Source organism: Carboxylicivirga taeanensis (assembly GCF_051851475.1).
GTDB lineage: Bacteria > Bacteroidota > Bacteroidia > Bacteroidales > Marinilabiliaceae > Carboxylicivirga > Carboxylicivirga taeanensis.
The window spans coordinates 1-115,343 of sequence record NZ_JBPUSJ010000005.1 but is presented as its reverse complement, the minus strand read 5'-3'; the positions used below and the strand labels follow the sequence as shown (position 1 = coordinate 115,343).

The following is a 115,343-nucleotide window of genomic DNA, read 5'->3' as shown; positions in this document are numbered from 1 at the left end:
CTCAAGATCGACCTTGGTAAAATCCGGATCGCTGTAGCGATTGAGTATATTTCCTTCACCTCGAATAGCCTGCACATCGATCTGTCCGCCTTCTTTTAAACACAAAGTAGGCCGGAAAATAACATTTGAGCGGTAGCGGGCCGCTGTCGCTGCCCCACTATTATCTTTCATTGGTGAAAAGAAAATCTCCGAACAGCTTTCCATAGTATTATCAATAACTACGCAATGGGGTTCCCCTTCATTACCTGAGCTATTGGTATTGCCCCAAGGCACCCAGCCAATCACTGCAATATCGCCCAGATCAGGATAATCGGGAGCGGGAGGCTGGTTACTGTCGTGCGGATCCAAGTCCGGATTGAGGAGATCGCTGCGCGTCCACACGCCGCTTTCCCTCCAGCCGGGCTGCATGCTTTTATCAATCGAATAGTATACCAGTACGTCCCCTTGAAAACGGGTAGCTTCGCCAATGGTATAATTGGCTTCATTTAAAGGGTATCGCCCACTACTTCCATCATCCCATCGGGCAACATTGTTTTGCTCATCAACACTTGTTGCTGCAGGCATGTACCAGCGGGCATATGGAGAATAACTATCGACTCTTCCTGCAACATATTGCGCTTCATTGGCACCTGCATCACTCTGGGCATAAACAGCTTTGGCGTTAATCATCGGCAAAGAACTAAACCCTGCATGCTGAATACGCCAATAATAACTCAGCGCTTCTCCTTCTGCCAGATTGGTTAAACTAAGCTCCCCGGCCACCGGACAAACATTAATGTAACCGCCACCAGCAGGCACCGATGCAACATTAACTGTAAACGGTGTGTACTTATTTAAGCCTCCTACCGGGAAAACAACATCTATCCCATCAACAGTTCCATCGGGGACCCATAGTGACAGGCCGCCATCAGTGGCATTACCATTGGAAACAAACATTTTACTCGATTCGGAATACTCTTCGCCCTGCTCACTATCAAGGTAATCGATTTTCAGATGATGCTCCTGCAAATTAATCCTTCCACTCCTGTAATCTAACCTTTTGATATACAAATCACTGCTTAAGGAAACATCAGACCCGCCAGCTGCAAAATGGATATTTCCAAGAACAGCTCCCGGCTCCGTTGTTATGGTCCCGCCATTCTCATCGAGGTAAACCAGTGCATCGGAATGTGTTTGTCCACCAATGTACTCTCCCAGCTGTGCTTCGCTATCAACAATAACTTGACCAGATTGAGAAAGCGCATACTCCCCTTGGTTCAGCAGCCCTCTTTTTAAATGCACCTCGCCAGTCACATGTATCAATTGAGCAGCTTCAGCTACTGCTACGGCACTTGCCTGTTTATTAGCCGATGAGCTTAGCAGCAATTGACTACCTGCCACTTTATCAATTGTCAGATTATTGAAAAATTGTTTCCATTCAATAGCTTCTGTATCTGCATGACCAATGTGCAGCACTCCATCCTTATCGCCGTTAAAAATGAGCGTATTAGTAACAGCTGGATCATACAGATATCCTTTAGCATAATCAATGGCGGTGGCACCCCAGGCATAAGTGGCCGCCTGTTGATCAATGGTCATATTCCGACCAATGCTTACAGAGTGACCACTATGGTCTAGAAGCACTCCTTCATTAATCGTTAAATCATTACTTATGGTTAATGAGTTCAGCAAGCTTAATGTTCGAACCCCATTACTACTCTTTAGGATCAAATTATAAATTGGAACTGTTGAATTAATATTAAGGTCACCAATCATTTCGAACACGATACTACCACCACTCACCTCATAATTTTCATGTTTGGAGCCCAGCAACAAACTGCCAGAGCTAATCACAATCTCACCACCTGACATGATGAAATTATTTTCGGGGTGACTCAAATCAAAACTTCCTTCCGTCACGCTTACCCGGCCACCTGTTTGTTGGAACGAGGTGCCATTAGTGCCTCCTGCCTGAACCAACTTGTGAATGACGACCTCTCCACCATCTATTTGAAACTTTGGATTATCTGTTGCCCAGCAAACTAATCCGGCACTATTACGGGTATCGATGTATCCCTTATTAACAATCAGTTCACCAAACAGAGAAAAAGCTGAATCGCCTCCTTCTGGATTTATTCCGCTTACTGAGGTTTCAAAACCTGGTATCTGGTTGCTTTCGATTGCTGTTGTATAGATGATGACGTTGTCGCCATCAAGAACCATCCGGGCAGAGCTGCCGATTGTAAAATCTCCATTCTCACCATAAACACGCCCTTCAGTCAGTGTTGGCAGATGAATATTTCCAGTCAATCGCAGCGTTCCATGATAAACCCACAGCGCCTTTCTTACTTCGGGATCGAGGATGGAGAATGGAGGATCCGAATTTCGCCCCACATTATTAGGCCCAAACAACCTGAAGTAATAAGGCTGCTCAACAAACAGGGTTACTTCGTTTTGAGTATCAGTGCCTTTATCAATCACCAGATTGTACAAATCGGTTATCCCATAAAGACTTAGTTGACTTTTGGCGGCGCCTTGCAGACGCAGGGTTGCCGCGCCTAGCGCTGTAAATTCGTTATACCTAGGTGCCGCTTCATTGGTTAGCCTGACGCTGCCATTATTAATAAAATCCCCTCTTACAATGAACTGGTGGAAAATATTGTGATATTCTCCCGAAAGAGGCAGTATACCGCTGCCGATGGAGTAGACACCATTCACCACATTGCCCTGTCCAACACTTATTGAACCATTATTGTGCACAAAAACATGACCACCAACAGTAACAGTCAAGCGGTCAGTAGATGTATTGTCGTTGATTCTTAAGCCACCTTGTTTTATGGTAAGACTCCCATTAACAGTCAGATTATGCAGCAGGGTAACCCGTTCCGCAGCTGCATCCATCTCTATTTCCACATTAAAGAATTCTCTTGGCGTGTTGAGAGAATAAGCCGCACCTGAAAAAATTACTGTTCCCTGGCCTGCTGCTGCAAAATGGCTGGCATCGCCCATTGGGAAATTATCCCCTTTGGTAAAAACTTTTCCACTTCCTTCTATTCGGCTAAAGCTGTGCCCCGAGGTTGTTCCCAACCGCAAAACGCCCTCTATTTTGAGATAATCACATTGGACGTTATCTATATTCATGGTCACATCGCAGGACTTTTTAATAACGACCCTGTCATTTGCTGCCTGCGGGAAGCCCGAGGCCGGATTTATATGCAGCTGTGCGGAGGCATCGAGTGTCCATGTGGCAGGGTCGTTCCAATTGCCTGATTGGTAGGCATACCAGGTTACATCTGTTTCACGTGCGCTCCAGTAGCCATCCAAAACCGTTGACCCACTGGCAGTCATAGGATTAGCTCCAACCTCCCCGGGAACATTGGCATCGAACCATTCTCCGGCGCCTGTATCATAGCGTTTAATCAAATAAGTGCTTTCATTGCCTTGCACATCGCCGGGTACATACTTAAAACTGAGATCGCATGTTAGGCTTGATAAGTTTAAAGTATTCATCTGCCAGTGCCTCGATAAATCTACGGCCTGTGTTTCCGGCCCAGCTTCATCCAACACCTTTACTTCAATCTGCCCGTTACCATCAATACTCCCCGCTGCATTGGTAATCACAACCGGCGTGTAATCGCTTCCTGTGCCAATTGGAAATGTAAAGTTAAAGTCAGTAGCCGCAGTCCCCTGCTTAATCAAGCGACCGGAGCCTTCTGTTTTTATCATCCTCGTTGGTGCAAAAGAGCCCACAATACCTGCTTCTGCACCAATTATCAGGTTATAATTATTCAGTGCAAGCCATCCATCATCTAAATACAAGTTATTGGAAACAGTTAGTCCTTTCTGAAGAGTAAGGCCAGTCGAATTATCAACTCTTAGCTGACCAACAGAGGAAGGTACAGCATTACCCGATGACTGAACCATATTGCCATTATAGATGTAATTAGCTGCATTAGAATAGTTCCCTGAAGCTATTCTAATATTTCCGGTAGCACCCTCTAAATCAATACCATCTGCATGCCCAATACCCAGTGTTGCATTAGGTAGAAGGGAGAAACTGGCCGCCAAATCATTGGTAATTAAATACGTAGCACAATACAAATTGGACTCAACCACACAGTTTTCATTAACAGCTATATTGGCAGCAAGCTGTTTAATTGCTGCATTAGTAAATTTCACATTATTAAAGGTGTAGCTACTGTTTATGAGCTGCAATTCGTCAGTTCCGTTGAACTCAATGGTTCCATCGCGTGGTGAGCGGCCATCATCATCACTTGTGATTCCTCCGCCACTAATGGAGCCTGCAATGGTTAACAGACCATCATCTCTGAACCTGATATAGGTTTGCAATAGCGAGTTATTCATATTGACATCACCAAGCACGTTGACTGTTCCTGTAAAAATGACCAAATAGGCATCCATGTCATCAGAGTTTCCAGTGCTTAAGGTAAGAGTTCCTGCATTTAAAACTCCAGTATTAACCTCAATATACTTAGCTACACCGTGGGTATCAGAACTGATACTTACTGTTCCTGATACAGTTAGTTCATGACCATTGTCGATGGTAATGCCCGACAACGCGTCACCTTGAGCGATAGTTAATTCCGGAATAGCATAATCAGGTGAGATGTCCAGCGTAATATTATGCGAGTTGGCAATCTCAACATTACCAGGTGTTACTGAGGATCCAGGATATTCTGTGGCATCTGTCCAGCCATTATTGTAATACTCCCAGTTACCTGGGTTGGACCATGCTCCATCAGCTTTAGACCGAAAGTCACCATTGGATTGCGCAATAAGCGATAGCGGCAATGCCAACAATATAGCTGATAAATAACTAAAAATCTGATTTCTTTTCATACTCACAACTTTGGATTAGGGAACAACATCGGCAATCGAACAAGGAAAGTACTTGGCTTTATATGCAGTTCCTTTCCAGATCAACATCGAAGTAAAACTCTTATAGTCAGTTCTAGTAAATTTACCAGTTTTAAAAATGAGTTGCTTAATAAATTGTAAATCAAAGTGAAAAAAATGATGAATACCTATAAATGCAGGATGAAACACCTGATTATAATAAGATGTTTCATAATAAAACATTCTGTTATAAACATCTCCAATCCTGCAAAGGCGCGATTGGCCTCTCACCAATAAAAGTTTTAATTGTTGATTACGGATACCTGGCTTCAATCATCTACAAGGCGCTAACTATCAATGACTTTATTGGTTAATGAGATGACAGATACTCACTTGTGTTGGATTCCCCCTGAGAAATAATTTGGAACAAGGCTGCCTTTGATACTTTCCTCTTAAATAGTTGACGGTATCACCTTTAAGGTAACATATGGGCAATCCATTTTTTTGCTACGCCACCTCCTTTGGGAGTTAGACTTAGGCGCGGCAAATCCATGAATGAGGTGTGTGGCGTGACAAAACTGTCCTCCGTAGTAAAACTTAGCTGATAGCCCATTTCCTTGACCATCGTTTTACTTTGTACCGTATAATCCTGTTTCCTACCATTGGGATAGGCATGAGTCAGCAGATTTCCATCCAAATAATCAAGTGGTTTAAGGAGTTCCTGCCTGATTATCTCTTCTGACTGATACTGATGCAATATAACATGATAGTAGCCATGGGCACCAAGTGTAACCAATGGATGCTGCCCCAACTGCTTCAATTCATCAACAGTTAATAAGCGATCATTATCATAAAGTTGGTTGTAATGCACCCACTCTTCATGTGTCAGAAGTTGCTGAATGAAAGAGAGTAACTCGACACCTTCAGCAAAAGTCATTTGCTTATAGGTATCAATTAATCGCTGAGCATACCTCAGTCGTTTGCCATAACTCTCATTCCCGTTGAGTTGAAGCAAGTGGTGATTGAATTGTTTGCGTGTATGAATAATGGCTGTTCGAATAAGGTAGGTAGGCATGCGCCTGTTTTGTTCGATTAAGCCTGTTGAGGCAAAAACGGTAAACGGAATATTATACCTTTCCATTATGGGCAATAAAGTACTCAGGTTATTATGATACCCATCATCAAAAGTAAAATGAATCCAGGGCCGGCTGCTCGCAAAGTTTTGCCGGCTTTTTACCAACAACTGCTCCATGCTGATAAAATCAACACCCATCCGTTTCCAGAACTCAATCACATTGATCAGGTCGTCGGCAGGCAGATGCAACAACTCTATATTTTTATCTTTGAACGAATTACATACACCATGTCCAAAGTACACCAAGCCTCTCCTTGAAAATCTCAGAATATTCTTAATAACCAACTCTTTGAGTAAGCGCTTCCCCATCTACACTAAAATATTTTGATAAATATCACTATACTCATCAGCAATATCCTTCCACTGATGACTCTGAATCAGTTTCTTATAGGCTTCATCAGCCTTTGCTTCAAACTGAACGGGATTGGCCAAAAAATGCATGATTTTTGTTGCCAGATCATTACTGTCACCGACCTTGAAAAACTCTACTTCGCGATGACTCAAAATGGCTTTATTGGCCGGTATATCACTACAAATAAGTGGTGTTTTCATCGAAATTACTTCTAAGAGCATCAGCGACATTGCCTCTGAGTACGACGGAAACACAAAAAGGGAAGCATTCTTGACATAAGCCATCAAAACGGCTTTATCCTTAATCATTCCCACGAAATCGATATCTAAATCGTTAGCATATGCCAACAGCTGTTGCCCATGTTCCGGTATTTGGTTGTAATCACCAGCAACCACCACTTTACCCTCATAATTGATCTTCTTCAGGGCTTCAAGAAACACCAAGCACCCTTTGAGAGGTATAATTCGGCCAGCAGCAAACATTACATAATCCTCCAGGTTAGGTTTCTCTCCTATTGCATGGTAGGGGTCAACACCATTCTTTATGGTCAGGTAATTGCCCCCATAGGTTTTCTCAGCATGCTCCCGCTCCAAATCAGAAACAAAAGTCACCTGGTTAGCATATTTCATCATTAAACCTTCTGTTTTTCGAAAAAAAGCCCGCATGATTCGCCCCCACTTATCCATATTATACGTGCGTCCATGGTGGGTAGAAACCACCCTGTATTTCAAACGCAAAAGAGGCACTACATAGGCCGTATCAATCTGATGCGTATGCACCAAATCATAGTTAGCAAACAAGAGTGCATGCAAAGCTGCCATTAAATTGTAATAGAAGATATTCAATCTATGAGGAAACAGTTTTTTAAAAATAAACTGATAAACATTGGGGTAAGGTTGCTTAGCGGATGCATGCGATGCGGTGGCATAAACCGTGAAGCGGTAACGATCATTTAATTCCTTTACCAGATTTTCACCTACTGTCGCCGTTCCGCCAATTGCCGGAATGCCTTTTAAACCAAGCACTCCAATGTGAGGTATGTAGTTTTTCATATCCGGATTTATTTTAATAACTGCTATATCAGCTTCTGTTAATCACAAAATCAATTTAATGCCAAAATTCATCAGCTTATCCACTCCTGATCCGTGTGCCATTTATCAGTAATTGCACTTTATCCCAGATACGCGCAACTTTCTTATTCGACCTAAAAGTTTTGATAAACAGCTCAATTTCTTTGATATTCAGCGGGTGAAAGCGATAAACGAACCATCCGTAATACATCACCAATAAAATACTTTCTGTTACCCAAAAGAAAACACCACTGGTTGCCCACTCAAGCGGGTAAAACAATGCAACAGAGCTCAGAATTAATAAGCCATAATTTCTGAATGTTCGCCATTCGTAAGAAATGGTGCAATGCCGCCTGAACATCCAAAACATGATTAAATTTTTAACGAGTTCGCCAATAACAGTGGCCATGGCTACCCCCACAATACCTATCGCTTTCATTAAATAGATGCCTAAAAATAAGCTCAACACCACCACAATGCGGGATAGCAAAACAATTTCGAGGCGCTCTTTTAACTGAATCAACATGATTAGCGGATAGAAAACGCCATTGGTCAATAACCCCAATAGCACTAAGGTGGTAACCCAATAGGCATCAGCATATTTATCACCGAAAATATTGATAATAAAGTCGTTGCCAAACAGCAAAAAGTATAAAAACGGGAAGATAAACAAAGGCAAAAGCACTTTAACGCTGTAATTATATACCCTATTCAACTCTATATCACTGGTATTCTGGTCAAACTTTTTAAAAAAAACAGGCTTGACCACCGACTCAAACTCTCTTATGGGCAGTAACTTATAGCATATTTCGTAAATCTTAATTGAAAAGCCATAAATACCAACACTGTAAGGATTTGATATAGCCGCTACAATATAGGTGTCGCTGGTGCGGCCAATAATACCGGCTCCAAACTCAGTAAGGATCGAATACAACCAGAAACGCTTTATTCGATGCCGTAAACCAGTATCAAGGGGCTCGCCCAAGGGCATCTTCAAGTCTGTTAGACTTTTAGTAATAAAACTGACTACAATGATGGCATACATCAGCGATAATAGTGCTTCAATGGCCAACAGAAAATTGACATCCAGACGGTTGAGAAACACGATATAGGCCGTACTTCGGAATAAGGTAATCAACACATTTAAAATGGCCATTTTTTTATGTAACAATAAGGCCATCAGTAATATCTCAGCCAAATGCCGCATGGCATAAAAAAACACAAACAGGATGAAAAAGGTAAAATATTTATCAAACTGCTCGATATTGAAAAAATCAGCCAACTGTTGACGAAAAACATAAGTGCCCAATAGCATCAATGCAACCATCGACAAAGCAATGGTAAGCGCTGCTTTGAGTAGTCTTTTTATCTCCCGCCGGTCGGATTTTTCTTTTAACCCAGGGATGAAACGCAGCAGCACGTGCTTCAAGGGACTGGTAACCAACAACTGAAATAAAGCAAACATACCAAATAAGAGCACATAGGTACCATATACATTTACCTCCAGTTTGCGCAATACCAAAATGGAAGCCAGAAGCCCCAAGACCTGCACAACCAGTTTAGCCATGTATAGCCACATGGTATTTTCCAGAAGTATCTGTTTGTTATTAGCCATAGCTATGCCTCTCGCTGGTGAACAGCCTTTTTAAATAGTTTTTGAATAATCAACTTTAAATACTCGGCCTTCAAGGCCGCTTTGGCACTACAGGCCGTATCTTCCAAAGCGATACGGTGGATGTGATTCGGAATAACATCCTGCTTCAGGCCCTGCACCCCAAAAGACAAATCGCAGGCAGCTGCTGTTTGGTCAAACAAAGCTACCCTTAAGTGACTGTCGTTCGACGGATAAGCCATTAAACGATATGGTCCACCAAAATGCTCCTGCACGTAACGAAGGCTATCGAGTGTTTGCTGCACCTGCCCTTCCACATGCAGCTCGCTGTATGGCGGATGGTCCATACTGTGTGCCCCAATCAACCAGCCTTCGTTTTGCAGGGCCTGCAACTCTTCCTGATTTAAATAGACCGGCTGCGCAGCTAAATAGGCGGAAAAACTTATAGCTGCTTTCTCAGCCAGCTGATCAAGTAGAATCCGATCGTTGTATGTAATTGCATCGAGCTTGTCTTTATAGTTGACTGTTTGATTCAAATAGCATGGAAACTTCTCTTCCAGACTGGATTTTGTAACATCACTACGGCACTTCGCCAACAGTAGATCTCTCTTTCGTTTATAATGCAAGTCCTCATTATTTACAAAAGCCGGGTTGATAAAAAGGGCCGGTGTCACGCCATACTTTTTTAAAACAGGCCACATTAGATCATGCACCACTTTTAAACCATCATCAATGGTGATAAACACACTATTTTCGGGTAAAGGACGCCCTTGCTTTTTCCATTGGACGAGCCGATCCATACTCACCAACTGAAAATTATTTTTTAGAAAAGCAATATCCGCTTCAAATGCCTCGAGCGTACGATAGGGCTGTTTCTGAAGCAGGGCATCTCCCTCCCACCCTTTGATACTGTGATAGTTGACACATACCAGCTCCGCAGCGGCCCAACGTCTTAGCAACTTAAATGGCAGCAAACCGGCCATAATGGTCAATAATCTGCGGATGATAGACTTATAGCTCTTCATAGACATAGCTTACTTTATTTGAGGGAAAAAACAAGCACAGCCCGCACATCATTTGAACATCTCGCAGAATTTGCACCACACAACGCTCAAAAAACTGCAGCGTCATTTGTTTGCGCATGGCATAAGCTACAGCAGCAATGGTGGCGAGCAAATACAGTCCCAGCGGCCAAACCGACTGCATCACAAGAGCAGCCACTATTGAGAAAATCAACAGAAGTAAAGTGGGGTCGCTGGTCAATAGGCGCTTCAGTACATAGGAGTTATTCCAATGACTCCGGTACAAAACAGAACGCGCATACATGCCGGCTCCACTGATAAGATCTTTCCACAAACGGGCAGAAAACTTGTAATCAACGGTATGATGAATGGCCATGGTTTCTTTTTTGCGAAGCAATAAAATACCCCGTTGAGCCAATCGATAGCCTAAATCCAGGTCTTGCCCCCTTTTAAACTTGGGGCGCATGCCACCCAGCTCATCCCACAGTTGTTTGGTGATGGCAAACAGCCCGCCAGTTGTGGGCTGATAGGTGTCGGTGGCACAATATACTTTTCGGTAATAGTCTTTTGACAAAAAATTACCATCCGTATCATAATAATAATTGATAAAGTTACCCGACACAAAAGGGTACTTTAAGCCCCCTTCAGCTGTTAAAATGTGTGGCATAAAATCGGGCATTAACTCCATATCACCATCTAAAAACACGAGGATCTGCCCTTTGGCTTCCCGGCCCCCAATGTTGCGGGCAATAGCGGCATTACAAGGCCCATTGATGAGGAAGACCCGGCAAAACCTTTTAGCAATATTTCGGCTGTCATCCGTTGATTGGGAATCAACATACAACAGCTCAGCCTCCAGCCGGTTAACTTTAATGGTATCTATCACACTCTGAAGGCAGCGTTGAATCGTTGACTCCTCGTTTTTTCCGATAACAATAAACGATACCTTCATGTTGCTTCCTCCAAAATATTACGTTTCCGATAAAAAGCGAGCACTGTTCGCATAAACTGTAAGGGCAATCCGCTTAACATCTCCACCCCGGCATGGCGCTTATAATAATACCAAAGCATTCGGGCACTGGTGGAGGCATGCGGATTAGTAAAAGAGCGCAAAAAATCGCGCCACGGCTGACAGATAAAACTTCGCCCACTGCCTGTTTCTTCAATAACAGACTGAATACGAATATCCCAGCTGATTAAACTCTCGAAGCCGCACTTGGCAGCCCTCAAAATAAAATCATAATCAGAGGCATACTGAGGAAAATGTTCGGCATCGAAGCCTTGTGTTTGCCGCAGAGCTTCAGCAGGAATTAAAGTCCCCCGCCCGTTGAGGCAAACGGTTGGGTGGACGCCACTCAATGAATAATTGGGTGCCGAAAAGGCCTTGTAGTACTTATACTCCTTAGCTTTCCACCAACTAACTTTCTTAATACCTGCAAAAAAGATACGTCCATCCATGGTAGTGTTTAAACAGCCCACTATTTTTTGGGGATGCTGCTGATGCAAGTCCAAAAGATCGGATAAGAGTGTTTCGTTGAAAATAACATCGTTATTCAGGGTGATAACGACATCAGCTCCATTTTCAAGTGCACATTCAAAACCTTTATTCATCGATTTGGCCCACCACCAGTTACCGGTCCCTTTAACCTGTATCACCTGAGGGTACAGCTTACTTATCTGTTCGGCAGTCCCATCCGTTGAACCATCATCAACAACAATAGTACTAAAATCTTTATGATCCTGCTTATCCAGCAAACGCAAACATTCCAAAGTATGTTCTATCCGGTTAAATACCGCTATTACTACAAATACTTTCATAGTCAGACATGGCTTTTATCAATTGTTTCATCACGACCGGCAAACAAGATGACCATCATGCTTAAGGCCATAAAAAATACTTTGCTAAAATATTCTTCGGAAAACCCAATCATCAGGATAATAAGCAAAGCCCATACTGCAAAACGGCGATCGAAACCGTAATAATTGCATAGGCTCTGAAAAGAGCTGTACATCAATATAAAATAGAGTGAAAACCCTACTAAACCAAAGGTGGCCAGAAAGTTGGTGACACCATTGTTTCGGTGGATGGTTCGTTCATCAGTTTCGCCTGCGAAACGGGTTTCCTTTGCTTGCCCCAGCCCAACAAAAGGGCTTTTGGTAAGATCCTTCAAATCAGTTAGTCCACTTTTAAAACGGGTATTGTATGTTTGAGAGGTAAAGGCAATTTTACTTTGAATTTTTGCGCCAATAAAATCAACTCTATTGTACAGGGTAATAAAGACGATTAGGAGCACGGGCAGTAACAATAGCCGCTTGAGCAGGTTTGAACGAAAATACACATAAACTGTAATCAGCAAGCCAAGCACCACGAGCCCCGAAGTAGAAAAGGTGGTAATTAAGCCAGCCATGAGTAAAACACCGTTGCGATTTAGCAACTGCTTACTCATAATCACATTGAACAGCAATGCCACAATGATAAAACCGGCAAAAGCACCCGGCTCCCAAAATGGGCCTGAGTTGCGTTTTAACCAACCAATGGCCTCCCCTTTGGTATTGGCGGTGTAAACAATCAGGTTATCGGGCACCTTGTAATTACTCGCTTTATAAAATGGATGCTCAAAAAGTGGCGTAATCCGATCGGTCAGCAAAGATTCGAAAGATGAAATATACGAAGGGAAATAAAACAACCAGCTAATGACCACAGATACGACCAGTAGTGTGATAAAGTAAGCCGGGAATTTGGTGCCCACGGTGCGAATAATCAGATAGGCAAATAAGAGGCGAATGTGTAAACCTAAAAAACTGGTCATGGGCAGATAATAGAACTTAAGCATCTGTCCGGCCTGAATCACCATCGCTACAACAACATAAGCAATAAATAGCTTATCAATGCGTTTTCGTCGATAGATAAAAACCGCTAAAGGAAACAGCATGCATACGAGTAAAACTTCAACCCGTGCCCGGTAAAAGAAAGGAATACCTGAAAATGCAACCAGCAAGTAAACCAGCAGGTAATCTGTTATTTTGGTGGTATTAATTTTCATTTGGTGCAGTTAGTTCCTGATATAATTTAAGGTATTGATTACTAATTAATTCCTCATTGAATTTTTTGATGACACTGCCGCGCGCTTGGGTGGATAAAGTCATTTGGCGCTCATCATTCTCTAAACACCAATTAACCCCGTTTGCCAAATCGGCTGCTGAAAAAGCTTCGGCCAGATAGCCGTTAACCTGGTGCTCAATCATGTCACCATTTCCGCCAGTTGCATAGGCCACTACAGGTGTTGAACACGACAGGGCTTCCATAATCATATTGGACAGATTCTCCATCAATGAAGGCACCACCACCACATCGGCCGCTGACAGGTACTTAATTAACAAATCGTCGTCTGTTACAAAACCTGTGTTATGAATTTTAAAGGTTGTATCTGCAAATGCTTTCTTTCCCTTGTCGCCCAAAATAAGTAGTTCATAGCGCTCAGCCGATAAGAAGGACAGGGCCTTTTCGAGTAGGGCAAATCCCTTATTTGCATCCGACAAGGCATCAACAGCCGCAAAAAGAATAAGCTTTTTATCCGATTGAAAGCCCAGTTGCTGTTTCGGGTTTTCTGTCGGCGCATACTTACTGGTATCGATGCAGTTAGGCAGGTTGACTACCCGCTGATGTCGTAACAAGGCACTATTATTGGCACATTGTGTCATCCAACGGCTTAAACCCACAAAAACCAGTTGATTTGTTTTTTGATAAACGGTTGATTTAATGGCCTGCCATTGACTGACTTGTTGCGCGGTAAAACGGTTCGCTGCACGAATACATCCCTCACAGCTACTTTGGTATTTAAAACAATTGGTGGCATAGTGGCAGCCTCCGGTGTAATACCACATATCGTGCATGGAAATAAGAACCGGGGCTTTAATTTTACTCAAACAACGAACATCAAAAAAGCCTCTATTTATCCAATGAATATGCACAATATCGGGCTTTAGTTGATTAATACGCTTCGTTTGTCGCAACGCATAAATACCACTGGAGAACAGAGTGCCGGGAGTGAGTTTTAACAGGGCTTTTTCGATTTTAATCATCAGCTTGCGCCGCCATTTAGCCCAGGCCGACTGCTGTATATTTATCACTTCAGGATCGGTTGATTCTTTCTCACCAACCACCATGAGCGAGTCCACATCATTTTTTAACAGTGCCTTGTGAAGCCGGTAGGCAGCACGTCCTGCCCCATAAAAATCTTTTCCTGTTAAGTGGATAACCCGCATATCTATTTATTTATTAGTTCAATAAGTTGATCAACATTTCTACGCACATCGAACGTTTCAAGGGCATAAGAGCTTGCCCGTTCGAGTATATCAGACCTGCTTTTTTCCTGGAGGTAGTCATCCAAACTAGCCGCCATTTGTTGGAGGTCGCCATGAAAGCAGAGGCCCATATGCTGTGCATCAAACACGCCATTGGGATTAACATTTAAGCTCAGCACCAGCACATGGTTGAGCCACGATTGAATGAATGTATTAGGCATCCCCTCAGATTCACTGGTGTTAACGAAAATTTTTGCCCGCTCAAACCACCGGTTTGTTTCGTCATAGGAGCATTCGCCCAGTATATCGATTTTCGGATGGCTTAAGGATTTATAATCTTCACTCACCCGACCAATCATCACAAAACGCCATCCAGCTGTATGAGCTAAATAATCAACCAGTTTCAAAAATAATTCAGGCTGCTTAATCTTACTCATATTGCCCACCCACAGCACGATGTTCTCCTTCTTCTGCTGCCCATTTGTGGTGTTAACCGGGAACGAACTTGGAATAAGATAACTGTCACGAGTAAAGTTACTACGAATGAACTCCTGCTGCTGCCGACTTTGACAAATAATGGCTGCGGCATTTTGTTTGGCATATTCCACCAACTTATCAATGCAGTAAAAATCAAAATGGCGAATGCTTCTTTTAATTTTAGACTGGTATTTGAACGCTTTCAATGCCGTTTGGTATTTGCTACGGAATGCATCTTTGTCCTGTGCCAATGCGTACATCATTTTCCTTCCTCTTATTTTACAATACCAGGCACAAGCACCACTTAAAGCAAAATCGGTACGTTGGTAAAAAACATGGGCTTTACATTTGAACAGCAAGCGGAGCACATCAAAAAACTCCAAACTCCGAATGGTTCTGAGCCGATAGTTCAAAAACCTTATCCGTCCGTCGTAATAAGGACTCTGCCGAACGGTCTCTTCAAAGCCCCTGCCTCCAGTTAGGACTTCAACATTCCAACCCCGATTTAAAAATTCATTAATCAGGTAGTAAACCTGTATTTCAGCTCCGCCAGTACCAAACGTCACATAGTAGGGTATTACAAAACAAATTGTATTTAACTTGTTATTTTGCATTTAACTAGCTATTATCCAACGCTCCCAACCGATAACTATCATAGTATTCGTATTTGTATTTCTTTCCTTCCATACGACTGGCATTTAGCACAATTCCAATCTTATCGATGCCCTTTTCTTTGAGCTCATCAATAACGGTTTTAACCACTGCTCTTTGACTATAGTTTTCCCGCACCACAAACAGTTTCAAATCGGCATATTTCATCAGTAACAAACCATCACTTACCACGCCTACCGGTGAAGTATCAACAACAATGTAGTCATAGTTCTTTTTCAAACTAGCAAAAACAGAGTCGGTAACCGAACTGTTTATCAACTCCATTGGGTTTGGAGGCACCAGACCTGAGGAGATAACATCAATATTGTATTGCTCCGACTTTTGGATAACCTCATCCAATGTTGCCCGGTGAACATATAAAGAGGTGAGTCCAAGACTGGCATCCTTAACCTGCTCTCTGAACTGATTGTTTTTACGCAGATCAAAGCCAAGTAAAAGCACCTTTTTATTAAGTTGCGAAAGACTTAAAGCCAGGTTTAAGGCAACAAAGCTCTTACCCTCACCAGAAATACTGGAGGTCACCAATATGGTTTTATGCGCTTCTCCCTGCAGCGAAAAGGAGAGGTTCGTGCGAAGCGTACGAAAAGTTTCTGCAATCGCTTCTGAGGGCAGTTTCATCACCACATCGCTATGTTCAGACGGATGATGCAAAATAGACCCCATAAAAGGGATGTCTTTATAATCGGCTAAATCATCTTCACTTTTCACCCGACCATCAAAATAACTCATAACAATGATGAGCAGAGAGGGCAACAGCAGGCCCATGAAAATAGCCAAGCCATAGTTGATCATGTTATTGGGATACACTCTAGTCATCACTTGCGCCGGCTCAACAATTTCATGCTCGGGCAAATTAGAGGCTTTTGCTATTTGAGCTTCGGCTCTTCGTTGCAGCAAAAATGTATAAATGGCATCGTTGAGCTTAAACTTACGCTCAAAACCCACCAGCTGTCGCTCTGTTTCGGGTAAAGCTTTGAGGTTAGTTTTCAGTTCATAAATTTTAGCATCTAAGTTAGCCAGTGCACTTTCTAAAGTACCGATGGAGAATTGAATGTTCTCGGAGATGGGGTTTTTGAGACTTTCAATTTGCACCTCCAAATTTTTTAGGTACGGGCTTTTCTGCTGCTTTTTACCGATCAGCTCATTGCGCTGGTTAACCAGAATAATGAGGTTACGAATCAGTTCGTTGAGTGTTTGATCGCTAATTCCCATGGACGAAGGAACAACCAAATCGGCCAGGTTATCATCGTCTTCAAAAAACTCATTCAGATAGTTATAGTACTGAAGCTGCCGATCGATGGTTGAGCGTTCCAGCTCTATTTGGTGAAGCTGTTCAAATATTCTTCCGGCTTTGCTTGAAATATCAATCACCTGGTTACCAGCACGAAAACTCTCGAGCTGTTTTTCCGCTACATTAAGTGAGTCGGATATTTCATCCAGCTGCTGGTTGATGTAGGCAATTGTATTTAGGGCAAAGTGGTTTTTACGCTCCAGGTTTTTCTGCAGATACAAATCGGTGAGTGCCGTTATAAAATCCAGCCCCTTCTCCCGGTAAGTGGTTTCAAGGCTCAGCCTAATAATACTTACTTCCGGATTTTCGGGTGATACGCTCAGGTTCTTCTGAATTTCACGCACCAATTTTTCTTTATTCCGAAAAACAAAATGGAATTCACGCCCTTGTATTTGGGGCAATTTATTGGGTTCTTTGAGATATACCTGAAATTTATATGCATCATCCTCCAGCATATCCGACTGAAAACAGGTGGTTTGAAGTTCGACAGTCTGCTTAGCTTTTTTAACTTTTCCGGTTGAATAATTAATAACACTATATTCGCTGGCACTGGCACTGACCGTTAATTTCCCGTCTTCATGGAAAACAATTGAAACAGGCACATCCACCATTTGCGGGTGAATGGAATCATAAAGCACAACAAACGGCGACTCTTTGTATAGTTCTCTATCAATCCAGGTTCCATCAGCGTAATACTCAATCTCGAAATTAAGCTGGTCGATAGTTTCACGCACTAAAGGACTCGATTTGAGTACCAGCATTTCATTCTGAAAATGACGGGACTGATCAAACAACTGAAAGCTTTGAAGAAACTCCACCGTTTTCTGCCCCTTCATGCTGCTGTTTTCTTTGATGTAAATACTGGAAGCCACCTGATAGATTGGAGCAATCATTTTACCTGCTAAAAATGCGATGACCACACACAATAGCAGGGCGATAGCATAATAATGGGCTTTTTTTCTTAAAACACCAATCAGCTTTTTTATATCGATATATTGATCAGAATGCTCTTTCATTTATCGTATTTTAGACTTTAAGATTTTCGTTCTGTTTTTACGCTGCCAGCCAGAAAGACACCTCTTCTGGGCTGCCAGGCGGAAATACAAGCGTTACTTATTGATATAGTTGGCCACCAAAACAAACGTGGTAATTCCGGATAGAATAAGTGCCCATGGGAAGGTTTGCATCCCCCAGTGTCGACGTTTAAGCGGCTCTACATAAACAACGTCATTATGAGACAGGTAAAACTCTTCATCTCCCAAGAGAGCGATATCCGTCAGGTCAATGCGCTTTTTAAATACTTCACCGTTTTTTTCCCTTACCAGCACCACATACCGGCGATTTCCGTATTCGGTTACATCGCCAGCCATTCCAAGTGCCTGAAAAATATTTAACTGTTCGCTGGCATAGAAATACCGGCCCGGATGAAGAACATTACCCAATATGGTCACATTTTTATTGACCAAAGAGACCTTAACGCTTGGTGTATTCAAGTATTGTTCCAGCTCAAGCTTAATCTTTTCGGCCGCCTCTTCCACACTAAGGCCAACCACTTTAAAGGCTCCAATAATGGGCATGTTTATATGCCCATCTTCACTTACTGTAAAGGCCACCATGGCTAAGTCGGCCTCAGAGCGGCCACCACCATAGCGGTTCGCATCATTACTCATAAAGTTGATACGCCCATCATCAAAACTGTTTACCTGAATATAAAGCTGGTCAAATGCTTTAATCAAATTCTTGCTGCGAGGATTGTGGTAACTGTGTAATTCACTCACCTCATCGGTATCCTGAATATACACCACATCCTTTTGCGGCACGCAAGACCCAAAAACAATAAGGAGGCTAAAAAAAACAAATGCTTTAAGAAAATAATTTCGGAGGCTGGTCATAACAATTTTTTTATCTCGGGTAAATTTAATAATTGATAATTAACAGACTAACTTAATTTTATCAACGTCCATTTTTATAATACCAAAGCCTAAAATATTATGATATGTCCCAAAATAGCCAACCGCTTTTTGAAGAAATAGCCGATAGCAATTTAGCAAGGGCATCTATAAACGAATAACTTAAGGCCATGCTGAATCGTTGTGAAAATCAAATTCAACACCCAATAATCGTTCACTCATCAATATGAAATACATAATTATCAAAACGAATGACCGTTGCTCCCTCCATAAATGGCAAAAAAACTATTTTAGTTCTCCAAACCAATGAAAAATAACCATTTCACACAATAGAGTGTAGACAACTATTTGCTTTTATTATGATAAGCCTATTTAACCTAAAAAGAGTCAGCCCGCTATCGATTTTTCTTTTCTGCCACCTCATCAGCAGCCTATTTATATTGTTTGTAATATTCAGCGGCATCTACAAACTCAATGTCAGTACCGAATTTGAAGAGTATGGACTAGGTACCGACTACTCGGTATTATTATTGCTGATTGTTGCGCTAATAACCAGTGCTATTTATTTTATCCAACACAATTACGCGTCATCCTCTTCACTTCTTTGGCTTCTTATCAGTATTGGATTTGTGTTTTTAGCCATGGATGAGCAGTTTATGATTCATGAAAAAATGGACCATTTTATCCACCATGTGTTGCAAATTCAGGAAACCAGCTTATCAGACCGAATTGATGATGTCATCATTCTTCTTTATGGAGTCATTGGCCTGGTAACTCTGGCTAAGTTTCGCCATCAACTCCTAAACTGCAAACCCGGTTTACTGGTGTTAATTTTGGGAGGCGCACTTTTAGCGGCCTCTGTTGTACTGGACATCGTTACAAACGACGACACCCTTGCCCAATTAGTAAGCACGAATCAAGATAAGTTGCATGCCATTCATCATTTGGGTACCATAACAGAAGAGGTGTGCAAAATTTTTTCCGAAACCTGCTTTATCGCGGCCTTTTTGATTTACCTGAGGCACTACTACATTATAGCTCAACCACAGGTTAGCAAGCAACAATCACCGGCCCCGCAGCACCTTTAGCACTCGGTCGACTAATTTCCCGATAAAGCCTTGATAATCGATAAACAGGCGGCCTTCTAAATGGTCATATTCGTGTTGAATAACCCGTGAAGCAAAGCCCTCGTAGGTCTCGTGGACCTCTTCAAAAGCTTCATTCTGGTAAGAAATATGAATTTTAGCCGGGCGTTTTACTTTTTTAAAAACTCCCGGCAAGCTCAAACAGCCTTCAGACAGACGCACCTTTTGGGCACCAACAATCTCCAGCTGCGGATTAATGAATACTTTTTTAAACCCCTTCAACTCGGGGTGTTCATCTTTATAAACGTCTAAATCAATCACAAACAAGCGAACAGAGTGCCCAACTTGCGGAGCAGCCAAACCAATTCCATCGCAGCGATACATGGTGGACCACATATCTTTAATTAATTGCGATAAATTGGGATAAGATGGCGTAATAGCCTTAGCGACCTGCCTTAAAACCGGATGGCCATCTTGAAGCACTGTGAGAATCATAAGCGTGTTTGCTCAAGGTAAGTTTGTAATATAATAGTGGCACTCACTTTATCAATCATGGCTTTGTTTTGCCGCGCTTTTTTCTTTAAGCCGCCATCAATCATAGCCTGAAAAGCAATTTTTGATGTAAAACGCTCATCAACCCATTCAATAGGTAAATCGGGGTAGTTTTTTTTGAGGCGATTTACAAAAGGCTCAATGTACTTCATCGACTCCGATTCCTCGCCACTTGTCTGTGTTGGGTAGCCCATCACAATCTTATCAACCGGTTCTTCCTGCATGTACTTCACCAGAAAATCAAACAGTTCATGTGAAGAAACGGTAGTTAAACCATTCGCAATAATCTGCAATGGATCGGTCACAGCCACACCACTTTTTTTACGCCCGTAATCAATTGCTAATATTCGTCCCACTTTTTTTCTGCAAAGATAGGATTTACATTAATACTGATGTCATTCCGGATATTTTATGGATGCGTGAGATTTTTTTTCTAAAATTCAGACCGTTTTTTTGTAACTATCCCGCCCTTTGGGGTACTAATTAGACAGAACAAACTCTTAACACATTGAAGAAAGAAGAACTATTTAATGCGATCGTAGCAGATAACCAACAACGAATTAGGCGAATCTGCTCTTATTACAACACAAATACTGACGATCGGAAAGACATGTATCAGGAAATACTGTTAAATATCTGGAAGAGCCTGAGCAACTTTCGAAACGATTCATCCATCAATACATGGGTTTATCGGGTGGCTGTGAACACTGCACTGAGCTACAACAGCAAATCATATAAGCACCTGAAACTTATTGTGAATGCCGGCACAGAAAACCTATGCGCCATCATTGATGATTATGAAAGAGATCAAAAACTATTGGAAGAACAACGTTTAGAACGGATCCAAAACGAACTGAACACGCTTTCTGTTATTGACAAAGCACTTGTTTCCTTAATGCTTGAAGGCCTTAGCATGAAAGAAATTAGTGACATCATTGGCATTTCAGAAGCAAATGTTAAAGTAAAAATTCACCGCATCAAAAACCACCTCAAAAACAAACTAAACAACAAAAGTGATGAAAAATAGCAATATACAAGACCCCCAATTGACCAGTTTAATCAAACAGCTTAAAACAAAAGATGCCCATTACGCTGGAATCAGCAAAGGATTACAAATCTTATATTGGGTTTTATGTCCCTTCTACCTACTTATCATTGCGATACACATCGTAGAGGGAAGCTCTTACAAAGAGATTATCAGCACCTTGTGCTTTTTAACTGCCATGATATCATTTGCCTTCCTGTTTAGGAAATACCAAAAAGAATATAGTGAAGTGGATTATTCTCAGCCTACTCTGCTCATGCTCAAAAACGCTGTTAACCGCTACCAACTTTTTTGGCTCCGAACTTTAGGGATTATTCCCGGAATTCTTTTGGTGGATATCGGCTTAACATTAAATGCAGCGAATTGTACCAATGCTCTGCTGACCCAACTAATATTCCTGGGGGCGATTGGAATTGCTTTAACCACCGGTGCAATATGGGCGTACAAGCAATATAAACCATTGAGAGATCAGGCACAGGCCCTTATTGATGAAATAGAATCTGTGTGATAGAATAAAAAAAGGTCGCCCACTACTGAGCGACCTTTTATAGGTTTATTACTTTAGAATTTCTTAACGAAGGTTAGCTTGTGCTGCTGCCAAACGGGCAATTGGCACACGGAAAGGCGAACATGACACATAATCTAAACCGGTACGGTGGCAGAACTCTACCGATGATGGCTCACCACCATGCTCACCACAAATACCTAATTTCAGATCCGGACGTGCCGAACGACCTTTGTCGCAGCCCATTTCAACTAACTGACCAACACCTGTTTGATCCAGAGCCTGGAATGGATCTTGCTTCAGAATTCCTTTCTCGATGTAAACCGGTAAGAATTTACCAGCATCATCGCGCGAATAACCAAAAGTCATCTGGGTTAAGTCGTTAGTACCGAAAGAGAAAAATTCAGCTACTTCAGCAACTTCATCCGCTGTTAGTGCTGCACGAGGAATCTCAATCATGGTACCTACCAAATAGTCAACCTCCATACCTTTTTCTTCAAACACTTTTGCAGCTGTTGTACGGATGATTTCTTCCTGCATCTTCAGCTCCTTAACCGTTCCAATCAACGGCACCATAATTTCTGGTTTCGGATCAAACCCTTCCTTCTTCAGTTCACAAGCAGCCTCAATAATTGCACGTGCCTGCATCTCTGTAATTTCGGGATAGGTGTTTCCTAATCGACAGCCACGGTGCCCCAGCATCGGGTTAAATTCGTGTAGGCTTTCAACTTTATCTTTAACAACCTCAACAGCAACGCCTAACTTTTCAGCCATTTCCTTTTGTGAAGCGGCATCATTTGGCGTAAACTCATGCAACGGCGGATCTAACAGGCGAATAGTGACGCCGAATCCATCCATCGCCTTAAGGATACCATAGAAATCTTCGCGCTGAATTGGCAGTAGTTTAGCCAGTGCAGCCTTGCGTCCTTCTTCGTTCTCAGCCAGAATCATCTCCCGCATTTTCCAAATACGATCACCTTCGAAGAACATGTGCTCGGTGCGGCAAAGCCCAATTCCTTTAGCCCCAAACTCGCGAGCCGTTTGTGCATCAGCGGGCGTATCGGCATTGGTACGAACGTACATACGCGAATGCCTCTCGGCTAAATCCATAATTTTAGCAAAGTCACCATCCAAAGACGGCGTAATAGTTGCCACCTCGCCTTCGTAAACTTCACCCGTGGTTCCGTTCAATGAGATGAAATCACCTTCTTTAAATTCAACTCCTTTAATTTTTAAAGCAGTGTGCGACACTGAAATACCGGCGGCTGAAGACACACAGCACTTACCCATCCCACGGGCCACTACAGCTGCATGAGAAGTCATACCACCACGCTCGGTTAAGATACCTTCGGCCGCATACATACCTGCTAAATCTTCAGGCGAAGTTTCCCGACGAACCAAGATTACTTTTTCTCCACGAGCCGCCCACTGTTCAGCGGCATCGGCCGTAAAAACGATTTTACCTGTAGCCGCTCCTGGTGAGGCTGGCAAGCCCTTACTTAGCACGTTGGCTTTAGCAATCGCTTCTTTATCAAATACCGGGTGTAATAACTCATCCAGTTTATTGGGCTCCTGGCGCAAAACAGCTGTCTTCTCATCAATACGCCCTTCTTCCAGCATATCAATGGCCATTTTTACCATGGCAGCACCAGTTCGCTTTCCATTGCGCGTTTGAAGCATCCACAGCTTACCGTCCTGCACGGTAAACTCCATATCCTGCATGTCGCTGTAGTGATCTTCCAACTTCTGCTGGACAGCATTTAACTCAGCATATAATTGGGGCATGGCCTCTTCCAGAGATGGGAATTTAGCTAAACGATCAGCTTCTGAGGTGCCATTGCGCTCGGCCCAACGCTGAGAACCAATCTTTGTGATTTCAAGAGGGGTGCGCACACCTGCTACCACATCTTCGCCCTGGGCATTCACCAAATATTCGCCATTGAACTGGTCTTCTCCGGTGGCCGCATCACGCGAGAAACACACACCAGTGGCTGATGTTTCACCCATGTTTCCATAGACCATTGCCTGCACGTTAACAGCTGTTCCCCATTCTTCAGGAATCTGCTCCTTTTGACGATACAATATGGCACGCGGTGTATTCCACGAATCAAAAACAGCACAGATAGCTCCCCATAACTGCTCCCACGGATCAGTTGGAAAATCTTTCCCTGCGCGCTCTTTTACCACCGCTTTATATTCTTCAACAATACCTTTTAAGTCTTCTGCTGTAAAATCAGCATCTGAGTCGTAGCCTTTGGCTTCTTTTATGCGATCCAGCACCATTTCAAACGGATCGTGCTCACCTTCTTCGCCATCTACTCCCATTACCACATCACCATACATGTGAATAAAGCGACGGTATGAATCGTAGGCGAATTTTTCGTTTCCTGATTTTTCGGCGACTATTTTAACAGCGTCGTCATTCATCCCCAGGTTCAATACGGTATTCATCATCCCCGGCATAGACACACGAGCGCCTGAACGAACGGACAGTAAAAGGGGAAATGCCTCGCCTTTAGAACCAAACTTAGCATTCATAACTTTTTCAGTTGCAGCAATTCCTGCTTCAACCTCTGCCTTCATGAGTTCAACCACAGCCTCACGACCTTTTTGATTATACTCGGTACATACCTCAGTTGTAATTGTAAAACCTGCCGGCACCGGCACCCCGATCAGATTCATTTCAGCAAGGTTTGCTCCCTTGCCTCCTAGCAGATTTTTCATATCAGCTCTACCTTCAGCTTTTCCGTCACCGAAGGTGTAAACGCGTTTATTACTCATACTTAGATTTTTAATTTTAGATTTTAAAAAAGTTAGTTGAACGGATTTTTTTTCTTGCGCCTTTGAAGGAAAACTCCAAAGCCCTTACAAATAAACAAAAAAAATCGAGAAACCCGCTTTCAGTATTTGTATTATATATTAAATTGTCATTAACGAAAGGTTCGGCATTTATCCATTTATTTATCGATCGACAAACATTTGTCATACATAAGCAATATAACCATTATCTGCTACTTAGCCCACAGCAACTGGGATAGCTGAGAAAATAACCTTTCAAATTAGCACAAAAAAATGAGCAGCTCACACAAGAGACTGCTCATTAGTATAATTATTATAGTTAAACTATCTAGGTAATGGGGTACTTTTTAGTGTACTCCTTTGCATTCATCAGGTAATCGACATATTGTGCCCGTCTGTAGGCATTCGGGTCGGCCACATTTTTCTTGCACAATTTACCTTTAAAATCATCAATCTGTTCGTAACCTTTATCCTTCATCCATGCCGACAATTCGTCCAGCATGCGCGTTATCTGGATAACGCCGTTTTTATACACTGTACTCACCACCTGCACAGCGTTGGCACCAGCCAGTAACATGGTGATAACATCTTCTCCATCATGAATACCCGTATTACTGCAAATACCAGAGTTCAGATTACAGGCTAATAGCCCGGCAAAACGAAGAGCTAAACGGTTATCTCCCTTATGACTCAGATTATATGGCACACGTAACTTTTCTTCTTTAATATCGATATCAGGCTGAAACAGTCGGTTAAACAGCACGAATCCATCAGCACCGTTATGATCCATCCGGTAGACCACATTCATCATATTGGTATAAAACGGACTTAGCTTTACACCTACTGGTATGCTTACAGCAGCTTTGACCTTTTTCAAAATATCAATAAGCCCGTTCTCAATTTCTTCTGGTGATTTTTCAACATCTGAAATGGTTGAGTAAAAATTAAGTTCAAGCCCATCAACACCCGTTTCTTCGAGGTATTTAGCATACTCAACCCAACTTACATCGTAGGTACAGTTCAAACTGGCAATCACGGGGATTGACACAGTTTCCTTTAAGCGCTTTAAAGCCAAAAGGTGGGCTTTAGGACCTGAGTGCTCGATATTAGGGAATAAGGTGGTCATTTCTGCATGAATATCATCGAATTCGTGCAGTTCTTCCTCCAGCTCTGCGGCTTCCAAATGTAATTGCTCTTCGAATAACGACTTATAGACGATAGCGGCTGCTCCAGCTGCTTCCAGTTTCTTGGCCATTTCAAGATCCAAAACCAGATTGCTCGCTCCAATAATTATGGGGTTCTTCAATTCAATCCCCATATAGGTTGTCTTTAAATTCATAATAATGGTGATATTAAAGGGTTATTTAATTGCTTACTAATAAACAACAAGCAGTTAAAATCAATTGTTTTATATTAAATATGAATTAGTCTGAACAGCGTACACAATTGTTAATGTACGCCCATTAATTGGCAAAAGCAATTGGCCAATAAAGTTTATTGAGCCCAGGTTCAGATTATTAAGCCCCTTCGATGACTCTGCCTCTCAGGACTGTAATAACTAAGCCAGAGTAAGCTAGTAACCAAAGGCAATACCATACTTTCTAAAAAAGACAGAAGAATATACATACCAAACGAATTATAAACGATACCATCTTAATTATCATTCATTTACAAAACTTTAGACATTATTGATTATAAAATAACGAGTACAACAACCTCCAGTTAAGTGCATAAAAAAAGCCGCCCCATAACGGGGCGGCTGATCCTATAAACTAGTTTCCTGATTACTTCTCTTCAGAGTAGTTAAGCTCAGACAAACGCTTGTAGCCACTGTAACGCCACTTAGCATTTTTCTCGGCTTGCTGGAACAACTCTTTCGCTTCCTCAGGGAATGATTTTGCCAGCGCTGTATAACGCACTTCATTATTAAGGAAACTTTGGAATTTATCCCATTGAGGCTCTTTCGAATCCAATGTAAATGGGTTCTTTCCTTCCTCTTCAAGCTGAGGATTGAAACGGTACAAGTGCCAGTATCCACATTCAACGGCATTTTTACCTTCCGCCTGAGTTTTACCCATTCCGGTCTTCAATCCGTGAGCAATACATGGTGAGTAAGCAATGATTAATGATGGTCCAGGATAAGCCTCGGCCTCTTTTAGCGCTTTGAAGTACTGCGCCTGATTAGCACCAATCGCCACCTGAGCCACGTAAACATAGCCATAAGTTGTAGCCATCAGACCAAGGTCTTTCTTACGAATGCGCTTACCAGAAGCCGCAAACTTAGCTACCGCACCTACTGGCGTTGATTTAGATGACTGACCACCTGTGTTAGAATACACCTCAGTATCCATCACCAGGATGTTCACATCTTCGCCAGAAGCAATTACATGGTCTAAACCACCGTAACCGATGTCATAAGCCCATCCGTCACCACCGAAGATCCAAACTGATTTCTTCGATAAGTAGTCTTTAAGCGCCAGGATTTCTTTAGCAACGGCATGCGACTCGTTACCCAGAGCAGCCACAACAGCTTTAGAAGCCGCCACGTTTTCGTTACCATTGTCCTTTGTTTCCAACCACTTTTCGAAAGCAGCTTTCGTCTCGGCATTCACTTCAGCCATTGACTCATTCATCTTACGCTCGATACGCTCACGCAGCTTCTTCACTCCAGTAGCCATACCTAAACCGTATTCGGCGTTATCTTCGAATAATGAGTTAGCCCAAGCCGGACCTTTACCTTCTTTATTAGTACAGTAAGGTGTAGCTGGCGCTGAACCACCATAGATGGATGAACAACCAGTGGCGTTAGCAATCATCATACGATCGCCAAATAATTGAGTAATCAGCTTGATGTATGGAGTTTCACCACATCCGGCACAAGCACCTGAGAATTCAAATAGAGGCTGAGCAAACTGAGAAGCTTTCACATTCATGTCTTTTGGCATGATGTGGTCTTTGATAGACACTTCTTCAACCATGTAGTCCCAACGCTCTATTTCGGCCTGCTGTGTTTCAAGCGGCTTCATCTCCAACGCTTTAGTTTTAGCCGGACAAACATCAGCACAGTTACCACAACCTGTACAATCCAATGCACTTACCTGAATGCGATACTGCAAGCCATCGAAACCTTTACCGTTGGCCTTTTTAGTCGCTGTTCCTTCAGGAGCACCAGCCAATTCTTTTTCGTCTAACAAGAAAGGACGAATAGCAGCGTGCGGACACACGTAAGAACACTGGTTACACTGGATACAGTTATCTGAAATCCACTCAGGAACATCTACAGCAATACCACGCTTCTCATAAGCAGTTGTACCAGCTGGTAGTGTACCATCTTCGCGTCCTTTGAAAATACTCACCGGTAAATCATCACCTTTTTGAGCATTAACAGGGAATACAAAGTCTTTAATAAACTGAGGCGCTTTTTCGTTAGTTGGGAACGATACTTCAGCAGCTTCGTTGGCCCATGATGCAGGAACTGCAATTTCGTTAACCGCACCACCTTTATCTACCGCCTGGTAGTTCATATTTACAATGCTCTCACCTTTCTTGCCGAAAGACTTAACAATTGCTTTCTTCATTTGCTCAACCGCTAACTCGTAAGGAATTACATTGGCAATTTTGAAGAATGCACTTTGCATAATTGTGTTGGTACGGTTACCCAAACCAATTTCTTTAGCAATGTGCGTAGCATCAATTGTGTAGAACTTAATTTTATGATCGGCAATGTAACGCTTCACATAAGCTGGCAAATGGTTTTCCAGTTCTTCTTCGCTCCATGAGCAGTTCAACAGGAAGGTACCGCCATCTTTCAAACCTTTCAGCATATCGTACATCTGCAGGTAAGCAGGTACGTGACAAGCAACAAAGTCAGGCGTATTCACCAGATAAGGCGAACGAATTGGGGTATCACCAAAACGCAAGTGAGAAATTGTGATACCACCTGATTTTTTAGAATCGTAGGCAAAGTAAGCCTGCGCATATTTATCGGTGTTGTCACCAATAATTTTGATTGAGTTTTTGTTAGCACCAACAGTACCGTCTGAACCTAAACCGTAGAATTTACCTTCGAAGGTACCTTCGGCTGCCAATGAGAATTCAGGCAATAATGGCAATGAAGTAAATGTAACATCATCAACAATACCAACTGTGAACTGATTCTTAGGCTCGTCTTGCTTCAGGTTTTCGAATACGCTCAACATCATAGCCGGAGTCGTATCTTTTGAAGATAAACCATAGCGACCACCCACGATGATAGGCGCATTTTCCTTTCCGTAGAACAAGTCGCGGATATCTAAATACAATGGGTCACCATTTGCTCCTGGCTCTTTAGTACGGTCAAGTACAGCAATTTTCTTAGCTGTTTTTGGGAAGGCCTCGAAGAAATACTTCGCAGAGAACGGACGGTACAGGTGAACAGCAATTAAACCAACTTTTTCACCTTTAGCAGTCAGGTCGTCAATCACTTCTTTAATTGTATCAGTGATCGAGCCCATAGCTACAATGATGTTTTCTGCATCTTCGGCTCCGTAGTAATCGAAAGGACGGTACTTACGACCTGTGATAGCACTGATCTTATCCATGTAATCAGCCACCATATCAGGTAAGACTTCATAAAATGGATTCGCTGCCTCACGCGCCTGGAAGTATATATCAGGGTTTTGAGCAGTACCACGTGTTACAGGATGCTCAGGACTCAAGGCGTTATCACGGAATGCCTGCAATGCTTCCTGGTCTAATAACGGCTCAAGATCTTCGTTTTCGAGCACTTCGATTTTCTGAATCTCATGAGAAGTACGGAATCCATCGAAGAAATGCATGAATGGCACACGTGACTTAATAGAAGCTAAGTGAGCAATACCAGCCAAATCCATTACTTCCTGTACAGAACCTGTTGCCAACATAGCAAAACCTGTCTGACGGGTAGACATAACATCTGAGTGGTCGCCAAAAATAGACAGTGCCTGAGCGGCTAAGCTACGCGCACTTACGTGAAAAACGCCTGGAAGCAACTCACCAGAAATCTTGTACATGTTAGGGATCATCAATAGCAAGCCCTGAGACGCTGTAAACGTAGAAGTTAAAGCACCCGCCTGCAGAGAACCGTGTACGGCACCCGCAGCACCAGCTTCTGATTGCATTTCCTCAACTTTCACTGTCTCACCGAAAATGTTTTTTCTTCCGGCAGCAGCCCATTCATCCACATTTTCCGCCATGTTTGACGATGGCGTAATTGGATAGATAGCAGCCACTTCACTGAACATATACGCGATATGAGCAGCGGCATGGTTACCATCACATGTAATAAACTTTTTTTCTTTAGCCATTTTATATACTCCTAATAATTAATTGGTTATTTAAATATTATTGTGTAAAAAACGATCAATACAAAAAACCGAACAGCCAGAGAGGAATCTGATTCCCTTCTCCTACCTCCAGCATGGGATGCGCCAAATACTCCTGTTCACCCAACGGATTATTGAGTCTAGATTCATCTCCAACATGAAATTCCAGGTGGTTATTAATCTTAAAGTCACTCTTTTTTGACACATTGACCTGATGACGATAGCTCACCTGGTTTAAAAAGAACGTTTGGTTCATATTAGGCAGACTCACCTCGCCATGCATAACCGAATGGTAGACATTAGGATTTTGAAGATAAATTTTTGAAGGCTTTTTGGTAGATTCACTGTCCTCGTACAGCATATTAATTAAACGTCCGTTTTTGAGATAGTTCAAATAATTCATCACCGTAGCCCGCGAGGTCTCAATTTCCTGACTTAGTCGACTAACATTTGGTTGCAAGGGAGCTGCTTTAGCTATTGCATAGAGTAATTTACGTAATTTTGGTAAATATTTTAATTCAATCTGTTCAAGGTATGAGATGTCAATCTCAAGAATCAAATTGATATTTTTTACAACGTTTTCAAAGTAGTTGCGCTTTTCAAGAAAAAACGGATAATATCCGTGCTCCAAATAGTCGTTGAAATAGGCTAACGGACGTACTTTTGAAGTTATTTTTTTACAGATTGCCTGGTGATTTTGCAAAATCTCATCAAGCGAATAAGCCTGAAATTTACTTTTGGTCGCCAGGTTTAAATTTTCTCTGAACGAAAAACCATCTAATCGGTATACAGCAACGCAGCCTTTTAAATCGGGGTTTTGATCAACCAGGCGCATCACGGCCGAACCACTAAATATTATTTTTAAGTCATCGAAATTATCGTAGCAAAAGCGCAGCTCTTTTGACCATCCCGGGTACTTGTATACCTGGTCAAGTATTAGTGTTTTCCCTCCTTTTTTTCGAAACTCGTCAGCAAAGGATACGATTGAACGCTCCGTAAAGTAAAGATTATTTAAGTTGACATACAGACAACTTTTGTCATAGCCAAAGTGTGTTTTGGCATAATCGAGCAAAAAAGTTGTTTTCCCCACACCTCTCGCCCCTTTGACTCCAATCAGGCGATGATTCCAATCAATTTCATTTATTAATTCACGGCGTACCGGTGTTCCCAGATGCTCTAATAGGTATTTATGTGTTTCAAAAAATGATTGCATTATTTTAGATTATTCCTACAAATCTAAGCGCTTATTGCTGACAATTGCAAACTCTACATTACAATTTTGATTAGCACCTGTAATTTATAATTATTAAAAATAGTCGAGCCAACACTTTCATTTTCAATAATAAATTGGAGAAATATTTCCATATTAAAAGTAGAAATTTTTCTTTAATTACGATTGAGCATTTGATTTGAAGCTCATAATCTATAACTTACAACCCTCCTCAGAGTTACTTCAAACTGGAGAAAAACGCGCTAGTAAACGCACCTTCTAATACTCATAACAATAATTCTGTATACATATAATAATCCAATAAAATGGACAGAATTGCCCAATAACAGAAATGTTAAAATTCCTTCTGAATCGTAAAAAAATAGCATTTAGCTATCGTTCAAATATGGAATGGCCCATATAAAAACGGATCCTCCATTTTGAAAAGAGCAGTTCTTTAGTTTTAAAAATAGACGTCCAAAAAACTGCGCTTTCAGCAATACTTTTTAAGTAGATTTACGTGCATCCCGAAATTGACTTTTGTGGTACCGATAAAGACAGAATCAAATACAACCTCAATCAACACTTAATTGACAGATCCATAAACTGGCAGCAGATAACAGGAGAATAAGGCACTTACCCATCCTCAGTTTATGCAACAACTGAGAATATGTTTATCTTTTTAAACAATTGTCACCATTGTTTTAATTCTGCAGGTATTAGCTTTACATTACAAAATACTATAAAGATGAAGCTATTATCAAACGTACTTTTACTGATTATTCTATCAGGCTTTTGGGCGTGCAGCCCGAAGAAACAAGACCAATCAGCCAAGGTGATTGAGATTAATTCTGGCTGGCAATTTAGTGAGGCAGGGCAAGACAAATGGCTGGAGGCCAGTGTGCCAGGTTGCGTACATACCGACTTACTCGATCATGAACTTATAAAAGATCCTTTTTATCGCCTAAATGAGCACGATGTTCAGTGGATTGATAAAAAAGACTGGGAATACAAGACCACTTTTACAATCGATAAAGCCACCTTTAATAAAGAGCAAATTGTTCTGAATTTTGCCGGTCTCGATACTTATGCCGATGTGTACCTGAATGATCAGCTGATTTTGAAAGCCGACAATATGTTCAGAGGATGGACAGTTGACTGCAAAAACTTGATTAAGGAAGGTGAAAACACATTGAATATTTACTTTCATTCGCCCATCAAAATTGGAGTAGATATCTATGACAACTACCCGTATGTGGTTCAATCATCGGCCAACGATCTGGCTAAAATAGGTCAGGTGCCGGGCGAAAAATGGGTGAGCCCGCATGTAAGAAAAGCCCCTTATCATTTTGGATGGGATTGGGGCCCTCGCCTGGTTTCATCAGGCATTTGGGAGCCGGTAACACTCAAAGCATGGGATACTGCACAACTCATCACTATCCACACACAACAAAAAGAGCTGAACGACCAAGTAGCGCAACTCACTTCTTCTTTTGAAATAGACGCCTCAAGCGAAGAAACTGCAGAGCTAACAGTAAACATTGATGGCAAAGAGTTGGCTACAAAAACCATCGAACTAAAAAAAGGAACGCATAATTACGCGGTTGATTTTACCATTGAAAACCCACAGCGCTGGTGGACCAATGGCCTTGGCGAAGCACATTTATACCAACTGGAAGGACAGCTAAGTACCAATGCTGGTGTTGAAAGCTTCGAACACACCTTAGGTTTAAGAACAGTTGAACTGGTGCGCGAGAATGATGAGGTAGGACGTTCATTCTACTTTAAACTCAATGGCCACCCGGTATTTATGAAAGGGGCCAACTACATTCCTAATGATGTTTTCCTCGACCGCGTATCGCCTGAAAAATACGAACACATTATTAAGTCAGCGGCCGACAGCCATTTTAATATGTTGCGTGTTTGGGGTGGTGGCATATACGAGAAAGAGATTTTCTACGATTTGTGTGATAAGTATGGTATTTTGGTATGGCAAGATTTTATGTTTGCCTGCAACATGTACCCCGGGCATCCTGAGTTTTTGGAAAGCGTGAAGCACGAAGCAGAATACAATGTGCGCCGCCTCAGAAACCACCCAAGTATTGCACTCTGGTGTGGCAACAACGAAATACTGGCGGCTTGGTTTGGCTGGGGCTGGAAGGAAGATAACGAGAAGAAGCAACCCGAAGGTGCCAAGGCCATGTGGCAAGCGTATAAAGATATTTTCCTGGATGTGTTGCCTTCAGCAGTAGAAGCACACGATCCCGACAGGCAATACTGGGCTTCGAGTCCGCAGGCTGGTGATACCATCCGTACCAATAAAATTGATGGCGATGAGCACGACTGGCGCATCTGGTTCCAGGATGTACCTTTTATTACCTACCACGATGGGGCAGCCCGTTTCGTGAGTGAATACGGCTTCCAATCGTTCCCTGAGCTCAAAACAGTGAAAAAATACGCATTACCAGAGGATTACGACATCAACTCTGAAGTAATGAAGTCGCACCAGCGATCGTTTATCGGCAATGGCGCCATTAAACGCTACATGGACAACTACTACCGTAATCCAAAAGATTTCGAATCATTCCTGTATGTTGGTCTGCTGTTGCAAGCCGAAGGCATCCGCACGGGGATTGAAGGACACCGCATTAACATGCCAACCACCATGGGAAGCCTTTACTGGCAGCTGAATGATGTATGGCCGGTAGCCTCGTGGTCGAGCATCGACTACTACGGTAACTGGAAAGCTCTGCAATACTATACCCGCAAAGCATTTGCCCCGGTTATTGCCGTGCCCGACACCAAAACCGATGATCTGCTTATTTACGCGGTATCTGATAAGTTTGAAGATATGCCTGCCAAACTGGATCTCGAGATATTGAATTTTGAAGGAAAACAGCTTTGGTCGCACAGCGCTGACGTCACTATCAACGCCAATACTTCTACTGTTGTGTTTAGCCAGGCCCTGAAAACTTTATTAAAAAGCATCCCAACCAGCCAGGTGGTGCTATCGACTAAATTATCAGTTGGTGATGAGAATATTTATGAAACCACCAGCTACTTCAAGGAGTGTAAAGATCTGCAGCTGCCGGCACCATCACTGACTACTGAAGTAAAGAAAGTTGATAAAGGTTATCAAATTAAGGTAACAACAGACAAACTGGCTAAAAATGTTTATTTCAGCTACGATGAAGCAGAAGGCTGGTTTTCAGATAACTATTTTGATTTACTGCCCGGACAAAGTAAAACCATTGTGTTCGAAACATCAGATGAAATTAGCAATCTGAGAGATAAACTATTGATACGCACTGTGCAGGATACGTATTAACTGTATTAAGTGCTCATTAACTTAAAAAAGGACCTTTGCAGCCACGCTTGTAAAGGTCCTTTTCTTTTTGGATACTCATATAAATAATATCTGCACTGGCATGCCAGATGGTTTCACTTCTGTCATTTACGATTGGCGAAATCAGTCAGATACCAAAGAGCTTACCTTTACCACACAACCAGTTATTCTTTGCACAAGTGGATTAATTAATGGTAACTCCCTAAATTGCTTAGCATTATTAATCAAACACTTAAGCGATGAAAAAATTAATTGCTGAATTTTTTGGAACATGGTGGTTAGTTTTGGGCGGCTGTGGCAGTGCCGTATTAGCGGCCGGCTACCCTGAATTAGGCATTGGCTTTGTGGGCGTATCCATTGCCTTTGGTTTAACTGTTGTTACAATGGCCTATGCAATTGGACACATTTCCGGGTGTCACCTCAACCCGGCAGTGACAATTGGATTATGGGCCGGCGGAAGGTTCGAGGCGAAAGAAGTGCTCCCCTATATTGCGGCCCAAGTATTAGGAGCCACCACAGGAGCTTTTATTCTATACCTGATTGCCAGCGGAAAACCCGATTTTGAATTAGGCAGCTTTGCAGCCAATGGCTACGGCGAGCACTCGCCTGGTGGCTATGGACTTATTGCTGCCTTAACCAGCGAAGTGGTGATGACCTTTATGTTTCTGATGGTGATTATGGGAGCTACCCACTCCAAGGCTCCAAGTGGTTTTGGCGGCTTGGCCATTGGACTGGCCTTAACTCTCATCCACTTGATTAGCATTCCAGTAACCAATACCTCCGTTAATCCGGCACGAAGCACCTCACAAGCGCTCTTTGTTGGCGACTGGGCCACAGAGCAATTATGGCTATTTTGGCTGGCCCCCATTATTGGCGCTCTGCTTGCCGGAATTGTCTACAAATATTTAGCACCTGAAAAATAGAAAAAAGCCTTAAGACACTTCTGTCTTAAGGCTATCAATACTTCCCTTCTTTCGAAGGACTACTACTAACCTTCTATATAAACTTCTAACAGTTTAGCAGTTTCGTCAGCTGCTATCTCCAGCCCCTTAATAGCTGCCGGCACTAAGGTAGCCTCCATCTCATTCAGCTCAATAGTTGCATCAGCCGATTTAATGGTACACTTACCTCCTACATTCATCAAAATAACAAAGGAATCCAGCTGGCTATAATCTTTATTAACCACCCCACTAACATTGAGCACATTGGTTGTGAAATACTGACAAGCAGCTACATTAACCGACTCATTATCCTTTGCGGTGTATTCAACTTTTCCCGACTCATTATCCGAAAAGTTCATGGCATCCATCGCCAGCTCGTGGTGCAATTCGCGAGGATTACCAAACTTATCACGGCGATCAAAATCGTAAATACGGTAAGTAATATCTGATGTCTGCTGAATTTCAGCAATGAGATTGCCCGCACCAATCGAATGTACTTTACCAGCAGGGATAAAGAAGGTGTCGCCGGCAGCTGTAGGGTGCTTCTGCATCAACTCCATCAGCTTACCCGATGAATGATACTGTTCAAACTCTTCTGCACTTGTTTGTTTAGAGAACCCTGATACCAGTCCGGAATTTGCTTCCGCATCCACCACATACCACATCTCGGTTTTTCCAAATGAGTTGTGCTTAATTTTCGCCTGCTCATCGTTAGGATGCACTTGGATCGATAAGTCATCATTAGCATCGATGTACTTAATCAGTAAGGGAAAATTACTACCAAACTGCTGATATACTTTAGTTCCCAAAAAATCGCCCTTATAGGTTTCAATCAGTTCCATCATGTTTTTTCCGGCCAGTGGACCATTGTTAACCACTGACTGATCTGATTTAAGGCCTGAAACGGCAAAGTTCTCACCAATCTTTACATCCTCATCCACATCTACATTAAGTTTTTGAGGAATCTTTTTACCACCCCAAATCATTTCCTTTAAAATGGGGTTAAACTTCAAGGGATACAACATTTTTTCTTCTTTACTGATTTAACTTACTTAATGCATAGGCATAGGCCCCAATGGCAATTGCTTCACTCGCATCCAGCTGACTGGTGGCTATAGCTACCTTCTGCTCTGGAGCATAATCAACCTTCTTGTTGGTAAAAGGTACTTCAATTTGATGAACTTTGGTATTTAAAAAGGCCTCTTTTTCATCTGGATTATCCAAACAAAACACTTTTTGAACCAAACGATCCTGACCATTACCGAACTGTCCGCGCAGTACTTCCATCACTGCAGGCATGTAAAACTGGCTGGCACCGGTTAAGCCTCCACCAATCACAACGAGTCCGTCGAACAGGTTAATTAAGTTGGCCACAGCATCACCAATGTGCTTACCAAAAGTGGTGAATGCTTCCTGTGCCGCCTCTTTGTTGCCCTCCTGCTTACCACTGGCAATATCGAAAATATCTTTCGGCATCAAAGGAGTAGTATTTCCCGATAGCTCGTTGTACACATTAATAATAGCCCGCGTACTAACCCCTTCTTCTGCATTTCGTTGTGGCGAAACCGAGTTACTGATATTCCATACCTCAGCAACGATGCTATTATCACCACCGATCAAAATATCGTTATGGACCAACCCGGCACCAAAACCCGTTCCTAAGGTCAACCCGATCAGGTTCTTGTAACGTTTAGGATTGCCTTTCTCTTCCAGCTGTTGGTTAATGGCCGGCAGCATTCCGCCCAGTGCTTCACCATAGGCATACAAATCACCATCATTCTGAATGAAGACAGGAATGTTAAAATGATGCTCCAGCATTGGCCCCAGCGCCACGCCACCTCTAAAAGCAGGCAAGTTACCTAAGTCGCCAATAATCCCATTGGGGTAATCGGCAGGCCCCGGAAATGCAAAGCTAATGGCCACCGGCTCATCATTTAGCTGTTGTTTCACTTCCTCAAAACCATCCAACATGGTTTTTAAACAGAGTTCCAGGTTATCGCCATGAGCACTCTTCTTAATTGGCTCCACCAGGGTTTTCCCGCCCTGCATCGCATTAAACACAAAATTGGTTCCACCCGCATCAAGGGTTAATACCACTCGGTTATCAAAATAAATACTGTTCATGTGCTTTAGTAAACCGCTTTAGTAAATCTCTAAAAAATTTTTATCTATCAATTATAGTTGTTGAAAGACACACGCCTTTCAACACTGTTTTTTGCTCAATCTGATGAATCAGCATCCGCACACTTTCGGCAGCAATTTCTTCACTGGGCTGCAATGCCGAAGTTACTCTGGGCCAGGCAAAATCAAATAAGTCCAGATTATCAAAAGATGCAAAATGCAAGCCGCTCACCCGTTCCGGATAGAATTGATTCATCGTCCAGATACCTCCTGCTGCCAGCACGTTATTTAGAAACAAGAATCCGGTTGGTGGCTGTGACAGGTTCAAAAGGCTCCTCACGGCCTCACTCACTCCTTTTTTCTTTTCACGCTCATCAATTTCGTAGACCAGATGCTCATCAAAAGCCAGGTTATTCTTGTCGAGCGCCTCCCGATAACCCTTAATGCGCGCCTTTATATTAGGCAAGTAGGCACTCAGGGAAATAAGAGCGATGCGCTGATGCCCTTTATTAATCAGCTTTTCGGTTAAAAGGCGGGCTGTTTCACAATTATTAATATCAACTGTATTTTCGGTTTGTTGAGAAAAAACCCTGTCGAAATACACCAGAGGCATGTCTGGCATTCTTTGCAACGGATTGGCTGTAGCAGAAGCTAATAGCACACCATCTATTTGCCTGTTCTTAAAGGACTCCAGAATCGTTTGCTCTTTCTTGGCTCGTTCACCGGTACTAGCCACCATCACCGAGTAACCCAGAAGCTCCGCTTTGGCTTCCACCAGGCGCGCTATTTTACCAAAAAAGGGATTGGAAATATCGGGCACTACAAAACCAATCGTATAGGAGCGTCCCATGCTCAGACTTCGGGCCAAATGGTTTGGCTGATAGTTTAACCGGCGGGCCGTATCCAATACGCGTTTTTGCGTATCTGCACTAATGTGTTTTTCGTCCCCTCGCCCATTCAACACGAATGAGACCGTGGTTTTCGACACGCCCGACTGCTCTGCTATGGTTTTTAATGACGGCTTCACTTACTCCTTACTAAACCGGTTAGATGACAAATATATAGAAGATATTTAAGTTCTCAAAACATACCTTTAGGCACGCTTTTAAAATACCCTTTCTATCACAGATTTTCTATACGAAAGGCGTACACCCCTCTGAAAACCTTTATTACGGCTGGTAGCTGATGAAGCTGGATGCACTGATTTTTTCGAAAATATTACCAAACTTTGCTTTCAGATACTATCTTTAGGAACTGAATTAAAAGGAAACAGCAACAACTTCCCGATTTAAAAAAATTAAAAGGCATGCGGCTTATTTTACCGGCTTTAATCAAAAAGGCAAATCTCTTGGCGTCTCAAACAGTATTACTTTTGATTGTTATCCCACTTATATTTGCTGGCTGCAAAACTCCCAATGAAAAGGAACTGAAAGTACTGCAGTTTAATATTTGGCAGGAAGGCACCGTTGTACCCAATGGCTATGAGGCCATATTAGAGGAAATTATTCGGCTCGATGCCGATTTAATTGCCCTCAGTGAAGTTCGCAACTACAATGACTCCAGTTTGGCAAAGCGTTTAATGGCCGATTTAAATCGCCTTGGCCACACTTACTATTCACAAACCAGTTACGACAGCGGCATCCTTTCACGTCACCCTATCCTATCGCAGCAAGCCCTGTTTCCCGTAAAAGACGACCGGGGTTCGGTGACCAAAGCACTCATCAGCATCGATGGTTCGGTTGTAGCATTTTACAGTGCACACCTCGATTACCGGAACTGCAGTCTTTACCTGCCCAGGGGTTACGATGGTTCTACATGGGCCAAACTAGCTGCCCCCATTACTGACACAAGCACAATAACTGCCGACAACCTACAATCGCAACGCGACGAAGCCATTGCCGCCATTATAGCCGATGCACAACAGGAAAAAGCGAAAGGCCGCCTGGTTATTCTTGGCGGGGACTTTAATGAACCATCTCACCGGGACTGGACAGGAGCCACAAAAAATTTATTCGATCACAATGGCGTAGTAATGGAATGGCCCAACACCCAACTGCTCGAAAAAAACGGTTTTATAGATGCCTACCGGCAGCTGTACCCAAATCCGGTAACCCATCCAGGATTCACTTTCCCGGCTGATAACCCTTTAGTAGATATTAAAAAACTGGCCTGGAGCCCGGATGCAGATGATCGCGATCGAATCGACTTTATTTTTTACCAATCACATCCTAAATTGCAACTAACTGAGGCCACAATTGTAGGACCAACAGGCTCTATAGTACGTGGCCAACGAGTTAAAGAAAGGTCAAACGACGCTTTTATTCTCCCGGCAAATACCTGGCCAACAGACCACAAAGCAATTCTGGCAACTTTTAAATTAAAATCTGAATAATGAATTTCAACAAGCTACCTTTTATGCTGGCCTGTATTTTGGGTGCGGTATTACTCGGATGCAAACCAACCAAAGATCAAGCACCAAACATCATCCTGTTTTTGGTGGATGACATGGGCTGGCAGGACACTTCCGTACCGTTTTGGCACGAAAAAACACCATACAACGAACGCTATCAAACACCGGGTATGGAACGCCTGGCTTCTGAAGGGATGATTTTCACACAGGCCTATGCCAACTCCGTTTGCTCACCTACACGAGTGAGTTTAATGAGTGGGATGAATGCAGCCCGCCACCGGGTTACCAACTGGACACTGCGCCGCAATGCTTCTGTTGATGCTACCGACTCCATCCTGAGCTACCCACAATGGAATGTTAATGGACTTCAGCCCACTGACAGCATTGAGCGTTCCACGCATGCCACCATGCTGCCTCAACTATTAAAAGACCATGGCTATTTTACCATTCACTGTGGCAAAGCGCATTTTGGGGCGATGACTACCCCCAGTGCCAACCCTCTTAACTGCGGTTTCGACGTCAACATAGCCGGCCACGCCGGGGGAGGGATTGGCAGTTACCTCGGAGAAAAGAATTTTGGCAATGCTCAAAAAGGAGCTCACACTGAACCATGGGGCGTACCAGGATTGGAACAGTACCATGGCGATTCCATTTTCATCACCGAAGCACTCACACTGGAAGCTAAAAAAGCATTGGATTCGGCACGCGCCAGCAACAAACCTTTCTTCCTGTACATGGCACATTACGCCATTCACATCCCTTTAAATGCCGACAAACGCTTCTACCAAAAATACATTGACCAAGGCCTCCCAGTGCCGGAAGCTAAATATGCATCGATGATTGAAGCCATGGACAAAAGCCTTATTGACCTGATGGATTACCTGGATACCAATAACTTGTCGGACAACACCATCATTCTGTTTATGTCAGACAATGGCGGCTTTAGTCTGCGGCCGCGCGCGGGAGAGCTTCACACCCATAACAGTCCACTTCAAAGTGGCAAAGGGTCGGCCTACGAAGGAGGCATAAGAGAGCCGATGATTGTTAAATGGCCCGGACAAGTAAAACAAAATACAAGCTGCAACGACTACCTCATTATTGAAGACTTTTTCCCATCAATACTGGAAATGGCTGGTATTAAAAACTACACCACACCTCAAACCGTTGACGGACAGAGCTTCGTTCCAATGCTTCTTAACCAGGGAAGCAGCACAGAAGGACGGGACTTATTCTGGCATTTCCCCAATAACTGGGGCCCGACAGGACCCGGCATTGGAGCAACCAGCACCATACGAAGCGGCGATTGGAAACTCATTTACTACTATGCTAACCAAAACTTTGAACTATTTAATATTACTGAAGACATTGGTGAACAGCACAACCTGGCCAACACCAAACCAGAAAAAGTGCTCGAATTGACCAAAAAGCTAGGTGAATACCTGAGAAGTGTGGATGCTCAGCGCCCCACTATAAAAGCCAGTGGCAAAAAAGCCCCATGGCCCGACCAGGTTTAAATTTCCCGTAACAAGAACATAAACAGAGGAGCTTACCGGTAAAAGGTAAGCTCCTCTGCTAGTTTTATTCTGTTAATCAACAAATTGTTAGTCTTGCTTTAGTGACCACTTTCTGGCTCAATGGCTTTAAACCCTTCACCATGAATCTGACTACTGTCAATAACATTTACAAATGCCTTGGGGTCTATCTTGGCGATGTGATTTAATAAAATGGTTGACTCACGACGGGTAATGGTTGTATAAATGACTTTACGTTCCACGCCTTCATACATGCCCATGGCCGAAAACATGGTACCGCCACGCTTTATATGATATAACAACTTCTCCTGAATTTCCTCGTGCTTTTCAGAAACAATAAAGAGCGTTTTATTCACTTTCAAACCATCAATTACCATGTCAATAATTTTTCCTTCGATGAAAATGACAATCCACGAGTAGATGGGCAGCGTCCAGTCAATCCCATTCTCTCCGGGCATAAACAAGGTCAGCAGTGTGATACTGCCATCTACCATAATCACCAGCTTACCAAGCGATATGCGCGTAAACTTGTTCAGAATCATCGAAATGATATCTGAGCCTCCAGACGTTGCCCGCGATTTAAAGATCACACCAATCGCAATACCGTAAATAATTCCGGCAACCAAGGCATTTAACATGGGGTCGTTGGGTAAAAAGGCCTCATAGCCCCACCAATAGGTTTCAAACATGTAAGCAAAACCCATAATCAGGAATGTACTAATCAGCGTTTTAATACCAAAACGGGGTCCCAAAACAATCGTACCTAAAATCAGCAAAGGTACCTCCATAAAAAGGACTGAAACACTGATCTTAAAACCAAAAGTATGGTACAAAAAGTTACCAATACCATAAACGCCACCCGGGGCCAGTTTGTATGGGTTAACAAACAGCACGTCGCCCATAGCGAACAAGAAACTACCCAGCACGATATAGGCGTAGGTAATAAACCAATCTTTGGATAAAAACTTCTCCTTTGTAACAAAAGCCATAATTCAATTTAAATTTTTGTGTTCATGCAAAAAATCGCGCCAATGTCGGCTCTTAATTCAATATGCCCAATGACTTTCTTCATGATCACAAAAAAAGCCCACCAATTACTGGTGAGCTTCTTAAACGATGGTTTATCAGGTTTATTCTTCCCAAGTGAGGTAAGCTGAAACCAACCAGTGGTTAAGCTTATCTCCATCTATTTCCTGTGCTTCCGGAATACTGAATGTAAACTCATGGTTACCAGCAGCTATATCTAAGTCAACCACAACCGGGTCAACAACAGAGCCCGGACACCAGTTAGAACGTGATAGATCGGACGAGGCCAGACGCTCTTCAATCACCTTTTCTTCATATTTCCAGGTTTTTGAATCGATATACGTTGCCGTATCTGTGATTAACCACAAACCCGATCCCGGATTAAATCGACGGAAAGAAGCACAATCATCGCGCCACGGAACGAAATTAATAACCTCCTTACTGTTCACCTTTACAATGTTTGTTTTCTTAACAAACTCATCGCCACCTGAGTGACCTCCATGACCTGTTGTAATATAGTGTAACTTCACGTTTTTAGCCCCCTGAGGTACAGTTGCATTTAACTGCAAATCTTTTCTGGCAAACAAATCAACGTGTTTCTGTCCGTTATAATAAGGAATAGTATTAAGTAGCGACAGTACTTTTGTTTGTGGCTTTTCAGCGTATAAGTAATCGGTTTCGTCGAATTTAATTTCTGCCGAAACCGTGTAGCCTTCCTTGGTCCAGGTATCAATCCAAATACCAACCCATACTTCACCCTCTAACAGCGACAGGCGATCGGTCACATCTTGTTCCCACACCACTTTTTCTTCCCAGTGTGGCACATAAACCGGCTTGCGTAAGTCCATTTTATCGTTGTAATAGCCAATACCAAATGGCGTCATAAATCGCATCAGCTCAACCACGGGCTTGTAATCGCCATCAGATGCAATCCCTTTGAGATTCTCAAAATCACTGCCTAAAGCTGGCAGCTCACCGCCAGCATTGAGCGAAACAAAGTTGGTTACTGCACTATTGGGAATCACAAAAAAGGAACCCGATTTATCCCAGCGGTCACCAGCTGAGGCTACAGTTACTTTAACCGAAGCGCTTACCTCCCTGCTGTATTCAGGAAGCGTTACTTTTTTGAGTAAAATACGGCCATCCATAATGCGATACACCTTATCATTCTCAGATAAATCATCGTTAAAAGCCCCCCCATCGAAGTACAAGTGCTCATTATCAAATACAACCATGTGCTTATCTCCTACAGACTCAATAACCCGCGGTCCTCCGCACCCCAAAAGGGTTAAAAGAGCAAAAAGACCTGCTAACTTTACCGTGTTTCTCATCATCAAAATTCTTTATTTCAAATTTACTTTTTCTGCTGCCTTGTCGACACACCAGCCGACAACACCATTAATAGTACAGACAAACTTCCGATTCCCCACCCCAAGCCTAGCAGATCTACTAAAATTCCGAGCACCAAGGCAAATAAAGCCGAGAATATTGTTTCACTCTGAGACTCTACCGACATAACACTGGCCATCATCTTTTCATCAAAGCGCCTTGAGATATAGTCCATCGCCAGGGGACGTCGCAAATTTTGAACGACAAAAATTAAAACAAAAGCTAACAGGGCGATCACCTGGTAATCCAACAACAGAAAAATGGCGGCCATAAGGCCAAAGCCATATCCCAGGCGCTGCAAACTCATCAGTCCGTTTTTTAGAGATGCAAACTTCCGTTCAATTCGATGAGCATTCCTGGATGCCAAAGAGTTAAGGTAATAAATCCCAAAATAGCCTAATCCGATATAAATGGCAACAGTTTGCTCGTGCGTCAGCTGTGGCAATAGCATAAACTTTAGAGCTAAACCCGCAATCACAATCTGCACGTAATCCTTAATTGCCTTGTAATATCCGGTATAACTACTTGTTAATAGGATGGAATGCAGAGCGGCCATTTTTTTAAATACTCCAAAGACTTTTTGAGCGTGCGCCTTTACCTCAGGCCATAACAAGGCATAGTTAAACGAACGCTCGCCATTTAAGTAGGAAGGATAGGTAGACATGAGCAGTAAATCGAAAAAGAAGGGGATTACCGTTAATAAAAATAACAAATCGTACTCCCCGGTATAAAATAGTAAGCCGGCGCTTAGCAGGGAAGAAATGGCAGCCCCCCGTTGCGACCACCCTCTGGTGCGTCCGTAGTAGAGCACTTTTTCCTGGTGCCAGCCCTTCTTTAACAAATAGGCATTAATCATGGCCTTATGCGTACCGGTGCGAAACGAATCGCCAATGCCGTAAAAGAAAAAGGCGAGCAAAAAACCTGCAAATCCAGAAAAAACATAGAATAGTAGAAAGCTAATAATGTAACTCACAAAGCCGGCAAGCATTGCATTTTTCCTGCCTGCCACATCGGCTATAACACCCGACACTACCTCCAGAAGGTTAATAACCACCTCCCTGAATGCATATAGAATTCCTATTTCGGCGTATGTTAAGCCTTTATCTAAAAAAAAGAGTAATAAAAAAGGATCAAAAAGTTTGAGGTTTTTGAAAAACCCATAAAAACTAAACTTATAATACTGTTTATCTTTTTGAAATTTCAAACCCTGATGTATTAGGAACGATCTTCTTCAACACAACAAGCTTTTGGAGGCAATGGTTTAGGAGGTGATATAATAAAGAAAGCCGCCTTAAAGCATTCTTTAAGACGACTTTCAACTTTTAACCAAACCTAACCCTAAACTATGAGAAAACTTACTCAATATTTTTATAACACGTTACGTGTTTTCTTTCTAATCTAAATACGTAAGAAATTTATTTTGGCTTCACTCTTCCCTTATTCTCACATTGCAAATGTAGTTGGTTTTATTTCTAACGCATAATAACGAAAGTTAAAAGAAGTTAAAACAGATATCCTTTGATTTTTACCCCTTGATTTTCAATGAAATTAAAAATTATAACTAAAAGTGATGTTGAAATTCTCCCTTATCTGGACTTTGTTGGACTCGTTTGTAAAATACCTCAAATGCCCTAATATTCTTGTTGATAAAAACCGATTTATGCGCAAATCAGCAATAACCTCCCAGTCTACCTGCACCTGACGCTCCTCTCCCTTTTTGGGCTTACCAAGGTATTGGTAAAAGGCATCCAGACGAGATGATATCTTAACACCTCTTGCTACTTCGTAGGACAAGCTATTAACCACGGAAATACCATTTACTATATGACTTGACTTATCGAGCGGCACCCCAAATTTGGTCTGATCAAACTTTACTGTATCTGCAACAAGGGTTAAACGCGAGGTAATTGGCGACAAAAGCAGGGTAAACTTACTATTGGGCTTATAATCCATACCAATTGCAAATGACATGTACGCAGGAGCCAGAAATCCGGAAACGGGATTTTCTTTTTCCACATCGTTTTTATCGTAGCCATAGAAGAGCTGCGTTTTAAAATTATACAGAAAACTATAGTACCACTTTTCAGAAGCCTTGTGCCCGTACTTTGTATTCAATTCGATCAGGTCGGTATTCACCTTCCCCTTTTCAACCTCAGTGGAAATAATTCCTACCTTATGAATAATGTAGTTATCCCAATCGTGTTTCCCCTTTTTGTAGTTGGCCGTTAAACGCAGGTCACTCCCCAAACTAATATTACTTTCGCCTCCTTTCACCCAGTTATCGACATAGCCTTGTGAGAATAAAATATTTTCGGTTCCCTGAAAAGTCCACGGCCCGGATTTAAATTTCACTTTTTCCAGACTTGGATGTGTCTCAAAGGAATGATCACGCAAAAGCATACTGATGCCTTCCCGAGCCGAACGTCTCTTTAGGTAGCCATCTTCCCCAATTTTGAGCGGATTCGGAATGGAATCCCAGGAAAGTTCTATTTTATCCAGGTGGCTATATATATAGTTCTGGCGCGCTTCTGATAGAAAATATTGTTGTTCAAACAGCTCTTCACTCTTCCTGGCATATTGCTTCGAATTGACGAATGTCTGATACTTTTCAATGTTGCTTCGGGTGGAGTATTGCGGTTCAAAATTAATAGCTGGAAAATCTGGCACTCTAAATTTAGCATCAAACTTATACGTTTCCACGGTGTAATTCACAAGCGGAGGAAACAAGCTGGCAGTAAACAACTGCTCTTTTTCAACCCGCTGCTTTATAAGATCGGCTAAAACAAGCCGATCAAATACCGGATATGTTTTATTGGCGTACTTATAAAATTTTTTCTGCCAATAAGTCTCCTCAGAATCATCCACTAAATACCCCCATTTTACTGCCCCTAACTGGGCATTCACCGGCTGAGTATTGAGGCCAATAAAGCTGGTGATGCAAAAAACCAATAGGTATGTTTTGATACAATAATTCATTTCGAAGCTATAGAACAATTTGCTGTTTTGCGAATAAAAAGCAAAAATAGCAGGATATATCATATTCATGGTAGTGATAAGCGCTTGAAAGTGTTAAAAAGTTGCCTGAAATGTTCATTTCGTAAACCACATAGCGATTTATCTTGTTTAAACACTTCGGTATTACATCCAATAAAAAGCCGTCGTGCCACATGACAAACATTTTATGCGTGCTCGTCCTACCTGGTTGCTATAGAAGAAAAGAACATGATTTATGGCAATTTACGGCTGCATTTTTTTGATGATATTGATTGTTTTTTAAATTTGCAGCAATAATTGCTGTTCAGATGTTAAGAACTAACATACAATCTGCTTTATCAGCCCGCGTTTTCATCAACATAAAAAACCGGGACGAATTCACCTGTTAAGGGCTGGTTACAATCCGGCTATCCTCCATTTTATTTCAAGTAAACTTATTATACAATTCTATTAAATTGATAGATAGCATTTTGCTATGAACTAATTTAATAGTGTGTCCTATCTATAAAATCTTAAAAAAATATACATCATGGAATTACCTTTCTCAGAATCGTTTAAGATCAAGATGGTTGAACCCATCCGTAAAAGCACACGCCAGGAAAGAGAAACCTGGATCAAGGAGGCGAAGTATAACTTATTTAACCTCAAAAGCGATCAGGTATTTATCGATCTGCTAACCGATAGTGGCACCGGTGCTATGAGCGACCGCCAGTGGGCCGCCATGATGCTGGGAGACGAAAGCTATGCCGGCGCTTCGTCGTATTACAACTTAAAGAATGCCATTAAAAACATCCTAGGGTTCGACTATTTTTTGCCTACTCACCAGGGCCGCGCAGCCGAAAACGTTTTATTCTCAGCACTAGTAAAAGAGGGCAACGTGGTACCCGGTAACTCTCACTTTGACACAACCAAAGGACATATCGAGTTCCGCAAAGCCACTGCCATCGATTGCACCATCGACGAAGCTTTTGACACAACCATCGATCATCCGTTTAAGGGGAACCTTGATTTAAATAAACTGGAACACGTATTAAGGAGCCATCCCAAAGAAAATATTCCGATGATTATTGTCACCGTCACCTGTAATTCATCAGGCGGCCAGCCGGTATCAATGCAAAACATTCGCGAAGTATATGCTATGGCTAAGCAATACGGCATCCGGGTATTGTTTGACTCAGCCCGCTTTGCTGAAAATGCGTATTTCATCAAACTACGCGAGGAAGGCTATGCTGATAAGAGCATCAAAGAAATTGTAAAAGAAATGTACACCTATGCCGATGGCATGACCATGAGCAGCAAAAAAGATGCAATTGTTAACATGGGTGGTTTTATTGCCTTGCGCGAAGAGGATTTATTCAAGAAAGCCAGCCAGTTTAACATTATCTACGAAGGGTTTGTGACTTATGGCGGCATGTCGGGTCGTGACATGAACGCGTTGGCACAGGGACTGGATGAAGGTACCGAATTTGACTACCTGGAAACTCGCATTAAGCAAGTGGCCTATTTAGGCAATAAACTAAAAGAATTTGGCGTACCGGTTCAGGAACCATTTGGCGGCCATGCGATTTTTGTAGATGCCAAGCGCTTTTTACCTCACCTACCCAAAGAGGAGTTTATTGCCCAAACATTGGCCATTGAACTTTATAAAGAAGCAGGTATTCGCGGGGTTGAAATAGGAACTCTGTTGGCCGATCGTGATCCATCCACACGTGAAAACAGGTATCCGGCATTGGAGCTATTAAGGCTGGCTATTCCGCGCAGGGTATACACCAATAATCACATGGATGTTATTGCCGTAGCGCTTAAAAATGTATTTGATCGCCGCAAAGAAATCACACGTGGCTATGCCATTCTCGAAGAAGCACCAATTATGCGTCATTTCACGGTTGAACTAGCACCTGCTGTTAAAGCAACCGTTTAAATTAATACTCAATCACACCCTTAAGGCTGGCTCACTTTTGAGTCAGTCTTTTTTTATTACAAGCTTTGCATCCCCTGGTTTTTTTGGTTTGTTTTGTAATCCGATAAAAACATCTGAAACCAAAACAGCCATCTGATGGTTGTACTTGTCAATACTATTACAATAAACCCATGAAAGACCTGACCGTAGGCAATGAAGCTAAACTGATCTTTAAATTTGCATTACCTATGGTATTTGGTAACCTGCTGCAACAGCTATACCACTTGGTTGATAGCATTATAGTAGGTAATTATCTTGGGAAGGAAGCTTTAGCGGCTTTGGGGGCCTCCTCACCTATCTTTTATGCACTAATTGCCTTTGTGATAGGCATTGGCAGTGGCGCAACCATCATCATCAGTCAATACTTTGGCGCCAAAAACCTGGAAAAGGTAAAACGAACCATTGATACCACCTACATTTTTTTGTTTGCGGCGTCAATCGTAATCACAACTATCGGTATTATTTTCAGTGAAGATATATTCAGACTGCTTCATGTTGAAGAGCAAGTAATCCCTTTGGCTACCGAGTACTTCAATGTATTTATGATTGGAATGATTGCCTTCTTCGGATTCAGCGGCACTTCATCCATCCTTCGCGGTTTGGGCGATTCTATGACGCCTTTGTATTTTATGGTGATCGCCACGGTGGTAAACATTGCCCTCGACATTATTTTTATTGTTGTGTTCAATTGGGGCATTAGCGGCGTGGCCTATGCCACCGTTATTGCCCAGGCCGGGGCTTTTATTTCGGGAGCTATCTATCTGAATAAAAAGCACCAGATCATCTCGTTCAATGTGTTCAAGTTCCGCTTCGATAAGGAATTGTTTTTTCAGAGCATCCGCATAGGGCTGCCAACCGGATTTCAGCAGACCTTTGTAGCTTTGGGTATCATGGCCCTCATCCGCATCGTCAATAATTTTGACACCGATGTACTTGCCGCTTTCGCGGTTGCCAGCCGCATCGATGCTCTGGCGGCCATGCCAGCTCTTAATCTGGCCAGTGCTCTGGCCGCATTTGTTGGCCAAAACCTTGGAGCCCAGCGCGTTGATCGTATTAAGAAAGGATTACGGGCCACCCTGTTTATGGCTTGGGGAATGTCGCTTATGGTGATGCTCTCGGTTATTTTCTTTGGGGAATACATGATGAGCGCCTTTACTCAGGATCAATCTGTTATCGATCACGGCGCCAACTATCTGGTTATTGTGAGCTCCTTTTACATGATTTTCTCCACCATGTTTGTGATGCATGGCGTGCTGCGCGGAGCCGGCGACACCTTAATCCCCATGTTTATCACCCTATTTTCCTTATGGGTTATCCGAATACCCTTCGCCATTTTTCTCTCCAAACATTTTGGCGTCAACGGCATCTGGTGGGCCATCCCTATTGGCTGGAGCATGGGACTCATCGGGTCGCTCGTTTATTATTTTACCGGGCGATGGAAGTACAAAGGAGTGGTCAAACGGCCAGTTAAATAGAGGATTAAACGCCGGCCAGCCTGCTTTTGAAATCCTGCGAATCGCTAATCACCTGAAACTGCTTTGGCAATACCGGCTTTAGCTCACGTATCTGTAAGCCCGTAACAAAGGCAGGCACAGCTGGAACATTTGCTTCGATTTCTTTTAAAACCTCCTCGATTTCCTCCTTTTTACGGGCTGAAACAAACGCAGTAAACATAGCATCGGCTTTACGCACATCGAAAACAACTTTTAAATCACGAACGGGTACCGACGCTCCCAGGTAAATCACATTAAAGCCCTCCTTACGGGCCAGTAAACTATAGAACAGCAGGCCAATTTCGTGCAGCTCATTTTCGGGCAGGAAAAACACCACTTTCTTATCCGATTTAGGAATAAAGTTTTGCATCTCATTATCAATGGCTACAATTAACTTTTGACGAATCAGATTAGAGATGAAATGTTCCTGGGCCGGGTTTATTGTCCCTGCCTGCCAAAGTATGCCTATTCTATCCAGAAAAGGAAAAAGAATCGACTCAACCGTGGCCTCAAACCCCTGTTTGATAATGGAATTGGTGAGTACATTGGTGAACTTTGCCTCGTCCATCTCCAGCATAGCGACCAACAAACTTTCGACCTGCACATCTGTATTTTTGGTATCCAGACACAAATCAATCACCCGCTCGCGCAGTTGTCCGGCATCCATCTGAGCAATCTTCGATATTTTGTAGCCATTCTGATTCAGTATTGACACATTCAGTATGCGCTTCAAATCTTCATCGTCGTAATAGCGAATATTTGTTGTTGTACGCTGTGGCTCTATGAGGTTATAGCGACGCTCCCAAATTCTTATTGTGTGGGCTTTAATCCCTGAAATTTTTTCTAAATCTTTAATTGAATAAAACGCCATACCTGGTCTCAATGTTAGAATATCACTCTATTTGCTGCAACTTTAACGCTTACGAATTCGATAATGTTCACTAATACTTATGAAAGCACGAACAAAAATGGGGGCACGCATGCCCCCAGACCATCGATTAATATAAATCGACTATTAAGGAACAATCACCTTATCGATAACGTGAACTATTCCATTCGCTCCCTGAATATCAGCAGCAATAACAGTTATCGCACCATCAATTGTAACGCCACCATTCACTTCAACTGCCAGCGTTTTTGTTTCATTAAGAGTTGGAACGTTACCAGTACTCAAATCGGTAGAGGCCACATTACCACTCACCACATGAGCCAGCAATATTGGTGTCAAATCTTCTTTTGACAAGTCGTCAAGTCCTGAAATACCAAGGTCAGCAAATACCTGTTCAAAAGCGGCATTGGTAGGAGCAAATACTGTGAATGGCCCTTCACCTGAAAGCGCATCAACCAGCTCTGCTTTCACCACCGCCTGTACCAAAGTGCTAAAATTAGTATTATCAATGGCAATATCTACAACACTTGGTGGTAAAATCACCTTATTAATGGCATGAATAATGCCGTTTGTAGCAACTACATCGGTGGCAACCACCTCACTGTCGGTATTCAAAAAGACGCCGCCTTCAGTATCCACTTTTAAACTAATATTGCGCTCAAAAGCTGTACTTAATGTGGGCACATAGCCACTCTCAACCATTGAAGACGAAACAAAGCTTCCTAGTGCGTGATATAAAATAACCGATGACAAAGTTTCTTTGGAGAGGTCATCAAGAGTCACTCCAAATTCTGTAAATAAGTTGTTAAAAGCATCGTTGGTAGGTGCAAAAACGGTATACATAGCCTCATTATCATCTAATGCAGCCACTAATTCGGCCTTTGAAACACCAGCTACCAAAGCTGAGAAATTCGGGTTGGCAACTGCGTGATCAGTAATGGTCATTGGCAACATCACTTTGTCAATAACATGAATAACTCCGTTGTCAGCCTTAATATCGGTAGCTGTAATGGCCGCCCGTCCATTAATAACTTTATCGGTCATATCCACATAAAAAGATAGTCCATAGCCCTCCATGGGCCCATCACTTAATGAATTGTAATAACCAGTTTGAAAAGCGGAGGCCATTTGAGATCCTGAAACAACATGATACATTAAAATATCTGTCAGTACGTCGTTCGGCACATCCTCTAAGCCACTTAGTCCTAATTCATCCAACAAATCGTTAAAAGCGGCATTGGTGGGAGCAAACACTGTAAAACTGTTATCTTCTGATGCTAAATCATCATCCAAACCCACTTTTTTTAGTGCGGCTACCAGGGTGCTGAAATCAGCATTACCAGCTGCAATATCAGTTATCGTCATTGGCACTTCAGGCATCGGCTCATTAGTACCTGAATCATCGTCATCATCATCACAACTTACATTTATAAAAGCTAAGCCTAAAATTAGAAGTAGCATCCAACTGTTTTTTCCGAAATTTTCAATTACTCGTTTCATGTCCTTAATATTTAGATTAATTAATTGGTGATTTAATAGGTAAACCACGTCTGGTATTTTTTGTTTAATCTTTTTATACTTTAATTGAACAATCGAAGAAGTTCTAAATACTACTACCTAATTACCAATATTTTAAACTTCTTATTTAGATTGAAAAAAACGTGCTTGATGCCTTAAACTTTTACTTAGCCAAGTAGTGGAAAAAGATTACCTTTGCGCTTTATATGTAATAATAGAGACTTATGATTCAATCAATGACCGGTTATGGGAAAGCTGTTTGTGAGCTTCCAAACAAAAAAATTAGCATTGAAATTAAATCGCTAAACAGTAAACAACTGGACTTAAACACACGCCTTCCAAACCTATACCGGGAAAAAGAAATTGAGGTGAGAAGCCTGTTAGGCAAACAACTATCACGAGGTAAAATTGACCTTAGTTTCTATGTTGAAGCAGCAACATCTGACAAAATTACAAAAATCAACCAGCAGGTTATCAGCAACTACCACCAGCAACTAAAAGGCATTGCTACAGATTTAGGACTTGATAATTCAACCGACTATCTGAAAGTAATTATGCCCCTGCCCGATACGGTTAAAATTGAATTAGCAGAATTGGATGAAGAAGAATGGAAGGCCATTGCCAAGACGCTTAACCACGCCATTGCCGATATCATTGACTTTAGAAAACGCGAAGGCTCTGCGATGGAGGCCGATATCAGAGAACGCATTGGACTCATTGCGGAGTTACTGAAGGAAGTGCCAAAATACGAAAGTCAGCGCATCGAAAAAATCAAAACACGCATCCGCGAGAATCTGGAAGAGCTGGGACAGAATACCAAAATAGATGAAAACCGCTTCGAGCAGGAAATCATCTTCTACCTCGAAAAATTGGATGTGACAGAAGAAAAGGTGCGTTTAAGCAACCATTTGGATTATTTTCTGGAAACCATTGAAGGAAATGAACCCGTTGGTAAAAAATTGGGCTTCATAACACAGGAAATTGGACGCGAAATAAACACGCTTGGGTCAAAAGCCAATGATGCCGACCTGCAAAAAGTAGTGATCCGGATGAAAGATGAATTGGAAAAAATTAAAGAACAAATCCTTAATATCCTGTAAGACAATACGCATACCAATACTCCTGAAGAAGGATTATCGGCCATAAAAAATCAATCAACAAAATGAATACAAAAGGGAAATTGGTCATTTTTTCAGCCCCGTCAGGAGCCGGAAAAAGCACCATTGTACAAGCTCTGCTTCAAAAAGGTTTTAACCTTGAATTTTCAATTTCAGCCACCAGCCGCCAACCCCGAGGCAATGAACAACATGGTGTAGAGTACTACTTCTTATCCCCCGAAGAATTTAAAAGTAAAATTAACGACGATGCCTTTTTAGAGTGGGAAGAGGTGTATGAAAATACCTTCTACGGAACACTTAAAAGCGAAGTGGACCGCATCTGTTCCAAAGGCAACCATGTGGTATTTGATGTAGATGTTGTGGGCGGCATCAACATCAAAAAGATGTACGGCGACCAGGCCCTGAGCCTGTTTATCCAACCTCCATCGGTTGAGGAGTTGCGTAAGCGTTTGGAAAACAGAGGGACCGACTCGGCTGAAAAAATAGCCATGCGCATTGCCAAGGCAGAAAAAGAATTGGCCTATGCCCCTGATTTTGACAAAGTGATTGTGAATGATAACCTGGAGCAGGCGCTGCAACGCACTGAAGAAGCGCTTAACAACTTCTTAAATAAGAGCTAAAGTGAAAAAAGTCGGTCTGTTTTTCGGTTCATTTAACCCCATTCACATTGGGCATCTGGCATTGGCCAATTACATGCTCGAATTTGAAAACCAGGATGAGGTATGGTTTGTGGTCAGTCCGCAAAACCCATTTAAAGAGACCGATGAGCTGATAAGTGCCCCTATTCGTGTGGAAATGGTGCGCCTGGCCACACAAAAACACGAAAAATACAGGGTCGAAGACATCGAACTAAGCCTGCCCAAACCCTCCTACACCATTGATACCCTGAATGCTTTGAACCGAAAATACCCACAGCATCAGTTCAGCATCATTATGGGAGCCGATAACATTATGCGGTTTAAGCAATGGAAACAGGCGGATAGAATAGCAGGTCATTATCCTGTTTTTGTGTATCCCCGCATTGGCTATCAGGTGAATGAACAGGAACTTCCGCATAAGTGCAAGCTGACACAAGCACCCATTATCGAAATTGCCTCATCAGACATTCGTCAGTGGATAAAAGATGGCAGACAAACACCTTATTTAGTGCCGGAACCGGTTTTTTCATTTATTCAAAACAAGCAGTTGTACCAATAAAAATGGCCGGCTGCTCGTTAGCAACCGACCATTCTTTCATAACTAAAGGTATAAACTAATACTTATTAAATACGATAAAAACCGGAAAGTGATCGCTGTAGCCACCATCGTACCTATCTCCTACATAAGTTCGAAATGGGTAGCCTTTGTACTTCCCTTCCTGAACCCTTAACTGCTCATCTCCATAAACATAAGCCTTCTCCAAACGAAGAGCACCCTGCTCGCCCATCAGGTTCTGAGAAATAATTATCTGATCAAACATGTTCCAAACTCCACGATAGCAAAGTGTGCCCTCACCATTTAGATGCTTGGATGCATAAGGGTTGAATAAATCATTACCTTTCAGCTGCTTGGCATCAACTGCTCTTAGCACCTCCTGCACACTGTAGTCCGACGGGTCGTCATTTAAATCCCCCATCACAATCACATTAGCAGCAACTTCCAAAGCCTGTAAAGAATCTACAATTGAACGGCTCAACTGAGCCGCTGCCTTGCGTGCAGGCCGGCTGCGCTCTTCACCTCCGTAACGAGAGGGCCAGTGATTCACAAGTACATGTACCTTTTCTCCCAGCAGAAACCCGGATACCAACAGTTGATCGCGTGTATAAATTCGATCCTTATCCTCTTGATCATAAATATAAAGAGGCACTGCCTTTACCTGTTCTACTTCGAAGAGTTCCGGGCGATAAATTAAAGCCACATCAATACCTCTTTTATCAGGCGAATCCTGATGCACAATAGAATACCCAAGCTGGCTTAAGTGCTTGTTAGCCGTTAATTCCTCCAGCACCTGCCGGTTTTCCACTTCACATAGTCCCAATATTGCAGGTCCTGGCTGCCCAATTGTATCCCCAAGCAAACTAATAATTGAGGCCATATGGTTCAGCTTGACGGTATATTTTTCGCCATTCCATTGCTTATCGCTTCCGGGCGTAAACTCCTCATCGAATACATCTGGTGCATCAATTGTATCAAATAGGTTTTCGAGATTATAAAAACCAACGACTACCTGCTGACTACCATCAACGCCCTGCCGGGAACCGTTTGAACAAGCCGATAATAACACGGCCAGACCAAAAACATAGAGTGCATTTTTCACAATTAACATATATTTCATCAATTATCGAACGAAAAGTAGTAATTAAACTTCAAACAACATAATATCAATCGTTAATTTTCAGCCATTTAATAATTAGTTCACCAAACACACTTCAACACAAACAGACCTATTGGTCTAGGCAATAAGTAATTAATTAGGCTGGTAATAATCAAAAAAATCTTCTGTAATAAAGATGATATTTATATTGCCTGTTAAGCTTTTTTTTTGTCAATTTGCATAGTGTCCTCAACCTATACGGACATTTAAAGAATGTATTAAAAACAAAACATTACGTTTTTATTAAAATTATCAAATGGGTAAAGTCTTAATCATTGGAGCTGGTGGTGTTGGTACCGTAGTTGCTCATAAAATGGCTTCTCTACCAGAAGTTTTTTCTGAAATCATGCTTGCCAGCCGTACGAAAAGTAAGTGTGATGCTATTGCAGAACGTATTGGAAACAACCGTATCCAAACGGCTCAGGTTGATGCGGATAACGTACCGGAATTAGTTGAATTAATCAATTCATTTAAACCGGATATCGTAGTCAACGTGGCACTCCCCTATCAGGATTTGACGATTATGGATGCGTGCCTGGAAACGAAAACAGCCTATCTGGATACCGCTAACTACGAACCGATTGATGAGGCCAAGTTTGAGTACAAGTGGCAGTGGGCCTACCAGGATCGTTTCAAAGATGCAGGCATTACAGCTATACTGGGCTGCGGATTCGACCCGGGCGTAACGAGTATCTTTACAGCCTATGCGGCTAAGCACCATTTCGACGAAATTCAGTACCTGGATATAGTGGACTGTAACGGCGGTGACCATGGTAAGGCCTTTGCAACCAACTTCAACCCGGAGATTAACATCCGCGAGGTTACCCAAAAAGGTAAATACTGGGAGAATGGCCAATGGATTGAAACAGAACCACACGAAATCCACAAGCCTCTGAACTACCCTAATATTGGCGAGCGCGAATCGTATGTGATTTATCATGAAGAATTGGAGTCACTCACCAAAAATTTCCCTTCGCTTAAACGGGCCCGTTTCTGGATGACTTTTGGACAGGAATACCTGACTCACTTGCGCGTGATTCAAAACATTGGCATGGCAGGTATTGAACCAATCATGTATGAAGGAAAAGAAATTGTTCCTATCCAATTCTTAAAAGCCGTATTGCCCGATCCTGGTGATTTAGGAGAAAACTACACAGGTGAAACATCCATTGGATGTCGTATTCGCGGTTTAAAAGACGGTAAGGAAAAAACATACTACGTCTACAACAACTGCAAGCATCAGGATGCCTACAACGAAACAGGCGCACAAGGTGTAAGCTACACAACCGGCGTACCTGCTACTATTGGCGCCATGATGTATTTACAGGGATTATGGAAAAAACCAGGCGTTTATAACGTTGAAGAATTCAATCCGGATCCATTTATGGAGCAACTCAATAAGTTGGGTCTTCCATGGGTTGAACAGCACGATGTAAACCTGGAACTATAATAAAACAAAAAGCTATTTCAGAAAAGCTGTCCTTTTTAGGGCAGCTTTTTTTTGCCCTAATCAGCCACCTGTCTATCTCATTCAACTCCCTTTCTATTAATATTATATTGAAACTATTATTGTTATTTTGGTTATATTTTGTAATATTTATTTGCTTTTTTATAACTATTCGTTACTTTTGAATTGTAATAACTACCAATTACTCCATTACTAATAAACTAAAATAAGATTGACATGTGTGGATTTGCAGTTTATACCGGAAGCAACAAAATGGACAAACTTCGATTTGCCCGCGAGTTTAAAAAAATCCAATACCGAGGGCCCGACAACTCAATTACCAGAGATTTTGAGGACGCCGGGTGGATGGGATTTCACCGTCTGAGCATAATGGACATTTCGGCAAAGGGCAACCAACCATTGGTTTACAAGCACATTAATCTGGTATGTAATGGAGAAGTATATAATTACCACGCTTTAAAAACCCAATACAAGCCAACATTTGAGTTTTCCTCCAACAGCGACTGTGAAGCCATTATTCCATTGTTTATGAATAAGGGCATTGAAGCTACTGCTAAGGCCCTCGATGCTGAGTTCGCCTTTGTCATTTACGACTCGGTAGCAAAAAAGTATTTTGCAGCTCGCGATCCGATTGGGATCCGTCCGCTTTTTTATGGCTACTCAAAAGATGGTGCCATTTTGTTTGCCAGTGAAATGAAGGCCCTACATCGCTTGTGTGAAGTTGTCAAACCTTTTCCTCCAGGGCATTACTACGATGGCGAAAGCATTAAAATGTACCGGGATATTTCTGAAGTAGAAAAATTCGTTGAGCACGAGCAGGATGAAATTTGCATGAATATCAACCACTACCTCACCAAGGGCATTGAAAAAAGGCTACACGCCGATGTGCCCGTTGGCTTCCTGCTAAGTGGCGGACTGGATTCGAGTCTGGTGTGTGCCGTGGGTGCACGCATGCTCAATAAACCCATACGTACCTTTGCGGTAGGCATTGAAGACGATCCAATTGATACCAAATACGCCCGCATAGTGGCTAATTATCTGGGGGCCGACCATACAGAAGTACTTTTTAAACGTCAGGATATTTTCGACTCATTGAGTCACCTAATCTACTGCATTGAATCCTACGACATTACCACCATCCGTGCATCAATGGGAATGTATTTGGTTTGTAAGTATGTGGCCGAAAACACTGATATTAAGGTATTAATGACCGGTGAAATCAGCGATGAGATTTTTGGCTATAAGTACACCGACTTTGCCCCCTCACCAGCTGCTTTTCAGCAGGAAGCCGAAAAGCGTCTCAAAGAAATTCACATGTACGATGTATTGAGAGCCGACAGAAGCATCTCCTGCAACGGACTGGAAGCAAGGGTTCCCTTTGGCGATCTGGACTTTGTCGAATACGTGATGAGCATTCGTCCGGAGAAAAAAATGAATTTTACAGGAATTGGCAAATACCTGCTGCGTAAAGCATTTGAGATCGACTATCTGCCAAAAGATATTCTTTATCGCGAAAAGGCAGCTTTCTCCGATGCTGTAGGACACAGCGTAGTCGATTACCTAAAAGCATACGCCGATGAGATGTATAGCGATAAAGAATTTACACGTAAGCAAATGCTCTATAAACATGCCACCCCAATTTCTAAGGAAGCCCTGATGTACAGAGAGCTGTTTGAAGAACACTTCCCTGGACGCAGTAAGACAGTGAAAGACTTCTGGATGCCTAACAAAGCTTGGGACAACTGCGATGTGAACGACCCCAGTGCCCGCGTTTTACCTAACTACGGTAAAAGCGGCGAATAAAATATAAGGAGCCATAAAAACAACCGTGAGTGAAAGGTCGGAATCCATTTTGGATTTCGGCCTTTGTAGTAATTCATCGATAGATTCACTATTTTTAGCAAAAAAAATATAAACGATGCCAATTAACTACGCACATATACCATCGCCCTGCTACGTACTTGACGAACAGCTGCTACGCAACAACCTTCAACTGATTAAATCAGTTAAAGATGAGGCGGGTATTGAAATCATTCTGGCCTTTAAAGCCTTTTCCATGTGGAGCGCCTTCCCGATTGTTACCGAGTATATCCCCAAGGCTACTGCCAGCTCCATCCACGAGGCACGACTGGCATTTGAGGAAATGGGCGCCAAAGCTCACACCTATTCACCGGCCTACAAAAAGGAAGACTTTGAGTCATTAATGCGTTACAGCAGCCACATTACTTTTAACTCGCTGTCGCAATTCGAAACCTTTAAAGAGGCATTAAAGCAACACCCAGAGCACGTCTCTGCAGGCATTCGTATCAACCCGCAGTTTAGCGATGTGGAAACAGATTTATACAACCCTTGTGCGCCAGGCTCTCGACTTGGCGTAATTGCCAGCCAGCTCCCCGAATATTTACCCGAAGGCATAGAAGGACTGCATTTTCATACGCTGTGCGAGTCGTCATCCTACGATCTTGAAAACACCCTGAGAGCAGTAGAGGAGCGCTTTGCCAAATACCTGCCGCAGGTAAAATGGATCAATATGGGCGGTGGCCACCTCATGACCCGTAAGGGCTACGACACACAACACCTGGTGAAATTACTTAAGCAGTTTAAAGCAAAATGGAACCTGCAGATTATTCTGGAGCCAGGCAGCGCCTTCGCCTGGGAAACAGGCGATTTAGTAGCTTCGGTGGTAGACATTGTTGAAAATAGCGGGGTTAAAACGGCTATTCTCGATGTATCTTTCACCGCGCACATGCCCGACTGCCTGGAAATGCCTTATCAGCCAAGAGTTAAAAATAGTCAGCAGGGCGCCATCGAAGGCAAACACATTTACCGACTGGGAGGTAACAGTTGCCTGGCAGGCGATTACATGGAGTACTGGTCGTTCGATCAAGAGCTCAAAGCGGGAGATAAGGTGATATTTGAAGACATGATTCATTACACCATGGTGAAAACAACCATGTTTAATGGGGTTCCGCATCCGGCGATAGGAATTTGGAACGATACCACCGGATTAAACATTGTGAAGCAGTTTACTTACGAGGACTACAAAAGTCGCCTGAGCTAAACACCTAATAACAAGGGTGCCAAAACACATTTCTTTCAGACAACACAAGTTTGAGCAACAGAAAATAAGAATTATACAGCAATAAAAACTGTTGTAACATGCACTAAACAGCAGGTTGGCACCCTTAACAATTTTTATCGCTCATCCAAACACCTTATTTTGGATGAAAGAAAAAGATTGAGCCACGAATCTTTAGTCGGCTACAATTTTTAATTAAATTTGCTCCTCGACTCACAAATCCCACACCAACCATGACCGAAACAAAAAACAAATTGGCCATTATTACCGGCCCTACAAGTGGGATTGGGCAGACCTTTGCCTATCGACTTGCGCAACAAGGCTATAACCTCCTTTTAATTGCCAGAAGAGAAGAAAAACTAAAGGAGATTGCCAACTCATTAACCAGCCAATACAGCATCGAAGTCCAATACATCTCGGCTGATTTATCAAATGAGGAGGACATAAAACGAGTTGAACAGCACTTGCACTCCTTAACCAGTGCCGATATCCTTATTAATAATGCAGGTTTTGGCATTGCCGGCTTTTTTATGGAAGCAACCACCGAGGAGCAGGTGCGCATGCTAAATGTCCACCTCACCAGCACCATCCGGTTTAGTAAAGCTGTTTTGCCCGTAATGGTGCGGCAACAAAAAGGCTACATCATAAACTTAGCCTCATTTGCTGCTTTTATGGACCTGCCGGGAAGTGTTATGTATTCAACCACAAAAGCGGCTGTCATTAAATTTTCGCGCACCCTTCAGAATGAAGTGGCTGAATATGGAATAAAGATTCAGGCCTTAAGCCCTGGCTTTACACCAACCGCTTTTCATTCGAGCATCAAACGCAAAGCCGAGTTTGTGAACCGCATTCCTGATTTTTTGTGGACACCCGTTGAACAGGTGGTAGAAGCCTCTTTGGCCAACCTGAATAACAGCCGGGTCATCTGCATACCCGGGCAGGTTAACAACCTGATCTACTGGTTAAATAAATCACCACTACTTTCTAAAATGATACAAAAAGTAGCAAACAAGCGGCAGCGCAAGCAAAACTTATCCGATGCGTTATCGACCACTGAAGGGCGCTAAAAAAAACGCAACAGTGAAAATGCTTATTCACTATTGCGCTTATATTATTCTGAATTAGTATCCTATTTTCTTTCCAACAGCACCACGTTCTCAACATGGTGAGTATGCGGAAACATGTCAACAGGCTGCACTTTTGTGACTTTATAGCGCACATCGAGCAGGTTAATATCGCGAGCCTGTGTGGCCGAATTACAGCTTACATAAACAATTCGATCAGGCGCTGCCGTCAGAATTGTTTGCACCACATCGGCATGCATGCCAGCCCTTGGTGGATCAACAATCATCACATCAGGATGCCCTTGCCTTTTGATAAAATCAAAGTTCAGCACATCTTTCATATCGCCAGCAAAAAAGCTCGTGTTCTCTATCCCGTTAATGGATGAATTCACCTTGGCATCCTCAATGGCCTCAGGCACATATTCAACGCCAATCACCTTTTTGGCCTGACGCGCTACAAAATTGGCAATTGTACCAGTCCCTGTATACAAATCATACACCACCTCATAATCCTTGATATTGGCAAACTCACGGGTTACCTTATATAATTCGTAGGCCTGTTCAGAGTTGGTTTGATAAAAAGATTTGGGGCCAATCTTAAACTTCAAGCCTTCCATCTCCTCAAAAATATGATCACGCCCGCTAAAAAGCACAATCTCCTGATCCGTAATCGTATCGTTCTTTTTTGAATTGATCACATACATCAGAGAAGTAATTTCGGGGAAAGCGCTTTGCAAATGCGCTAACAATGCCTCGCGCTGTGGCTTATCTTCATGGAATAGTGTGAGGATCACCATCAACTCATTGGTCGAACTGGTTCTGATGATTAAGGTACGTAAGAACCCTTCTTGCTTTTTTAAATCGAAAAACGTTAAGCCATGCTCCAGAGCATACGCCTTAATAGCCAAACGAATGGCATTAGAAGGATCTTTTTGCAGATGACACTTATTAATGTCTTCAACCTTATCAAACATGCCCGGAATATGAAACCCCACTCCATTGCGATGCTCAATAGTATCGTCGGAATTAAGTTCTTCGGCCGATAACCAGCGGTTATTGGAAAAAGTAAACTCCAGCTTATTACGGTAAAACTCTGTCTTTTCAGAGCCCAGAATAGGCAAAACCTCAGGTAAATCCACCTTACCAATACGCGACAGGTTGTTGACCACCTCCCGCTCTTTATATTTCAGCTGATGGTCGTAAGGAAGCGCCTGCCATTTACACCCGCCACAAACACCAAAGTGCTCACAAACAGGCTCTTCGCGAATACTGCTGTATTCATGGAAGAAAACAGGAAAGCCTTCGTAATAATTACGACGCTTTTTAGTCACCTGCACATCGACAACATCTCCCGGCACAGTTCGCTGTACAAACACCACCCGGTCTTCTACCCGGCACATGGCTTTACCTTCTGCCGCAACATCTGTTATGGTAACCTTCTTTAATAGAGGTTTACTTTTTCGTGATCGTCCCACTTCTTATCTGTTTTTTCGGCGGCAAAATTAAGGAAAAAAGCGAACAATAACGATTAAAGTACCTGAATTGACAATTCTTAGCCACCAGGCCAATGCCAGAAGCAGCCACCAACGAATAAATACCTTTAGATGAGTAGAATCATGACTTCACCCTCCTTTGGTTCGGTTCATATTGCAGAAATCACTATTTTTGTTGGTTATAAGCAAAACATAAACCGAAATTACATTTAAATGGAACAGAAAGTATTCACTTACAAAGACATTGACGCGTCCATACTGAAGTCTTTACCAAATCCCACTGGTCAAGCCTACGAGATCAAAATCAAGATTCCTGAATTTACCTTCCTGGGCGTTAAGAATCAGCCGGACTTTGCCGATGTATTCATCACTTTTTATCCTAAAAAACGCATCATCGAACTCAAATCGCTCAAGGAGTATGTGCACCACTTGCGCAATATAACCGTTTCGTACGAGCGACTGATTAACGTTTTTTACGATCACCTGATTGAAGCTTATGATCCTGAGCGCATTCGGGTCACCATGATTTGTAACCCACGCGGCGGCATTAGCTCCAAGCTAACGGTTGACTCTGATTGGAAAGTAAGAGGTGGCGATGAAAAATTCAGCGACTGGAAAAACAACCTGGAAGATACCTGGCAGGTAACCATGTAAGCAGTCAATGCCATAAAATACAAAAGGCGACCATTGAGGTCGCCTTTGTTGTTTTATATTTTCTAGCTATTCTAAACCGCTTCCGTCAAATGGATTCTCCTCAAGCGTGGTGGTTGACTTGGCCGCTGGTGCAGAAGCAAAAGGATCACCATCACCATCACCTATATCACCCCAACCATCCGCTGGAGATTGCATCATCAGTGAGATGCTTTTATCAAAAGCATATTCACTAATCACTGGTTTACTATATGGTTTCTTACCTGTATTCATAACAACAATTTCACAAAGAAATAAATTATTCCGCTAAGGAACAAGAATTTTCTTATTCACTACGCCTCTTTTACTCCTAACTTGCACAATGTAAAACCCTGACATTGACAGGTCAAATGACGTTTTACGCTGAAATTCTTTATCTGAATCAACCAACCTACCCGCTGTGTCGTATAACCTCACTGTTGAAACATCATCATTATACATTTCAATATAGACCGTTCTACCCGATGCCCAGATATCAGCCGCCTGCATCTCATTTTCCTCAACTGATGTGGCCAGCGGATTAATAATTCTAATTTGAAAACGATCGCTTACCACTCCTTCTTCTGTACTTGTAAAGGAGTAAGTTCTGTTTCTAAGCAAATCAATACTCGTATTAACTTCCGGATCAAGATCATCCAGATACACCTCAATTCCTTGTTCACTTAGGCCTCTCACCTCCACGCGTTCGATACGATGTTCGCCAGCCGCATTTACTTTAAGTGTCATCGGAATGATTAATTCTCCTTTTACATTGGGCACTCCCTTAATACATACCGTATCGTCCTGGGCAAGAAAACAAGGCTGTGGAGCTGATAGAGCAGAACTAAATCGCTTTGCTGTGTTAATTTTTTCAATGGCTTCTTCAGTTGAAGCAAATGCGAGAATCACTTCGTCTTTATGGGTTGCATCAGCCCCGGCAAGCTTTATATACGGATACTTGGCCTCATTGGCTAATTTTAAATAGGACTGCTCATTCACCGCCTTGCAATCGTCGTTGAGCGTAATACTCCCACTGTTATAGGCATCAGCCGTTCTTACATAAAACCCATGCATTGATGGTATCAAAGATGCGGAGGTAACGTCGCTGATAGGATTTACAAAAAGTCCTGCATCCCCATTATAAGTGGTAAATGCTCCATTTTTATTCTTCCAGAGCCAGAACATGTTTGGCACTTCTGGCGAACGGATGACATTATCCCAATCAATGGAATTTGTAAACGGATTACCGATGAAGCTATATGCACTAACCAATCCCGCTGGTACAGGAATCACTTGAGGAGCCTCATACATTTGACCGGTAAACACCAGGTTCGATGCAGCATCACAACGAATAGCATAGCCTCTTCCACCCTCGAGCGTTGCCCCTGCAGCTTCCCACTTTTTTAAATTGCTTAGATCATTGTTATTCCATTGGAACGCTCGTACATTCGTTCCAATATCGGCAAAACCAGCGTTAGCAACCGGAGAAGAAATATGGTAAGTATTGGTTGAGCTGGCAATATTTTGCGTGATAAATAGTCGATCACTGTTATAAGAAATATCTCCTCGAACCAGCAATGTTGCATTATTAATGGTAGAAGATTTTAGGTAAATATCTTCCTCAACAGTCAGTGTCACACCAGCCGGCACTGTTAATGCTCCACTATACTCTATTATTAGGTCTTTAACCCTAATGTCCGCTGGCAACACTGCTCCGTTAGGCTGTGCATCAACAATCAGTATGGCTTTATCTTCAAAAACCTTTCCTCCCTTCCAATTGGACGCATTGGACCAATCACTATCGGTGCCCCCCTCCCAGCTGCACTGCGGGACAGTTGAAAAACTCCACTCCGCTTTGCCACTAATACCAGGAAATACCACTCCAGTGGTTGCTGACTTAACAAAGTTAGGGTCCATCTTAACGTAGTAGCTCATATTCGGCTTAAGGCTACTTGGCTTTATTGAGAGGGTGTTGCCCGACAAACTCACTTTGTCTTTCTCTTTAATTGTAATAGACTCTACTCCTGCATTAGTCTCAACATCTTCATAAATATAGAAAGTACCCGACATCCCCACCGTATCAAGGGGCTCATTAAATGTCATACTCAAACTGGCATCCAAATCCACATGCGTCGCGCCTTTATCTGGTAAATAGGTCAGTACTTCTGGGGCTAGAATAGCAGCACCAGTTTTAAACACCCAACCAGGAATTTTATAATTACTTAAAGCATCATAACTCACATCATTTACCATAATTGTTCCCGACGGGATGTATACCATATATTCAACACCTTCATTCAATTGAGTAACTGACAAATCAATTGAAAAAACATTACCAACCACTTCCAATCTTCCATCTTTACTATCAGGAGGAAAACCATTACCTCCAGTTGATAATGCTACTGTATGTACCGTTCCATTAGGAGTTGTTGAAACATACACGAAACCACCCTCATTTAAAGTCACAACATCTTCAATGCCAAACGAAATAGTCAAAGTTGGGGTGTTACCATCAATTGTTGCTCCATTAACAGGCGAAAATACCTGCCCTAAAGCATTACTTCCAAAACCACAAAATACCAATAAAAATAATAGCGCGTATAAATATCTCATAGCATATAGTTTTCACAAAACAGTCGAAAGATACTAAAATTCACCTTATTACCTTTTGTACAAAATTGTTAAACACAATTATTAGCAGCAATCTTTGACCAACCGCCTGTTTCCGGCTGTCATTAACCATAATTAATTGACTAGTAATAGTCGTGCCAGGTAGTCATAGTGGTGACCGTCTGCCAGTTTGCTTAATTCAAACCCGTTTTCTTTTGCTTTTTCGGCGAGTAAGGCTGCATCTACAAACAACCATTCAAAGGGTTTTGTTTTATGATTTTTATAGGCCATGGTGTACATAACCTCTCCGTAGTAATGCTCTTCGGGCAACTCACAGTAACTATCCTCATCTACATACAAATAGCGCAGATCAGAGCTATCCAGAATTATCTGTCCGCCCGGAACCAGCAACTCTTTGGCTTTAGCAAAAAACACCGGTAAATGTTCAATCGCAGCAGCCAGTCCGATGCCATTCATCATCAGCAGCAGGGTATCGTATTTTTGCGTGGGTTCGTAGTGGTAAAAATCGGCGTTGATGACCTGCTGCACGCCTCGCTGGCGGGCGACCTGGCAACAGCCCGGTGAGCTATCTAACAAGGTGACATCCACACCTCTTTGCTGAAGAATTAAGCTGTGTGCCCCTACTGCACCACCAACATCCAAAACCTTACCTTTGCAATGCAACAGTGCTTTTTGCTCCAGTGGCGGCAGCTCATCATAGCTTCTAAACAAATAGTCAACCGGGATAACATCGTCTTCAACAATATTGGATTGCACACAGATCTCATGTCCCCTCTTCCCCTTTAGATAATCGAGGGCAGCTTGCCCCATTGGATCATTCATTATTTCTCTCTGGTATTTGTTTACAGGCAACAAAAATAGTGATTCGTCAGGTTACTGCCAATTCCACGACCAGTTAGATGTCCCGGCTTATCAGTTGAGGCAGAACTCTATGAATTACAATCACTTCTCATTTAAATTCTATTCAGCTGGAAGTGAGTACATTGCAACCCAACACACCCTCGACACGGAGCGTAACAGCATCAGCTTTTTTTCGGACAAGTCCACAAAGTCTTACCAATACACTACGAGAATAAAATGTCTTCAACCGGTACTATCTTTACTGGAAGGTCAGATTTTTGAGTCCCGAAATAGTGGATTCAGGGTTGGGCGATTTAAACACATAACTACCGGCCACCAGTACATCAGCCCCTTTTTGAACCAGCTGAGCAGCATTGGAACTATCTACGCCGCCATCCACCTGAATAAGGGCCCGGCTATTCTTTTTAAGCACCAATTCTTTGAGTTGCTCCAGTTTGTGGTAGGTATTTTCGATGAATTTTTGGCCTCCAAAGCCCGGATTAACAGACATCAGCAGCACCAAATCCAGCTCGCTTATAATATCTTCGAGCACCGACACCGGGGTGTGTGGATTAAGCGTCACACCAGCCTTCATCCCTTCAGCATGTACTGTTTGCACCGTGCGATGCAAATGTGTGCTCGCTTCGTAATGCACATTAAACACATCAGCACCAGCCTTTTTGAAAGTCTCGATGTAACGTTCGGGCTGAACAATCATGAGGTGCACATCAAATGGCTTATGAGCCAATGGTTTTAAGGATTCTAAAATAGGAATACCAAACGAAATATTGGGCACAAACACACCATCCATTATATCCAGGTGAAACCAGTCGGCTTCACTTCGGTTAATCATCTCAACATCCTTCTTCAGGTTACTAAAATCGGCCGCCAACAGCGATGGTGCTATTAAATGTTTCATTATAAACGCTTCTCTAAACAAATAAAAATGTGTTGCAAAAATACAACACATTCAGTTACGCAGCCATGATAATTAACACTTTTTACTATTCGCCTAAAAATGAGCGTAATATTTTACTGCGATAGGTATTTTTAAGGCGTTTGATCGCCTTCTCCTTAATTTGTCGCACCCGTTCTCTGGTCAGGTTAAAGAGTTTTCCAATTTCTTCGAGCGAATAGGGCGGCTCACCACTTAAGCCGTAGTACAACTTTATGATATCCGACTCCCGGGTGGAGAGCGTCGCCAGAGAGCGCTCAATCTCCTGCCTTAAGGAATCATCCAACAGATGGGTATCGGGACTCAGTGAATCATTGGACAGCAGCACATCGTAAAGGGTATTGTCCTCATCCTTTTTGAGAGGTGCATCCATGGACACATGGCGCGAACTAACTTTCAGCGCCTCTTTGACTTCCTTGGGCGCAATTTCCAAAATATTAGCAATTTCTTCGGCAGTAGGCTCTCGCTGAAAATCCTGCTCTAATCTTGAAAACGCATTATTGACCTTATTGATTGATCCGATTTTATTGAGAGGCAACCGAACAATGCGGGCCTGCTCTGCTAAAGCCTGTAATATCGACTGACGAATCCACCAAACAGCATAACTAATAAACTTAAATCCCCGGGTTTCATCAAAACGTTGTGCGGCTTTTATCAGCCCCAGGTTGCCTTCATTAATAAGGTCGGGTAAACTTAAGCCCTGATTTTGATACTGTTTAGAAACCGAAACCACAAAACGCAGGTTGGCATTAATGAGTCGCTCCAGTGCCTTATTGTCGCCCTTACGAATTTTTTTTGCTAAAACCACCTCTTCATCAGCATTTAGCAACTTCACTTTACCAATTTCATGCAAGTATTTATCTAAAGAGGGCGTTTCTCGGTTGGTGACCTGTTTGGTGATTTTAAGTTGTCTCATATCGAATCAGTTATGTTTTGATCTGGCTTTCTACTACAACGTTATTTCCGAGTTTTTTGTTTATATCTACTTTAAAAATGCATTTTTTTTCCACACTTTCAAAGTGATTGACAGTTAAATTAATACATCATTCCTATTAATTTGACAAAAATGTTTTGCACGTCAATAAACTTTACCTAGATTTGCAACAACAAGTTGACGCCTGTCAGGTGGTCAATCCTTATTTTAACTTTCAAGCATATTCAATTACAAAATTAATCCAGAAGTTATTTCTCAAAGAAAGTTGCAACACTTATGTATGATATACTAGAACTTAACAAAAAGCTATTGACAGAGTTGCGTCAAATAGCGAAAGAACTTAACGTAAAACGTGTTGAGTCCTATAAAAAACAGGATTTAGTTTATAAAATCCTCGATGAACAAGCCATTCAGGTTTCCAGTGAAAAGAAGCCTAAGAAAGACAAACCCGCCGAAAAAAAGCCGCGTTCCAAACGGCCAAGAACTGCACAACGTAATGATGGCCCCATAGCATCATCCGTACAATCAAAGGTAGCAGAAGCTGCCAGCACCATGGCTGAGAAAGAAGAGAAGCCAACCCCCAAAAAAGAAGAGGCGCCAGTTTCTAAAGAACAACCCAAAGAAATTAAACCTGTGGTGAAAGCTGAAAAGGTGGAGAAAACCGAGCAAGCACCTGCCCCCAAAGCAGAAGAGCCTGCCAAAGAACCCATTGCCGCAGAAGAGAAGAATGACGCGCAGAAGGAGTTCAAACGCCGCGATGACAAGGATACTCGCCACCGCGACAATAAGCCTCAAGACGACAGCAGCAAGCGTCGCTTCCAAAATGAAAAAGGAAGAGACAACCGCCGCCCGCAAGAGCGAAAAGATGACAAGCAATATGAGTTTGAAGGGATTATATCAGCATCTGGGGTGCTTGAAATAATGCCTGACGGATATGGCTTCCTGCGTTCATCGGACTACAACTACCTAAACTCGCCGGATGACATCTACGTTTCTCAATCACAGATAAAGCTTTTCGGCCTAAAAACAGGCGATAGTGTTTTAGGCACCATCCGTCCGCCAAAAGAAGGTGAAAAGTATTTCCCACTGATTAAAGTTGAACAAATTAATGGCCGCCAGCCAGCGTTTGTGCGCGACCGGGTACCTTTTGATCACTTGACGCCAATTTTCCCAAATGAGAAATTCAATTTAACAGCCGGCCCCAAAGCGAACTTATCTTCACGTGTAGTTGATATGTTCTCCCCTATTGGAAAAGGACAGCGCGGTTTGATTGTTGCACAGCCTAAAACAGGTAAAACAGTACTACTGAAGGATGTGGCCAATGCAATAGCCGGAAACCACCCGGAAGTATACATGATCATCCTGCTGATTGACGAGCGTCCGGAAGAGGTAACCGACATGGCTCGGAGCGTAAATGCCGAAGTGGTTTCATCTACCTTTGACGAACCGGCCGAACGCCACGTTAAAGTAGCCAACATTGTGCTGGAAAAAGCAAAACGTATGGTAGAATGCGGACACGATGTGGTGGTATTACTAGACTCCATTACCCGTTTGGCCAGAGCCTACAACACCGTTTCACCAGCTTCAGGTAAAGTACTGTCAGGTGGTGTGGATGCCAATGCCTTACATCGTCCAAAACGTTTCTTTGGTGCTGCCCGTAACATCGAAAACGGTGGTTCATTGACCATCATAGCCACGGCACTTACCGAAACAGGTTCTAAAATGGATGAAGTCATCTTTGAAGAATTCAAGGGAACCGGTAACATGGAGCTGCAGTTGGATCGTCGTCTATCGAACAAGCGTATTTTCCCTGCTGTAGATGTGAATCTGTCAAGCACGCGTCGTGAAGACCTGCTGATAGAACCAGACATGATGAACCGCATCTGGATTCTTCGCAATTACCTGTCGGATATGACAGCTGTTGAAGCAATGGAATTCCTGCACGACAGAATGTCTAAAACCAAATCCAATGAAGAGTTCCTGATTTCGATGAATGATAACTAAGCATTGAATACCTTCAAATAAATCAAGCGGAATGAGCCATCTCATTCCGCTTTTTTTATGCTTCTAAAAATTATTTCGGGCGATAATTATGTTACTTTCTGCAATCCACTTCTTTTCTTAAGCTACATTCCTTAATTTTGTATGTATCAATAAGGGAATTTTTACTTCGTACAACAACCATATCCATTCAATTATTATAGCTTGCACAAGCTTCGTAATTAGGGGTACGAGAAGTAAACACTAAAAACATATCTGAGATGAAAAAGGTAGCTATACTATTAGCCGAAGGCTTTGAAGAGTTGGAAGCAATAAGTCCGGTTGATATTTTAAGAAGAGCCGGCATTGCGGTCACTACAGTATCGATCACGAAAAACAAAGAAGTGACCGGAGCCCACGGTATCAAAATAATGGCTGATGCCCTTTTTGAAGAGGTGCCCTTTGCAGACTTTGAAGCCATTGTACTTCCCGGTGGTATGCCCGGCACCAGCCATTTAAATGAGCACCAGGCATTAAAAACTGTTTTAACAGAGTTTGCTGAAAGCAAGAAGTTAATTGGTGCCATCTGTGCCGCTCCTTTGGTACTTGGCGAACTTGGTTTACTGCAAAAAAGAAACGCAACTTGTTACCCCGGATTCGAAAAACAGCTGATTGGAGCAGCTATTACCAAACAGGCGGTAGTGAAGGATGAGCACTTTATCACTGCTAATGGAGTCGGCAATGCCATCCCATTTGCACTGGCGCTGGTTAAAGAGTTACTCAATGACGAAGCCGCCAACAACCTGGCTCAAAAAATGCTGGTTCAATAAAAAAGGACATATAGCCTGTGCCATATGTCCTACGTTATAAACCAAACCCAAAACCCATGAAAAAAGTAATTGCTTAGCTCCAATTAATATGCCGAAAAGCAACACTTTATAGTTATCATTCGTTAAATAGGATGTTAATTATTTAATACCGAAGAAGGATATCTAGTTTATTCAGTTCACAGACGCTATTAAAACCAATCATGCGCTACCTGTTTTTAACCATATTAGTGACACTTATAGCCAGGCTCGTGCCGATAAATGGGGCCAACCACAAGTTTTACAGCTACAACCTGGATAATGGTTTATCGAGCAGCACAGTGGCTTGTTTTTTCCAGTCTGAAAATGGCCTGATATGGATTGGAACAGGCAAAGGTGTGGATCTGTTTACCGGCAGTGAATTCATTCCCTTACACCATTTCACCAAGGACACGGCTCATACAACCAACACACTCATCACAGCCATTAACGAATTACACGAAAATACCCTATGGGCAGGCACCTGGGGCGATGGACTGTTTAGTGTTAACATTGAAACCGGCGAGTACAAACATTACCGCCACTCCAGCAGCAGTGCAAACACCACCGTTAGTGATAACTACATCAACTGCATTGAAGTTTTCGATAATCAGCTGTGGATTGGAACCAACTACTGCTTAAACCAAACGGATGGCAACGGCCATTTTGTCCACTATAACTTTAAAGAAGTACTGACAAGAACAAGTGCAGACATCAGAGCCATTATTCCCCGACACACCCATCTTCTTTCGATTTTTACCGATGCCGGAGAAATAATAGAGTTGAACTCACAAACAGGCGCCTACAAAAAAGTTGGTGAGGTGGATACACCCCTCAAAAGCATTAACAAAGTACAAAGAGACCAATACGGCAGGTATTGGATTGGAACAACCTACCAGGGGCTGATTGTACTCGATGAGAATTACCAGATGATTGAATTACCATCCAGGCTGCAGGCCGAATTGGGAAAAGCCAACATCTCAGACATTGTTGCCCATAGCGAGTACGGGATGTTTGTGGGGTCTGACGGACAGGGTTTATACATCATCAACCCGGTAACCCTTAACTATCAGCTAGTAAAGGAATCCAACAGGAGCAGTTCTTTATCGAGCAACCAGGTTGAAAGCCTTAACCTCGATGCTAATGGGCTGTTGTGGGTGGGCTACTATAAAGAAGGGTTTAGCACCACCCTCATTAAAAGTGATGGCATCGTGCATTACCTGGAAAACAATACGGGAAATAACTTACCCGATAAAAATGTGAACTGCTTTACTGAGGATGCTGAACAAAACATTTGGATTGGTACCGAGAAGGGATTGAGCATTTTTGACCACCACTTTAATGCACTACCGCCTCAAAGGATACATAAACAGGCGCTCTCACTGTTAAAAGGTGTGCCAGTAACAGCACTTTCAACCAATAAGGATAGCTCAATTGTATATGTGGGTACCTACAACCAAGGTTTGTTCTGCGTTAATTTATCGAACGGACAAGTATCCACCTTCAATAAAGCCAATAGCCTGCTGGAAAGTAATTTTATCCGGGATGTAAAATCGTTTAACGACAGCATAAATTACATAGCCACCATTGATGGAGGCTTGTACAAATTTGATGGACGTAAGCTGGAGAAAATAAAAGTCTTCCATCAGAACAACTTCGAAATACTCGACTTTTTAGACATCCAAATCATTGATCAGGAAAACATCTGGCTATCGAGTGTTGGCAATGGCATCATGCGCATCAACACCGCAACCGGAAGCGGCGAAGTATTTCATACCGTGGCTTCCACCATCAACTACAGCTGCTGCCAAACTTCCGACTCAGCTGTTTTTGTAGCTACAAATATGGGTGTTTATGAATATTCAGCCGCACAGAACGATTTTACCTCCATCACCGCACATCTGTCAAACATTGATTTTTATGGCATTCTGGAGCAGGACACAAGTTTTTTATGGATCAGCAGTTCAGACGGTTTATTTCGCTATAACCGGAACACTAAATTTTTAGAAAAAATAAACAGCATCAACCTTCAGGGCCGCGAATTTCTGCCAGGGGCTTATTTTAAAACGAGCGATAACAGACTTCTGTTTGGTGGTACTAATAACTTTAACATTATTCAGCCACAAAACTTCACCCCTAATACCGATGGTACTTCATTATTTATTAGCGAACTCAAAATTTATAACCAAACCATAAAACCTGGTGAGCCATATAATGAAAACCTTAGCTTGCCAAATCAAGTGAATTACACACCCAAACTCACAATTCCTTCTAACATCGATTTATTTAGCATTACCGTTAAAGCAATCAATTACCTATCGGCTGAGAAAAACCGAATAGCCTACACCATTGAAAGAGGCCAAAAAACCAGTAACGTTTTCTATACAGAAGGTGAAATAGCCTTTTTGAATATGAAACCAGGTTTTTACAAGCTAAATATTTACCCGGTAAGCAATAGAAACAAGCAAATCATCAGCTCTGCAATTAAGCAGATTACTATTCAAAAGCAGATCCCCTGGTGGCGTTCAGCCTGGATATACATTGCTCTTTTTGTTGTTATAGTTGGCATTATCACCATACTGAACCACGTAAGAGTTAAAGAATACAGGAAAACCAAGAGGTTACTTCAGGAAAAAGTAACCGAGCGAACCGCCACACTGCTCAGCCAAAAAGAAAGGCTGCAACAACAAAAAAATGAGCTACAGGAAATGCTGGATAAAAACAAACGGCTCGAATCGTTTAAAGAGAACATTATCAGCATGATTGTTCACGATTTAAAAAATCCCCTCAATGGCATTATTGGCCTCACCTCACTCAATGAAGCCCAATACCTGGAGCAAATAAACAGTGCCAGCCGTCAGATGTTATGCCTGGTGGAGAACATTCTGGACGTGAGGCGTTACGAAACACACTCTCTTCAACTTTTTTACCAGCAGTGTAACATTCGCCAGGTAGTTAACGAAGCCATTGATGATGTCAGTTTCCTGCTAAAAGGCAATCAAATAGAAATAGTCAACCAGTGCACCTCTATTGATATTGAAGCTGATAAAGATATTCTTAGAAGGGTTTACATCAACTTGCTTACCAATGCCATAAAATACACTCAGCCCAACGGAAAAATCACACTCCGGTGCCAGCTCAAGAGTGAAACAGCCGAAAAAATAGTACTTTTGTCGGTGCAGGATGAAGGCTCAGGAATCCCGGGCAATTTCAAAGACAGTATTTTTGACCTTTATCAGCAAGTGGACACCAAAAAATCGGGCCGCGCCTACTCAAATGGATTGGGATTAAGTTTTTGTAAAATTGCCGTCAACGAACACCAGGGTAAAATTTGGGTCGAATCGGAATTAGGCAAAGGTTCCAGCTTTTTTATGGAGCTGCCGGTACAAAAACCAAACTCCTGAATACGCAGTACACAATTAACCTTAATTAAAATGAAGAAGCATTTAATTTTGCTGGCGGTGTGCTTATTAGGTACAGCTGCATTCGCACAAGTTAACAATCAACATGCTATTGGAGCCAGAATCGGAGGAGGTAATACATTTGGCTCTCAAGTAACCTACCAGTATGGCTTTTCTAATTACAATCGTCTGGAGCTCGACTTAGGCTTTAACTCCAACAATAATGGTGACGGCTTTATTTTGGCTGGTGCCTACCAATGGGTTTGGGCCATAGAAAACGGTTTTAACTGGTATGCTGGTCCGGCAGCCGCCTTGGGGTCGTGGGATTACAACAGAAAATACGATGGCACAGGTGATTCTGGTGCTTACCTCGGACTGGGAGGTCAACTTGGGATTGAATACAATTTTGTTGAAGTCCCTTTAAACATAAGTGTGGATACCATGCCGCTATTTGGCTTTGGCCCCACCAATCAGCACTTTAGCATGGGGCTTTCTTTAAGCATCCGATATGTGTTTTAAAAAATACAAAACGAATCGTTTAGCGGCTCCGGTAACCCTGGAGCCGTTTTTTTTAGTTACCCATTAAATTTTATTGCAATCGTTCACTTCTTCTCTACAATTATTCATTGTAAATCAGCTATTTATTTCAATCTAAGTTGTGAAATTTCATGTCGAAATCAGGTTATTAGATGATTTTTCGATTGTAGATTTTCAGCAAGGCGATAGCAGACAGTACGTTTATGACAAAACGCTGACAATCTTTCTGGAAGAAAAGGCTATCATCCCCGATGAATACAAAAGCTATGGGTATAAATGCAGTGGTTTCATGGAACTCAGCCTCATCAATGACTGCCCCTTTCGCAGCATGCTGGTTACCCTTAGTATCAAGTGCCGACCTTGGAATGTGAAAAAAGGTGGTCAGATTCGCAATGAGATAAAAAGTGAACTGTCAATACCTGGGACATAGCAACAAGGCATTAAACTCAAACCAAAGTCATATTAAACTCATACTAAACTCAAATTAAATTCGATTTTTAATGAATTTAATGTGACTTAAATATGAAATAACTCTGACTTAATATTGAAATTATATAACCACTGTTAGTAGGATGATGCATCCATAAACTTAAGCAGATTGGGTGTTAGTGGCGTGAGTATCCTCTGAGGGAATGGTAGAAAAAGTTATCGCCTGGCTCCCATATTTTGTAGCTGATTCTAAATTACCTTACTTTGGGTTAGTTCTTTAAAGACTATGACAAAACCAAATACTAATCAACTTTTAATTGATGCTATCAAAATAGGCGATAAAGCAGCTTTTGATGAGCTTTTTAGAAGGTACTACGATACTGTGTGCCGGTTTGCCCTTACTATAACACATGCTGAAACCGACGCAGAAGAATGTGTTCAGGAAGTATTTGTCAGGATGTGGGAGAAAAAGAAGCAACTTAATAAGCTGGTTAATATTAAATCATATTTATTTAAATCGACCTACAACCAGTGCCTGTGGCATTTAAAAAAGCGCAAAACACAAGTGCATTATGAGAACGAATATGCCATAGGCCGCCCGGCCAACCTGAGTGATGAAGAAGGTGAAAATTGGGACGCATTTCGCCCGTTTATACAAACCGCCGTCAATAACCTGCCCGATAAGTGTCGCCAAATATTTTTATTGCGCCGCTACGAAGGTTTAACCAACAACGAAATAGCAGACTATCTTAACATATCGACCAAAACCGTAGAAAACCAACTAGCCATCGCTATTTCAAAGCTCCGCTCTGAGCTGAAACCACATATCAAACACCTCATCATCCTATTTTTTATCGAACATTTTTAGGGGTATTGCATTTGGCGTTTCTCTTAATAGAAAAACGACTATGCAACATAAAGCACCAATCGATAAAATAATTGCTGAACTCGACTCATCCATATCGGTAAACGAAAAAGCTGAACTGAATGAATGGCGAAGGCAGCACCCTGAGAATGATGCATTTTTTAAAGCCTTCAAGTACATATGGGCGCACACAGGCCATGCCAACAGCCAATACATGCCTAAGACCGAAGAGGCACTGCTGCAAGTTACTGCGCGCATTCATCGACGTCAGATAATCCGAACCTTTAGTCGCATTGCAGCCATAGTAGTAATCGGCCTGTTTATTGGTACTATAATCCACCGCCACTACGATCAAGTTGATACGGAACACATTACGGCCCAACAGCAACAAACCATTACTTTACCCGATAACACAACCGTTACTTTAGCCAGCGGCAGTCAGTTATCTTACCCCAAACCATTTACAAACAGAAAAGTAACCCTCAATGGCAAAGCCTGGTTTAATGTACATCATGATGCCTCACGGCCGTTTACTATAAAAACTGCACACGGTAACACTAAAGTGTTAGGCACAAAATTTACACTCTCTGATAGTAAAGAAGGGGATTTGCATCTTTTTCTGGATGAAGGAAAAGTTGCTTTTAAACCCCAAAACTGGCTTAGCAAGCCACTTATTGTGTCACCTAGAGAAATGGTGAGCCTGCAAAACAACGAATATGCAATTAGCCAACAGCCAGACCTTAATGCATCGACATGGGCAACCAACATACTTTCATTTAAAAATACACCTCTATCTGAGGTCATTCAGGAACTACAGAATCACTACCAAGTCGATATCAACCTGCAATCCAAAGCTATTGGCAATTTACGCTTTAGCGGCCGCATTTCAGAAGACAATGTAAGTAATGCGCTGGAAATCATTGCACTGACTCTTAATCTTAAAATCATAAAAGACACCAACACCTTAACCCTATCCTTATGAAATACAAACCATTAGTTTTCTTACTCCTTTTCAGCACTTTATGTGTCACTGCTAATGCTCAAAAGACAATTCACTATTACCTTGATAGTGTTGCCCAACTCAATAGTCTGGAATTAACATACAGTGAAGATTTAGTGAATCTGCAAAAAACGATTTATCCTGAAATGGATTCTCTTTCGCTGGACGATTATATCAGTAAACTGGCATTGAGTTGCCATTTGGATATTCAACGAAAAGACAATTACCTCATCGTTACCAATCCGAATGCGCAAACTATAAAAATCAGCGGAACACTGATTGATTTAAGTTCTGGTGAACCACAACCATTCGCCCACATTTCACAACGGAATTGGGGAACCGGTTCTATTACGAATTCTGAGGGTGAATTTGAGTTAAACATCCCATCTCTATTAGTCGGATTGAAACTTGATTTCTCAAGCCTGGGCTACGCCGATACCAGCATCATTATTCCCCGAACTGATTCCCTCAACTTAATTGTACACATACGGCCCAAACCCTTTAATTTGAATGAAGTGCTGGTGCTACCGAATGGCAATACTGCCGAAGACCTTGTTCGATTGGCCTCCAAGCGTATCAAGCGTAATTTCCACCGTAAAACCGCTCAAATGGAAGCCTTCTATCGGCGAACCGGATTTCGTGACTCCACCTTTGTGCAGCTTATAGAGGCCGCTTTGCTTATTGAAGACAAAGGCATTGACATGCCTACCAGTACTACCAAAATTCAAATTGAGGAAGTTAGAAAAAGCCAGAGTTACTTAATACAAAGGTCTGCCAAATACAAATGGGCCTTTGATAAAATGGAGAAAATGATACATGGTGGACATCGTAATATGTTTTACCGGGCCTATAATAATCCGGTGAGAGCTTATAAGAGCGAATGGTGGTACCAACCACTAACTGATTACGAAAACTTTAATTACGAATTTGAAGGAGCCATGTGGCTGGACACCATTAAGGTTTACAAGGTTCTTTTTGAGTATAATGCCTTATATCCAAACGGAAAAAGAGCTTCCATAAATAAGAGCACGTTTCATGGAGGGCATATCTATATCGATGCCAACGATTACGGTATTCATAAAATGGACTACCTCTTTAGATTAACTCCTAAGCATAAAAACGCCAAGTTCACAATAAAAGAGGGCATCTTTGACCAATCGGAAATAAGCTATCAAAAAATAGAGGGCAAGTATTATCTCAAATACATAAGTGAGTTTGCTCCGTCCAACGCCAAGAATTTTATTTTCGAAAACCCGGATGCGGACCAAAACGAAAAAGTCATCAAACACCGGCAATGGGCTGAAACCCTGCTAGTGATTACCAATGTTGTGACTGAACGACAGGAGCGTCAACGTATCTCTAACAAAAGTAAGTTGGATCTACACGAAAACTCCTACGAAACCAATTACCCGTACAACCCGGATTTTTGGGAGAACTACAGTATGATAAAACAAAAGCCATTACCTGGTAAAGCCATTGAAGATCTGGAATGGGAGAAATCACTCGAACTTCAGTTTCTAGAAAACAGCACAAGTCATGTTGAAAATTAGACAGTTAACCCACAGTTTCAAAAACCAGGTTGTTCTAAATAATCTGTCTCTGGAAACTCAATCATCCGGCTTGTACATTTTTGCCGGTACTAATGGCTGTGGCAAATCCACACTTTTCAACTTACTATGCGGCCTCATCCCCATGCAGCAAGGTGCTGTTGCTTTAAATGGCATTTATCAGGCTGATGAATACAGAAATCACCTGGGCATCTCGCTCGAACCATTTACCACAGAGCCTCATCTGACTGTTGGACAACTATTGGAAATAGCCAGTTCCGCAAAAAAAGCTTCAAACCAAGAGATGAATTACTGGTTGGAATTTTGGCAGCTCAAAGAAGCCTTTAACAAGCCCTTCAAAAGCTTATCGGTTGGCATGATTAAGCGTCTGTCGCTGATTATCTCCTTACTCGGCAATCCATCAGTATACATCTGGGACGAGCCATTTAACGGATTAGATCCTGTAGGGATGCAACAACTTCAGAAACTAATAGGCACTTTATTAGCACAACAGAAACTCATTCTGTTATCAACCCACTTATTAAGTGAGATTCCCAGGAACTATGAGCAGATTATCATTATGGAAGCTGGCCAAATAAAAAAACGAATAACGCCTGATGATTCTATTGAAAATCAATCATCAAGACTAATGCATTGGTTTGAAAAAGAACCCTCTTAAAACAAGTAAACGATGAGAAATTATGTTTCCTTTGAACTAAAACTACTTTCGTCGCGTAAAAGTGTAATCACCTATCTGATTTTGTTTATTCTATTGATCAGCTTAGCCTTTATATACCTTTGGAGTGGTACTAACGACCAACTAAGCGGAGCCGAATTGGCCGGATTTGTCACTGGCAGAACCATGGGCGCAACACTCACCGGCTTGTTCTTTGCCATGTGGATCATTCAAATTGTAAGTCATTTGCTTCACACCGGATACTACCGAAGCCTGCTGATTATTGGAATTTCACGCACCAACTTATTCCATTATGGCCAGTTTCAAATAGGCTTTTACTTGCTGCTGTTTTTACTAATTAGCTTCGCAAGTACCGCCATTGCCGGATTGTTTTATGGCATTTGGCCCTGGCATTTCATTCGAGAACTAAATTACAACAGTCTGCTTGCCTTCACACTTTATCTGTATGCGCTTGGTAATATCGGTTTACTGTTAAGCTTTAGCAAAGCCAGTAACCTGATGGCGCTACCTTTCTTTTTGTATTGGTTAATTGAACTATGGCTGGTAAGTTATGGGAATCGGGCTTTTGATACTGAATTGTTCCACCTGGCACCCTTATCGAGTATCAGGCATATTATTGGCAGCGCAATAATGACTCCATTACAAATACTAAGCATCGTATTTTACTCTTTGATATTTGCCTTCCTTTTTCAGCGAACCTTTCAGAAAAAAGCCTTTTAACCTATCACACACAATAAGAACCATGAATAAGTTAAGCCCGTTCATTCTTTCAGCCATTTTTATTTCACTCCTACTTGCAAGCAACAGCATTGCCAAATGGCAACAGTCTGCCGTCTTTCGTCATTACAAAACCCTAGACGAACCACTTAGAAAGATATTGGAGCAAGATGACTTTTTGGCTGACGAAAGCCAAAACCGAATATATGTGATTAATCTTTGGGCCACCTGGTGTCAGCCGTGCGCAAAAGAAATACCTCATTTAAATAAGCTGGTTGATAAATATGAAGAAGATGGACTATTGTTTTTGGCCATTAATGGAGAAAGCGAAAAAGAAGTGCTTGAATGGTTAGATTTACAGAAAAATGATTTCATCTATTTTCATTTACACAACCAAAAGAAACTGATGGATTACCTCTTTCAACTTAATCCGGATAAAAACCACAAATACGGACAAAAACCCCAACATCTGCCTGCCAATATTATCATTAATAACAACCAGGTGTCGTACTTTAAAATAGGGTATAGTCGGGAATCAATAACCGAACTGGAAGAAGCCATTAAACAATGCCTCGAATCATAGTCGAAAAAATGAAACACGCCTCAATTATTAGGCAAGCTTTCTACTTTTTTCAGTATCCTTTGCTCTGAAATAATTTGAATTTACTACATTGCACTTGACAAAAGGCAACTGTGCAATGAAAGAACTAACAGCATACACATCTGTTACCACCAAGCGGCCACTCATTACGGCCCACCTTTCATTGTATCTATCCGTTTCCTCGGTGGCACTTATTAGCCTGTATGGCCGTTTTGGCATGGGCCTGTTCGAGTGCTGGATTTTTTGATAGTCCCTTTCTTCTTACTTGAGTAAAAACGATGGTGCAAACCATCTCTTAATAACCCGGTGCGCCCTACCGCGCGCAGGTATCACGAACTAAACAGTTTATAAGTAAATCAAAACCAATGAAAAAGATTTTTATTCTTTTCTGTGTTATGTGCTATCTGGCTTCGGCAAAAAGCCAGATCAGCATTGACACAACAAACTATCAGCGGGCCGAGCAGTTTATTGCCTCCAACATTACCCAAAAATACTATCGCTCGTGGGTGAATCCTCAGTGGGTAAAATCAGCCAGTTATTTTTGGTACTCGGTAAAAACCAAAAGAGGAACCGAATATGTGAAGTGCCATCTCAAAAATGGTTCGCAAACACCTTTATTTAACCAGGAAGAACTGGCCAAACAACTAAGCAAAGAAACCGGCAAAACGATTAAGGCCTATGAACTACCAATCTCAAATCTGGAAGTAACAGACAAAGGCAAAACACTCCGTTTTCAATTGAAAAATAAGTGGTACGCCTATCGTTTAGATGCTAACACTTTAAACACCTTTGCAAAGGATACAGCCCCTGAACTGTCACTGCCATCACCAGATAAAACCAAAACGGCGGTTGTGCACAACTACAATATTTGGATCAAGAGCGGGAACGACTCGGTGCAAATCACTAACGACGGAAACAGAGCTTATGGTTATGGAGCCTCACCATCGTGGTATTCAACCAAAAACATCGAAAAAGAGGCCGATCACCCTTTGGAGCTGAACCTCAGTTGGAGTCCTGACAGCAAATATTTGATTGCCGGAAAATTTGACCGTAGAAATGCACGAAACCTGTATCTCTATAAAATATTACCAGATGAAGGCCACCGGGCCGAGGTGCACGAATACGAACGCCCCATTGCCGGCGACACCCTTGTGCCCACCATTGAGTTTATCCTTATTGATGTTGAAAAAGACAACTATCAAATGTTGGATATCCCGGCTAAAGCACCTTTTCTGGCCTATGCTTTTAATTGGACCAAAGATGGCGCAAAAGCATTTCAGACAAGCTTCAACAGAGGGTATCAGTCGGCTGAGGTTTATGAGGTAACTGCCGCTACAGGAATGGTCCGCAAACTGTTTACAGAGCAGGCTAACACGTATGTTGATCCGAACACCAGCGATTTAAAAATTCTGAACAACACCAAAGAATTATTGTGGCTATCGGAACGTGATGGCTGGCAGCACATTTACCGCATCAATCAGCAAACAGGAGAAGTTGTCAACCAGGTTACCCAAGGCCAATATGTGGTGCGTGGCATTGAGCACATTGATGAAAAAGCGCAACGCATCTACTTTACCGCCGGAGGAAAAGAACCGGGCATCGACCCCTACCTGCCTCTGCTCTACTCCATCAACTTTGATGGCAAAGGCCTCAAACGCCTCACCTCAGAGCCCGCTCATCACACGGTATTTTTTAGTCCGGATGGGAATTATTTTATTGACAATTACTCAACTGTTCAGGAGCCAAATGTGGCAGTACTCCGCCGAAGCAAAGATGGCCGAGTGATAAGCCAGCTCGAAAAAGGCGATATTTCTGAAATCATAGCCATGGGCTGGCAAAAACCCGAACCTTTTAAAGTTAAGGGACGCGATGGACAAACCGATATTTATGGAGTCCTGTTCAAACCCAATAATTTCGATCCAAACAAGCAGTATCCGGTAATTGAAGGCACCTACAGTGGTCCGCATACCATACGCACGCCCAAAACCTTCTACCGCGGACTGGCTAACGATGACCTGCCCATGACACAACTGGGCTTTGTGTTGGTAAATATCGATGGCATGGGCTCGGCCTTCCGTTCCAAAGCTTTTCATGATGTATCGTACAAAAACCTTGGCGATATTGGTGGGCCGGATAAGATGATAGCCATTCAAACACTGGCCAAAAAATACGCCTGGATAGATGCTGACCGGGTGGGTATCTTTGGGCACTCAGCAGGCGGCTACGATGCAGCGCGAGCTTTACTGGCTTACCCTGAGTTTTACAAAGTTGGTGTAGCAACAGCAGGCAACCATGATCACCGGTCGGCCAAAGCCTGGTGGCCCGAACTTTATATGGGTTATCCGGCGGGTGAAAACTACGATGAGCAAAGTAATTACACCCATGCCAAAAACCTGCAAGGACAACTATTATTGGTACATGGCGACCAGGATCAGAACGTAAATCCCACCGCCTCTATGCGTCTGGCGGCTGAACTGATTAAGGCCAACAAAGATTTTGAGCTTTTGCTCATCCCCAATAAAGACCATAGCGAAGTGTATTACGACAACTACCTGATTCGCAAGCGGTGGGACTTCTTCGTCAGGCACCTGCATGGTATTCAACCACCCAAAAACTATCAGATTAATAAACAATAAACCCCAACCAACATGTTTAATAAAGACACTTATACAAAGCGACGCCAACAACTGGCCCAGGATGTTGACAAAGGACTGCTGCTGTTTATCGGCAATACCGAAAGCCCGATGAACTATGCCGATAACACCTACCGTTTTCGGCAAGATAGCAGCTTCCTGTACTTCTTTGGTTTGAATCATCCCGACTTAGTTGGGGTGGTCGATGCCGACACGGGCGAATCCGCCATTTATGGTGATGATTACACCATCGACCACATCGTGTGGATGGGCAATCAACCAAGCATTGCAGAGCGAGCTGCCACTTGTGGTGTGCAGCAAACGGGTACAACAGCTGAGCTGGTCAAACAACTGGAAACAGCAAAAAAAGCAGGTCGCCCCATTCATTTCTTACCCGTTTATCGCGGCGAAAGCAAAATCAAATTGCTGGAATGGTTAAGCATCCAGCCCTCTGAGGTAAAAGAAAAAGCTTCGCAGGAACTGGTGCTGGCAGTCATCAAACAGCGCAATTATAAATCGGCGGAAGAAGTTGCCGAGATAGAAAAAGCGGTTAACACCACCGTTGATATGCACCTGGCTGCCATGCGCATGGCCCGCCCCGGCATAACAGAAGCGCACATAGCGGCCGAAGTGGAACGCATTGCACTGGCCGAGAACGGAGGCATCTCCTTCCCGGTTATCGCCACCATCAACGGGCAAACATTGCACAACCATTATCACGGGAACACATTAAAAGACGGGCAGCTATTTTTGCTGGATGCAGGTGCTGAAACATCGATGGGATATGCCGGTGATATGTCCAGTACATTCCCGGTTTCTAAAACCTTTACACCGCGCCAGAAAGACATTTACCAGGTGGCCTTAAACGCACATGAAAAAGCCATTTCGATGCTCCAACCGGGCATTGCTTTCAAAGAGGTTTACCTGGAGTCGGCCCGCGAGGTGATGCGCGGTATGAAAGATCTCGGGTTTGTAAAAGGGAACATCGACGATGCGGTGAGTAACGGTGCTCATGCCATGTTCTTCCCTTGCGGCCTGGGGCATATGATGGGATTGGATGTACACGACATGGAAGATTTGGGTGAACAATACGTGGGCTACGATAATGAGCTTAAAAGCACCCAATTTGGCATGAAATCGTTACGACTGGGACGCAAGCTGGAGCCAGGTTTTGTTTTAACCATCGAACCAGGCATCTACTTCATTCCTCAACTCATTGATAAATGGAAATCGGAAAAACATTTGACAGAGTTTTTAAATTTCGATAAACTTGAAGAATATAAAGATTTTGGTGGTTGCCGCAACGAGGAAGACTTTCTGATAACCGATGATGGATACCGTTTATTAGGGAAGCCTCTGCCAAAAACCATCGATGATGTTGAACAAGAGCGTTTAAAAGCTTTCTAATACAAATTTATGCGAATTCTATCTTCACAGGTTATTGAGCAGGCTGCCCCTCCAACGTTATGGACAGACGTTATGGAACTGGCCTTAAAAGCATCGGCCGATCCGGATTATTACACGCCCCAAAGGATGCATGTGGATATCAACGACAATAGCTTGTTACTGATGCCTTCTGTAGGGCCCGATATGTTTGCCACCAAACTGGCATCAATTTTTCCGGGTAATAGTAACTACGGAAAGGCGGTTGTTAACGGAACGGTTCTGCTCAACGAAGGTGCAACCGGCGATGCACTGGCACTTTTAAATGGAGCCAAGCTAACGGCTATGCGCACCGCGGCTGTAGCCTGTGTTGGAATTCGTCATTTATCCGATCCTTTAGCAACTACATTGGGTATTATTGGTGGCGGTGCACAAGGCCGCCACATTGCCTGGCTGGCTAGTCATGAGCGCGATCTCGAACGCGTGTTTGTCTACGACCAATCACCACAAGTGATTCATGAATTTATCAACTTCATGGCCGATAAATGTCCCAATATAGATGTGGCGCTCTGCGAAGATGCCCAGCAAGTGGTGGTTAACAGCGAAGTGGTGGTAACAGCGACCACCTCCACCGAACCTGTACTGCCGAATCTGGAAGATTTAATTGTTGGAAAATGTTTTATCTGTATTGGTTCCTATAAACCTACTATGCGAGAAATCCCAGAAGCGGTTTACCGCCTCATCGACAGCGTGTGGGTAGATGCCAATCAGGCAAAAACAGAAAGCGGCGACTTGGTTTTTCCGCTCACGAACAATTTGGTCAGTGATGAGCAGGTGAAGCACATCTCACTGCTTCTTAACGAGCCCGGAGCACTTGGTTTCAGGGAAACGCGCTTGTTTAAAACGGTTGGCGAAGGCATCTTTGATTTATTTGCAGCTAAGCTGGTTTTCGAAAAAGCCCGCGAAGGAAATTTGGGAGAACAAGTTTCGATATAGCGAATCCCTTGGTGCGTGGAAAAGAGGAGAAGGACAAAAGGTGATGGCTGATAGGTTCAAATTTCACGAACAACGATGACTGATGGTTAATACATTATGCAAGGTGCACTGCGCACCTTGCACTACCATCGGACTTCGGGCTTAATAACTTATTAAACCACCCTCTATGATTAAGCTTAATAACTGGAGCTGGCAACCGCCCGATAAATGGCTCCGCATACAAAGCGTTGACCTGCACACCGGAGGTGAGCCCTTAAGAGTTCTCTATGCAGGTGTGCCTGAAATCAAGGGCCACACCATCCTCGAAAAACGACGCTACTTCAGAGATAACCTGGATTATTTACGTACCGGCACCCTTTTTGAACCACGGGGACATGCCGATATGTATGGAGCCGTTATAACAGAGCCCCTAAGCCCGGGTGCCGATTTCGGTACTTTTTTTCTGCACAACGAAGGCTACAGCACCATGTGCGGCCATGCCATTATTGCCCTCACCAAACTGGTGTTTGACACCCGCATGATTGAGAAGGCAGGCAATGAGCCAGAGCTCCTGATTGATGCACCGCCGGGTTTGATTCGTGCCAAAGCCCATCGCCAAGCAGGAATAGTGGAAAAGGTGTCGTTCCTGAATGTCCCCTCCTTCCTGCTGCTTGAAAACGAAACTGTAACGATTGACGGGATTGGTGAGGTAACCTTTGACGTGGCCTACGGCGGTGCCTTCTATGCCTTTGTGGATGCTGATAAACTGGGCATTGGCTTGCAGAAGAAGGACTACAACCAGCTGATAGACTGGGGACGCCGGATAAAACAGGCTGTGATGGAGAATTTTACCATCCAGCACCCATTTGAGGACGAGCTGAGTTTTCTGTACGGAACAATTTTCACCGGAAAAGCGAATCATTCCGGTTGCCACAGCCGCAACGTGTGCATCTTTGCCGAAGGAGAGGTGGACCGGTCGGCTACCGGTTCGGGAGTGAGTGCCCGTGCAGCCTTGCACCATGCCAAAGGGGAGCTAAAAGTTGGAGAACGCCTCATCATCGAAAGTATATTAGGCACAACCATGGAGGTGATGGTGAGCGAAACAACAACCTACGGGCCCCACCAGGCCGTTATACCAGAAGTGAGCGGAACAGCCCATCTAACCGGTAAAAATGAGTTCTGGTTTGATCCCAATGATCCCCTTCAACAAGGTTTTATCTTCAGATAGACAAGTAACAAACTTTTAAAAAAATCAATATGAAACACCTGATATCAGTACTAATCATTTTTATTACCGGCTATACCAACCTGCACGCCTGCACCGTGATTGCCATTGGCAAGAAGGCATCGGCTGATGGTTCGGTAATTGTTTCTCACACAGACGCAGGACCCGATTGCCGCTTACACTTAGTCCCCGGCCAGAAATATAACCCGGGCACACAAGCCCCTGTGCATTGGGGCATGGTTGAGTCGGGGCGTCCTTTGGGCGATTACGGCAAAGTCATTGGCCACATCCCTCAGGTAGAGCAAACCTATTCCTACTTTCAAACGGCTTACCCACAAATCAATTCCAAACAACTGGCCATTGGCGAAAGCACCCTGAGCCAGCGCCCCGAACTAATGGTTGACAGAGCCATTTGTGAGCAAATTATGACCATTGAGCAAGCACAGGCTTTTGCCCTACAGCGATGCACCAAAGCTGAAGAGGCACTCAAACTCATTACTGAGCTGATGGAAACCTATGGCTTTCTGCCATCGTGCGTGGACGAGAGTGAGTCATTGGTCATTGCCGACACAGAAGAAATATGGGTCCTGGAAGTATTCAGTGTAGGTAACGAATGGAAAAAAGACAGCGGCAAACCTGGTTGTATCTGGGCCGCTCAGCGCGTTCCCGACGACCATGCCATGATTATCCCTAACTGGAGCATCATCAAACAGATTAACCTGGAAGATAAGGCCAATTACCGGGCATCATCCAACTACATGCAGGAAGCCATTGATCGGGGCTGGTATCATCCAGATTCGGGGCAGCCATTCATTTGGCAGGAGGCCTACTCTCCTATCCCACGCGAATGGTCCACCTCACGCTTTTGGTTGTTTTATGCCACCTTTGCTCCCAACTACACCCAATGGCCCGATCGTTTCACCCAATCCGTTTGGGAAGGCGACAACCAGTACACGCAATACGTCGAACCGCTTTCTATCTATCCCTTCTCTGTTAAACCCGAGAAAAAGCTATCGGTACAGGATGTGATGGACTTTCAGCGCTCCACCTTTGAAGGCACTATCTACAACAAAGAAAATGCCCAGGCCTGGTACTATCCCAACGAAGAGGGCCAGCTAAGCAAAAGTGCATTTGCAACCCCTTTTCCTACGCTGGAGATGCGCCGTGTATTGAATATTAACAGCCGGCGCAACGTAGCACGGGCCCGCGGCGAGTATGGCATGATAGCCCAATTACGTGGCTGGCTGCCTAATGAAGTAGGGGGTATTTACTGGTTTTATGTCGACAATGCCTATACCAGCGCTTATGTGCCCATCTACACCGGCGTAAGCGATGTGGCAGAATGCTATAAAGTTTATAACCCCGACTACTACCAGGAGAACAGTATTCGCTGGGCAGTCGATTTTGTAGATAACCTGATGTACCTGCGCTGGCAGGATGCCCATAAAAAAGTATTGGAGAAGCGGGAGCCTCTTGAAAAACGCTTTTTTACAGAGCAATCCGCCGTGGATGAAAAAGCCCTGGAACTTCTCAACAAAAACCCCAAAAAAGCCAGGAGTTACCTGACCCAACTAACGAAGGATAGAATGAATGAAGTGCATCAGCTCTTTAAAGAACTAAAACTGGACCTGATTTCGGAATTCACTAATAATAAACAAGGAATTTAAATACAAGCTGATGGCTAAAATAAAACCGGCTTTGAGCAATGCTCGAAGCCGGTTTTTATTTTTTACACAGAATGCAATATTACTTTTTCTGAACCACTTCAATTAAATCCAGGTCGAAAATAAGTGTTGAGTTAGGACCAATTTTAGCTCCTGAACCACGCTCACCGTAAGCTAAGTCTGCAGGAATGTACAAACGCCATTTACTGCCTTCAGGCATTAATTGCAAGGCTTCTGTCCAGCCCTTAATTACACCTTTAACAGCAAATTGTGCTGTATCCTGACGCTCAACAGAACTATCAAATACAGTTCCATCCAGTAAAGTCCCATGATACATACATTTCACGCGATCGTTCGACGTAGCCACAACACCATTACCCTCTCGGATTACCTCATACTGTAACCCTGATTCAGTTGTTTTTACTTCCGGACGCTGGGCATTCTCTTCTAAGAATTTTTGTCCTTCGGCCAAATTAGCGGCCGCTTTTTCAGCGCGCTCTGCATCTTTCACCTTACGGATGTCTTCCATCACCTTGCGTAGATACACATCAGCTGTCATCTCTGTAAAGTAAGGATTTTTGCTGTAAACAAACTCATTCAGGAAACCTCGCATGAACACCTCTTCATGAATCTCATTGAACATGCCTTTAAGGTGATCAAGGTTGGCCTTGTTGATCTCCTGTTTGGCCATTACCTTCGCAAAATTCACCATAGCAACCGAATCCACCTCCAATGGCCAACGCTCAAATTGTTTCTTTAAATTAGCAGCCTGAAGATAACCCAGGGCATAACTCACGCTATCTGTCTGGTCTGAAAAATCCATTTTTCCTGTGTTAGGAACTTTTGAACACGATGCCATTACCACAATTATTAAAGTAAGGGCCGCTAGTAGATTTGTTACTTTCATCTGATAATTATTTAGTTTACATTGGCCAGATGCCATTGGACATGCCGTCACAACTCCATGCTAAAGCACAAGCAATGACACCTGAATTAATTAAAGTTTATGATTAAATGCTTATTTAATAGCTAATAATTCAACTTCAAAAATAAGGGTGGTATGTGGTCCGATATGCTGACCAGCTCCACGCTCACCATAAGCCAGATTAGAAGGCACAAATAAACGCCACTTACTGCCAACAGGCATCAGCTGAAGTGCCTCTACCCATCCTTGAATAACACCACTAACCGGGAATGTAGCAGGCTCTCCACGCTGTACCGAACTATCAAAAATAGTTCCATCAATAAGGGTTCCATGATAATGGCACTCTACCTGGTCGGCCGCAGTTGGCTTCGCGCCGTTTCCTTCTGTAATAACTTCGTACTGAAGACCACTCTCTAAAGTAACAACGCCTTCTTTCTTGGCATTTTCATTTAAAAAGTCTTTTCCTGCCTGAATAGCAGCTTCGGCTTGCTTAGCCTGTAATTCGCCGAAAAACTGCTGCAATGTTTGATTAGCTTCGTCAGCCGACATTTGAGTTTCTGTTCCTTCAAAAGCAGCTTCCAGCCCTTTTGTAAATTCTGCATATTCAATCGTCTCAATACCTGCTGCTTTCAGATTCTGCGCCAGGTTCATACCAAGGGCGTAACTAATTTTGTTCATTATGTTTTTCTTTAAAGATTCACTAATAAAATCAGCTGCGAAAGTACATTTTTAATGGCAATTAGAAAAACCTCATGTCTATAGCTGTGCTTAGTACACCGATTTTTTATCAAAAAAAATGCACCACTGTAGCTACACTGATTAGTAAGCTATTGAAACAAGGCAATGCTTTTAGAGCAGCTTTTTTTTTCTTTCCTAAGCAAAAACATTTTGTGAATTTAGTTTTTGGTTCTACATTTGCACCCGCAAGCCCAGTTGGCGGAATTGGTAGACGCGCTGGTTTCAGGGACCAGTGACCGCAAGGTCGTGAAGGTTCGAGTCCTTTACTGGGCACACAAAGCCCCATAATCGAAAGATTGTGGGGCTTTTTTTTACGAACTACTGACAGATGTGTCGACTGATGCTTTTATTGTCGAGCGTGGCCAAACTTAGGTTGAACGAGTACCGCTTCTTTAATCTGTAACCTGCCATTAGTCGTGCATTGACCACGTCTGATAAATTCTGCTCGCTGTTAAATGAATTGCTTTATGTGTTGATTAATGCCGTTTTCAGGTTTTGGAAAAAAGCTTTCTGCACCGATAACTTGTCTTTGTCCAATGGGTCCTTTGGGATCACTTAAAAGTGATGCCTTCACAGCTGACTCTGGCATAAATGAGCTTATTGATAAACTGGCGGTACCACATGTCTTTTCGGGGCGGAGAGGTTCGTGGTCATGCGGTTGCGCATGCGTTTAAGGATAAAATGGTTGTAACGGCTCAACAGGAGCTCCCCCTCACATTGCATTCATTGCTTTAATTTTCAACGACCGCTCACGCACTTTTAAGCCAAGTTCCCACGCTTGTTGGGCCTCCCTAGACGTAATATCTAATGCAGGCACTGACATTGGCTTTTCATCAGCATCCATCGCAATAAAGATCAAATGTGCACTAGTGCAAGTTTCATCCAACTGCGTATTTCGGTTATAACGTTGAACATTTACTCTAATTACCATAGAACTACGCCCTGTATAAACCACTTGACTTTCAAATTTCAAAACATCACCAATATGAACAGGAAGATTAAACTGAACCGTTTCTACAGAAGCTGTTACACAATGATGAGCATGAGGAGCAAAACGACTAGCCGTAATACCAGCTGTAGCATCCATAATTTCCATAATACGACCACCAAACATATTTCCGGAAGGATTGGCATCGTTAGGAAATACTTGTTTGTGACTAACAATTAGTTCACTAATCTTTTTTTCCATTACACTTTCTTTTTGGTTTAATCCGTTATTCATAAACCATCTCGACATCGTCAATAATTAACCCACTACCAATAGCACCGGCAAAGTTAGCCCCATCAAAACTTGATGAGGCCACAAAAGTGATGTGCGTTGGTAAAATAAAAGTGGCAGAATCTGAACTGACATAACCTAAATCAACAGGCTTCATATAATCGGGATAGGTATCATCCAACTCACCATAGATAAAAGGAACTTCTACGGTGTCTATTTCATCTTGCGAATCGGAACTTCTGAACCAGGCTGTAGCCAATCTCTCAGTTTTATCTCCCAAACGAACTTCCAACAATGCATATATATCACACGCATCATCATATGCTAAAATATTTCCTTGCTTGTCTTTATTTACGTCACCAGGCAAATAACTGTATTTGAATTTAATTTTTTCCGGTCTTCCAGTAAATGGCGTTCCGAATTCAATGGCTGCTTGTGGGTTAGACGGGTCTATTTTATCGGGGTTAAAGGCCCCGGTAAATATCGAACCCGCCGAAATTGGTGCCCCAAAAGCACCGGCTAGCTTTCCATTGTCAAGGGTTTCCATCTTTGCAGCCAGATTGCCTCCTCCAATATCAATAGGTGTGGTAGCCAACTTGCCGAGTATCTGCGTTCCTTGATTACCTGTCCCCCATATGGTATTAGATACACTTTCTCCTGGTTCATAGTAGTCTGAAGCTGTTTGGTACCATAAACTAAAATCATGATTATCTAGTTGTGGAGTTGCTGAAGCCACAAATGAAATTACTTCCCAAATATGAAAACTACCATCCTCAGCCTTAATGGTAATGTTTTGCGACGTATTTAGATCTAAAAGGTCACCAACGTTTTTATCCGATGTAGCAAATGAAGATAGTTTTATAGATTGTATTTGAATCTCAGATAAATCTACACCGCCCGGTATTTCTATTACAACTCTATTTTTATCACTTTGTATTTTGGCATTACTGGCTTGATTACTTACTACCAAGTCCTTAATATTGCCATATGGTGACAAACCAAAAAAATCCTCATCAACACATGCCTGAACCACAATTATTGACATTAATAAAGAAACAGTACGCACTATTAACTTACTATACATAACTTTAGCCATTTTACATCCTCAACCAAATTGGTTTATCAATTATTTTTTTGAACCAATATAATAAGCCAGACCCAATTCCATCGATAATATATTAATATTGAAGTCTACATTTTGTCTGACCTCCCGGGAGGGAGCAGCATTATTAACCCTATTTTCGGAAACTTGCAATTGATAACCCAAAACATTTAATTGCATTTCAAAGGCAAAGTTTTCCATTGCAAAAAATGTTATACCCGGACTTATTCCTATACCCAAATGATAGTCTTTGCCAAATTGTTTTTGAATTTCATCACTGTGTTTTATTTCCCGTTTCAAATTATGTGCTATGCCAAATGAAACACCTATATCTGTAAAGAAACTTAAACGTTCGTTTTTGGTTAGCGGCACCGACGATCTAAAATGCGGTTTTAAAGCAAATCCTCTCGATATTGAATTAGATTGTAAAGTATCTGGTTCTCTGTATATGCTACCTTCAAAGTGATTCTGGTAATAATTAAGTTTTATGCCTGCCATGCCATAATTTCCTGTGTAATAACCAAACTTAGCTACGATATCGTAATTTAAACGCTCTCCATCGATCACTTGCTGTACCAAGTAATCTGTATTTTGCAACCTTTTGTCTTCCAACGAGAAGGATAACCCCACGTAAATATTTTTCTTTTTAAACGGGTGAAAGTTGCTGTTGTAATAGCTGGAAAGCAATTCATAGGGTGTATAACCATCTGTTTTAAGCTCTTCCTGCTGCGCGTCTACAGAGTAAAAAGAGTATAAAATCATTAACACAGTTAGGCTTGTTCGTTTAATCATTTATTGTTTGTATTAAAACATTAAGATTAGTCCGTTTATTTGTTAATCCATCAGCGCAAAAAGTTCCATAGTTATCAATTAACTGTTGAAGGGAATCATCTTTACAAGGTTATAATTGCATCACTTAATATCTCTATTTTACTCCCATTTCATTGCTTAATGACCTGAATTTTCCATGAAATGCAATTCATAAAGCTGTTACATTAGATCAACATTTAACCAATAGCAGCCTGTTTTCCAATTACACTCAACTGAAGCCAACCCCAAAAAAACAACCACTCCAAAATTCAAATTGCCGGCAGAAATCTGTCTGGATGCATATGTTTGCTATCAAATTATCTTATATATTATTTCTACTAATTACAGTTTGTATCTAATATACAAAACATTAATAATTTTAATACCAATAAGCTGAACGCTAATATAGCTTTACAATGTAAGCCCGTGTAAATAATTTTTACCCCTAAATCCAAATCGATACGTTAAACCAACTGTAAACTGATTACGACTCCCTAAAAAGCTATACATGCTGGTTAACTGATAGCGTTTATTGTGTTGGTAGTTAAAGCCAACAGACATACTCCAGGGATAGTATAACTTCTTATTAAACTTGTAGTGCAAAATTGTGCCTTCTGAGTTAGTTAACCACCCATTTAAGCCCTTGTATAAGCCGCTAAATATTTCCTGCTCACTACCTGGCAAATTATTGTACCAATCATTCAATTGTTCGCTTATTCGAGCTTTGTCATCGGGCGAAATACCAGCCACTTTCTCCAGATCAGTTTTTCCATTGCTTGTTTTATTTAACTTTAAATATTGCCCCCCGGCCAGTACTACAATATTTCGGTAAGGCCTGTTTTTAAACCTTATCATATGACCTAATCTGGCTCCAATAACATTGGTTTTTGAGGGGCGTTCGGTGTTTTTAGTCCAGGTAAAAACCTGTGTAAAATCAGCATTAAGCACAATTGGGCCTAGTCCACCAGCCACAACCGTATTCCAACCTAAGGATGTACCTTGCGAGCGAGCTATAAAGCTGGCTTCGAAAGGCAAACCTAAATCCACATTTGTATCTGCATTTATACGCCCTCCAATTACAGAAAAGTTGACAAATGGCAATAACCAAAAATCATAACGCACCGAAATGGCATTGACATTAGCCTGAATTCTACTAAACCGTGCTATCCCATCAATAGGTGTTAAATTGTTCGGATTAAACCCTACATAAACATCACTTAGCATGAGTTCTTGCTGTGAATAAGCATAGTTTACCATCAATCCATTCGGATATGGCAGATCAAAACCAAGTTTACGCAACTTCCCCCCCATTACCGGCCAATGCCAGGGGTAAGGTGTACGTTTTAAACTATCGGTATACTCTTTATAAACCTTGCTATTTGTTCTGTTAGGCAATGCTCCCTGCCCATATACTTCAACACTAAAGGCAGTGATAAAGATAATTATAACATATATATATACGATTCTATTCATGACGTAGTGTTATTGTGGCCTCTTTAAAATTATTTACAATCTTCACTTCTTCCCAGGTAGCATTGTATATTAGTATGGCTATTAATGTAGATGCTCTATCCTCTGTAAGTATCTCCTCAAAAAGCCCTGTTTCAATGATTGAGTCAATCAGTTTCTGAGCAATCTCGTCTGTATTTAAATCGGATATAGAAGTTAATACCGGTAATAGTATTTGCACCAAATTTTCTTCATTAATAATTCCACTTATAAGATCAGACTCCAATAGTTTAACCGCTATATAATTAGCCACTGCTTCAGCATTAATTTCGGTAAACGCCTTAAGTATTGGATAAATCATTGAGTTAAGCACCTCTGGCGTAACCCGCTCTGTTATAAAACTATTTAAGGTTTTTGAAATCTTAAACGCAATATAGTCAGGGTTTATATTTTGCAATAATGGCTCAAATAGCTGCTTCAAACTTGCAATAATTTCAGGAGCTAGTTGCTCTTCCAAATTAACCAACCAAGTGGCTACTTTTTCGCCTACAATATTCGGATCGATAGTTTGTAAATAATTTATGACAGAACTAAATGTGCTATTAAGTAACTCTGTAGTTATAAAGTTATCCAACACAATGGCGGCCACACTTTGGGCTGCTTTCTCGGGGCCTCCGGCCAAGCTTATTGCAGGTTTAGCAGCAATAAATATGGCTTTAATGGAACTGTTTAAATTCTCATAATCCGGTGTTAGATTCAAGTCAGGGAAGGTTATATTTATTTTATCCACTAAAACCTCAATCGATTGCGTAGCTTGTTGAGCCAGCTCACCTATTTCTAAAATGGATGTCTCCTCTATTTTCTGCGTAAACGGCAAAACTAACGAAGCAATAGCATCTTCATTTATCCATAAATCCTGAACAACTTCCGTGAGTCTTACCGATATTTCGTTAACTTTTTCATCGTCTAAACGGGTAAAGTCTGTCCAAGCATTTGCAATGATAACTTGCAGATTCTCCTCATTAAAAACATCAAAAAATAATTGAACAATCAACTGTGCAATCTGCTCTGAGCTTTCATCCGGATTGGAAACCAGATTATCGAGATACGGAAGAATAAAACTATAAATAGTATCGACTGTAAAGGCTTCGTTAATTTTAGTGGCAATAGCATTAGCCATTTCCTGGGCAACTTTTTCAGCATCGATACCAGTTAATTTTTCTAACTCATTTTTCAGCAGCTCGGTTAGTTTCGATTCCCAATCAATTGATTGAAGTACCTTAATGATTTCTGCAGCCAGGTACTTTGAACTTTGATCAGGATCTATCTCATTAATAAAATCTAATTTCCCCGATATCATATCTACAAGAGCCTTATTAATAATTTCCTGCAAGCCTTTATTATTATAAAGAATGGATGATATAAAGTCTGCTAATTTATCGGGTGATTGACTTGAGATGCGGTCGATAAGTTTTTGATTAATTTTAGATATTAAAGAAGCGGCCTCATTCTCTCCAACAGTAAGCAAAAACTGACTTTCGTCAGGGTAGTAAAAGTATTTGTAGTTAAGAATAACATTATCATTTTTAATCCTCAGCGTTTGGTCATTTATCACAAAGTAGGTAGCAATAGGCTCATCGTTCGATCTCAACCATTGCGCTTCTTCATTTAAAGGAACAATTTTCCCATCAGGCGTGAACTCCACCTTCATTTTTCGCATTTCGGAAGCATCAAAAATCATATCATCCAAATCGTACACGCCGGCTCTAACTAATGAATCGGCCAGATTCCAGAGTATAGGTGCAGGTATATCTTCATCTTTTACCTCCACTCTCACATCATCAACATGCCAATGATAGGCATGTAAAAGAGCTTTGGTCTGGTTGACCGATTTTATGACCGGATCCATCGGTTGCTCGCAGGAAACAAAAACCATCACCAAGGCTACCACTATTAAACTAAATTTATTACTCATAATTTCCCTGATTAATTTTCATTATTAACGCCCAAGTTTTACCATGAACTGCCAAAAACAATATAAAAGGCAAAATCTTTGCCATTGCCCATGGCAAAATCTAATCCTGAATGAATACCCAGCAATCGGGCTAGTTTATACCGAATTCCACTACCTACAGTGTAGGTAAGATCAATTTCATCAAAAGTTTTAGCATTTTCAAAGGCTTTACCAACACCACTAAATCCAATTACCGACCAACGCCTGAAAAAGTTGTACCGCCATTCGGTTTCCAATACAAGCATATTATCACTTTGATAGCGCATGGCGGGGATTCCTCTTAGTGATACAAAAGGATAAGCATAAAAGGGACCATCGCCCAACATAAAACTACTATCAAACCGCCAACCTGAGAAGACTTTTGAACTGATTGGCAAATAGCCATAAAAATCGGCTTTCAAGGTGCTGTAGGTATCATCAGAACCAAGCCATTTGGCAGAGTGGCTTAATGATAATTCCGAATTGATACCTTTTGTTGGTGTAAAATTATTATTGCGACTATCGTATACAACCATAGGTTTCACTGTACTAATTACAGAATTAGTATTGAGCCGCTTTAATAATAAATTTAGTAAGGGTTTACCTGGAATAGTATCTAATGAAACATTGCTTTTAAAGTACATATAGGCTAATCCGGCATAAAATTTAGAGTCAGAAATACGCACCTGTGCTTGTTGAAAGATACCCCACGAATTAAGCTTAACAGTTACCGGATGCTTACTGAGTAACTCACTGTTATTCCCATAATAATCATAACGTACTTTGGGCAGGATCAATGCGGTAGTAGTACGCACTCTGTTCTCACCAAACACATGTGTATGAAACGCAGCCGCTCCCCAAGTTTTATTTTGGGTTACAAAACCAGCAACGCCAGTTAAATTAGGTGGCACATAGCTACTGTATTTCTTTTTACGATGGTGGAAATAGATGAGTGCGGCGCCACCTCCATACCCAACAGCCGGCTCTGTAATAATAATAGGAACAGGCATAACACCCTTAAGATCTGTAAGGTACAAACTCAAGTCAACAGCATTATCTTCCGGATCTCGCAGTGTAAACTTTTTTTTATCCAGTTTTCCAGCAATGGTATCTGTTTGCCCATATATTTTGCCGGAAAATATATTTACCACGAGTACTATGGTAAAGATGCATATTATCCTAGCTTTCATAAGATTTAGGTTTGGTGACTTAAGAGAACTATAGTGTGGTTATCGCTCCTTCGATTATACTATATCCAGATGAAATATCATCAGTGCCATCAACCAAAAACAATTTTGATGATTTGCTTTCGGTGTTAAGTATTCCCTCTACAGTAACAGCAATAAAACGAGAATTTATTTCAAGCCCTTCTTTTGATGTCAGATAAATCAATTGGTTCTTAGGTGGTGGTGGGGTATGAATACAAGCACCTACCCATGGAACTAACAAAAACTCTGTCACCTTATTATCGACGTAATTCAATGGTAACAAATAACCTGATATCTTTACTTTTTCTTTATTTAAAGCAGGATTCACCTGTTCTGCCTGCTTTCTTCTCAAATCGGCTATCTTATAACGGATAGCCAAAAGACTATCAATATTAATGCTTTCGCTGATTAATAATGCTTCCAGACTATCTCGCCTGGACTTTTCCTGTGTACTAAAAGAATTTTCAGGGTATTTCTCTATTTCTCTATAGTTGGCTACCTGTCTTAAGTTATAAAGTTGCTCATTGCTTAATTGCTTAAATGGATCATTAAACTCAATGTGTGAAGCCAAATCAGACCAAGAGATTACTTTGGGCTCTTGAGCACTAATATTCACATGAAGTACGAGCAATAACAGTAAATTAATTTGTTTCATATTATATTTATTTTTTAACGACTAAACTAACGGCCATTGAATTCCTATATGCTTTATAGGCCGGTATTAAACCTATAATGCCTCCGAGCACAAATATTAAGAACATCATTGTGAGTTCATTTATACTAAACCAGCCTATTGAAATTACAACACCTAACTGCTTAGTTAAAATTGGTTTGGCAATAAACAAACTGGTATATAGAAGAAAAACACCGCTTACAATTCCCAAACTTATGATTCCAAAGGACTCCAATAATATTAACCCAAAAACATGTTTTGCCTTTGCCCCTACCGACCGAAGAATGGATATTTCACGAACTCTGTCATTTAAACTTATCATGATGGTAGTGAAAACCCCAGCTAAAGCAATGATTAAAACTAACACCGAAATGACAATTAAGGTGTGCTCAACAGGCTTTACTATTTCCCATAACTCTATAAGAGTATAGGCAGGTAGTATAGCCGTTAAAGGCTCATCGCTATATTCATTGATTGAACGCTGCAACAATAAAATATCAGACTTTGAATTTAGCCCCAATAAAAAACTGCTTAAGGCTTTCGGGTTTTGTAACTGCTTTTCATGTTGATGATCATGCCCAGCGTGACTATGAATCTCGTCCAATCCATCAAACACATCATAATTATGGCTATCGTTTACATAAAAATGAGAATGAATCGCATCTAAAGCATAGATTGATACAAATATACTTTGATCAACTGGTGTTCCTGTTGGCTCCAGTATGCCTGCTATTTTAAACGGTTCATCTTCATGTTTTACAAATTCTTCATGTCCCATCCCATGGGTTACAACCATATCATCCCCTACTGAATAGCCCAGATCTCTGGCAGCTTTCGCCCCAAGAACACATTCCTGTCCATGCACACATGCTTCCCCTCTATTGATCTGGAGATTTAGTTTACGACCATATTGATAGTGTTCAAAAAACTGATCAGTCGTTCCAACAACTGAAAATCCTTTATGAGAATCGCCTATAGAGATTGGTATTGACCATTTTACTTCCTGTTGATTTGAAAGATACTCATATGTCTTCCAGCTTACATTCTGGCTGGGAGAGCCTATGTGAAAAATACTCGATAACAAAAGTGGAATATTAGCCGAACGTGCTCCAACAATCAAATCAGTACCTGATATTGAACTGGAAAAACTCTCTTCAATTGTGAAGCGCAAACGTTCAACACTTAATAATAACAGTACACTTAAGGATACTGAAACCAAGCTCAAAATTAACGTCGCTTTACGAAACCGGATGCTTTTAAAAGCTAATCTTAAAAGTATACTCATAACGGACTTGTATTATTTATCGTTTCAAACTCCTCTATGCTACCATTTTTAAGCTCCAGAATTCGATTAAAGTCTTTGGCAAAACTTGTATCGTGACTCACAAAAAATAAAGTCGTTTGCTTTTGGGAGCATTCTTCCAGGAGTAAGGTAATAAATGCTTCTTGCGCCGTTTGATCAAGTGACGATGTTGGCTCATCTGCGATAATGATTTCGGGATCTCCCAATAATGCACGACAGGCAGCCACTCTTTGTTGCTGACCAACACTTAATTCGGTAACAGATTTATTGATGATTGCTTCTCCTGAAAGACCAACTACTTGCAGAAGTCGTTCTGCTTCTTGCTTAGGTTCCTTACCCATATTTCTAATTCGTTGTCGCCTAACAGTTGAAAAATGGATAGGTAAAATAACATTCTCTATTACAGATAAATATGGTACCAGATTAAAGGTTTGAAAAATATAACCAATGTGATTGGCCCTGAATACATCACGGAGAGAAGGTTTTAATCCGCTAATAATCTGATCAAGAACTTTTACAGTCCCATTTTGTGGCACCATTATACCCGAAAGCAAACCTAGTAAAGTACTCTTTCCACTACCGCTGGATCCTTTAAGAAATAATCGTTCACCTTTTGTAATTTTCAGGTGATCGATACGCAGCAAGTCCTTATCTTCATCTTTCCATTTATATGAAAGATTATTTATTTCTACCATATAGGTGTTAAATTTTTATTAATACTCAATATCATTTCAAACAATTACCACACTAAGATTAAAAGCTCTTAAACAGAATGCACCTTTTTCTATCTGTGCTAACTATGGTGTGTTTATTACACAATCTAAATTATTACTATAATCCTCATGTTTTTAATCAACGATACAAACTTGCACCAAACGCTAATAAACGATATGATTATTTTTGATGAAATCCTTTTTTAAAAATGGTGGTGTAAAAATGATAATGCCAATTTCAAAACCCGATGCCGAACTGCCATCAAAACATGAACCATAAGAAATTGCAGGTATAATATAATCATTTGGTTCCCATCTCAATCCAACTTTATATTCAGCTTTTGAACTTACATCTCCTTCAGTTCCATAAGCCTCGGCCACTATCGCTGTTTGCGGAATGATTTTATAAATAGCCATTCTGGTTGACCAAGTGAAACCCCAGGCTTGATTATTTTTGTTTCCATGATCAAAATCAACCAGCGCACCCGGCATAATATCCCACGAAATAGTATTATTAAACAATGGGAAAGTGACCGCAATAGATGTCCAATAATTTTTATGGAAAGCAGAATAACCACTCTGATTATAATAGCCAGGGGACCTGCCGACCCCCAGAAATATTGCCGCACCGCCATTATTAGCTTCGTTAACCCAGAACATGTATTTACCAAATAAATTGGTGCTAAAGTGTTGTGGTAAATTTGCTTTTTTATCTTCCCAAAAAAGTGCTGATGAGAAATTCAATTCAAACCTGGGAAGCAAACTGAAGGTGGCATACATTGCTGAATTACGTTGACCACTTGCCAAAACAAATGTACCAATACCATGAGGCATGGTCAGGTAGTTGTCTGAATTAAATTGCTGCGCTGAAACCTTATTCGAGCTGATTTGACATAATATTATAGTAATGAATATCAATATCAGCTGTTTCTGGAAATATTTAAAGTTCATCAATAACTAAATTAAGAGTGATACATTTAACCTACTAAGTATTAAAACGCATATTTAATCATAGCTTGAATTCTGGATGCTTTACCATTATATTCATTAATGTTCTGCCGCTTACCCCAGGCAAATTCAAAACCTGTCATTGCCCGACCATCAATATTCCAAATAATGTTAGCATGTCCCAATAAGCCATTCTTCATTGTATCATCAGGACGAAAGTCAAGTCTACCTCTGTTAAAATGAGCAAAAGCCAGATTAGCGGAAAAAGCTTTAGATAACTGATATCCACCGCCTATTGCAAGTGTAACCCCATCATCCATATGAAGATCACCAGAAGGTGTTAAAACAGCCCCTTGAGCAGATCCTGTGAAGATGATCACCTGACTAGCCATTCCACGGTTATAGGAAGCATGCCATGTAACAAAAAATTTATCAGTAAGCAACTGACGTCCATTTAAAGTAACACCCCAAGAAAGAGCCGTTGCATTTGGTCCTTGTTTTCTACCATACCAACGTAATTGCTCTATCTGTGCTCCAAACATCAACATCCCATTGTCTCTGTTATTACTTAATCTACCCGAAAACACAGGTAAAATAGGCATGATTTCTCCTGGTTGATTGTCTGGATTATAGATTCCATCTATCACAGGCATCTCAAGCGACAAGCCATATTGCCAATGTTTCTTAAAGTCTTGTTCCCATCTAACCTGCACAGACCTTCCTCCGAATAATGCATCTCCTGATGAAAAGTCCATAATAAAAGGGAAAACTCTCAAATCAGACAGGTTCGTCCACGTTTGACCTATTAAAAGATTACCATATTTGACAAAAGCATGACGCAGTCTGGGTTGACCAGAACCCAAAGATTCATCAAAAAAGTCGAACTCGATAAAAAATTTCAATGATCTCCCCAAGTCCGTCGTTCGACGAATATCAAAATTAAAACGAGTTTCACGCACATGCATATTAAAAAATGGACCGGCGTTGGCTTCTGGCGATCCTTTTACCGGGATTTGCCCTATCAGTAACTGATTACGTGTACCTGCTCCTGTAAAATCATAGATGGCATCAAGTCTAAAGTATCCTCCAAACTTCATGTACAGGTCGGTACCAGGCAAGTTCCATGCACCAGGAAAATTTTTTGTCATTAAACTATCTTCTTCACTTCCCCGAAGTTGCGAAAAAGCGTTTTGTGCTGATACATCTACCATTGTTGCACAAATAATAAAGAGAAGTGAAATAGAACATCGAAATAAAAACAATTTTTTCATAGACTATTGTTTCTTAGGGTTTTAGTTTACCATGGCAAAGGGACTACTGGAGCTATTTGAAGCCTTACTTGATGTTGGGGGCCAAAGCTGTCTGGCGATGCTAAATAATACCAATATTGTGCAGTAAATTTAACTGGCATTTTCCCGAAACGGACGACTTTATTAACCCCTGTACCTATGGGGAAAGTGAACCTATTCCCTTTGGTTGCTTCGTGATTATAAGCAAATGTTGGTTGACCGGTTATCTGCCAGGCATTTTTAAGGTTGACCACATAAAAATACTGACCTGCAGTAATATTGGCTCGTTCTCTATTGCCTGTAAAAATAAAAAATTCATCCGGCAAAATAGTCACACTTGATGCATCCGCATCTTTACTTGTTGTGCTCCAGGCATGGTTGACCATTAAGCCTAGCACCCCCCAATCAAATAACTGAGCAACCATAAACTCTGGCCCAATAGTTGTAAATTTTGATCTTAAAGCTTCATCTGTGGCAGTAGGAAAACCTGCAAAAACACCCAAAATTGTAATTGTTTTAGATGGCCATGTTTTTCCAACTGCTACATCAGCACTAATATTTCCCAGGTTAAAACCTTTATTTTCAAAGCCATTAACTCCATAAGAAGGTTGGCTTAAATAAATAGGAATTAGTGGACGTACAAATAAGTTTACACCTTTTGCTAATGGTATTGGTAAGCTGGGCTGAAAATTGAGCAAAAATCCGTTTTGGCTTGAAGCGCCGGGCAAATCTCCATTATAGTGAATATAATCAATGGGGAAAGCCATGGTTCCGAGTGTTGTATTTGGATTGGATAACTCCTTCGCGATTTCAGCTTCACTTTTAAGAGCCGATTCTTCCTCTTGTGCATTTATTGTTAAGCTTAATACACAAAGTTGCATGCACAGCACCAGTGATATCGCATAAATGTTCTTCATAGCTAATATTGTTTAGGCATTAAAATAGTTTAAAATTGCTCAACCAACTCTTATACATCTCACTAAAAGTCAGTTGAGTCAATTTTATTTATTCATTAGATTTCACCCGGTCAATCTTCCGTTTCATGACAATAACATCATTAGCTATTAAACACCTTTATCGTATTTTACAATAAAGCGAGATGCGCCGGATAAATAAACGATATCTTCAACTTCACTGATCTTCTTATTATTAGAAGATATCAGCGAATCAATTCTATATCTGTTATGTCTTAGTCACTATCCAACGATACCGCTGCAGCCCTAATGTACCCAATAGCATAGTTAGGTGCCAGAGATGCGCTAAAATATACTCCTACAAACTCACGTTTGGGATCGATGTAGATACCCTGATTGTTATGTCCTAGTTTACAAAAGGCACCATCTTCCCACAAGAAATCAAACTGTGCACCTCCACCGCAGAAATCCTGATCTCCAAGATATTTATAGGCCGTTTTTCCAACAGCGCTTTCTTTGAGGGTTTCATAGGGAACTTTAATGTCAAACATATATTCTGCAAGCTTGGGAGAGGCTACTTCTTTACCTGTTATGTTCTTAAAAGTTGGGGTAAAAAGAAGACCAAACCTACCCATGTCTTCCAGTGTGGAGTTCATAGCTGTAGCCGCATGAATACTTCCATCGGGAAATAGATTAGCCACCATTTCTCCGGTACCGGCATACTGAAGGAATCGGTCGTTTAGGTAATCTACAAATTTCTTACCTGTTACGTTTTCAATAGCAATACTTAAAACCTGGGTATTCAAACTGGCATACTGATACTTAGCATAAGGCTCTGCTATCTTTTCAGCTTCACGGATAACTTCAATCCAGTCCTCTTTTTTTCCGTTATGGTAGTCTCCGAACGATGCCTGATAATACCGCTGTTCCATGGTGCCGGATTTATACATATTACCGGCTATATCGTCTAAATTTAGCCCTGTAGTCATAGTAAGTACCGAACGAACTGGAACGCCATCCCATGCACTCCCCTTAAGTCTTGGGACATACTTAGTAATAGGTGCCTCAGAATCAACTTTGCCATTCTGAATCAGGTCGAGCATCAATGTACCCGAAAGTGCCTTTGTTACCGACATCCATAAATGCTTGTCGTCAGGGCGCATGCCGGGATACTCTTCGTACACAACATTGCCTTTATGAATCATCATGATGGCCTGAAGCTTGGAATCAGGAGAATCAATAAACTCTTTTAGGCTTGGGAATGCATTACCTTCAATATCCAGGTAGGTAAGGTTATCCAATTCCGGATTTAATACTCTTTGCAACTCGAATGTGTTCTTAGATGCAGGTACAACCGCACTCGGAAGAAATTCCCACATAAAGTTAAAATAGTACAAGGCATCATCCTCAGCTGTTTCCTTATGATCCAATGCATCAACAGAGAAATGTCGGAACGAGAATAAATCTTTGGCCCTCCGAACAAGATGTATGGGATACCCTTCTTCCAACAGCTTTTTATGATCTGCAACCGTAAGTGATGACTTTTCACCTGCATATTTAGCAACCATTTCATCATTGGTTGAATTATCTTCGGTCTTTTTATTTTCGACCTGCGAGCAGGCATTCAAAATTATCGCGATTGTTAAGATTAATAAAAATCTTAGTTTGTTATTTATCATCATAGTCTAATGATTAACAGATGTAATTAATTAACTCTCCTTTAAACCCTTATTCTGATAAAGTATTCTTATACACCTTGCCGTCCTTCATTATCATTACAAAATTCTTAGCCGGATCTCCCACCAATTCAAGGTTCTCGAGCGGATTTCCATCTACCAAAATCAAATCGGCATACGCACCTTCTTTTACCACCCCAAGTGGTCCTTCCTGGTATGGGTGGCGGGGGCCACTCATTTCCAAAAGGCGAGCATTTTCAGAAGTATATATTTTCAAAGCTTCATAAGGCGTAAACCATTTCCCCAGACGAACTACGTATTCGCTTTGTTGGTCTGCAGTCTCAGCGCTAAAAAGATGGTCTTTACCAACAGCAATGTTGACACCTACTTTTTTAGCTGTTCGAAATACATAATCGATGCCTTCAATAATTTGTTCAAATTTGACCTGACTGATTGGATCATCCCATTTCATGTCTTCTAAGGCAACAGGCTGTAAACTAATCCAAGCTCCCTTTTCTTTCATTAACTTTAAGGAGGCTTCCGAAGCGAAAAATCCATGCTCAATACACATCACCCCGTTTTCAACGGACAACCGCACCCCTTCGTCGGTATATACATGCGAATGCACGTAAGTGTTGTAGTTTGTAGCTTCCTCAACGGCCGCTTTCACTTCACTTACCGAGTATTCACTCACATCTAAAGGGTCGTATAAAGAAGCAACACCACCACCAGTACAAATTTTAATTTGCGTAGCACCATACTTCAGAATGTCACGTGTTCGAAGCTGAACTTCTGCAACTCCATCCGAAGTCATTGCCATCATATTCCTTTCCCAATAGTTGAGGAATCGTTTATCTTTTGGCGTTTCCAGTCTATTATTGTAGTCTGCATGCCCTGAATTTGGACTCATAAATGGTCCAGAAGGAAGAATGCGGTGTCCCGGATATTCACCTGAATCAATTAGTTTTTTGATAGCAAACGGATTTCCACCCGGATCTCTAACTGTTGTGAATCCTCGCATTAAGGTTTTTTCAGCCCCTTCCATGCTACGAATGGCCACTTCAGGCATATCGCCTTGATTTAAAAATAGAACCGGTGCTGGAGTGTAAGCATAAGTTGTATGCCAATGTGCATCGATAAGCCCTGGCATTAAGGTACGCCCTGCACCATCGATAACATTTACGGATACTTTTTTTGTCACATTTTTTTCTGGCTCATAAATCATTACAGCTTTATTCTCGCCAAATGCTGAAAGATCGCTTAGGTATCCTCCCGGCATGGCTTTATATCCACCGGTTTTTACATCAATTTCATAATTCTTTGCCAGTTTAATGTCTTTTCCAATTTCTTTAATCAGGTTTTTTACCACCAAAACATCATACCCTTCCAGTAGTTGTTCATTTACACCATCAAAGATGTTGACGTTTTTGATTAAGGTAACTTCTTCATTCTGGGCATTTACTATTAAACCTGTTGCAAAAAGCAGGATAACAACAGTTAACAGATTTTTGAGCTTTTTCATAACATTTTGATTTATTGATTCGATTATTTTAGTTTATTCTTATATACCTTACCGTCCTTCATGATGAGCAAAAAATTCTTTTCAGGATCAGCCACTAAACTCAAATCTTCCAGTGGATTTCCGTCAACAATAATTAAGTCGGCATAAGCGCCTTCTGTTATTTCACCCAAAGGACCTTCCTTGTAAGGATGTCGCGGACCTGATAACTCCATCAGTTCGGCATTTTCTGACGTTGCCATTTTCAGCGCCTCATAAGGTGTAAACCAACGGTCAAGCTTGGAAAGCAACTTGCCTTGTTTGGCAGCGGCTTCCGCACTCATAAAAAGGTCCGTTCCAAAGGCCATTTTCACGCCCATTTCTTTGGCTAAACGATAAACGGTTTCAGTACCTTTTGTTACCTCTACGAACTTCTTGTTAGACTCAGGATTCGGAAACGTTTCTGCATCTTCATCGTTTAAAATAGGTTGGATACTCAGCCAAGCATCGTTGTCCTTCATCATCTGAAGGGTTTCGCGGCCTATAAGCATACCATGTTCAATGCTTTTGACGCCTGCTTTTACAGCAGTTTGTACGGCATCATCAGTAAAAATGTGCGCACCTACATAGCTGTTATAGCTCTTGGCAACATCTACAATGGCCTGCATTTCTTCGAGCGAATACTGGCGCACATCGATTGGATCATAGCTTGAAGCAACACCCCCACCTCCGGCAATTTTAACCTGGGTGGCTCCCAACATAAATGCTTCCCGGGCCCGTTTCCGAACTTCAGTGGTACCATCAGCAACTGCGTTAATCGCCACTCGTCCCCAATAGTCTATGAGACCGGACCTGTCAGGTACTTGATTTGGCAATCGATAGTCGAAGTGTCCACCTGTTTGGCTTATCATTGGTCCGGCAGGCAGTATGCGTGGTCCATCAACCTCACCTGCATCGATTAGTTTTTTGAGGCTAAATGTATTCCCCCCCATGTCTCGAACAGTAGTAAATCCTCGCAGTAATGTATGGGGAGCAGCCTTGGTCATGCGAATACCCACCTCAAATGCGTCACCTGTCATTATTGAACTCATTGGCAGTTCCGCCAGAGCCATGTGCCAGTGTGCATCGATTAAGCCCGGGATTAAAGTGCGACCTTCTCCATCGATAACGTTCACCGACACCTCTTTTGTCACATTCTGTTCGGGTTCGTAAATCATTACTGCATTTTTCTCTCCATAGGGAGAGAGATCAGTAAGGTATCCTCCCGTCATGATTTTGTATCCACCGGTTTTTATATCAATTTCATAATTTTTGGCAATTTTGATGTCTTTGTCGATTTTTTTAATCAGGTTTTTCACCACCAAAACATCATAGCCTTCCAGTAGTTTTTCGTTTACGCCATCGAAAATATTGACGTTAGTAATTAAGGTAACTTCTTCATTCTGGGCATCAACTGAAAAACCCATTATTAACAGGATAAATGCCGTAAAAAACAGATTCAATTGCCTTTTCATAGTACAAATAAATTTAGGGTTGATATTGATTTATAACATAACTTTATTTACATGAAAGTAAGTAGTGGTAGTGAGTAACAAAAGAGAAGAATGACTAATAAGATCCTTCTCTCTGATTTATTTATTGGCCAAGTTTATTTTTATATACCTTGCCATCTTTCATGATGAGTACAAAATTCTTTTTAGGGTCACCAACCAATTCCAGGTTTTCGAGCGGATTGCCGTCCACAATGATTAAGTCGGCATAGGCCCCTTCTTTTATCACACCTAGTGGTCCTTCCTGGTAGGAATGTCTTGGTCCTGCCATTTCCAAAAAACGGGCATTCTCGGAAGTTGCAATTTTCAACACTTCATATGGTGAGAACCATTCTCCTAATCGAACCAGATAAAGACTTTGCTGGTAAGCTTTGGAAGCATCCATTAACTGATCGGTTCCAAAAGCCAGGTTAACTCCCACTTTTTTTGCCAAAGGATATAGGTTTGCCACGGCATCTGTCACCTGCTTATACTTGGCTGCACTGATAGGGTTCGTCCATACCATGTCCTCTTCTTTCATAGCCTGTGGACTTAACCAGGCTCCTTTCTCTTTCATCAAGGCCAGTGTTTCTTCTGTCGCGAAAAAACCATGTTCAATGCTCATAACTCCAGCCTTTACCGATTCACGAACTCCCCGGTCAGTCATTACATGGGATGCCACATAAGTATTATAGTTAGTAGCCTCCTCAACAGCGGCTTTTACCTCGGCAATTGAATATTCGCTTACATCCAATGGGTCATAGACAGAGGATACCCCACCTCCTGTACAAATCTTTATTTGTGTGGCTCCATATTTCAGAATATCGCGAGTTCTTAACTGCACTTCAGGCACTCCATCAGACGTCATAGCCATCATGTTCTGTTCCCAGTAATTAAGAAACCTTTTATCTCTGGGAGTATCAGTTGGAACTCCATAATGGTCAGCATGCCCTGCTGTTGGACTCATAAACGGACCGGAAGGAAGGATACGGTGCCCGGGGTATTGTCCGCTATCGATCAGCTTTTTAATGGCAAACGGATTCCCTCCCATATCCCGTACGGTGGTAAAACCTCTTAATAGGGTTTCTTGGGCACCGGTCATACTTAAAATGGCAACTTCCGGCATGTCGCCCCTACTTGCCAGCAATATCGTTGCCGGAGTATAAGCATAGGTTGTATGCCAGTGGGCATCTATTAAACCAGGGATAAGAGTATGGCCGGCTCCATCAATTTTGGTAACCTTTACCTTTTTCTTTGTATTCTTTTCTGGCTCATAAACCATCACCGTTTTTTCCCCTGAAATCGAAAAATCATTGGCATGAGCGGCTGGCATAGCTTTTAACCCACCTGTTTTTACATCAATTTCATAAGCATCGGCAATCTGAATGTCTCTATCTATCTTTTTTATTAGATTTTTGACTACAAGCACATCATAACCTTCCAGCAGCTTTTCATTAACTCCGTCAAATATATTGACATTGGTGATTAAAGTGACCGATTCGTCCTGAGCCTGAGTACTAAAACCCATGCCTAATAGCATAATTGCTGTTAAAATTATATTTGATTTTCTTTTCATTGTTTAGGTTTAAAAATTAAAAGTATTTCATTTATATTTTAAAATACCGCATTAACTAACAGCCACATATTCCTCAATTACACCGAGATCAGTCAATCCCCATATCATTAATTGAATTGCTAAAGCTGCAAGCAATAACCCAACTACAACAGACACGACTTTAAGCGCTGCCGGCCCTACTGCTTTTAGTATTTTATGAGCTCCAAGCAAAAAGAAAAAGTTGAATGCCATAAGTGCCAGAATTAAGCCAACAACCATTATTAATTCACTAGTATCAGGATCTGCAGCAGTAAAAGTAGTAATGGCAACAAGCCCTTGAGGTGTTGCCATTAACGGCATGGCTAAAGGGTAAACCGCGATATTTGGGGATAATTCAGTATCAGTACTATCGTTTTTCTTATCGCCTCCAATTACCATGTCTAAGGCATATAAAAGAAGAATTAATCCTCCGGCCATTTTTAAGGCAGGTACTGATACATGGAAAGCACTTAATAGGAATTCGCCTGCTAACGCAAATAGTACTGCAACGGCAGTTGCAGTTATGACGGTTCTCAGTGCTACCTTACGACGAAAACTCGCATCGGCCTTTGCCGTTAATGATACATATACAATGGCCGGTTTAAGTGGTCCCATCGTAATGAAAAGAATCATAAATACATCTAATAATCCAACTGTCATCTCAGTTTCTTTAAATTTATAATTTATCTCGCTTTCCAGTTTGGCGCCCGTTTTTCGGCAAAACCCATCCACTTCTTCTTCATCAGATATACTGAACAGCCCTTAGAAAAGTCGACGTGCGACTTTAAATGCTGGAATAAGAGGAGTCTTCGCCTGTTGGCATACAGATTCCTTGCCTCCAAAACCACCTGAAATGTTCTATTTCTCCTACAGCTACTGCCAGTCTACCTTGTACCCTTCTAATAATATTGAAGGTTAACCATTCTCATGCACAATCAGTCTGATTCAATTGATGGCAATTGGTCTCGCAACTTATTCTTTGCAATCCGATCCAACGTTGAACGAGGAAAATCATCGACGATGTGCACAGACCTTGGGACCTTGAAATCAGCAAGTTCCTCTTTGCAATAAGCGATTACTTCGTCAATAACTTCTTTCTGTGTTTTGTTTTTTCCTGCTTCATTTAATGAAATAAAAGCTGCAGGCACATCACCCAACATATAGTGTTTCTGTGCTACCACAGCACATTCCATCACAAAACCCGTATCCATAATTGTGGTTTCTATTTCTTTGGCTGCCACATTCTCACCTCCAACCCTTAGCATATCCTTGTCTCTATTAACAAAATACATCCAGCCATCATTATCGATACGCACCACATCGCCTGTATCGAGTGCTCCATTTCCATCAAAAGCTTCTTCTGTTTCTTTCGGGTGTTTGTAATATTCTTTAAAGAGAGAAACCCCACGTTCACCATGAATATAAAGCAAGCCTTCCTCACCAGGTCCAGCCGGCGTACCATCCTTCTTGCGCACTTCCACTCCGTACAGTGGAGATGGACGTCCCATCGTACCTGCAGGCCCCTGTTGATCAGCATCGGTTACAATACTTGATGCAACAGTCTCCGTCATTCCCCATAGTGCCATCGTCTGAACACCAAACTCCTTTTCTGCCTCCGGCAAACGCTCCAATCCCATCAATACCCGCACATTATGCTTTGGTACAGGACGCCCTTTCAAGGCTTTAAATGCAAAGGGAATCATTGACACCCAGGTTACCCCGTATTTCGCACAGGTATCCCAAAACCTCGAAGCTGAAAACTTGGGATGTACGACAATTGTTCCTCCTGACCACAATGCCGAAAGTAAAGTAATCTGCGCATTAGCATGAAACAGAGGCATATATATCAGTGTGATATCATCCTTTCGTAATCGCATATTCATTGTCATAGACCTGCCACCCCAAAGAGCATTGGCATGTGTCCAAACAGTTGGCTTGGGACGCGATGTCGTGCCTGATGTAAATTGTACTGCAAGATTGCGTTCCGGATCGGTTGGCAGCGGAACCAGTGCTTCATCAGAAAAAACGGCTGCAAATGTTTCAAAAGATAAGCCTGCCAATTCATCATCATCAGATGCCGAGCCTGTAATTATCATTTGAGTGTCTTGACCACAGGCCTCGCTAACCATTCTTGCATAACAAGGCTGAGTGATGGCGCAAACAGGCTCCATCACTTCAGCAAAGTATTTAACATTATCCGCAACAGAGCGCGTATTAATGGTCACTGGCACAGCCCCAAGGTAAGCACATCCAAACCAGGCTGTTAGAAAATAAGGTGAATTATCTGAATGTATAAGCACAAAATCCCCTGCTCTAACCCCTCTGCTATATAGCCCTGCAGCAAATTGCTTTGCATATTTTGCCAGTTCCGCATAGCTCCAACGTCGATCTGTTTCTTCAAACGGAGCCCATATAACAAATGTCTTGTCAGGCTGTCTTTCGACCCATTGCTCCAGAAGCCAGGTTACATCCATCCCTCGAAAGGCATCCAGCTTAGAATAGTTTTTTTCACCTTTTTTCATCATATAATTTGTTTTAGATATTTATTATAGCCTTTACTCCGCAGGATTTCTCCTCTTGGCATAAAGTATGTGTTCCACAAAAGCCACTGTTTCACCCCGTTGGTTGGTTGTTGTTTCTGTTTGGGTCAGCAAACCATGGGTCTTGTGCTTGGGGTGTGGCTGCTTATCGGTGATTTTTACTTCCGTCTTTATGGTATCTCCAGCATAAACAGAGGCCGGGTAGCGAATCTTGTTATAGCCATAGGCCATAATGTTCGGATTCGGCTTTTCTGCCTGAAAAATCAAGCCGGTACTCACACAGAAAGTCAGGTTACCATGAGCGATACGATGCTTGATGGGTTGTGACTTGGCAAATTCCTCATTCGTATGATGGGGCTGCCAGTCGCCTGAATGCATGGCATGGATCACAATATCGGTTTCTGTTATCGTGCGCCCTGAGGTCATATAGAACTCACCTACCTCAAAGTCTTCGTAATATTTATCTTCTTCTTGCATGATAATTCGTTCTTAAATTAATGTTATACTATCTTTTCTTAGCTCGCATTTAGGAGAGCCTGATATATCCTTATGCGTTTCTCTTTTCCACATATAGGATATGTTCGGCATAACAAACACATTCTCCCTTTTGGTTGATCGTTGATTTTGCTTCGGTAATTAATCCATGTGTTGGTCGCTTAGGGTGCTCCTCTTTGCTTATAACTTTGGTCTCCACTTTTATGGTATCTCCTGCAAAAACATTGTTGGGATAACGAATCTTGTTATAGCCATATGACATAGCGTGTGGATTCATTTTTTCCCCAAGAAAAGTAAGTCCTGTACTAATAGCGAAGGTACCATTACCATGCATAATTGGTTTTTTAAAAGGTTGTGTCTTACACCACTCTGCATCGGTATGATGAGGCATCCAATCGCCTGAATGCATGGCATGCATCACAATATCGGTTTCTGTTATCGTTCTGGCCGGTGTTACTTTAGTTTCTCCAATCTCAAAATCCTCGTAAAACTTTGCTTCTTCTTTCATTATAATTCGTTTTAAATTATTGTATTTAGTAGTTTATTATACTGTTCTTTTTTGTAGAGGTGCTATTAACGTCTCAGCGTATATTCATCTTTTTTAATTACTTACGGGGTAAGCCTATCACATGCGCTTCTGCCAATGCCTTCAGTTCTTCCTCGCTGTAACCCAAAGCGCTTAACTGAGCTACTGTGTGCTCTCCTACTGCCGGCGGGTTCTGTGGCTTCACTTTCTCCAGGCCTTCGCCCTGAATCTGGATAGGACTGTCGATGGTGCGAATGCC

90 protein-coding genes, 1 tRNA gene and 1 pseudogene (1 of these 92 running past the window's edge) are annotated in these 115,343 nt (G+C 42.0%); 35 read left to right on the top strand and 57 right to left on the bottom strand.

The genetic code is table 11. The annotated features are described in order from the left end of the window. The 12 genes from ACSX1H_RS09405 to ACSX1H_RS09350 all read right to left on the bottom strand — a co-directional run. Positions 1-4,839, bottom strand: the start of a protein-coding gene (locus tag ACSX1H_RS09405) for a DUF8693 domain-containing protein (RefSeq protein ID WP_439183604.1). Its footprint begins 5,214 nt before the window's first position; only the first 4,839 of its 10,053 coding nucleotides appear in the window; its start codon is at positions 4,837-4,839; its stop codon lies off the left edge, out of view. 472 nt (positions 4,840-5,311) lie between these two features. Next, the gene (locus ACSX1H_RS09400) at positions 5,312-6,280 is read right to left on the bottom strand and encodes a polysaccharide deacetylase family protein (protein ID WP_439183603.1); all 969 of its coding nucleotides are present in this window, start codon (positions 6,278-6,280) and stop codon (positions 5,312-5,314) included. Further along, positions 6,281-7,375 (bottom strand): glycosyltransferase family 4 protein, encoded by a 1,095-nt coding sequence (locus tag ACSX1H_RS09395; RefSeq protein WP_439183602.1) that lies wholly within the window; start codon positions 7,373-7,375, stop codon positions 6,281-6,283. A gap of 76 nt (positions 7,376-7,451) precedes the next feature. Then, positions 7,452-9,008 carry a lipopolysaccharide biosynthesis protein gene (locus tag ACSX1H_RS09390; protein ID WP_439183601.1) on the bottom strand — a complete coding sequence of 519 codons (1,557 nt, stop codon included), beginning with the start codon at positions 9,006-9,008 and terminating at the stop codon, positions 7,452-7,454. 2 nt (positions 9,009-9,010) lie between these two features. Continuing rightward, positions 9,011-10,030 carry a polysaccharide deacetylase family protein gene (locus ACSX1H_RS09385; protein ID WP_439183600.1) on the bottom strand — a complete coding sequence of 340 codons (1,020 nt, stop codon included), beginning with the start codon at positions 10,028-10,030 and terminating at the stop codon, positions 9,011-9,013. Next, a complete protein-coding gene (locus ACSX1H_RS09380; protein WP_439183599.1) occupies positions 10,017-10,979 on the bottom strand; it encodes a glycosyltransferase family 2 protein in 963 nt (320 codons plus the stop codon). Before ACSX1H_RS09380 ends, ACSX1H_RS09385 begins: the two co-directional genes overlap by 14 nt. Further along, positions 10,976-11,845, bottom strand: coding sequence for a glycosyltransferase family 2 protein (locus ACSX1H_RS09375; RefSeq protein ID WP_439183598.1), 870 nt, complete (start codon positions 11,843-11,845; stop codon positions 10,976-10,978). Before ACSX1H_RS09375 ends, ACSX1H_RS09380 begins: the two co-directional genes overlap by 4 nt. 2 nt (positions 11,846-11,847) lie before the next feature. Continuing rightward, the gene (locus ACSX1H_RS09370; RefSeq protein WP_439183597.1) at positions 11,848-13,071 is read right to left on the bottom strand and encodes an O-antigen ligase family protein; all 1,224 of its coding nucleotides are present in this window, start codon (positions 13,069-13,071) and stop codon (positions 11,848-11,850) included. After that, positions 13,061-14,293 (bottom strand): glycosyltransferase, encoded by a 1,233-nt coding sequence (locus tag ACSX1H_RS09365; protein ID WP_439183596.1) that lies wholly within the window; start codon positions 14,291-14,293, stop codon positions 13,061-13,063. Before ACSX1H_RS09365 ends, ACSX1H_RS09370 begins: the two co-directional genes overlap by 11 nt. A 2-nt stretch (positions 14,294-14,295) precedes the next feature. Next, positions 14,296-15,423, bottom strand: a complete 1,128-nt coding sequence (locus tag ACSX1H_RS09360) for a glycosyltransferase family 4 protein (RefSeq protein ID WP_439183595.1) — start codon at positions 15,421-15,423, stop codon at positions 14,296-14,298. 4 nt (positions 15,424-15,427) lie between these two features. Next, positions 15,428-17,788: a GumC family protein gene (locus ACSX1H_RS09355; RefSeq protein ID WP_439183594.1), complete on the bottom strand. Its 2,361-nt coding sequence runs from the start codon at positions 17,786-17,788 to the stop codon at positions 15,428-15,430. 93 nt (positions 17,789-17,881) lie between these two features. After that, positions 17,882-18,664: a polysaccharide biosynthesis/export family protein gene (locus ACSX1H_RS09350; RefSeq protein WP_439183593.1), complete on the bottom strand. Its 783-nt coding sequence runs from the start codon at positions 18,662-18,664 to the stop codon at positions 17,882-17,884. A 377-nt stretch (positions 18,665-19,041) separates the two neighbouring features. Between ACSX1H_RS09350 and ACSX1H_RS09345 the strand changes: the two genes are divergently transcribed. Further along, on the top strand, positions 19,042-19,770 hold the full coding sequence (locus ACSX1H_RS09345; RefSeq protein ID WP_439183592.1) for a DUF8692 domain-containing protein: 729 nt from the start codon (positions 19,042-19,044) through the stop codon (positions 19,768-19,770). Here the strand turns inward: ACSX1H_RS09345 and def are convergent. Beyond that, complete coding sequence (gene def / locus ACSX1H_RS09340) at positions 19,747-20,262, bottom strand: peptide deformylase (protein WP_439183591.1); 516 nt, start codon at positions 20,260-20,262, stop codon at positions 19,747-19,749. The genes ACSX1H_RS09345 and def overlap by 24 nt on opposite strands. Next, entirely contained in the window at positions 20,259-20,675 is a 417-nt protein-coding gene (ruvX, locus tag ACSX1H_RS09335) for a Holliday junction resolvase RuvX (RefSeq protein WP_439183590.1), read from the bottom strand. The genes def and ruvX overlap by 4 nt, the downstream gene beginning before the upstream one ends. Positions 20,676-20,827: 152 nt before the next feature. On the opposite strand from ruvX, the gene ACSX1H_RS09330 reads away from it, so the two are divergent. After that, complete coding sequence (locus ACSX1H_RS09330) at positions 20,828-21,346, top strand: RNA polymerase sigma factor (protein WP_439183589.1); 519 nt, start codon at positions 20,828-20,830, stop codon at positions 21,344-21,346. Next, the gene (locus ACSX1H_RS09325) at positions 21,336-21,872 is read left to right on the top strand and encodes a hypothetical protein (protein WP_439183588.1); all 537 of its coding nucleotides are present in this window, start codon (positions 21,336-21,338) and stop codon (positions 21,870-21,872) included. The genes ACSX1H_RS09330 and ACSX1H_RS09325 overlap by 11 nt, the downstream gene beginning before the upstream one ends. 63 nt (positions 21,873-21,935) lie before the next feature. Here ACSX1H_RS09325 and ppdK read toward each other — a convergent pair whose 3' ends face one another. The 4 genes from ppdK to ACSX1H_RS09305 form a co-directional block, all read right to left on the bottom strand. Then, on the bottom strand, positions 21,936-24,650 hold the full coding sequence (gene ppdK, locus ACSX1H_RS09320; RefSeq protein WP_439183587.1) for a pyruvate, phosphate dikinase: 2,715 nt from the start codon (positions 24,648-24,650) through the stop codon (positions 21,936-21,938). Between the two features lie 346 nt (positions 24,651-24,996). Further along, on the bottom strand, positions 24,997-26,007 hold the full coding sequence (locus tag ACSX1H_RS09315) for a dihydroorotate dehydrogenase-like protein (protein ID WP_439183586.1): 1,011 nt from the start codon (positions 26,005-26,007) through the stop codon (positions 24,997-24,999). Positions 26,008-26,452: 445 nt separating this feature from the next. Beyond that, complete coding sequence (nifJ, locus tag ACSX1H_RS09310; RefSeq protein ID WP_439183585.1) at positions 26,453-29,992, bottom strand: pyruvate:ferredoxin (flavodoxin) oxidoreductase; 3,540 nt, start codon at positions 29,990-29,992, stop codon at positions 26,453-26,455. 55 nt (positions 29,993-30,047) lie between these two features. Next, positions 30,048-31,223, bottom strand: a complete 1,176-nt coding sequence (locus ACSX1H_RS09305) for an ATP-binding protein (RefSeq protein WP_439183584.1) — start codon at positions 31,221-31,223, stop codon at positions 30,048-30,050. A 745-nt stretch (positions 31,224-31,968) separates the two neighbouring features. Here ACSX1H_RS09305 and ACSX1H_RS09300 point away from each other — a divergent pair. After that, positions 31,969-34,548 (top strand): beta-mannosidase, encoded by a 2,580-nt coding sequence (locus ACSX1H_RS09300; RefSeq protein WP_439183583.1) that lies wholly within the window; start codon positions 31,969-31,971, stop codon positions 34,546-34,548. A gap of 257 nt (positions 34,549-34,805) precedes the next feature. Beyond that, complete coding sequence (gene aqpZ, locus ACSX1H_RS09295) at positions 34,806-35,489, top strand: aquaporin Z (RefSeq protein ID WP_439183582.1); 684 nt, start codon at positions 34,806-34,808, stop codon at positions 35,487-35,489. A gap of 65 nt (positions 35,490-35,554) precedes the next feature. On the opposite strand, the gene ACSX1H_RS09290 is transcribed toward aqpZ, so the two are convergent. The 3 genes from ACSX1H_RS09290 to ACSX1H_RS09280 are packed head-to-tail and all read right to left on the bottom strand — an operon-like array spanning position 35,555 to position 38,655. Beyond that, complete coding sequence (locus tag ACSX1H_RS09290; RefSeq protein WP_439183581.1) at positions 35,555-36,532, bottom strand: type I phosphomannose isomerase catalytic subunit; 978 nt, start codon at positions 36,530-36,532, stop codon at positions 35,555-35,557. A 10-nt stretch (positions 36,533-36,542) separates the two neighbouring features. Continuing rightward, entirely contained in the window at positions 36,543-37,631 is a 1,089-nt protein-coding gene (locus ACSX1H_RS09285; RefSeq protein ID WP_439183580.1) for an ROK family protein, read from the bottom strand. A 40-nt stretch (positions 37,632-37,671) separates the two neighbouring features. Further along, entirely contained in the window at positions 37,672-38,655 is a 984-nt protein-coding gene (locus tag ACSX1H_RS09280; protein ID WP_439183579.1) for a LacI family DNA-binding transcriptional regulator, read from the bottom strand. Positions 38,656-38,934: 279 nt separating this feature from the next. On the opposite strand from ACSX1H_RS09280, the gene ACSX1H_RS09275 reads away from it, so the two are divergent. Next, positions 38,935-40,020, top strand: a complete 1,086-nt coding sequence (locus tag ACSX1H_RS09275) for an endonuclease/exonuclease/phosphatase family protein (RefSeq protein ID WP_439183578.1) — start codon at positions 38,935-38,937, stop codon at positions 40,018-40,020. After that, positions 40,020-41,552, top strand: coding sequence for a sulfatase (locus ACSX1H_RS09270; protein ID WP_439183577.1), 1,533 nt, complete (start codon positions 40,020-40,022; stop codon positions 41,550-41,552). Before ACSX1H_RS09275 ends, ACSX1H_RS09270 begins: the two co-directional genes overlap by 1 nt. Positions 41,553-41,650: 98 nt before the next feature. Here the strand turns inward: ACSX1H_RS09270 and ACSX1H_RS09265 are convergent, their stop codons facing one another. From ACSX1H_RS09265 to ACSX1H_RS09250, 4 genes are all read right to left on the bottom strand, one after another. Further along, on the bottom strand, positions 41,651-42,559 hold the full coding sequence (locus tag ACSX1H_RS09265; protein WP_439183576.1) for a YitT family protein: 909 nt from the start codon (positions 42,557-42,559) through the stop codon (positions 41,651-41,653). 141 nt (positions 42,560-42,700) lie between these two features. Further along, positions 42,701-43,930 carry a PNGase F N-terminal domain-containing protein gene (locus ACSX1H_RS09260; RefSeq protein ID WP_439183575.1) on the bottom strand — a complete coding sequence of 410 codons (1,230 nt, stop codon included), beginning with the start codon at positions 43,928-43,930 and terminating at the stop codon, positions 42,701-42,703. Positions 43,931-43,950: 20 nt separating this feature from the next. Continuing rightward, positions 43,951-45,189 carry an MFS transporter gene (locus tag ACSX1H_RS09255; protein ID WP_439183574.1) on the bottom strand — a complete coding sequence of 413 codons (1,239 nt, stop codon included), beginning with the start codon at positions 45,187-45,189 and terminating at the stop codon, positions 43,951-43,953. Between the two features lie 344 nt (positions 45,190-45,533). Continuing rightward, positions 45,534-47,030 (bottom strand): DUF3078 domain-containing protein, encoded by a 1,497-nt coding sequence (locus tag ACSX1H_RS09250; RefSeq protein ID WP_439183573.1) that lies wholly within the window; start codon positions 47,028-47,030, stop codon positions 45,534-45,536. A gap of 478 nt (positions 47,031-47,508) precedes the next feature. Between ACSX1H_RS09250 and tnaA the strand changes: the two genes are divergently transcribed. Both tnaA and ACSX1H_RS09240 read left to right on the top strand, forming a co-directional pair. Then, positions 47,509-48,900 (top strand): tryptophanase TnaA, encoded by a 1,392-nt coding sequence (tnaA, locus tag ACSX1H_RS09245; RefSeq protein ID WP_439183572.1) that lies wholly within the window; start codon positions 47,509-47,511, stop codon positions 48,898-48,900. A 170-nt stretch (positions 48,901-49,070) separates the two neighbouring features. Further along, a complete protein-coding gene (locus ACSX1H_RS09240; RefSeq protein WP_439183571.1) occupies positions 49,071-50,414 on the top strand; it encodes an MATE family efflux transporter in 1,344 nt (447 codons plus the stop codon). Between the two features lie 4 nt (positions 50,415-50,418). On the opposite strand, the gene ACSX1H_RS09235 is transcribed toward ACSX1H_RS09240, so the two are convergent. Continuing rightward, positions 50,419-51,303, bottom strand: a complete 885-nt coding sequence (locus ACSX1H_RS09235; RefSeq protein WP_439183570.1) for a MerR family transcriptional regulator — start codon at positions 51,301-51,303, stop codon at positions 50,419-50,421. A gap of 144 nt (positions 51,304-51,447) precedes the next feature. Next, the gene (locus ACSX1H_RS09230; RefSeq protein WP_439183569.1) at positions 51,448-52,821 is read right to left on the bottom strand and encodes a fasciclin domain-containing protein; all 1,374 of its coding nucleotides are present in this window, start codon (positions 52,819-52,821) and stop codon (positions 51,448-51,450) included. Positions 52,822-53,063: 242 nt separating this feature from the next. Between ACSX1H_RS09230 and ACSX1H_RS09225 the strand changes: the two genes are divergently transcribed. From ACSX1H_RS09225 to nadD, 3 genes are all read left to right on the top strand, one after another. Further along, positions 53,064-53,939: a YicC/YloC family endoribonuclease gene (locus ACSX1H_RS09225; protein WP_439183568.1), complete on the top strand. Its 876-nt coding sequence runs from the start codon at positions 53,064-53,066 to the stop codon at positions 53,937-53,939. Positions 53,940-54,001: 62 nt separating this feature from the next. Then, complete coding sequence (gmk, locus tag ACSX1H_RS09220; RefSeq protein ID WP_439183567.1) at positions 54,002-54,577, top strand: guanylate kinase; 576 nt, start codon at positions 54,002-54,004, stop codon at positions 54,575-54,577. 1 nt (position 54,578) lies between these two features. Beyond that, positions 54,579-55,154 (top strand): nicotinate (nicotinamide) nucleotide adenylyltransferase, encoded by a 576-nt coding sequence (gene nadD, locus ACSX1H_RS09215; protein ID WP_439183566.1) that lies wholly within the window; start codon positions 54,579-54,581, stop codon positions 55,152-55,154. 55 nt (positions 55,155-55,209) lie between these two features. Here nadD and ACSX1H_RS09210 read toward each other — a convergent pair whose 3' ends face one another. Next, positions 55,210-56,271, bottom strand: a complete 1,062-nt coding sequence (locus ACSX1H_RS09210; protein WP_439183565.1) for an endonuclease/exonuclease/phosphatase family protein — start codon at positions 56,269-56,271, stop codon at positions 55,210-55,212. Positions 56,272-56,566: 295 nt separating this feature from the next. Between ACSX1H_RS09210 and ACSX1H_RS09205 the strand changes: the two genes are divergently transcribed. The 4 genes from ACSX1H_RS09205 (at position 56,567) to ACSX1H_RS09190 (ending at position 61,924) form a co-directional block, all read left to right on the top strand. Continuing rightward, positions 56,567-57,760, top strand: coding sequence for a saccharopine dehydrogenase family protein (locus tag ACSX1H_RS09205; protein ID WP_439183564.1), 1,194 nt, complete (start codon positions 56,567-56,569; stop codon positions 57,758-57,760). Positions 57,761-57,994: 234 nt separating this feature from the next. After that, a complete protein-coding gene (gene asnB / locus ACSX1H_RS09200; protein WP_439183563.1) occupies positions 57,995-59,581 on the top strand; it encodes an asparagine synthase B in 1,587 nt (528 codons plus the stop codon). Positions 59,582-59,696: 115 nt separating this feature from the next. Then, on the top strand, positions 59,697-60,839 hold the full coding sequence (gene nspC, locus ACSX1H_RS09195) for a carboxynorspermidine decarboxylase (protein WP_439183562.1): 1,143 nt from the start codon (positions 59,697-59,699) through the stop codon (positions 60,837-60,839). Positions 60,840-61,090: 251 nt separating this feature from the next. After that, on the top strand, positions 61,091-61,924 hold the full coding sequence (locus ACSX1H_RS09190; protein WP_439183561.1) for an SDR family NAD(P)-dependent oxidoreductase: 834 nt from the start codon (positions 61,091-61,093) through the stop codon (positions 61,922-61,924). Between the two features lie 62 nt (positions 61,925-61,986). Here the strand turns inward: ACSX1H_RS09190 and rlmD are convergent, their stop codons facing one another. Beyond that, positions 61,987-63,396 carry a 23S rRNA (uracil(1939)-C(5))-methyltransferase RlmD gene (gene rlmD, locus ACSX1H_RS09185; RefSeq protein WP_439183560.1) on the bottom strand — a complete coding sequence of 470 codons (1,410 nt, stop codon included), beginning with the start codon at positions 63,394-63,396 and terminating at the stop codon, positions 61,987-61,989. A gap of 231 nt (positions 63,397-63,627) precedes the next feature. Here rlmD and queF point away from each other — a divergent pair, with 231 nt between their 5' ends. After that, positions 63,628-64,068 carry a preQ(1) synthase gene (gene queF, locus ACSX1H_RS09180; RefSeq protein WP_439183559.1) on the top strand — a complete coding sequence of 147 codons (441 nt, stop codon included), beginning with the start codon at positions 63,628-63,630 and terminating at the stop codon, positions 64,066-64,068. Between the two features lie 66 nt (positions 64,069-64,134). On the opposite strand, the gene ACSX1H_RS09175 is transcribed toward queF, so the two are convergent. The 5 genes from ACSX1H_RS09175 to ACSX1H_RS09155 form a co-directional block, all read right to left on the bottom strand. Further along, positions 64,135-64,266: a hypothetical protein gene (locus ACSX1H_RS09175; protein ID WP_439183558.1), complete on the bottom strand. Its 132-nt coding sequence runs from the start codon at positions 64,264-64,266 to the stop codon at positions 64,135-64,137. A gap of 105 nt (positions 64,267-64,371) precedes the next feature. Further along, the gene (locus ACSX1H_RS09170) at positions 64,372-66,696 is read right to left on the bottom strand and encodes a DUF8693 domain-containing protein (RefSeq protein ID WP_439183557.1); all 2,325 of its coding nucleotides are present in this window, start codon (positions 66,694-66,696) and stop codon (positions 64,372-64,374) included. A gap of 132 nt (positions 66,697-66,828) precedes the next feature. Beyond that, positions 66,829-67,536, bottom strand: a complete 708-nt coding sequence (locus ACSX1H_RS09165; RefSeq protein ID WP_439183556.1) for a class I SAM-dependent methyltransferase — start codon at positions 67,534-67,536, stop codon at positions 66,829-66,831. A 277-nt stretch (positions 67,537-67,813) separates the two neighbouring features. Next, positions 67,814-68,473, bottom strand: coding sequence for a ribulose-phosphate 3-epimerase (gene rpe, locus ACSX1H_RS09160; RefSeq protein ID WP_439183555.1), 660 nt, complete (start codon positions 68,471-68,473; stop codon positions 67,814-67,816). A gap of 85 nt (positions 68,474-68,558) precedes the next feature. Continuing rightward, a complete protein-coding gene (locus ACSX1H_RS09155; RefSeq protein WP_439183554.1) occupies positions 68,559-69,425 on the bottom strand; it encodes a sigma-70 family RNA polymerase sigma factor in 867 nt (288 codons plus the stop codon). 294 nt (positions 69,426-69,719) lie between these two features. Here ACSX1H_RS09155 and rho point away from each other — a divergent pair, with 294 nt between their 5' ends. From rho to ACSX1H_RS09070, 17 genes are all read left to right on the top strand, one after another. Further along, entirely contained in the window at positions 69,720-71,447 is a 1,728-nt protein-coding gene (rho, locus tag ACSX1H_RS09150; RefSeq protein ID WP_439183552.1) for a transcription termination factor Rho, read from the top strand. Positions 71,448-71,704: 257 nt separating this feature from the next. Continuing rightward, complete coding sequence (locus ACSX1H_RS09145; protein ID WP_439183551.1) at positions 71,705-72,253, top strand: DJ-1 family glyoxalase III; 549 nt, start codon at positions 71,705-71,707, stop codon at positions 72,251-72,253. A gap of 200 nt (positions 72,254-72,453) precedes the next feature. After that, positions 72,454-75,672 carry a sensor histidine kinase gene (locus ACSX1H_RS09140; protein ID WP_439183550.1) on the top strand — a complete coding sequence of 1,073 codons (3,219 nt, stop codon included), beginning with the start codon at positions 72,454-72,456 and terminating at the stop codon, positions 75,670-75,672. A 30-nt stretch (positions 75,673-75,702) separates the two neighbouring features. Further along, complete coding sequence (locus ACSX1H_RS09135; protein ID WP_439183549.1) at positions 75,703-76,188, top strand: hypothetical protein; 486 nt, start codon at positions 75,703-75,705, stop codon at positions 76,186-76,188. A 139-nt stretch (positions 76,189-76,327) separates the two neighbouring features. Next, complete coding sequence (locus tag ACSX1H_RS09130; protein ID WP_439183548.1) at positions 76,328-76,636, top strand: hypothetical protein; 309 nt, start codon at positions 76,328-76,330, stop codon at positions 76,634-76,636. A gap of 285 nt (positions 76,637-76,921) precedes the next feature. Continuing rightward, entirely contained in the window at positions 76,922-77,503 is a 582-nt protein-coding gene (locus ACSX1H_RS09125) for an RNA polymerase sigma factor (protein WP_439183547.1), read from the top strand. Between the two features lie 40 nt (positions 77,504-77,543). Further along, positions 77,544-78,482 carry a FecR family protein gene (locus ACSX1H_RS09120; protein ID WP_439183546.1) on the top strand — a complete coding sequence of 313 codons (939 nt, stop codon included), beginning with the start codon at positions 77,544-77,546 and terminating at the stop codon, positions 78,480-78,482. Further along, positions 78,479-80,050, top strand: a complete 1,572-nt coding sequence (locus tag ACSX1H_RS09115; RefSeq protein WP_439183545.1) for a carboxypeptidase-like regulatory domain-containing protein — start codon at positions 78,479-78,481, stop codon at positions 80,048-80,050. Before ACSX1H_RS09120 ends, ACSX1H_RS09115 begins: the two co-directional genes overlap by 4 nt. Further along, positions 80,037-80,726, top strand: coding sequence for an ABC transporter ATP-binding protein (locus ACSX1H_RS09110; RefSeq protein WP_439183544.1), 690 nt, complete (start codon positions 80,037-80,039; stop codon positions 80,724-80,726). The genes ACSX1H_RS09115 and ACSX1H_RS09110 overlap by 14 nt, the downstream gene beginning before the upstream one ends. 12 nt (positions 80,727-80,738) lie before the next feature. Beyond that, positions 80,739-81,464, top strand: coding sequence for a hypothetical protein (locus ACSX1H_RS09105; RefSeq protein WP_439183543.1), 726 nt, complete (start codon positions 80,739-80,741; stop codon positions 81,462-81,464). A 22-nt stretch (positions 81,465-81,486) separates the two neighbouring features. After that, the gene (locus tag ACSX1H_RS09100; protein ID WP_439183542.1) at positions 81,487-82,044 is read left to right on the top strand and encodes a TlpA family protein disulfide reductase; all 558 of its coding nucleotides are present in this window, start codon (positions 81,487-81,489) and stop codon (positions 82,042-82,044) included. 115 nt (positions 82,045-82,159) lie between these two features. Next, complete coding sequence (locus ACSX1H_RS09095) at positions 82,160-82,309, top strand: hypothetical protein (protein ID WP_439183541.1); 150 nt, start codon at positions 82,160-82,162, stop codon at positions 82,307-82,309. A 118-nt stretch (positions 82,310-82,427) separates the two neighbouring features. Next, a complete protein-coding gene (locus tag ACSX1H_RS09090; protein ID WP_439183540.1) occupies positions 82,428-84,698 on the top strand; it encodes a S9 family peptidase in 2,271 nt (756 codons plus the stop codon). Between the two features lie 12 nt (positions 84,699-84,710). Continuing rightward, a complete protein-coding gene (locus tag ACSX1H_RS09085; RefSeq protein ID WP_439183539.1) occupies positions 84,711-86,102 on the top strand; it encodes an aminopeptidase P family protein in 1,392 nt (463 codons plus the stop codon). Positions 86,103-86,111: 9 nt separating this feature from the next. Further along, positions 86,112-87,074 (top strand): ornithine cyclodeaminase family protein, encoded by a 963-nt coding sequence (locus tag ACSX1H_RS09080; protein WP_439183538.1) that lies wholly within the window; start codon positions 86,112-86,114, stop codon positions 87,072-87,074. 166 nt (positions 87,075-87,240) lie between these two features. Beyond that, positions 87,241-88,281, top strand: a complete 1,041-nt coding sequence (locus ACSX1H_RS09075; protein WP_439183537.1) for a proline racemase family protein — start codon at positions 87,241-87,243, stop codon at positions 88,279-88,281. 29 nt (positions 88,282-88,310) lie between these two features. Then, positions 88,311-89,945 (top strand): dipeptidase, encoded by a 1,635-nt coding sequence (locus ACSX1H_RS09070; protein WP_439183536.1) that lies wholly within the window; start codon positions 88,311-88,313, stop codon positions 89,943-89,945. Between the two features lie 79 nt (positions 89,946-90,024). On the opposite strand, the gene bamJ (ACSX1H_RS09065) is transcribed toward ACSX1H_RS09070, so the two are convergent. Both bamJ (ACSX1H_RS09065) and bamJ (ACSX1H_RS09060) read right to left on the bottom strand, forming a co-directional pair. After that, positions 90,025-90,849: a BamJ family beta-barrel-assembly machinery protein gene (bamJ, locus tag ACSX1H_RS09065; protein WP_439183535.1), complete on the bottom strand. Its 825-nt coding sequence runs from the start codon at positions 90,847-90,849 to the stop codon at positions 90,025-90,027. A gap of 111 nt (positions 90,850-90,960) precedes the next feature. Next, positions 90,961-91,545 carry a BamJ family beta-barrel-assembly machinery protein gene (gene bamJ, locus ACSX1H_RS09060; RefSeq protein ID WP_439183534.1) on the bottom strand — a complete coding sequence of 195 codons (585 nt, stop codon included), beginning with the start codon at positions 91,543-91,545 and terminating at the stop codon, positions 90,961-90,963. Positions 91,546-91,794: 249 nt separating this feature from the next. Here bamJ (ACSX1H_RS09060) and ACSX1H_RS09055 point away from each other — a divergent pair. Beyond that, positions 91,795-91,878, top strand: a tRNA-Leu gene (locus ACSX1H_RS09055). A 439-nt stretch (positions 91,879-92,317) separates the two neighbouring features. Here ACSX1H_RS09055 and ACSX1H_RS09050 read toward each other — a convergent pair. The 21 genes and pseudogenes from ACSX1H_RS09050 to ACSX1H_RS08950 form a co-directional block, all read right to left on the bottom strand. Further along, positions 92,318-92,794, bottom strand: a complete 477-nt coding sequence (locus tag ACSX1H_RS09050) for an acyl-CoA thioesterase (protein ID WP_439183533.1) — start codon at positions 92,792-92,794, stop codon at positions 92,318-92,320. Positions 92,795-92,819: 25 nt separating this feature from the next. Then, positions 92,820-93,908 carry a PCMD domain-containing protein gene (locus ACSX1H_RS09045; RefSeq protein WP_439183532.1) on the bottom strand — a complete coding sequence of 363 codons (1,089 nt, stop codon included), beginning with the start codon at positions 93,906-93,908 and terminating at the stop codon, positions 92,820-92,822. 42 nt (positions 93,909-93,950) lie between these two features. Next, positions 93,951-94,718 (bottom strand): hypothetical protein, encoded by a 768-nt coding sequence (locus ACSX1H_RS09040; RefSeq protein ID WP_439183531.1) that lies wholly within the window; start codon positions 94,716-94,718, stop codon positions 93,951-93,953. Between the two features lie 429 nt (positions 94,719-95,147). Continuing rightward, the gene (locus tag ACSX1H_RS09035) at positions 95,148-96,209 is read right to left on the bottom strand and encodes a hypothetical protein (protein WP_439183530.1); all 1,062 of its coding nucleotides are present in this window, start codon (positions 96,207-96,209) and stop codon (positions 95,148-95,150) included. Further along, positions 96,202-98,160 (bottom strand): hypothetical protein, encoded by a 1,959-nt coding sequence (locus tag ACSX1H_RS09030; RefSeq protein WP_439183529.1) that lies wholly within the window; start codon positions 98,158-98,160, stop codon positions 96,202-96,204. Before ACSX1H_RS09030 ends, ACSX1H_RS09035 begins: the two co-directional genes overlap by 8 nt. 38 nt (positions 98,161-98,198) lie before the next feature. Then, positions 98,199-99,368 (bottom strand): BamA/TamA family outer membrane protein, encoded by a 1,170-nt coding sequence (locus ACSX1H_RS09025; protein WP_439183528.1) that lies wholly within the window; start codon positions 99,366-99,368, stop codon positions 98,199-98,201. A 28-nt stretch (positions 99,369-99,396) separates the two neighbouring features. Continuing rightward, positions 99,397-100,041 (bottom strand): DUF3299 domain-containing protein, encoded by a 645-nt coding sequence (locus tag ACSX1H_RS09020; RefSeq protein WP_439183527.1) that lies wholly within the window; start codon positions 100,039-100,041, stop codon positions 99,397-99,399. A 7-nt stretch (positions 100,042-100,048) separates the two neighbouring features. Then, positions 100,049-101,344 (bottom strand): ABC transporter permease, encoded by a 1,296-nt coding sequence (locus ACSX1H_RS09015; RefSeq protein WP_439183526.1) that lies wholly within the window; start codon positions 101,342-101,344, stop codon positions 100,049-100,051. Beyond that, a complete protein-coding gene (locus ACSX1H_RS09010; protein ID WP_439183525.1) occupies positions 101,341-102,057 on the bottom strand; it encodes an ABC transporter ATP-binding protein in 717 nt (238 codons plus the stop codon). The genes ACSX1H_RS09015 and ACSX1H_RS09010 overlap by 4 nt, the downstream gene beginning before the upstream one ends. Positions 102,058-102,240: 183 nt before the next feature. After that, a complete protein-coding gene (locus ACSX1H_RS09005) occupies positions 102,241-103,026 on the bottom strand; it encodes a hypothetical protein (protein WP_439183524.1) in 786 nt (261 codons plus the stop codon). Between the two features lie 41 nt (positions 103,027-103,067). Then, positions 103,068-104,294, bottom strand: coding sequence for a DcaP family trimeric outer membrane transporter (locus ACSX1H_RS09000; protein ID WP_439183523.1), 1,227 nt, complete (start codon positions 104,292-104,294; stop codon positions 103,068-103,070). Positions 104,295-104,320: 26 nt separating this feature from the next. Beyond that, positions 104,321-105,229, bottom strand: coding sequence for a hypothetical protein (locus ACSX1H_RS08995; protein WP_439183522.1), 909 nt, complete (start codon positions 105,227-105,229; stop codon positions 104,321-104,323). 272 nt (positions 105,230-105,501) lie between these two features. Next, positions 105,502-106,908: a serine hydrolase domain-containing protein gene (locus tag ACSX1H_RS08990; RefSeq protein ID WP_439183521.1), complete on the bottom strand. Its 1,407-nt coding sequence runs from the start codon at positions 106,906-106,908 to the stop codon at positions 105,502-105,504. A 46-nt stretch (positions 106,909-106,954) separates the two neighbouring features. Continuing rightward, entirely contained in the window at positions 106,955-108,424 is a 1,470-nt protein-coding gene (locus tag ACSX1H_RS08985) for a metal-dependent hydrolase family protein (protein WP_439183520.1), read from the bottom strand. Between the two features lie 23 nt (positions 108,425-108,447). After that, the gene (locus ACSX1H_RS08980; protein ID WP_439183519.1) at positions 108,448-109,914 is read right to left on the bottom strand and encodes a metal-dependent hydrolase family protein; all 1,467 of its coding nucleotides are present in this window, start codon (positions 109,912-109,914) and stop codon (positions 108,448-108,450) included. A gap of 121 nt (positions 109,915-110,035) precedes the next feature. Then, positions 110,036-111,505 carry a metal-dependent hydrolase family protein gene (locus tag ACSX1H_RS08975; RefSeq protein WP_439183518.1) on the bottom strand — a complete coding sequence of 490 codons (1,470 nt, stop codon included), beginning with the start codon at positions 111,503-111,505 and terminating at the stop codon, positions 110,036-110,038. A gap of 51 nt (positions 111,506-111,556) precedes the next feature. After that, positions 111,557-112,183, bottom strand: coding sequence for a MarC family protein (locus ACSX1H_RS08970; RefSeq protein WP_439183517.1), 627 nt, complete (start codon positions 112,181-112,183; stop codon positions 111,557-111,559). Positions 112,184-112,458: 275 nt separating this feature from the next. Then, positions 112,459-114,048: an AMP-binding protein gene (locus ACSX1H_RS08965; protein ID WP_439183516.1), complete on the bottom strand. Its 1,590-nt coding sequence runs from the start codon at positions 114,046-114,048 to the stop codon at positions 112,459-112,461. Positions 114,049-114,078: 30 nt separating this feature from the next. Continuing rightward, positions 114,079-114,540, bottom strand: a complete 462-nt coding sequence (locus tag ACSX1H_RS08960) for a MaoC/PaaZ C-terminal domain-containing protein (RefSeq protein WP_439183515.1) — start codon at positions 114,538-114,540, stop codon at positions 114,079-114,081. A 70-nt stretch (positions 114,541-114,610) separates the two neighbouring features. Next, positions 114,611-115,075, bottom strand: a pseudogene (locus ACSX1H_RS08955) (MaoC family dehydratase); the annotation flags it as partial. Positions 115,076-115,163: 88 nt separating this feature from the next. Continuing rightward, positions 115,164-115,343: hypothetical protein (locus ACSX1H_RS08950; RefSeq protein WP_439183514.1), on the bottom strand; the 180-nt coding region annotated here is incomplete at its 5' end.

Excerpts from the sequence above, each read along its gene's own strand:
- ACSX1H_RS09400 (WP_439183603.1), bottom strand. The coding sequence starts at position 6,280 with ATGGGGAAGCGCTTACTCAAAGAGTTGGTTATTAAGAATATTCTGAGA.
- ACSX1H_RS09395 (WP_439183602.1), bottom strand. The coding sequence starts at position 7,375 with ATGAAAAACTACATACCTCACATTGGAGTGCTTGGTTTAAAAGGCATT.
- ACSX1H_RS09390 (WP_439183601.1), bottom strand. The coding sequence starts at position 9,008 with ATGGCTAATAACAAACAGATACTTCTGGAAAATACCATGTGGCTATAC.
- ACSX1H_RS09385 (WP_439183600.1), bottom strand. The coding sequence starts at position 10,030 with ATGAAGAGCTATAAGTCTATCATCCGCAGATTATTGACCATTATGGCC.
- ACSX1H_RS09380 (WP_439183599.1), bottom strand. The coding sequence starts at position 10,979 with ATGAAGGTATCGTTTATTGTTATCGGAAAAAACGAGGAGTCAACGATT.
- ACSX1H_RS09375 (WP_439183598.1), bottom strand. The coding sequence starts at position 11,845 with ATGAAAGTATTTGTAGTAATAGCGGTATTTAACCGGATAGAACATACT.
- ACSX1H_RS09370 (WP_439183597.1), bottom strand. The coding sequence starts at position 13,071 with ATGAAAATTAATACCACCAAAATAACAGATTACCTGCTGGTTTACTTG.
- ACSX1H_RS09365 (WP_439183596.1), bottom strand. The coding sequence starts at position 14,293 with ATGCGGGTTATCCACTTAACAGGAAAAGATTTTTATGGGGCAGGACGT.
- ACSX1H_RS09360 (WP_439183595.1), bottom strand. The coding sequence starts at position 15,423 with ATGCAAAATAACAAGTTAAATACAATTTGTTTTGTAATACCCTACTAT.
- ACSX1H_RS09355 (WP_439183594.1), bottom strand. The coding sequence starts at position 17,788 with ATGAAAGAGCATTCTGATCAATATATCGATATAAAAAAGCTGATTGGT.
- ACSX1H_RS09350 (WP_439183593.1), bottom strand. The coding sequence starts at position 18,664 with ATGACCAGCCTCCGAAATTATTTTCTTAAAGCATTTGTTTTTTTTAGC.
- ACSX1H_RS09345 (WP_439183592.1), top strand. The coding sequence starts at position 19,042 with ATGATAAGCCTATTTAACCTAAAAAGAGTCAGCCCGCTATCGATTTTT.
- def (WP_439183591.1), bottom strand. The coding sequence starts at position 20,262 with ATGATTCTCACAGTGCTTCAAGATGGCCATCCGGTTTTAAGGCAGGTC.
- ACSX1H_RS09325 (WP_439183588.1), top strand. The coding sequence starts at position 21,336 with ATGAAAAATAGCAATATACAAGACCCCCAATTGACCAGTTTAATCAAA.
- ppdK (WP_439183587.1), bottom strand. The coding sequence starts at position 24,650 with ATGAGTAATAAACGCGTTTACACCTTCGGTGACGGAAAAGCTGAAGGT.
- ACSX1H_RS09315 (WP_439183586.1), bottom strand. The coding sequence starts at position 26,007 with ATGAATTTAAAGACAACCTATATGGGGATTGAATTGAAGAACCCCATA.
- nifJ (WP_439183585.1), bottom strand. The coding sequence starts at position 29,992 with ATGGCTAAAGAAAAAAAGTTTATTACATGTGATGGTAACCATGCCGCT.
- ACSX1H_RS09305 (WP_439183584.1), bottom strand. The coding sequence starts at position 31,223 with ATGCAATCATTTTTTGAAACACATAAATACCTATTAGAGCATCTGGGA.
- ACSX1H_RS09300 (WP_439183583.1), top strand. The coding sequence starts at position 31,969 with ATGAAGCTATTATCAAACGTACTTTTACTGATTATTCTATCAGGCTTT.
- aqpZ (WP_439183582.1), top strand. The coding sequence starts at position 34,806 with ATGAAAAAATTAATTGCTGAATTTTTTGGAACATGGTGGTTAGTTTTG.
- ACSX1H_RS09290 (WP_439183581.1), bottom strand. The coding sequence starts at position 36,532 with ATGTTGTATCCCTTGAAGTTTAACCCCATTTTAAAGGAAATGATTTGG.
- ACSX1H_RS09285 (WP_439183580.1), bottom strand. The coding sequence starts at position 37,631 with ATGAACAGTATTTATTTTGATAACCGAGTGGTATTAACCCTTGATGCG.
- ACSX1H_RS09275 (WP_439183578.1), top strand. The coding sequence starts at position 38,935 with ATGCGGCTTATTTTACCGGCTTTAATCAAAAAGGCAAATCTCTTGGCG.
- ACSX1H_RS09270 (WP_439183577.1), top strand. The coding sequence starts at position 40,020 with ATGAATTTCAACAAGCTACCTTTTATGCTGGCCTGTATTTTGGGTGCG.
- ACSX1H_RS09265 (WP_439183576.1), bottom strand. The coding sequence starts at position 42,559 with ATGGCTTTTGTTACAAAGGAGAAGTTTTTATCCAAAGATTGGTTTATT.
- ACSX1H_RS09260 (WP_439183575.1), bottom strand. The coding sequence starts at position 43,930 with ATGATGAGAAACACGGTAAAGTTAGCAGGTCTTTTTGCTCTTTTAACC.
- ACSX1H_RS09250 (WP_439183573.1), bottom strand. The coding sequence starts at position 47,030 with ATGAATATGATATATCCTGCTATTTTTGCTTTTTATTCGCAAAACAGC.
- tnaA (WP_439183572.1), top strand. The coding sequence starts at position 47,509 with ATGGAATTACCTTTCTCAGAATCGTTTAAGATCAAGATGGTTGAACCC.
- ACSX1H_RS09240 (WP_439183571.1), top strand. The coding sequence starts at position 49,071 with ATGAAAGACCTGACCGTAGGCAATGAAGCTAAACTGATCTTTAAATTT.
- ACSX1H_RS09235 (WP_439183570.1), bottom strand. The coding sequence starts at position 51,303 with ATGGCGTTTTATTCAATTAAAGATTTAGAAAAAATTTCAGGGATTAAA.
- ACSX1H_RS09230 (WP_439183569.1), bottom strand. The coding sequence starts at position 52,821 with ATGAAACGAGTAATTGAAAATTTCGGAAAAAACAGTTGGATGCTACTT.
- ACSX1H_RS09225 (WP_439183568.1), top strand. The coding sequence starts at position 53,064 with ATGATTCAATCAATGACCGGTTATGGGAAAGCTGTTTGTGAGCTTCCA.
- gmk (WP_439183567.1), top strand. The coding sequence starts at position 54,002 with ATGAATACAAAAGGGAAATTGGTCATTTTTTCAGCCCCGTCAGGAGCC.
- ACSX1H_RS09210 (WP_439183565.1), bottom strand. The coding sequence starts at position 56,271 with ATGAAATATATGTTAATTGTGAAAAATGCACTCTATGTTTTTGGTCTG.
- ACSX1H_RS09205 (WP_439183564.1), top strand. The coding sequence starts at position 56,567 with ATGGGTAAAGTCTTAATCATTGGAGCTGGTGGTGTTGGTACCGTAGTT.
- asnB (WP_439183563.1), top strand. The coding sequence starts at position 57,995 with ATGTGTGGATTTGCAGTTTATACCGGAAGCAACAAAATGGACAAACTT.
- nspC (WP_439183562.1), top strand. The coding sequence starts at position 59,697 with ATGCCAATTAACTACGCACATATACCATCGCCCTGCTACGTACTTGAC.
- ACSX1H_RS09190 (WP_439183561.1), top strand. The coding sequence starts at position 61,091 with ATGACCGAAACAAAAAACAAATTGGCCATTATTACCGGCCCTACAAGT.
- queF (WP_439183559.1), top strand. The coding sequence starts at position 63,628 with ATGGAACAGAAAGTATTCACTTACAAAGACATTGACGCGTCCATACTG.
- ACSX1H_RS09175 (WP_439183558.1), bottom strand. The coding sequence starts at position 64,266 with ATGATGCAATCTCCAGCGGATGGTTGGGGTGATATAGGTGATGGTGAT.
- ACSX1H_RS09170 (WP_439183557.1), bottom strand. The coding sequence starts at position 66,696 with ATGAGATATTTATACGCGCTATTATTTTTATTGGTATTTTGTGGTTTT.
- ACSX1H_RS09165 (WP_439183556.1), bottom strand. The coding sequence starts at position 67,536 with ATGAATGATCCAATGGGGCAAGCTGCCCTCGATTATCTAAAGGGGAAG.
- rpe (WP_439183555.1), bottom strand. The coding sequence starts at position 68,473 with ATGAAACATTTAATAGCACCATCGCTGTTGGCGGCCGATTTTAGTAAC.
- ACSX1H_RS09155 (WP_439183554.1), bottom strand. The coding sequence starts at position 69,425 with ATGAGACAACTTAAAATCACCAAACAGGTCACCAACCGAGAAACGCCC.
- rho (WP_439183552.1), top strand. The coding sequence starts at position 69,720 with ATGTATGATATACTAGAACTTAACAAAAAGCTATTGACAGAGTTGCGT.
- ACSX1H_RS09145 (WP_439183551.1), top strand. The coding sequence starts at position 71,705 with ATGAAAAAGGTAGCTATACTATTAGCCGAAGGCTTTGAAGAGTTGGAA.
- ACSX1H_RS09140 (WP_439183550.1), top strand. The coding sequence starts at position 72,454 with ATGCGCTACCTGTTTTTAACCATATTAGTGACACTTATAGCCAGGCTC.
- ACSX1H_RS09135 (WP_439183549.1), top strand. The coding sequence starts at position 75,703 with ATGAAGAAGCATTTAATTTTGCTGGCGGTGTGCTTATTAGGTACAGCT.
- ACSX1H_RS09125 (WP_439183547.1), top strand. The coding sequence starts at position 76,922 with ATGACAAAACCAAATACTAATCAACTTTTAATTGATGCTATCAAAATA.
- ACSX1H_RS09120 (WP_439183546.1), top strand. The coding sequence starts at position 77,544 with ATGCAACATAAAGCACCAATCGATAAAATAATTGCTGAACTCGACTCA.
- ACSX1H_RS09115 (WP_439183545.1), top strand. The coding sequence starts at position 78,479 with ATGAAATACAAACCATTAGTTTTCTTACTCCTTTTCAGCACTTTATGT.
- ACSX1H_RS09110 (WP_439183544.1), top strand. The coding sequence starts at position 80,037 with ATGTTGAAAATTAGACAGTTAACCCACAGTTTCAAAAACCAGGTTGTT.
- ACSX1H_RS09105 (WP_439183543.1), top strand. The coding sequence starts at position 80,739 with ATGAGAAATTATGTTTCCTTTGAACTAAAACTACTTTCGTCGCGTAAA.
- ACSX1H_RS09100 (WP_439183542.1), top strand. The coding sequence starts at position 81,487 with ATGAATAAGTTAAGCCCGTTCATTCTTTCAGCCATTTTTATTTCACTC.
- ACSX1H_RS09095 (WP_439183541.1), top strand. The coding sequence starts at position 82,160 with ATGAAAGAACTAACAGCATACACATCTGTTACCACCAAGCGGCCACTC.
- ACSX1H_RS09090 (WP_439183540.1), top strand. The coding sequence starts at position 82,428 with ATGAAAAAGATTTTTATTCTTTTCTGTGTTATGTGCTATCTGGCTTCG.
- ACSX1H_RS09085 (WP_439183539.1), top strand. The coding sequence starts at position 84,711 with ATGTTTAATAAAGACACTTATACAAAGCGACGCCAACAACTGGCCCAG.
- ACSX1H_RS09080 (WP_439183538.1), top strand. The coding sequence starts at position 86,112 with ATGCGAATTCTATCTTCACAGGTTATTGAGCAGGCTGCCCCTCCAACG.
- ACSX1H_RS09075 (WP_439183537.1), top strand. The coding sequence starts at position 87,241 with ATGATTAAGCTTAATAACTGGAGCTGGCAACCGCCCGATAAATGGCTC.
- ACSX1H_RS09070 (WP_439183536.1), top strand. The coding sequence starts at position 88,311 with ATGAAACACCTGATATCAGTACTAATCATTTTTATTACCGGCTATACC.
- bamJ (WP_439183535.1), bottom strand. The coding sequence starts at position 90,849 with ATGAAAGTAACAAATCTACTAGCGGCCCTTACTTTAATAATTGTGGTA.
- bamJ (WP_439183534.1), bottom strand. The coding sequence starts at position 91,545 with ATGAACAAAATTAGTTACGCCCTTGGTATGAACCTGGCGCAGAATCTG.
- ACSX1H_RS09050 (WP_439183533.1), bottom strand. The coding sequence starts at position 92,794 with ATGGAAAAAAAGATTAGTGAACTAATTGTTAGTCACAAACAAGTATTT.
- ACSX1H_RS09045 (WP_439183532.1), bottom strand. The coding sequence starts at position 93,908 with ATGTATAGTAAGTTAATAGTGCGTACTGTTTCTTTATTAATGTCAATA.
- ACSX1H_RS09040 (WP_439183531.1), bottom strand. The coding sequence starts at position 94,718 with ATGATTAAACGAACAAGCCTAACTGTGTTAATGATTTTATACTCTTTT.
- ACSX1H_RS09035 (WP_439183530.1), bottom strand. The coding sequence starts at position 96,209 with ATGAATAGAATCGTATATATATATGTTATAATTATCTTTATCACTGCC.
- ACSX1H_RS09030 (WP_439183529.1), bottom strand. The coding sequence starts at position 98,160 with ATGAGTAATAAATTTAGTTTAATAGTGGTAGCCTTGGTGATGGTTTTT.
- ACSX1H_RS09025 (WP_439183528.1), bottom strand. The coding sequence starts at position 99,368 with ATGAAAGCTAGGATAATATGCATCTTTACCATAGTACTCGTGGTAAAT.
- ACSX1H_RS09020 (WP_439183527.1), bottom strand. The coding sequence starts at position 100,041 with ATGAAACAAATTAATTTACTGTTATTGCTCGTACTTCATGTGAATATT.
- ACSX1H_RS09015 (WP_439183526.1), bottom strand. The coding sequence starts at position 101,344 with ATGAGTATACTTTTAAGATTAGCTTTTAAAAGCATCCGGTTTCGTAAA.
- ACSX1H_RS09010 (WP_439183525.1), bottom strand. The coding sequence starts at position 102,057 with ATGGTAGAAATAAATAATCTTTCATATAAATGGAAAGATGAAGATAAG.
- ACSX1H_RS09005 (WP_439183524.1), bottom strand. The coding sequence starts at position 103,026 with ATGAACTTTAAATATTTCCAGAAACAGCTGATATTGATATTCATTACT.
- ACSX1H_RS09000 (WP_439183523.1), bottom strand. The coding sequence starts at position 104,294 with ATGAAAAAATTGTTTTTATTTCGATGTTCTATTTCACTTCTCTTTATT.
- ACSX1H_RS08995 (WP_439183522.1), bottom strand. The coding sequence starts at position 105,229 with ATGAAGAACATTTATGCGATATCACTGGTGCTGTGCATGCAACTTTGT.
- ACSX1H_RS08990 (WP_439183521.1), bottom strand. The coding sequence starts at position 106,908 with ATGATGATAAATAACAAACTAAGATTTTTATTAATCTTAACAATCGCG.
- ACSX1H_RS08985 (WP_439183520.1), bottom strand. The coding sequence starts at position 108,424 with ATGAAAAAGCTCAAAAATCTGTTAACTGTTGTTATCCTGCTTTTTGCA.
- ACSX1H_RS08980 (WP_439183519.1), bottom strand. The coding sequence starts at position 109,914 with ATGAAAAGGCAATTGAATCTGTTTTTTACGGCATTTATCCTGTTAATA.
- ACSX1H_RS08975 (WP_439183518.1), bottom strand. The coding sequence starts at position 111,505 with ATGAAAAGAAAATCAAATATAATTTTAACAGCAATTATGCTATTAGGC.
- ACSX1H_RS08970 (WP_439183517.1), bottom strand. The coding sequence starts at position 112,183 with ATGACAGTTGGATTATTAGATGTATTTATGATTCTTTTCATTACGATG.
- ACSX1H_RS08965 (WP_439183516.1), bottom strand. The coding sequence starts at position 114,048 with ATGATGAAAAAAGGTGAAAAAAACTATTCTAAGCTGGATGCCTTTCGA.
- ACSX1H_RS08960 (WP_439183515.1), bottom strand. The coding sequence starts at position 114,540 with ATGCAAGAAGAAGATAAATATTACGAAGACTTTGAGGTAGGTGAGTTC.